Annotated in this window: 100 protein-coding genes (2 of these 100 running past the window's edge); 25 read left to right on the top strand and 75 right to left on the bottom strand. The window is 51.9% G+C overall.

Annotation, left to right across the window (positions count from 1 at the left end; translation table 11 throughout):
* The 6 genes from F0P93_RS07160 to F0P93_RS07135 all read right to left on the bottom strand — a co-directional run.
* Window positions 1-1,082, bottom strand: the 5' portion of a protein-coding gene (locus F0P93_RS07160; RefSeq protein ID WP_150875640.1) for a DUF3570 domain-containing protein. The gene continues 118 nt to the left of window position 1, outside the view; the window shows 1,082 of its 1,200 coding nt (coding positions 1-1,082); it begins with the start codon at window positions 1,080-1,082; its stop codon lies beyond the left edge, outside the window.
* Window positions 1,083-1,090: 8 nt separating this feature from the next.
* Window positions 1,091-1,321 carry a DUF4266 domain-containing protein gene (locus F0P93_RS07155; RefSeq protein WP_150875639.1) on the bottom strand — a complete coding sequence of 77 codons (231 nt, stop codon included), beginning with the start codon at window positions 1,319-1,321 and terminating at the stop codon, window positions 1,091-1,093.
* Between the two features lie 28 nt (window positions 1,322-1,349).
* Window positions 1,350-2,315, bottom strand: coding sequence for an FAD:protein FMN transferase (locus tag F0P93_RS07150; protein WP_150875876.1), 966 nt, complete (start codon window positions 2,313-2,315; stop codon window positions 1,350-1,352).
* Window positions 2,312-2,758 (bottom strand): thioredoxin family protein, encoded by a 447-nt coding sequence (locus F0P93_RS07145; protein ID WP_150875638.1) that lies wholly within the window; start codon window positions 2,756-2,758, stop codon window positions 2,312-2,314. Before F0P93_RS07145 ends, F0P93_RS07150 begins: the two co-directional genes overlap by 4 nt.
* 41 nt (window positions 2,759-2,799) lie before the next feature.
* Window positions 2,800-3,333 carry a Rieske 2Fe-2S domain-containing protein gene (locus tag F0P93_RS07140; RefSeq protein WP_150875637.1) on the bottom strand — a complete coding sequence of 178 codons (534 nt, stop codon included), beginning with the start codon at window positions 3,331-3,333 and terminating at the stop codon, window positions 2,800-2,802.
* A 230-nt stretch (window positions 3,334-3,563) separates the two neighbouring features.
* Window positions 3,564-4,463, bottom strand: a complete 900-nt coding sequence (locus tag F0P93_RS07135; protein ID WP_150875636.1) for a bestrophin family protein — start codon at window positions 4,461-4,463, stop codon at window positions 3,564-3,566.
* A 318-nt stretch (window positions 4,464-4,781) separates the two neighbouring features.
* Here F0P93_RS07135 and F0P93_RS07130 point away from each other — a divergent pair, with 318 nt between their 5' ends.
* Entirely contained in the window at window positions 4,782-5,834 is a 1,053-nt protein-coding gene (locus F0P93_RS07130) for a dienelactone hydrolase family protein (protein WP_150875635.1), read from the top strand.
* Between the two features lie 17 nt (window positions 5,835-5,851).
* Here the strand turns inward: F0P93_RS07130 and F0P93_RS07125 are convergent, their stop codons facing one another.
* Together F0P93_RS07125 and F0P93_RS07120 are read right to left on the bottom strand one after the other, a co-directional pair.
* Window positions 5,852-6,310 (bottom strand): FKBP-type peptidyl-prolyl cis-trans isomerase, encoded by a 459-nt coding sequence (locus F0P93_RS07125; protein ID WP_225309391.1) that lies wholly within the window; start codon window positions 6,308-6,310, stop codon window positions 5,852-5,854.
* Between the two features lie 79 nt (window positions 6,311-6,389).
* Complete coding sequence (locus F0P93_RS07120; protein ID WP_150875633.1) at window positions 6,390-6,599, bottom strand: hypothetical protein; 210 nt, start codon at window positions 6,597-6,599, stop codon at window positions 6,390-6,392.
* Window positions 6,600-6,815: 216 nt separating this feature from the next.
* Between F0P93_RS07120 and F0P93_RS07115 the strand changes: the two genes are divergently transcribed.
* Window positions 6,816-7,079, top strand: a complete 264-nt coding sequence (locus F0P93_RS07115) for a hypothetical protein (RefSeq protein ID WP_150875632.1) — start codon at window positions 6,816-6,818, stop codon at window positions 7,077-7,079.
* 95 nt (window positions 7,080-7,174) lie between these two features.
* Window positions 7,175-7,462: a hypothetical protein gene (locus tag F0P93_RS07110; RefSeq protein ID WP_150875631.1), complete on the top strand. Its 288-nt coding sequence runs from the start codon at window positions 7,175-7,177 to the stop codon at window positions 7,460-7,462.
* 16 nt (window positions 7,463-7,478) lie between these two features.
* Here F0P93_RS07110 and F0P93_RS07105 read toward each other — a convergent pair whose 3' ends face one another.
* The 6 genes from F0P93_RS07105 to F0P93_RS07080 all read right to left on the bottom strand — a co-directional run bounded on the left by F0P93_RS07105 (window position 7,479) and on the right by F0P93_RS07080 (window position 15,935).
* Complete coding sequence (locus tag F0P93_RS07105) at window positions 7,479-7,925, bottom strand: YHS domain-containing (seleno)protein (RefSeq protein ID WP_150875630.1); 447 nt, start codon at window positions 7,923-7,925, stop codon at window positions 7,479-7,481.
* Between the two features lie 36 nt (window positions 7,926-7,961).
* On the bottom strand, window positions 7,962-8,585 hold the full coding sequence (locus F0P93_RS07100; protein ID WP_150875629.1) for a LysE family transporter: 624 nt from the start codon (window positions 8,583-8,585) through the stop codon (window positions 7,962-7,964).
* Window positions 8,582-9,700, bottom strand: coding sequence for an ATP-grasp domain-containing protein (locus F0P93_RS07095; protein WP_150875628.1), 1,119 nt, complete (start codon window positions 9,698-9,700; stop codon window positions 8,582-8,584). Before F0P93_RS07095 ends, F0P93_RS07100 begins: the two co-directional genes overlap by 4 nt.
* The gene (locus F0P93_RS07090; protein WP_150875627.1) at window positions 9,678-10,424 is read right to left on the bottom strand and encodes an NRDE family protein; all 747 of its coding nucleotides are present in this window, start codon (window positions 10,422-10,424) and stop codon (window positions 9,678-9,680) included. Before F0P93_RS07090 ends, F0P93_RS07095 begins: the two co-directional genes overlap by 23 nt.
* 173 nt (window positions 10,425-10,597) lie before the next feature.
* Window positions 10,598-12,073, bottom strand: a complete 1,476-nt coding sequence (locus F0P93_RS07085) for a sigma-54-dependent transcriptional regulator (RefSeq protein WP_150875626.1) — start codon at window positions 12,071-12,073, stop codon at window positions 10,598-10,600.
* Between the two features lie 4 nt (window positions 12,074-12,077).
* The gene (locus F0P93_RS07080) at window positions 12,078-15,935 is read right to left on the bottom strand and encodes a hybrid sensor histidine kinase/response regulator (protein ID WP_150875625.1); all 3,858 of its coding nucleotides are present in this window, start codon (window positions 15,933-15,935) and stop codon (window positions 12,078-12,080) included.
* A 297-nt stretch (window positions 15,936-16,232) separates the two neighbouring features.
* On the opposite strand from F0P93_RS07080, the gene F0P93_RS07075 reads away from it, so the two are divergent.
* The 6 genes from F0P93_RS07075 to msrA all read left to right on the top strand — a co-directional run bounded on the left by F0P93_RS07075 (window position 16,233) and on the right by msrA (window position 20,230).
* Window positions 16,233-16,733 carry a YHS domain-containing (seleno)protein gene (locus F0P93_RS07075; protein ID WP_150875624.1) on the top strand — a complete coding sequence of 167 codons (501 nt, stop codon included), beginning with the start codon at window positions 16,233-16,235 and terminating at the stop codon, window positions 16,731-16,733.
* Window positions 16,734-16,758: 25 nt separating this feature from the next.
* Window positions 16,759-17,295: a hypothetical protein gene (locus F0P93_RS07070; protein WP_150875623.1), complete on the top strand. Its 537-nt coding sequence runs from the start codon at window positions 16,759-16,761 to the stop codon at window positions 17,293-17,295.
* Window positions 17,296-17,344: 49 nt separating this feature from the next.
* On the top strand, window positions 17,345-18,184 hold the full coding sequence (locus F0P93_RS31965; RefSeq protein ID WP_150875622.1) for a DM13 domain-containing protein: 840 nt from the start codon (window positions 17,345-17,347) through the stop codon (window positions 18,182-18,184).
* 19 nt (window positions 18,185-18,203) lie between these two features.
* Window positions 18,204-18,926, top strand: a complete 723-nt coding sequence (locus F0P93_RS07060) for a hypothetical protein (RefSeq protein WP_150875621.1) — start codon at window positions 18,204-18,206, stop codon at window positions 18,924-18,926.
* Window position 18,927: 1 nt separating this feature from the next.
* Window positions 18,928-19,488: a YceI family protein gene (locus F0P93_RS07055; protein WP_150875620.1), complete on the top strand. Its 561-nt coding sequence runs from the start codon at window positions 18,928-18,930 to the stop codon at window positions 19,486-19,488.
* A gap of 85 nt (window positions 19,489-19,573) precedes the next feature.
* Complete coding sequence (msrA, locus tag F0P93_RS07050) at window positions 19,574-20,230, top strand: peptide-methionine (S)-S-oxide reductase MsrA (protein ID WP_150875619.1); 657 nt, start codon at window positions 19,574-19,576, stop codon at window positions 20,228-20,230.
* Between the two features lie 90 nt (window positions 20,231-20,320).
* Here msrA and F0P93_RS07045 read toward each other — a convergent pair whose 3' ends face one another.
* From F0P93_RS07045 to F0P93_RS06940, 22 genes are all read right to left on the bottom strand, one after another.
* Window positions 20,321-20,629, bottom strand: coding sequence for a hypothetical protein (locus F0P93_RS07045; RefSeq protein WP_150875618.1), 309 nt, complete (start codon window positions 20,627-20,629; stop codon window positions 20,321-20,323).
* Window positions 20,630-20,707: 78 nt separating this feature from the next.
* On the bottom strand, window positions 20,708-21,916 hold the full coding sequence (locus F0P93_RS07040; protein ID WP_150875617.1) for a glycosyltransferase family 4 protein: 1,209 nt from the start codon (window positions 21,914-21,916) through the stop codon (window positions 20,708-20,710).
* 138 nt (window positions 21,917-22,054) lie between these two features.
* Window positions 22,055-22,807, bottom strand: coding sequence for a glycosyltransferase family 2 protein (locus F0P93_RS07035; protein ID WP_150875616.1), 753 nt, complete (start codon window positions 22,805-22,807; stop codon window positions 22,055-22,057).
* A complete protein-coding gene (locus F0P93_RS07030) occupies window positions 22,804-23,379 on the bottom strand; it encodes a WcaF family extracellular polysaccharide biosynthesis acetyltransferase (RefSeq protein WP_150875615.1) in 576 nt (191 codons plus the stop codon). Before F0P93_RS07030 ends, F0P93_RS07035 begins: the two co-directional genes overlap by 4 nt.
* Complete coding sequence (locus tag F0P93_RS07025; protein WP_150875614.1) at window positions 23,339-24,262, bottom strand: glycosyltransferase family 2 protein; 924 nt, start codon at window positions 24,260-24,262, stop codon at window positions 23,339-23,341. The genes F0P93_RS07030 and F0P93_RS07025 overlap by 41 nt, the downstream gene beginning before the upstream one ends.
* On the bottom strand, window positions 24,259-25,437 hold the full coding sequence (locus F0P93_RS07020) for a glycosyltransferase (protein WP_150875613.1): 1,179 nt from the start codon (window positions 25,435-25,437) through the stop codon (window positions 24,259-24,261). Before F0P93_RS07020 ends, F0P93_RS07025 begins: the two co-directional genes overlap by 4 nt.
* A gap of 17 nt (window positions 25,438-25,454) precedes the next feature.
* A complete protein-coding gene (locus F0P93_RS07015) occupies window positions 25,455-26,615 on the bottom strand; it encodes a glycosyltransferase family 4 protein (RefSeq protein WP_150875612.1) in 1,161 nt (386 codons plus the stop codon).
* 17 nt (window positions 26,616-26,632) lie between these two features.
* A complete protein-coding gene (locus F0P93_RS07010; protein ID WP_150875611.1) occupies window positions 26,633-27,982 on the bottom strand; it encodes an O-antigen ligase family protein in 1,350 nt (449 codons plus the stop codon).
* 157 nt (window positions 27,983-28,139) lie between these two features.
* Window positions 28,140-29,102, bottom strand: a complete 963-nt coding sequence (locus F0P93_RS07005; RefSeq protein ID WP_150875610.1) for a hypothetical protein — start codon at window positions 29,100-29,102, stop codon at window positions 28,140-28,142.
* Between the two features lie 7 nt (window positions 29,103-29,109).
* Window positions 29,110-30,138 carry a glycosyltransferase family 2 protein gene (locus F0P93_RS07000; RefSeq protein ID WP_150875609.1) on the bottom strand — a complete coding sequence of 343 codons (1,029 nt, stop codon included), beginning with the start codon at window positions 30,136-30,138 and terminating at the stop codon, window positions 29,110-29,112.
* Window positions 30,122-30,955 carry a DUF5672 family protein gene (locus F0P93_RS06995; protein ID WP_150875608.1) on the bottom strand — a complete coding sequence of 278 codons (834 nt, stop codon included), beginning with the start codon at window positions 30,953-30,955 and terminating at the stop codon, window positions 30,122-30,124. The genes F0P93_RS07000 and F0P93_RS06995 overlap by 17 nt, the downstream gene beginning before the upstream one ends.
* Window positions 30,956-31,057: 102 nt before the next feature.
* On the bottom strand, window positions 31,058-32,041 hold the full coding sequence (locus F0P93_RS31470; protein WP_191908744.1) for a glycosyltransferase family protein: 984 nt from the start codon (window positions 32,039-32,041) through the stop codon (window positions 31,058-31,060).
* Complete coding sequence (locus F0P93_RS06985; RefSeq protein ID WP_225309390.1) at window positions 32,038-32,748, bottom strand: NAD-dependent epimerase/dehydratase family protein; 711 nt, start codon at window positions 32,746-32,748, stop codon at window positions 32,038-32,040. The genes F0P93_RS31470 and F0P93_RS06985 overlap by 4 nt, the downstream gene beginning before the upstream one ends.
* A complete protein-coding gene (locus tag F0P93_RS06980; protein WP_150875607.1) occupies window positions 32,732-33,928 on the bottom strand; it encodes a glycosyltransferase family 4 protein in 1,197 nt (398 codons plus the stop codon). The genes F0P93_RS06985 and F0P93_RS06980 overlap by 17 nt, the downstream gene beginning before the upstream one ends.
* Window positions 33,929-33,939: 11 nt before the next feature.
* Entirely contained in the window at window positions 33,940-34,593 is a 654-nt protein-coding gene (locus tag F0P93_RS06975) for an acetyltransferase (RefSeq protein ID WP_138990908.1), read from the bottom strand.
* Between the two features lie 100 nt (window positions 34,594-34,693).
* Entirely contained in the window at window positions 34,694-35,392 is a 699-nt protein-coding gene (locus F0P93_RS06970) for a WbqC family protein (RefSeq protein WP_150875606.1), read from the bottom strand.
* A 58-nt stretch (window positions 35,393-35,450) separates the two neighbouring features.
* Window positions 35,451-37,493 carry an ArnT family glycosyltransferase gene (locus F0P93_RS06965; RefSeq protein ID WP_150875605.1) on the bottom strand — a complete coding sequence of 681 codons (2,043 nt, stop codon included), beginning with the start codon at window positions 37,491-37,493 and terminating at the stop codon, window positions 35,451-35,453.
* 144 nt (window positions 37,494-37,637) lie between these two features.
* On the bottom strand, window positions 37,638-38,711 hold the full coding sequence (locus F0P93_RS06960; RefSeq protein ID WP_150875604.1) for a DegT/DnrJ/EryC1/StrS family aminotransferase: 1,074 nt from the start codon (window positions 38,709-38,711) through the stop codon (window positions 37,638-37,640).
* Window positions 38,704-39,975: an ABC transporter ATP-binding protein gene (locus F0P93_RS06955; protein WP_150875603.1), complete on the bottom strand. Its 1,272-nt coding sequence runs from the start codon at window positions 39,973-39,975 to the stop codon at window positions 38,704-38,706. Before F0P93_RS06955 ends, F0P93_RS06960 begins: the two co-directional genes overlap by 8 nt.
* A gap of 93 nt (window positions 39,976-40,068) precedes the next feature.
* Window positions 40,069-40,908 carry an ABC transporter permease gene (locus F0P93_RS06950; RefSeq protein WP_114405824.1) on the bottom strand — a complete coding sequence of 280 codons (840 nt, stop codon included), beginning with the start codon at window positions 40,906-40,908 and terminating at the stop codon, window positions 40,069-40,071.
* A gap of 81 nt (window positions 40,909-40,989) precedes the next feature.
* Complete coding sequence (locus F0P93_RS06945; protein WP_150875602.1) at window positions 40,990-42,087, bottom strand: hypothetical protein; 1,098 nt, start codon at window positions 42,085-42,087, stop codon at window positions 40,990-40,992.
* 35 nt (window positions 42,088-42,122) lie between these two features.
* Window positions 42,123-44,699 (bottom strand): polysaccharide biosynthesis/export family protein, encoded by a 2,577-nt coding sequence (locus F0P93_RS06940; RefSeq protein ID WP_150875601.1) that lies wholly within the window; start codon window positions 44,697-44,699, stop codon window positions 42,123-42,125.
* Between the two features lie 319 nt (window positions 44,700-45,018).
* Here F0P93_RS06940 and F0P93_RS06935 point away from each other — a divergent pair, with 319 nt between their 5' ends.
* Both F0P93_RS06935 and pheA read left to right on the top strand, forming a co-directional pair.
* Entirely contained in the window at window positions 45,019-46,911 is a 1,893-nt protein-coding gene (locus F0P93_RS06935) for a DNA topoisomerase IV subunit B (RefSeq protein ID WP_150875600.1), read from the top strand.
* A gap of 101 nt (window positions 46,912-47,012) precedes the next feature.
* Complete coding sequence (pheA, locus tag F0P93_RS06930; RefSeq protein WP_150875599.1) at window positions 47,013-48,089, top strand: prephenate dehydratase; 1,077 nt, start codon at window positions 47,013-47,015, stop codon at window positions 48,087-48,089.
* Between the two features lie 118 nt (window positions 48,090-48,207).
* On the opposite strand, the gene F0P93_RS06925 is transcribed toward pheA, so the two are convergent.
* The 8 genes from F0P93_RS06925 to F0P93_RS06890 all read right to left on the bottom strand — a co-directional run bounded on the left by F0P93_RS06925 (window position 48,208) and on the right by F0P93_RS06890 (window position 54,496).
* Window positions 48,208-49,140 carry a bifunctional riboflavin kinase/FAD synthetase gene (locus F0P93_RS06925; protein ID WP_150875598.1) on the bottom strand — a complete coding sequence of 311 codons (933 nt, stop codon included), beginning with the start codon at window positions 49,138-49,140 and terminating at the stop codon, window positions 48,208-48,210.
* Window positions 49,137-49,835, bottom strand: coding sequence for a tRNA pseudouridine(55) synthase TruB (truB, locus tag F0P93_RS06920; RefSeq protein WP_150875597.1), 699 nt, complete (start codon window positions 49,833-49,835; stop codon window positions 49,137-49,139). The genes F0P93_RS06925 and truB overlap by 4 nt, the downstream gene beginning before the upstream one ends.
* Window positions 49,836-49,839: 4 nt before the next feature.
* Window positions 49,840-50,619 (bottom strand): undecaprenyl-diphosphate phosphatase, encoded by a 780-nt coding sequence (locus F0P93_RS06915; protein WP_138990897.1) that lies wholly within the window; start codon window positions 50,617-50,619, stop codon window positions 49,840-49,842.
* On the bottom strand, window positions 50,616-50,819 hold the full coding sequence (locus tag F0P93_RS06910) for a DUF3098 domain-containing protein (RefSeq protein WP_114405816.1): 204 nt from the start codon (window positions 50,817-50,819) through the stop codon (window positions 50,616-50,618). Before F0P93_RS06910 ends, F0P93_RS06915 begins: the two co-directional genes overlap by 4 nt.
* A 62-nt stretch (window positions 50,820-50,881) precedes the next feature.
* Window positions 50,882-51,760: a cell division protein FtsX gene (locus tag F0P93_RS06905; RefSeq protein WP_150875596.1), complete on the bottom strand. Its 879-nt coding sequence runs from the start codon at window positions 51,758-51,760 to the stop codon at window positions 50,882-50,884.
* Between the two features lie 323 nt (window positions 51,761-52,083).
* Window positions 52,084-52,290, bottom strand: a complete 207-nt coding sequence (locus F0P93_RS06900; protein ID WP_150875595.1) for a hypothetical protein — start codon at window positions 52,288-52,290, stop codon at window positions 52,084-52,086.
* Window positions 52,291-52,455: 165 nt separating this feature from the next.
* Entirely contained in the window at window positions 52,456-52,848 is a 393-nt protein-coding gene (locus F0P93_RS06895) for a DUF779 domain-containing protein (protein WP_150875594.1), read from the bottom strand.
* A gap of 109 nt (window positions 52,849-52,957) precedes the next feature.
* Complete coding sequence (locus F0P93_RS06890; protein ID WP_150875593.1) at window positions 52,958-54,496, bottom strand: aldehyde dehydrogenase family protein; 1,539 nt, start codon at window positions 54,494-54,496, stop codon at window positions 52,958-52,960.
* Window positions 54,497-54,722: 226 nt separating this feature from the next.
* Here F0P93_RS06890 and F0P93_RS06885 point away from each other — a divergent pair, with 226 nt between their 5' ends.
* On the top strand, window positions 54,723-55,652 hold the full coding sequence (locus tag F0P93_RS06885) for an AraC family transcriptional regulator (protein ID WP_150875592.1): 930 nt from the start codon (window positions 54,723-54,725) through the stop codon (window positions 55,650-55,652).
* Between the two features lie 6 nt (window positions 55,653-55,658).
* On the opposite strand, the gene F0P93_RS06880 is transcribed toward F0P93_RS06885, so the two are convergent.
* From F0P93_RS06880 to F0P93_RS06855, 6 genes are all read right to left on the bottom strand, one after another.
* Window positions 55,659-56,093 carry a DoxX family protein gene (locus F0P93_RS06880; protein ID WP_150875591.1) on the bottom strand — a complete coding sequence of 145 codons (435 nt, stop codon included), beginning with the start codon at window positions 56,091-56,093 and terminating at the stop codon, window positions 55,659-55,661.
* Between the two features lie 161 nt (window positions 56,094-56,254).
* Window positions 56,255-58,411 (bottom strand): tetratricopeptide repeat protein, encoded by a 2,157-nt coding sequence (locus F0P93_RS06875; protein ID WP_150875590.1) that lies wholly within the window; start codon window positions 58,409-58,411, stop codon window positions 56,255-56,257.
* A 298-nt stretch (window positions 58,412-58,709) separates the two neighbouring features.
* Window positions 58,710-61,403, bottom strand: coding sequence for an MGH1-like glycoside hydrolase domain-containing protein (locus F0P93_RS06870; RefSeq protein ID WP_225309389.1), 2,694 nt, complete (start codon window positions 61,401-61,403; stop codon window positions 58,710-58,712).
* Between the two features lie 376 nt (window positions 61,404-61,779).
* Window positions 61,780-63,099, bottom strand: a complete 1,320-nt coding sequence (locus tag F0P93_RS06865; RefSeq protein ID WP_374756768.1) for a RagB/SusD family nutrient uptake outer membrane protein — start codon at window positions 63,097-63,099, stop codon at window positions 61,780-61,782.
* Between the two features lie 57 nt (window positions 63,100-63,156).
* Window positions 63,157-66,318 (bottom strand): SusC/RagA family TonB-linked outer membrane protein, encoded by a 3,162-nt coding sequence (locus tag F0P93_RS06860; RefSeq protein WP_150875588.1) that lies wholly within the window; start codon window positions 66,316-66,318, stop codon window positions 63,157-63,159.
* 125 nt (window positions 66,319-66,443) lie between these two features.
* The gene (locus F0P93_RS06855; RefSeq protein ID WP_150875587.1) at window positions 66,444-69,950 is read right to left on the bottom strand and encodes a methylmalonyl-CoA mutase family protein; all 3,507 of its coding nucleotides are present in this window, start codon (window positions 69,948-69,950) and stop codon (window positions 66,444-66,446) included.
* Window positions 69,951-70,037: 87 nt separating this feature from the next.
* On the opposite strand from F0P93_RS06855, the gene F0P93_RS06850 reads away from it, so the two are divergent.
* The gene (locus tag F0P93_RS06850; protein WP_150875586.1) at window positions 70,038-73,283 is read left to right on the top strand and encodes a cyclic nucleotide-binding domain-containing protein; all 3,246 of its coding nucleotides are present in this window, start codon (window positions 70,038-70,040) and stop codon (window positions 73,281-73,283) included.
* On the opposite strand, the gene F0P93_RS06845 is transcribed toward F0P93_RS06850, so the two are convergent.
* Window positions 73,264-73,857 (bottom strand): HD domain-containing protein, encoded by a 594-nt coding sequence (locus tag F0P93_RS06845; protein WP_150875585.1) that lies wholly within the window; start codon window positions 73,855-73,857, stop codon window positions 73,264-73,266. The two genes, F0P93_RS06850 and F0P93_RS06845, sit on opposite strands and share 20 nt — an antisense overlap.
* A gap of 212 nt (window positions 73,858-74,069) precedes the next feature.
* On the opposite strand from F0P93_RS06845, the gene F0P93_RS06840 reads away from it, so the two are divergent.
* From F0P93_RS06840 to F0P93_RS06830, 3 genes are read left to right on the top strand one after another with little or no spacing between them, the layout of a single operon-like run.
* Entirely contained in the window at window positions 74,070-75,806 is a 1,737-nt protein-coding gene (locus tag F0P93_RS06840; protein ID WP_150875584.1) for a hydroxysqualene dehydroxylase, read from the top strand.
* Window positions 75,803-76,483: a DUF6989 domain-containing protein gene (locus F0P93_RS06835; protein ID WP_150875583.1), complete on the top strand. Its 681-nt coding sequence runs from the start codon at window positions 75,803-75,805 to the stop codon at window positions 76,481-76,483. Before F0P93_RS06840 ends, F0P93_RS06835 begins: the two co-directional genes overlap by 4 nt.
* Before the next feature lie 3 nt (window positions 76,484-76,486).
* Window positions 76,487-77,731 (top strand): adenylate/guanylate cyclase domain-containing protein, encoded by a 1,245-nt coding sequence (locus F0P93_RS06830; RefSeq protein ID WP_150875582.1) that lies wholly within the window; start codon window positions 76,487-76,489, stop codon window positions 77,729-77,731.
* Window positions 77,732-77,815: 84 nt separating this feature from the next.
* Here the strand turns inward: F0P93_RS06830 and F0P93_RS06825 are convergent, their stop codons facing one another.
* The 10 genes from F0P93_RS06825 to F0P93_RS06780 form a co-directional block, all read right to left on the bottom strand.
* Complete coding sequence (locus F0P93_RS06825; protein WP_150875581.1) at window positions 77,816-78,229, bottom strand: hypothetical protein; 414 nt, start codon at window positions 78,227-78,229, stop codon at window positions 77,816-77,818.
* A 32-nt stretch (window positions 78,230-78,261) separates the two neighbouring features.
* Window positions 78,262-78,705: a hypothetical protein gene (locus F0P93_RS06820; protein ID WP_150875580.1), complete on the bottom strand. Its 444-nt coding sequence runs from the start codon at window positions 78,703-78,705 to the stop codon at window positions 78,262-78,264.
* A 44-nt stretch (window positions 78,706-78,749) separates the two neighbouring features.
* Entirely contained in the window at window positions 78,750-79,310 is a 561-nt protein-coding gene (locus F0P93_RS06815; protein ID WP_114405802.1) for an RNA polymerase sigma factor, read from the bottom strand.
* 94 nt (window positions 79,311-79,404) lie between these two features.
* A complete protein-coding gene (locus tag F0P93_RS06810) occupies window positions 79,405-80,364 on the bottom strand; it encodes a transketolase family protein (RefSeq protein WP_150875579.1) in 960 nt (319 codons plus the stop codon).
* Window positions 80,361-80,927, bottom strand: coding sequence for a DUF4276 family protein (locus F0P93_RS06805; RefSeq protein ID WP_150875578.1), 567 nt, complete (start codon window positions 80,925-80,927; stop codon window positions 80,361-80,363). The genes F0P93_RS06810 and F0P93_RS06805 overlap by 4 nt, the downstream gene beginning before the upstream one ends.
* A complete protein-coding gene (locus tag F0P93_RS06800; RefSeq protein WP_150875577.1) occupies window positions 80,921-81,877 on the bottom strand; it encodes an AAA family ATPase in 957 nt (318 codons plus the stop codon). Before F0P93_RS06800 ends, F0P93_RS06805 begins: the two co-directional genes overlap by 7 nt.
* A 1-nt stretch (window position 81,878) precedes the next feature.
* Window positions 81,879-82,736, bottom strand: a complete 858-nt coding sequence (locus F0P93_RS06795; protein ID WP_150875576.1) for a transketolase — start codon at window positions 82,734-82,736, stop codon at window positions 81,879-81,881.
* A gap of 73 nt (window positions 82,737-82,809) precedes the next feature.
* Window positions 82,810-83,259 carry a thioredoxin-dependent thiol peroxidase gene (gene bcp / locus F0P93_RS06790; RefSeq protein WP_150875575.1) on the bottom strand — a complete coding sequence of 150 codons (450 nt, stop codon included), beginning with the start codon at window positions 83,257-83,259 and terminating at the stop codon, window positions 82,810-82,812.
* 66 nt (window positions 83,260-83,325) lie between these two features.
* Window positions 83,326-85,290: a M23 family metallopeptidase gene (locus F0P93_RS06785; RefSeq protein ID WP_225309388.1), complete on the bottom strand. Its 1,965-nt coding sequence runs from the start codon at window positions 85,288-85,290 to the stop codon at window positions 83,326-83,328.
* Between the two features lie 50 nt (window positions 85,291-85,340).
* Window positions 85,341-85,952 carry a fumarylacetoacetate hydrolase family protein gene (locus tag F0P93_RS06780; RefSeq protein WP_138990876.1) on the bottom strand — a complete coding sequence of 204 codons (612 nt, stop codon included), beginning with the start codon at window positions 85,950-85,952 and terminating at the stop codon, window positions 85,341-85,343.
* A gap of 149 nt (window positions 85,953-86,101) precedes the next feature.
* Between F0P93_RS06780 and F0P93_RS06775 the strand changes: the two genes are divergently transcribed.
* Window positions 86,102-86,920: a M48 family metallopeptidase gene (locus tag F0P93_RS06775; RefSeq protein ID WP_150875574.1), complete on the top strand. Its 819-nt coding sequence runs from the start codon at window positions 86,102-86,104 to the stop codon at window positions 86,918-86,920.
* A 118-nt stretch (window positions 86,921-87,038) separates the two neighbouring features.
* Here the strand turns inward: F0P93_RS06775 and sucC are convergent, their stop codons facing one another.
* The gene (sucC, locus tag F0P93_RS06770) at window positions 87,039-88,262 is read right to left on the bottom strand and encodes an ADP-forming succinate--CoA ligase subunit beta (RefSeq protein WP_138990874.1); all 1,224 of its coding nucleotides are present in this window, start codon (window positions 88,260-88,262) and stop codon (window positions 87,039-87,041) included.
* A gap of 165 nt (window positions 88,263-88,427) precedes the next feature.
* Between sucC and F0P93_RS06765 the strand changes: the two genes are divergently transcribed.
* Complete coding sequence (locus F0P93_RS06765; protein WP_150875573.1) at window positions 88,428-89,093, top strand: ABC transporter ATP-binding protein; 666 nt, start codon at window positions 88,428-88,430, stop codon at window positions 89,091-89,093.
* Between the two features lie 300 nt (window positions 89,094-89,393).
* Here the strand turns inward: F0P93_RS06765 and F0P93_RS06760 are convergent, their stop codons facing one another.
* A complete protein-coding gene (locus F0P93_RS06760; RefSeq protein ID WP_150875572.1) occupies window positions 89,394-90,092 on the bottom strand; it encodes a hypothetical protein in 699 nt (232 codons plus the stop codon).
* 175 nt (window positions 90,093-90,267) lie between these two features.
* Here F0P93_RS06760 and F0P93_RS06755 point away from each other — a divergent pair, with 175 nt between their 5' ends.
* Window positions 90,268-91,329: a PA0069 family radical SAM protein gene (locus tag F0P93_RS06755; protein WP_150875571.1), complete on the top strand. Its 1,062-nt coding sequence runs from the start codon at window positions 90,268-90,270 to the stop codon at window positions 91,327-91,329.
* A 99-nt stretch (window positions 91,330-91,428) separates the two neighbouring features.
* The gene (locus tag F0P93_RS06750) at window positions 91,429-92,292 is read left to right on the top strand and encodes an alpha/beta fold hydrolase (RefSeq protein ID WP_150875570.1); all 864 of its coding nucleotides are present in this window, start codon (window positions 91,429-91,431) and stop codon (window positions 92,290-92,292) included.
* 62 nt (window positions 92,293-92,354) lie between these two features.
* On the opposite strand, the gene F0P93_RS06745 is transcribed toward F0P93_RS06750, so the two are convergent.
* On the bottom strand, window positions 92,355-93,695 hold the full coding sequence (locus tag F0P93_RS06745; RefSeq protein WP_150875569.1) for a sigma-54-dependent transcriptional regulator: 1,341 nt from the start codon (window positions 93,693-93,695) through the stop codon (window positions 92,355-92,357).
* A 37-nt stretch (window positions 93,696-93,732) separates the two neighbouring features.
* Entirely contained in the window at window positions 93,733-94,605 is an 873-nt protein-coding gene (locus F0P93_RS06740; RefSeq protein WP_150875568.1) for an AraC family transcriptional regulator, read from the bottom strand.
* Between the two features lie 299 nt (window positions 94,606-94,904).
* Between F0P93_RS06740 and F0P93_RS06735 the strand changes: the two genes are divergently transcribed.
* Window positions 94,905-96,023: a Gfo/Idh/MocA family protein gene (locus tag F0P93_RS06735; RefSeq protein ID WP_150875567.1), complete on the top strand. Its 1,119-nt coding sequence runs from the start codon at window positions 94,905-94,907 to the stop codon at window positions 96,021-96,023.
* A 24-nt stretch (window positions 96,024-96,047) separates the two neighbouring features.
* Complete coding sequence (locus tag F0P93_RS06730; RefSeq protein ID WP_150875566.1) at window positions 96,048-99,836, top strand: PVC-type heme-binding CxxCH protein; 3,789 nt, start codon at window positions 96,048-96,050, stop codon at window positions 99,834-99,836.
* Window positions 99,837-99,911: 75 nt separating this feature from the next.
* On the opposite strand, the gene F0P93_RS06725 is transcribed toward F0P93_RS06730, so the two are convergent.
* The 3 genes from F0P93_RS06725 to F0P93_RS06715 form a co-directional block, all read right to left on the bottom strand.
* Complete coding sequence (locus F0P93_RS06725) at window positions 99,912-101,198, bottom strand: sensor histidine kinase (protein WP_150875565.1); 1,287 nt, start codon at window positions 101,196-101,198, stop codon at window positions 99,912-99,914.
* A 435-nt stretch (window positions 101,199-101,633) separates the two neighbouring features.
* Window positions 101,634-102,083 (bottom strand): hypothetical protein, encoded by a 450-nt coding sequence (locus F0P93_RS06720; RefSeq protein WP_150875564.1) that lies wholly within the window; start codon window positions 102,081-102,083, stop codon window positions 101,634-101,636.
* A 77-nt stretch (window positions 102,084-102,160) separates the two neighbouring features.
* Window positions 102,161-102,706 carry an RNA methyltransferase gene (locus F0P93_RS06715; RefSeq protein WP_150875563.1) on the bottom strand — a complete coding sequence of 182 codons (546 nt, stop codon included), beginning with the start codon at window positions 102,704-102,706 and terminating at the stop codon, window positions 102,161-102,163.
* A 228-nt stretch (window positions 102,707-102,934) separates the two neighbouring features.
* Between F0P93_RS06715 and mutS the strand changes: the two genes are divergently transcribed.
* On the top strand, window positions 102,935-105,622 hold the full coding sequence (gene mutS / locus F0P93_RS06710; protein WP_150875562.1) for a DNA mismatch repair protein MutS: 2,688 nt from the start codon (window positions 102,935-102,937) through the stop codon (window positions 105,620-105,622).
* A 220-nt stretch (window positions 105,623-105,842) separates the two neighbouring features.
* On the opposite strand, the gene F0P93_RS06705 is transcribed toward mutS, so the two are convergent.
* Window positions 105,843-106,967, bottom strand: a complete 1,125-nt coding sequence (locus tag F0P93_RS06705; protein ID WP_225309387.1) for a hypothetical protein — start codon at window positions 106,965-106,967, stop codon at window positions 105,843-105,845.
* A gap of 198 nt (window positions 106,968-107,165) precedes the next feature.
* Here F0P93_RS06705 and F0P93_RS06700 point away from each other — a divergent pair, with 198 nt between their 5' ends.
* Both F0P93_RS06700 and F0P93_RS06695 read left to right on the top strand, forming a co-directional pair.
* Window positions 107,166-108,416 carry an MFS transporter gene (locus F0P93_RS06700; RefSeq protein WP_150875561.1) on the top strand — a complete coding sequence of 417 codons (1,251 nt, stop codon included), beginning with the start codon at window positions 107,166-107,168 and terminating at the stop codon, window positions 108,414-108,416.
* Between the two features lie 491 nt (window positions 108,417-108,907).
* Window positions 108,908-109,357, top strand: coding sequence for a hypothetical protein (locus tag F0P93_RS06695; RefSeq protein WP_191908743.1), 450 nt, complete (start codon window positions 108,908-108,910; stop codon window positions 109,355-109,357).
* A 10-nt stretch (window positions 109,358-109,367) separates the two neighbouring features.
* On the opposite strand, the gene F0P93_RS31960 is transcribed toward F0P93_RS06695, so the two are convergent.
* The 6 genes from F0P93_RS31960 to F0P93_RS06665 form a co-directional block, all read right to left on the bottom strand.
* Window positions 109,368-110,156, bottom strand: a complete 789-nt coding sequence (locus tag F0P93_RS31960; RefSeq protein WP_150875559.1) for a DUF1801 domain-containing protein — start codon at window positions 110,154-110,156, stop codon at window positions 109,368-109,370.
* Between the two features lie 54 nt (window positions 110,157-110,210).
* On the bottom strand, window positions 110,211-112,040 hold the full coding sequence (locus F0P93_RS06685) for a cytochrome-c peroxidase (RefSeq protein ID WP_225309386.1): 1,830 nt from the start codon (window positions 112,038-112,040) through the stop codon (window positions 110,211-110,213).
* A gap of 74 nt (window positions 112,041-112,114) precedes the next feature.
* On the bottom strand, window positions 112,115-113,560 hold the full coding sequence (locus F0P93_RS06680; protein ID WP_225309385.1) for a PhoX family protein: 1,446 nt from the start codon (window positions 113,558-113,560) through the stop codon (window positions 112,115-112,117).
* 128 nt (window positions 113,561-113,688) lie between these two features.
* Window positions 113,689-114,183, bottom strand: a complete 495-nt coding sequence (locus tag F0P93_RS06675) for a hypothetical protein (protein ID WP_150875557.1) — start codon at window positions 114,181-114,183, stop codon at window positions 113,689-113,691.
* Between the two features lie 133 nt (window positions 114,184-114,316).
* Window positions 114,317-114,535, bottom strand: a complete 219-nt coding sequence (locus F0P93_RS06670; RefSeq protein ID WP_150875556.1) for a hypothetical protein — start codon at window positions 114,533-114,535, stop codon at window positions 114,317-114,319.
* A gap of 110 nt (window positions 114,536-114,645) precedes the next feature.
* On the bottom strand, window positions 114,646-115,343 hold the end of the coding sequence (locus tag F0P93_RS06665) for a calcineurin-like phosphoesterase C-terminal domain-containing protein (protein WP_150875555.1). Its footprint extends 913 nt past the window's final position; only the last 698 of its 1,611 coding nucleotides appear in the window; its start codon lies off the right edge, out of view — the gene reads right to left on this strand; it ends in the stop codon at window positions 114,646-114,648.

Raw genomic sequence — 115,343 nt, 5'->3', positions numbered from 1 at the left:
GGAGCCAGCCGAATGCCCATACCCAGAAACTGGCTGGTAAACCCCGAGATGTCGTAATCACTGGTGTAATACCGCTCGGTGGTGGCGTGTTGGCCGTAGGCGGCAAAATACCGAACCGCCGTCTGTTTGCTGAAGCGATAAAATGGACTGATGGACACGAAGGAGGTCAGCTTGATGGGCGTTTCCAGGTTGACGGTATGCGCCTGCATGCCCCAATTGTCGGCATAATACCGGTAGAACGAACGAATGATTACGCGGTCGCCGAGGAAGTAATGGACGCGAAGGCCGAGAGGCAGTTTCAGGCGTGAACCCGGCAATCGTTCAACGGTTTCGGAACCTTCATTGAAATAAATCCGGTGAAAGGGCGTGCTCAGGAGCCCTTGCTGAAACGAGGGTTCGAGCGTCAAAAAAGCCTGTAGACGTTTGTTGATCACCTGTGAAACGGACGCACTGGCGTTGTAGGAATTACGCGGTTTGTGGTCAACCGGGTCCATGTCACCTTCTGCCCCCGAACCGTAGCCCTCAGGGCGGAGTTCGGCGGGGAGTATTACCGTCCAGGTATCGAAAAAGGCCCCGGCTTTCAGCGTTAGGTCCCGGTTGTTATCGACCGACGACTTGCTGTAACTGACGCTCACACCGTAAGACTTGTAATCATACTCCGTCGAATAAGCAAACGAAATGCCTTTGGTAACCCGCCGGACGTCGTCGCGCATACTCCACGACAGCGACGGATACACGTGCGTGTCACTCCGGGAGGCCGACGAGATCGTCAGTGGGTCGATTTTGTCGGACGAAGCGGAAGTATAGTGATCAATATTCAGGTCGAAAACCAGGCTGTGCCGCCGGTTTTGCCGGTCGGTGGTAGTCAGCACCACGTCGAGCGACTGGGCAAAATCGCGCAGGGATTCTGAACCAATGCCGCCGGTTACGGCCGAATTCTGGCCCGACTGTTCATAGTAGCTCGATACCAGGTTGATTTCTTCCACCTTCAGTTTCCGCTTTTCGTAGGCAGGAGCTTCCTGCGCATACCCGGTCCGCATCAGGCTCAGCAGCAAGCCAACGGACAGACAGATTTTTTTCATAGGGGTGGTTAATTACAGCCGCAGCCTCCTCCGCTTTTTCCGCCATTGGCACCGGCTGCACCTTCGCGGTAGAGGTAAAAATTCTGCTCAAACTTTTCTGATTTTCGTGCTGAGAGTTCCATGTCGGCATCGTTGATGCGGCTTTTCTGGTATTCCTTGACGGAGACGCAGCCCGACAGGCCTGCGCCAAGCAGCGCCAGTGCCAGCCTCGTTGCGGGGATGATTCGTTGGTTTAGCATAGGTAAGTAAAACAAGTCAGAGTGGTTTTCAGAGAGTCGCCGACTTGACCAGCCGGATGTTGGTTGACGTATACACGTGATCGTGGTCATCGATGAGGATGCAAGCCAGGTGTTGCATCTGGTTGATCAGATCGAGCCCGACCCGGACGCCCATCACCATCACGGGCGTAGCCAGGGCATCGGCCAACTCGGCATTGGGGGCGATGATCGTCACGCTTTTAATCCCGGAAACCGGATAGCCGGTTTTCGGATCGATGGTGTGGGAGTAGCGCCGATTGCCGATCATGGCGTATTTTTCGTACGTACCCGAGGTTGCAATAGCCATATTGCTGATGCTCAGGTAAGAAAAGGCCCGTCCGGCGGTTGCGTTTCGGGCCGCGTCCGGGTCGGCAATGCCGATGGTCCAGGGTTCGCCGTTCGGTTGCAGGCCCCAGGTGGTCAGATCGCCGGCGGCATTGACAATGCCGCTTCCGACGCCCAGCGATTGCAGGAGTCGCTTTGCCTGTTCGGCAGCATACCCTTTTCCAATCCCGCCAAAACCGATCCGCATTCCCCGTTCTTTCAGAAACACGGTGGTGTTCTTTTCGTCCAGAACCACGTTGCGGTAATTGATGAGCCGCACCATCTGCCGGGCGGTTTTCGGATCGGGTAGCGCGGTCATGGTTGTGTCAAAGTTCCAGAGTCGTTTGTCGATCGAGCCGTAGGTGATGTCGAACGCGCCCTGGGTCAGGGCCGACAGCCGCAGCGACCGTTGAATGAGTGCAAAGACTTCCGGATCGACCGGAACAGCCCGGATGCCTGCGCCAGCGTTGATCTGATTGGTCTGGCTACCTTCGTCAAAAGTGGTCAACAGCCGTTCGATGCGGCTAATTTCGGCAATGGCCGCATCGATGCAGGCGTTGGCCCAGTCAGCGTCGGGACTCACGACGCTCAATTCGAAGCGATTCCCCATAAGTCGCTGGATTCGCTGGTGAAGAAGTCCGGCGGATTTCATTCGTTCTGCCCGGCGTTTGCCGCCTGAATAGACGCCATGACCGACGATGCTGTCATGGACGGCGAATAGCCATCCCATTCGTTCAATACCCGTCCGCTGGTGTCGAGCAGAACCGTAAAGGGGAATTTTCCCTTCTTGTTGTATTTTTCAGCCAGTGCCTCGTTATGAGCTTCCTGCCGGGCATCCAGTTTGTTTTTGGAAAGACGTGGGAAATCGGCGCGTACCAGCACCAGGTGATCCGTTGCAAATACCTGAAAGGCTTCGGATTCGAAAATGTCTTTTTTTAATTTGATACACGGTCCGCACCAGTCGGAACCCGAAAAATTAAGTAAAATCAGTTTGTGGCTCTTTTCCGCTTCAGCTTTTGCCTGATCCAGGTTGAGCTGCCACTGGGGGGCCGACACGGCGAAGAACGCCAGGACGGATAAAAGGAAGACTTTCATAGGTTTTTAGTTGGATGAATGAAAAAGGGGCGTGTTGGGATTCACGAATTATAAACAACCAGCGTTTTTCCGTCGGTGGCGGTTTTGTAGACGGTGATGCCTTTGCTGCCAAAACTGTTTTTGCCTTTGCCGGTCAAGTCGAAGCGGGCCCCATGCTCGGTGCAGTAAAACTCAGTTTTGTTGAAGATGATTTTTTTCTTGGGTTCATGGCTGCAGGTTTGTGTAACTGCGACATATACCCCTGCGCTGACCTGTGCGACAACAATGCCACTTTGGGCCAGGTAACCCCCGACGGTTTTCAGGGCAGTTGCTGCCGAACTTGTCAGGTCAATTGTTAACAGGCGGCTGGCTATCGTGCTCAGATCGGTACCAGATGTGGTGGTGCTTGTGCCTGGGGTGGTCACCGTACCGCTGCTGGGCGTGGCGGTGGTCGACGAAGCAGGAGTCGTGCTTTGCGGACCCGCCAGGGTCAGGGCATCCACCACCGTGTCCTCTTCGTGGATGCAGGAAGTCATGGCAACCAGCAGGGCCGCCCCGGAAAAGCCTAATGATTTTAAAAATTCAAAGCGCGTCATGGGTTTCGATGGCAGTAGGGTAGCGTTACCTACCCATACGGGATATTTGCCACGATCGTTGCCACGCCGTTCGATTTTTTTTGACCGGAGTTGGGGGCCGGCCTTTGGTTAAGGTCTATACAGGGTTGAATAGCCGATTCTTTTGGCCGAACCGACGGCTCCTGCCCGGTCTTTGGGGATTTAGGGTGAAAAGCGAAAGTGTAAAGGATTATCGGATGTAAGGCCTAAAATCACAGGGTGTAATAATCGTAGGGAAGCAGTTTTGGCGGTATTTCTTTATAATCCGTCATGGTTTTGAGGTTGATCTCAATCGTGCGCGCAATCGACGTCATCGGGGTATCGGTTGGCTGGTTCTCAAACGGGTCCTGGAGTTGAACGGCACTTTTTTCGAGCAGCAGAAAGGCGCAGGAAATCAGCGTCACCAGCGGCACATCCAGGTAATACAGATCCGCTTCGAAACAGAATGGTAAAATGGCGGCAAAAAGATAGATGAACAATTGCAAGTTGAACGTATAAGTACGCGGAAAAGGCGTGTTCTTAATCCGTTCGCAGCGACCCATCGAGTCGGTCAGGGTGTTCAGCGTGGTGCTGATCTGCACCATTTGATAATCCGATAATTGCCCGGTTCGGTAAAGCTGGCCGACGGCTAAACCGTGTTCGAGCATCAGCGCATTGGGTCGGTTGTCGGTTGCCAGAATGGACTCGACGGTGGCCGGGGTCAGAAATTCATGCAACCGCCGTTCAACTTCATGCCCCCGCAGCGAATCGCCCAGCACAAAACACCAGGCGCATTGCCGCTGCACAAAGGCGTGAATGATCATTTGTTGGTTGGGGGTTACGGGCAGAAACATCTGGAGTTGCCGGATCAGACTGCGGCTGTCGTTGACGATGGCGCCCCAGATAATCCGGGCTTCCCACCAGCGGTCGTAAGCCTGATTGGTGCGAAAAGCCAGAAGCAGCGAAATGCAGGTGCCCAGCAAAGTCGGAATCGCAATGGGAATGGTCAAATACCTGAGGTGAAAAAAGTACTTGGCCAAAACGACCACATTGGCAAACAGAAATACCAGCATAGCCTCCCGGCGAATTTTTCGAAACAAAAACGTGAACGGAATTGATTTGTCAAGTAACATGATTCTGGCAGATAAGGAGTACGGTTTTGGTGACTGTGTTTTTTGAATCAGATCGTACAAAAAAAGCCAGACGACGGAAGTCCTCTGGCCCTATGATATCGCTAATGAAACGGTTATTTTTTCAATCAGGCACCTTTCACAGTAACCCCGCTTAGTCGCGATTTACAATTACAAAACCCGCCCCGGAAAAAAATGTTTTTAAGGAGGAAATATTTTTTTCCGGTAAAACGTCACCCATGAATCGACTAGTCACTTTTTGTGATAATTTCAGCAATTCACCTCGTTTCAGATCTGGACGTGGTAACCGGTTTTCTCACCATGAAACACACGAGACGGAATTTTATGAAGTCGCAACTGATGGGCGGACTTGGCGTGCTTTCCACCGCCGGTAGTTTGCCAATGGCGGACGGTTTGCAACCCACCCCCCCGATTTTGTCGGCCGAGACCTTGCGGAAACACTACCAGACCTGCCTCGGCGGGCCCTTTCCAAAAGCCTCACCCTTGCTGCCGCAACTCCGGGAAACGATGCCGAATGACGGCTACCGCATTGAGTCGATCACCTACGAGGTGGAGCCCAACGACCGGGTTCCGGCGCTGTTGTTAATCCCGGAATCGGCGACGGCTCAAAAACCGGCCCCGGCCATTGCCGTCTGGCACCAGCACAATGGCGAATATCACCTGGGCAAATCCGAGCCGGCGGGTCTGGCCGGTAATCCGATGCACCATACCGCCGTGGCGCTAGTGCGCGAGGGCTACGTCGTGTTGTGTCCCGATGCGCTTTGTTTCGAGGAAAGGCAGGACCCAACCGGAAAGCTGAAAAAAGGGGATTATGAACGCTTTGAGTTTCTGCGCCAGGTGGTCCGGGGGCGCAGTATGGCCTGGAAAAATGTGCTGGAAATGCGCCGGGCGGTCGATTACCTCAGTAGCCGTCCGGAAGTACGCGCCAACCGGATTGGCTGTTACGGGCACTCGATGGGATCGACCCACTCCTGGCTGGTGGGGCCGCTCGAAAACCGCCTGAAATGCATCGTCGGGAACTGTTGTTTGCCATCCTATGCCGCCATCGAGCACGAACACCTGCTGCATTGCTTTCCGAATTTCGTGCCGGGCTGGCTTCAGTATGGCGATACACCCGACATCGCGGCCCTCATTGCGCCCCGGGTTCTGCACTTAAACTTTGGAGAAGAAGACTCGGGCTCACCGATTGACTTTGTTCGGAAGGCCATTCCCCGGATTGCACAGGCGTACCAGAAAGCCGGTGCCGCCGGAAACTTCACTTCCTTTATCGAGCCGGGACAGGGCCACGTGCTGTCCGACGCCATGTGGGCAAGAGTCAAAGCGGTTTTTGCCCAACACCTTCAAGGCGGCTGATTGGGTCGAAGGCGTTCCTAATTACTCTGGATGAGGTCGATCGTAAACACCAGAATCGAATTGGCCGGAATTCCGTTCAGGGCCTGTGCGCCATACGCTAAACTGGGGGGTAAATACAGCGTAATGCTGCCACCGGGAGCAATGAGCGGAATGCCTTCCTGCCAGCCCACAATGAGTTGGTTTAAACCAAAGGTGATGTTTTTTGAACTGTCAAAGGTGGTTCCGTTGGTCAGTTTTCCTACATAATTGACGGTCACGGCAGAACACAGCGTTGGTTTGGTTCCGGTGCCGGGGGCTTGGATGCTGTAGTAAAACCCCCGACCGTCGGCCATTGCCGAAATGCCGCTGGAGTCGATGTACTTTTTCAAGGCCGTGATTTCCGCCTGGGGTGCCTGGAGGGTAGGAATGGCTGGGTCGCAGGGCGTCTGTTCGGCCTGTTGACAACTGCCGGCCAGCAAGGCCAAGGCCAGTAACATAAATCCGTATCTTTTCATAGAAAACAAATGGGCCGCAAGCTACAGCATTCGCCGAACATACCCTACAGCCAGCCCCATTTTACTCTTCTCGAATGAGGGAAATTCCCCGCATCAGCGACGTAAAAGCCAGGTAGGTAAACAGAATGACGCTACCGATTTTGGCCACGACGGCCATCCAGCCGTATTCATCGATCACCCGCATGGCCTCCTCGTTGGCATAGACCTGAACCGACATGTAGACAAAGGAGAAGGAGAGAAGAATTAACCCAATACCGGCCGCTTTTTTCATGATCGAAGAAGGTTTTTTGCGTCTCTAAATATAGTCGATTCTCCGGGAATTGCAATCAAAGACAGCCGCCATGACACAGGGGGCGCCATTTTCGGGAAGAAATTCTATTTACAAAAAAAGCGGTCGTTGGATACGGGTTCCGGGAGTTTCTACTATCTTACGGCCGACAAACGTATACTACCCCGGTTAGCTTGCCTACTTATTCTACTCAACCCAATGTGGCTTTACTTTTCGCTTTGCTATTCACAAGGGAAAAACCGTTCCTGCCGACTCTACTCCAATGAGCTGGAACACCTGATGGAAGTTTTAAATTATTTTGCCAGTTCAGGATGTCGGCTTCTTTCGGCGTTTCTGGTCGATAACGAGGGGAAACGGACCGACCTGCCCCTGGCCGCTTTCGACGGTTTACCGCTAACCAGTGGCATGCACGGGCTGGAAAGAGAATATCAACGAGCCTTGATAACCCCTTTTTGTGAATAGAGCAGCATCGTTAAAAGTCTGATTATTAGGTTATGCCAAATGAATTGCCTACCTTCTGGGAAACGATGAAAAAATCGCCGAAGTGGTGAACTGCTATGGAAACATTAGAAATGGGTTTGACAAAATTCAGGTTGTCATTTAAGCCGTCGGAGGCTTCCCCAACGGTCTTGTTCTGGGATGAAAAATTTGCGAGAGACGATGAAGACCGGTTCTTTAAGGTAGTCGATAAAATGGTGAAATACGCGCTCCGAAAAGGCGATGCCAGCCGGAAATTTACGTACGAAAGTGCAGTAGGTAATCTCCGGCTGTATATCAAACTGGTAGACAATGACCGCGTATGGTTTCACAATCTGCTAAAAAAATACCAGGACGAAACCGCGTAGCCGTTTCGTCCCGACTCTATTTCTTCTCTCTTGCCTCAACCCAATTCGTATCCGCTTTCTGAATATAACCAGGCCGGTCCTTGTTCCATTCCGTCCGCACTTTCTGGTTGTAATTAAAATAGAGCTTGTTATCGACGATCGTCCAGGCATCGGGTTGCGTGGGAGCTTTGTAACCCCTCGACATACCGAAGGCACAATACCCGCCGTACTGTGGGGCAAACCGTTCGGGTTCAGCCTGAAAAGCTGCTTTGTTTTTTTCGCTGGCAAAATGCCAGTGGGCGCCCTGCCACGTCCAGGTCAGCGAATCGGCCCCTAAAACGGGTTTCCCTTCGGTAAAATAACCCACCGGGTCATAGCCACCCAGGGCTTTGTCGGAAGTTGAAAAGATAACGGGTTTCTGGGCAAAAACCGTGGAAACAAAGAACAAAAAAACAATGGTTAACCGGACAAAATTGCGTTGCATGATGAATTGGGGTTAGTAGAACAATCGTTAAAAAACTCATTGGTTCGATGCCAGTACCAGGCCCTGAACAATGGCCAAGCCCACACACAGCCAGCCCATAAGGCGGTCGAACCGGTGAAGGTGGGCCACCAGAAAAGTATTCAGACGCTGGCTTACGCCAACAAAAAACCACAAACCGGTCAGGGTTCCCAGCGCAATCCCCAGCACATACACCAGAACCGACGGTGAACCCGCCAGGCTGACCCAGCCTTTCTGGGTGAGCAATACTGTATAAAAAAGCCAGAACGGAAAAGCTGCCACGTTGATGACACTCAGGCCAAGACCCAACCCGAACGCGCGGGTTGCGGTTCGGTCGGCGGGCGTCGGCGGGCGGCTTTGTTTCCGGAGGTAGTAAAGCCCCAGAATCAACAGCAGGAGCAGGGTGAACCCGTCGGTGAGAAATTTAAAAAAGGCATATTGTGAGATCTGTTCCGTGAGCCACACCGCGATGTAGCCATACATGAACTCGATCAGGGTACAGGCCAGAGCAAATTCGAGAGCCGCCCGAAGACCCTGCCGCAACGATACCCGAATGATGGTCAGGTTTAGAACACCCGGCGGCAGAGACCCCAGAAAACTGACCACCCAGCCGACCACAAAATTTCCGGCGAACAGCATCATGACGGTCTGGTAGTTTTGTCCCGTTGAATACGGCGGTAAATGGTTCGGGCTTCCCGGAAAGTCATATACGGCACACCGCGTTGGTGGTTGGACCGGCTGATGGCATACAACACCTGCCAGTGTCGGAGCAACACCCGCCAGGCCGTCCGGATCGAAGAGCCGGGTTGGTAGATGTGCGCCGGTTCGGCACCTGCTCCGTTGAGTTCCAGGATCCGGATGGTTTGCCCCCGCAGAAGATCGTCGATTGAGCGGCAGCGGAGGTCGTAGCGACCGTAGTAAAAACCGTCTACCGATTGACTGATCTGGTCGAAAACCGCCACCAGTTCCGGCGTAATCAGATGATTACCATCCAGAAACTTCGTACCCCGGCAGTGGTTGCCGATGGGCTCCAGCATCGGGGTTTCTCCGGGTTCCGGCACATAGGTTAACCGTTCGCCATACCGTTCCATCAACACCGGCAATTGAAGCCGGGCGCGGGGATTCCGCCGGAGTAATTCCAGCATCGTAGATGTTCCATCACCCACCACCGACAGAAACTCCTTGACCACGATGGAAGAAACCGTTCCGGTCGGCTGGCCTGGCATCCGGTAATAAAACACGCCCAGTTCCAGTGGTTCATCGACGTATTCCTGCACGATTAGGGCTAAATCCGCCGGCGTATCGTTCAGATACGCCGTCAATTCGGCGACGGAATGGAGCTTTTCGACCCGCCAGCCCCGCTCTCCGCGGTCGGGTTTGGCCACGATGGGGAACCAGCAATCGGCTAGCAGCATCTGATCCAGAACAGCATCGATGGTGGGTTGGAGGAAAAACAGGGTTTTCGGTTTGTAATGTGCGTCGATGCGGTTCAGAATGTCCATTTTCGATTCGCCCAGCATCCCGCCCGATTCAATGCCGGGGTTACTGGCCGAAAAGAAAAACCAGGAACGGGCCTTGAGCGCGAGCCAGCCGTAGTAGATGATTACCGGGAAATAGACCACGGAAAAAGGCCAGTATTCCCAGTGCCGGAGCCGAATCAGAAACCGGTCTACCCGCTGGTTGAGCCGGTCGGCCCAGCTCGGAACCGCAGCGGAAACCGGGGGGCGGAGACGTTCAGTGGACGTAAGTAAGTTCATGGGATGGCGTTAGTTGCTGATACAGGAATCGGGACGTTGTCAGGTCTTCGTAGAAAATCTCGGTGTGGTCCGGGCAGTGCCGAACGGTGGTCAGGCTGAGGGTTTGCATCCCGTCTCCCCGGTTCATCAACACCGCATTCTGTGGGTCGTCCCGGCCGGCCTGCTTGTGAAACTGGCGAATGCCAGCCACGGTAAACTGCGTTTGTTGCCGGAGCCACGTCTGAAACCAGACTTCGCGACGGGCAACCACGGTGGACGTGTAGAGCGTCGAAGACGACCAGATGGCGGGTTGAGCCGGGTCAGGCTGGCGGCTGTGGGCGGTTTTTCCATCCCAGCGCACTTCCCAAAGTTGCCCCGGTTGCAGGATGAGCAGCGTAAAGGGTTCGAGGTTTTTAAAATCAAAACCGGCCAGCCATTCGCCCGGAGAGGCATACCGGAACACCTCCAGAACCACCAGTCCCCGGCTGTGGCGGTAGGGCGGATGGGCCGTATGCGCCTGAAAAGCACCGTTCAGCAGGCAAACCGTGGTAGGCGTAAAACCGGGTTCGTGGGCCGTGGCAATCCACGAACCGTGTCCCTGGGGGTCCTGCGGGAAATAAACCGCTTGTCCATTGAGCGTCGATTTGACGGGAAAACGCGCGGAAGGCCGGGCGGTTTTTTCGTCGCGGCTGGCGGTGATCAAATACGCACCCTTTGCCAGGGGAAGGTAAGAAACGGTACACATGGCGCAACTTAATTAACAGATACTATCTGGTAATCAAGCCATATGCCAGTCGTTTAAGGTTTGTGTAATGGTTTGATGATTAAATGGTTAGGTGGCTTTCTGTGGCTAGGGTAGAACAGCGTTGGTTACGGTATTTCAGGAATGTCAGGACATTTCAGGAGGAGTGAAGGGGATCAGGGTCGGGTAATGCCAAGCTTTTTCATCTTCGATTCGAGCGTGGTTGGAATGACATCCAGAATCCGGGCGGCCCCGTGATCTCCGCTGACTTTCCAGTGGGTGGATTCCAGCACGGTGATGATGTGGTTGCGCTCGCATTCTTCCAGCGTCAGGGGCGTTACTTTACGGGCCAGCGGATTCTTGCGGTCGCGCCAGTCGTTGCCCGTCCAGTCGCCGAGTTCGAGTTGTCGGCCGGTCGAACTGATCAATGAGCGTTCAATGATGTTCTCCAGTTCACGGATGTTGCCGGGCCAGTTGTACGCCGTCAGCATATCGATCACGCGGGTCGGAATGACCTCGATCCGGCGGTTTAGATCGGGACCGTGTTTGTCGCAAAAGTGCCGCACCAGCAGCGGAATGTCTTCTTTTCGTTCGCGAAGGGGCAGGCTTTTAACCGGGAACACATTCAGCCGGTAATACAAATCTTCGCGAAAGCGGCCGTTTTCAATTTCGACTTCCAGATCGCGGTTCGTAGCCGCCAGCACCCGAACATTGACGCGCAGGGTTTTGGTGCCGCCGACGCGCTCAAATTCGCCTTCCTGCAACACCCGCAGCAGTTTGGATTGCAGGTCGAGGGGCATTTCACCGATTTCATCCAGAAAAATAGTGCCGTTCTGGGCCAGTTCAAATCGCCCGGTTTTCTGGCTGGTCGCGCCGGTAAAGGCTCCTTTTTCGTGACCGAACAGCTCGCTCTCGATGAGCGTAGGCGGCAAAGCTGCGCAGTTGACCTTCACCAGCGGTTTGTTTTTCCGACTACTGTGTTCGTGAATGGCCCGCGCCAGCAGTTCTTTGCCCGTACCGGATTCGCCCAGAATCAGCACCGTCGTATTGGTGGGGGCCACCTGCTCTATTTTGGTCAATACACGCCGGAAGGGTGCACTTTGGGTTACGATTTCGCTGAAACCACTGGTCTGGCTGATCTCATCGCGGAGGTAAGAATTTTCGGCCTGAAGCTGATCTTTCAGCGTTTCCAGTTCGGCCAGGGCGCGGCTGAGGGCTTCGGTTCGTTCCTGAACCCGCTGTTCGAGCTGTTCATTGAGTTTCTCCAGATCTTGACGCATTTGCCGCAGCGCCAGGTGCGTTTGAACCCGCGCCAGAACTTCGGGCAACTGGAACGGTTTCGTGATGTAATCCACAGCACCCATGTTGAACCCGTTGATTTTGTCGATGGATTCGGTCAGGGCGGTCATAAAAATCACCGGAATGTCGGCGGTTGTGGGGTTGTTTTTGAGCTGTCGGCAGGTCTCGAAACCGTTCAGGCCGGGCATCATCACGTCGAGCAGAATCAGATCGGGCCGGGCGTGACGAACCTGTTCGAGGGCACTTTTTCCGTCGCGCTCGGCCAGCACGCGGTACCCATAATGGGTCAGCGCATCGAATAAAATGCTGATGTTGTGGGGCGTATCGTCAACGACAAGAATACTGGCGGACATAAGATTAGGGATTGGCGAGGAGTTGGGTTAAATAATCCCGGATTTGTCGGGTATCAAACTCCGCGGCCCAGTGGCGTAAGCGATTGGCAAACGGACCGAACGCGGAATCGTGTACTTCAAGGTCGGATAGTTTATCCAGAATGCTTCGAATGTCACCCTGCCGGGCCTTGTCCAGCAAGGCATTCAGGTCGTCATGGCCCGGAATGACCAGTTCAGCGGTGTCAGTCGGCGGGGAGGTTACCGGCTTTCCTGTTTCGGAATTATCAGCCGCGTATCGCCAGTGCAAAGCCAGTTGCTCCCCGATTTTAACCAGGAGACTATCTACATCGACGGGTTTGGCGACAAAATCATCGAAGCCCTCGCTGAGCGAACGCTGCTGGTTCTGTTCGAAAACATTGGCGGAAAACGCAATAATTCGGGTGTGCGCCAGTTCCTTCCGGGCGCTGAGCTGTTGCAGGGCTTCAAAACCGTTGAGGTTGGGCATCACCAGATCCATCAGAATCAGATCCGGTTTCTGGCGGATCGCCAGCTCGATAGCGACCCGTCCGTCGATGGCTTCGAGGACGACGAAACCCAGTGTTTCGAGGAGTGACACCACCACCAGCCGGTTGTCGGCGTTGTCGTCGGCCACCAGCACCCGCCGTTGCAGACCCTCGTAGCCCAGAATCCGGCGTCGATCCGGGTGAGTAGTTTCCGGTGCAGGGCCACGCTGGGCCGCCGACAACGGCAGGCTGACGGTGAACATACTGCCTTTTCCGGGGGTGCTGACAACACTCAATTTGCCGCCCATCAACTCGACCAGTTTATCCGAAATGGCTAAACCGAGTCCGGTGCCTTCGATGAACTGTTTTCCGTCCCGCACCTGGTAGAAAGGTTGGAAAATCTCGGTCAGGCGGTTTTCCGGAATGCCGATCCCCGAATCACTGACCCGGAAAACCACCCGGAACTGGCCGGGGCGGATTTCCTGACTGCCAGCAACCAACTCGACGGTACCTTGTTCCGTAAATTTTACGGCATTGCTCAGAAGATTGTTCAGGATTTGTGTCAGGCGTTTTTCGTCGCCGGAAACCACCGCCGGCAGGGGCGTTTCTACCCGGTAGGTAAACGCCAGCCCTTTCTCTTCGGCCCGGATTCGGAAGAACGCCGACACGTTCGCCAGAAGCGCGGGCAGGGCTACCGCCGATTGCTGAAAGTCGAACCGCCGGGCTTCAATTTTGGCAATATCCAGCACCTCGTTGATCAGCGTCAGCAGGTGTTCGCCACTGGTGCGAATAATGCCCAAACCGCGTTGCTGACCGCTGCTCAGGTTGGTGTCGCGCTGGAGCAGTTGCGTAAAACCCAGAATGCCGTTGAGGGGCGTCCGGAGTTCGTGGCTCATGTTGGCCAGAAATTCACTTTTCGCCCGGTTGGCCGCTTCGGCGGTTTCTTTCGCCATCTGCAAACGTGCCGATTGTGCCACCAGCTCCTCTTTTTGCTGAACCACCTGCGCAGTACGGTCGTCCACCAGGGCTTCGAGTTTCAGTTTTTCCCGCATCAACCGGCGGGTGTAATACTGGACAAAGACCGCTATCAGGAAACAACCGATGAGAATATAAAGCGCGTAGGCCCAGGGTTCGCGGAACCAGGGGCGGGTGATTTCAAACGAAAAGCGGCTTTCCCGGCTCAACTGACCGTAGGAGTCGCGGGCGCGAACCAGGAAGGTATACGGGCCGGGGGGCAGGTTGGTGTAGTCTTTGCGCGTTTCCCGACCCCATTTCGACCAAACCGTATCGTCGGCCATCTGGGCATTTCCGGAGAGTTTGTACTGAAACTCATTTTCATTGTCGCCCACAAAACTGGTGGCGGCAAACTGGAACGACAAAGCCCGGAACCGATAGGGCAACGTCAACCGGCCCTGACCGGCGGGAATGCTACCCCCGGCATACAGCAGGGAATCATTGGCCTGCAACCGGACGGCCCGGATCAAAGCCGGATAATCGGGGGGCATGGTCATCTGGGCGCCGTCGTACCGGAACAGTCCCTCGTCATTGCCCAGCCAGACCAGCCCGTTCTGATCGGGATAGATGGCGTAGCCACCCCGACTGATCGGTTTCAGACTCAGGCTGTCACACTCCCAGGTTCCGGCTGCGCTTCGGCGGAGGGCCACTGAAGGTGTGGCAAACCACAGGTTGCGCTGGTGGTCTTCGGCAAGGGAAGGGGCATCGGAGGAGGATTTGGCGAGAAGGGCACTGAATTTCGGATCGATTGCGAACTGTTTGGTGCGGGCATCAAAACGGTACAGACGGCCACCGGCGGCAAACAGCAATCCGTCGGAGGTCGGGAAAACGTAGCTTCCGGTTGCCGGACGAACCCCGAAATTCGAGTGAAAGAGGGTCTGGATCAGGTCTTTATCGAGTTGAAAGAAACCGTTGTGCCGGGTCCCAACCCAGATGGTTCCATCGGCTGCTTCGGCGAGCGAAACACATTCATCCCGGAGGTTCAGTACCCGGCCTGTCTCCTGCCAGCGGTTGTCTTCACGCCGGTAGAGCCGGAGCCCATTGCCCAGAGCCGCCAGCAGCAGATTCGGTTTCTGGCGGGGCCGGAGGAGGGCATGAACCGTCTGGTTTTCAGTCGGAAGTGTTTCTACAATCCGGTTCTGCCGAATTCGCCAGATGTAGCCTGCCGCACCTGCCAGTAAATCCGTTCCATCGGTTAGTAAAGTTGTAGTGGATGCGTCGGTACCAGATACCATTTCAAAACGGTGGGTCGGGTTGTTCCAGTAAAATACGCCCAAACCGGTTCCGATGTAGAGTACGCCCGCGTGCCTACGAATGGCCCAAACCGTGGAACGGACGTTCAGGCTGCTTTCGAAACGGCTGACAGGCAGGTTGGTTTCCACGCGGTCGAGGCCACTGCCGGTGCCAATCCAGAGCGACTTTTCACGATCCTGAAACAAACTCAGAACCGCATTCCGACGCAGCCCGTTGCTTTCATCGATCCGTTGCAGTTCCTGTCCCTGGTGGTTCAGAATCCGGACCCCGCCCCGGGCGGTTCCAATGATGTACTGGTGCGTGCCCGCTTCGGGATTGGGAATGTAAATGGCCCGGCTGACACGAGCCTGGTGCAGCCAGTCATCAGCCTGCGTCGGAAACGGTGAAACGCTGGCTTTCAATGGGTCATAGCGAAAAAGCCCACCCTGGCATGTAACTACCAGCAACTGATGATCGCCGGGAAACGGCAAAACCGACTCGATGGTTTGGGTGGTCAGCCGCTCGGTTCCGGGGGGCACCTCCAGGGCACCAGATCCGGATCGGGCGGTGTTCAGGCGGAAAAAACCGCCGTTCCGGGTTTGCAAAAATACCGTATTGTTCAATACACTAACGTGCCGGATGCCGGCCGGGATGGGCCAGATGGTCATAGGTTGACCGGGCAGGTAGCGGTATATTTTTTGAGATGTGCTAAAATAAACGCCCATATCTGTACAGAACACCCGGGCTACTTTGGGCAGCGTGCGTTCGGCCGGGGGCAACTGATCGCTGAGGGAAACGTAGCGGTTTACGCCCCTTTGGTCGGTTTTGAGGTAGCCAAAGTTCGTGTCGGTTCCGATGTAAACCGTGCCGGCGGTGTCGGTTGCTACGGCGCGGGCGTTGGTGCCGGTGACGGGTAATCGTGTCCAGGTACTGGCATCGAATTCCAGCAGACCGTGTTGGTTGCCGAAGTACAAAACGCCCCGGTTATCCTGCGCAATGGCCCGGTTTTCGGGGTGAGCCTGGTAGACTTTGGGGGCGTAATGCTGGATAAACGGCACCCCCGCGGGCTGGCTATACGCAGCCCCGGTCAGGACATCCAGGATGATGATCAGCAGAATTACAAACGATTTCATTGACCAAGTTAACCGCAAAATTCATTCCGTTGCCCTTTGCGGCCGTAAATACGCTTCTACTCATTGCATCGGGTTAAAGCAGGCTGATGCCGGTGCCGTAATTCCGGTTCATATTCCCGAAATAGCGTGACTCTCCCGACATATCAAAACCGGCAGTTCGTCCGGGAACTCAGGACAACGTTCTAAAAAACCGCTTTCCGGACTGCTGGCGGTGTTTTCAGGGATCTGGCACCGTAGGGCATGTTATTTGGCTACTGGATAGGGAGTTCACCTGATTGATGACGAATCTTGAAAAACATGAACACCCACCTAATCCGGGCGCGGACCCCGTTTGCCCATCTTCTCATTGGCAGTCTGCTTTGGCTCCTGACGTTTTCGGCGGCACAGGCCCAGCGGGAGGCCATGCTTGCCAAACACGCCAACGTAGACGAAGGGCTGGCCATTCAGGGCTACGACCCGGTAGCCTATTTCACGGCAAAAAAAGCCACAAAAGGCCAGAAAACGATTTCTACCCAGTATCAGGGAGCCACGTATCGGTTTGCGTCGGTTGCCAACCGGGACCGGTTCCTGAAAGCCCCCGAATCGTATGCTCCGGCCTACGGCGGCTGGTGTGCCTACGCTATGGGCGATTCGGGCGAAAAAGTGGAGATCGATCCGGAAACGTTCGAGGTGCGCGACGGTCGGCTGTACCTGTTCTACCACACTTTTTTCAACAATACACTGCCCAAGTGGCAAAAAGACGAGCCAAATCTGCAAAGAAAAGCGGATCAGAACTGGCAAAAACTACTAAGCAACTAACCGACTTTTCCACGCCTGACCTTTCATGAAATTACAGGACACTTCGGCCCGTCTGTTGAGCCAGCTCACGGCGGTGATCGCCCAACTTGAACCCCACGAATACACGCGTCCACTCAATTTGCTGATGGGGAGTTCGGTGGGGAAACACCTGCGGCACATCATCGAATTTTATGCACTTTCGCTGACGGCCTACCACACCGGTTACCTTAATTACGACCGCCGGGTTCGGCAAGAGTCACTGGAAAATAGCCCGGCAGAAGCCGTGGTTGCCATTCAGCAGATGATTGCCCAATTGGCCTGTTGTACGGAAGACCGCCTGCTGGACCTGGAAGCGTCGTATTCGCCGGACGCGATCCCCGATGTGGCCATTCTGACGACTTTTTACCGCGAATTGCTCTACAACATCGAACACGCGATTCACCACAGTGCCATCATTCGCATTGGCCTGGAAGCGGTTTTTCCGCACGTTCAGATACCGGCTCATTTCGGAGTGGCTCACGCTACGGTGGCTCACCAAAAAAGACCGTCTACCGCTCAATCGGAAAAAAACCTGGTGAGTTAACCGTCGGCTACAATCCATTTTATCTCATTCACTCCATCTCTCATTCGCTATGAAACTCTCATCCCTTGTACTCTGGCTGGCCCGGCTTGTGGCCGCTGGTATCATGCTCCAGACGCTGTTTTTCAAATTTACAGCCGCTCCCGAAAGTGTTTATATCTTCTCAACCCTGAACATGGAGCCCGGCGGGCGGATTGCCAGCGGGGGGGCCGAACTCCTCGCGTCGGTTTTGCTGCTGATTCCCCGAACCAGTTGGATGGGGGCGTTGCTGGGCGTCGGCATCATGATTGGAGCTATTGGTGCCCATTTGACGGTTTTAGGCATTGAAATTCAGGGCGATGGCGGGTTGCTGTTTGCCTATGCCCTGGCGGTATTGGTCACCTGTCTGTACGTTTTGGCCGTCAGCTACCGACAGGTGGTAGCCACCATCCGGTATCCGGGGCGCTGGCGGCAGTTTGTGGTTTGGCTGGTGATTTTGGGTGGACTGTCGGGCTGTGCCAAAGACCCGGAACTGACGCCGGTCGGGACGGTTGACAAGCCGGTCAGCACAACCGATAACACCAAACTATTCGACGCAACAGGGCAGCAACTGCTCGTGGAAGGCATGTTTATGAACAATGTCCATACGGTGAAAGGAACGGTGAAAGTGTATGAGAAAGCCGGGAAACGAACGATTCTGTTTGAGAATTTCAGTACGGATGGCGGGCCGGATCTGCGGATTTACCTCGCGGAAGATACCAGCCTGACCAATTTCATCGAAGTACAGAAATTAACCAATACCGGTTCCTTTTTTCTGGAAGCTCCGGCATCCTTCAATCCGTCCCGCCAGCGGACCATCCTGATCTGGTGCAAGGCCTACAGTGTTTTATACGGCCACGCCAAACTACAATAGCCTTTTAACCCGAACCGTTATGAAACGATTCCTTGTCTTTTTTCTCCTGTCATTGCCCGTGGTCGTCCTGGCACAGTCACCCCACAAACCGCTGACCCGAACGATTGATCTGAGTGTTGCGGCCAAACCTGATTTCGGTACGGCGGCACTGACGATCAGCCAATTGCACGGCATCGGGCGTTCGAACCGATTTCGGCTGGGCTACGGATTGCGGCTCACCTCGGCTTTCGGCAGCAGACTCGACTACATCACGGCCCCGGCCCGGCTAACGTCCGGCACCGAAAGCATCGTCGCACTGTTTACCGAGAACATTCTCACCAACCTGGACACGCTCCAGCTAAACCGCACCCGTACTACCTCGCTCAACGCCAGCATTCACATCGAGTTCGCCCTGACGCAGCGGTTTGAGGTCGGCATCAACATCGACGCCATTGGGGTGACGCTGGGTGGGTCGCAAAGTGGGGTTTTCTACGCCAATGACCCGGCGCGGTCGTCGCTGAGTGGAACGGTGCAACCCGCCAGCCCAACCCGGTTTAACATCCTGCTGATCAGCGACAGCGACCGGGGCAGTCTGAACTCGGAAGCGTATGTGCGGTATCGGTTTACGCCGAAAGTGAGTTTGCGGGGTGGTATTGGTTTCCAGTTCGTAGAGTATACCACCGACCGCAAACTGACCTTCGAGAACGACCGGTTTCGCAGTAAAAATGCCATGCCGATGTTGGCGTTAGCCTACCATTTTTAAGATGAAAAACGCCTTTCTAACCCTGATTACGGTCCTGCTGATCGACCTGTGCGCGGTTGCACAAATCAACTGGAAACCCACCAAAGCAACGGTGACGTTCAGCATCCGAAACGCGGGTCTAACCGTCACCGGAACCTTCGGCGGTTTTTCGGGAGACCTGATTTTTGATCCGGCCATGCCCGGAAAAACGCAGCTTTCAGCGAGTGTGGAAACCGGGACCCTCGAAACCGGTATTGGTCTGCGGAACAATCACCTGAAAAAAAAGGAGTATTTCGACGCAGCGACCTACCCCCGGATCAGTTTGCGCTCTACCCGCATTGAGAGGCAGGAAAATGACGCCTACACCGGCACGTTTGAACTGACGATTAAAAACACTACCCGCGCCGTAACGATTCCGCTCACCATTGTCCAGAAAGGCATGACAGCTACATTCTCGGGTCAGTTTACGCTCAACCGGCTGGATTACAAGGTCGGAAAATCCGGTCTGCTGATGGGAAATGAAGTAACCGTTCAGGTGGTGGTGCAGACGCAGCAAGTCACAACTCCGGTGACGAAACGATAAGGTAGTTGTCTGGTCTCTGCCGTCCGGCTGGCCTGAACGGCGTTTCGCTGGAATTTGTTCAGAAAGTTATAAACCAATCTTTGTTATGAAATCCATCAAAATTGTTGCGTTGAGTCTGTTGTTCCTGGTGGGATGTACGCCTGCAAAAACGCAGGATACCAACCCGGCTAAACTACCGGTTCTGAAACCCGGTGAAGCGGTAGCGACCTTTGCCGGCGGCTGTTTCTGGGCGCAGGAAGAAGGCTTTGACCAACTGAAAGGCGTTCGGGAAGTGATTTCGGGTTACGCCGGGGGCTTCGTGAAAAATCCAACGTATGAGCAGGTAGGAACCGACGAAACCGGTCATGCCGAATCGGTTCAGGTCTACTATGATCCGAATGTAATCAGCTACAACGATCTGTTAGAGGCTTTTTTCGCCGGTCATGATCCCACGACCCTCAATCGCCAGGGACCGGATGTCGGTCGCGATTACCGTTCAGTAGCCTTTTACCGCACTCCTGCCGAGAAACAGGCCATTGAAGCCGCTATTCAGCGTACCAATGGCTCCAAACACTACAAAAACCCGGTAGTAACGGAAGTCTTGCCGTTGAAGGAGTTTTATCCGGCGGAGAACTATCACCAGAACTATTGCAGACTGCACCCCAATCAGCCCTATATTCAAAGCGTGTCACTGCCCAAAGTAGAAAAGCTTCGGAAAGCCATGAAGGGAAAGTTGAAGAGTGAAGGGAAGACGAATTCGTAATTGGTTCATAGTTTAGAGTTTGTGATTTATAGTGACAAATACGCGATTTTGTGCGCCAGCCAGTATAAACCACAAACTCTAAACTATAAATTATTGATCATCCGGCTCAATCTCCATCGTCAAATCGTCGATGTCGCCTTCGTAGGCCAGCGAGTTGGAGCGGTTTTCGGCGGTGTTGATGGCAGTGTGGGTGTCGGTATACAGCAGCGTATCCGTGGCTTCGTCGTCGCCTTTGTTGTACGTATCTTCGGAGCCTAGACCCAGATCGGTATACATCGGAGCCGTATCCGCTTCAGTGAGGGGCGGCAGGCCATCCTCATTTTCCATTGATTGCGACTGACGGTAATTGCCGGGTTTAGGGGAATCGGCGGCCGAGTCTCCTTTGGTCTGATTTTCCATGGTTCGTCCATTTTAAGTATGGACGTATAACAAACGAGAACCCCGTTTGTTGGCGAAGACCGGCGTCGGAGCCGTTGCTTACAGGTATCTCAAAAAGTTTTTTCCAGACAGGGCATTGACCAATTGGCTGGCGTAGAGGCCTTTCCGGCGTTGCTTGTCAATAGCCTGAACGCGCGCCCGCATCTTCAGAAAAACGCCGGTGGCCATGTAGAGGAAAAACATCCCGATCAGGATAAACAGCGAAACCGTGTTGGTGATGTCGCGGTGAAAAAGGAAAAACAGAACCGTATTCACCAGCGAAATCGTGCAAAGCACCGCCGTGGCCGCTGCGTGCGTCAGACCGTTGTCGATCATGATGTGGTGCATGTGGTTGCGGTCGGCCGAGAAAGGCGAACGACCGGCCATGATCCGCACCAGAAAAACCCGCAGGGTGTCGAAAATCGGAACGATCAGCACCACGATGGCAATGATCGGCGCGTTGAAAAACGAGGTCGGATCGAACCGGAACGAGTTGTTCAGGTTGATAAACCGGACGGCAAAAAACGAAAGCAGGAAGCCCAGAATGAGCGATCCGGTATTCCCCATGAAAATCTTGCTGGTGTGCGAAAAATTAAACCGCAGAAAACCGACCAGTGCGCCCGACAAGGTGAACGCCAGACACGCCATCGCAAAGTGATTGGTGAGCAGAAACCAGCTTCCGAATGTCAACGCTGCCAGGGTAGAAATGGCCCCCGCCAGGCCGTCGATGCCGTCGATCAGGTTGATGGCGTTGATGATCGTTATGAAAATGAGGCAGGTAATGATGACCGAAAACACATCGTTGATGTGGTACAGACCAAAAATACCATACAGATAGTCGATCCGCAGTTTTCCGAAGAAAATCAGAATCAAAGACGGCAACACCTGGAAGAAAATCTTTTTGTTGGGGTCGATGCCCACCATGTCGTCTTTGATGCCGATGAAAAACAGAATCGACATGCCGACAATGGACAGGTTGGTGCGGTAAATATCGGTCTGGTCGATGGCCGGCCAGAGGAAATAACTAATCAGAATGGCGGCAAAGATGGCAATCCCGCCGAAGGTCGGGGTGGCCGTTTTGTGGGAGCTGCGTGAGCCGGGTTTCTCCATGAGAAACTTCAACTCCGAAATTTTGATGACAACGGGTATGGATACAACGGCTACAAAACAAGCTACCAGAAACGACAGGAGGCACTGGTAAAGTCCCAGTTGGAACAGATCGTCGGTAAGTTTATTTTGGATATAAGAAAGAAGCAATTCCAGATTCATAGGGACAGGTGTGATGATACGTTGGTTATAAAATCACATGGACAGAGCGTAAATGTTACTGTTTTCTATTTTTGGTACAATCAAAACTGACTAAGTGGTATGGTATTTTTATCATGCGGTGCAAAAAACGCTTATTTTTCACAGCTTTGGTAATAGCTGGTCAAGTTTTCTGAGTGGTTTCAGAAAAAGTGTAAAAAAATAAGGTCGCAAACCGTTTAATTTCCACCCCTGACGGTCTTCGCGATTGGCCCGCCAGCGGTGTTTCAGTGTCGCGTTGCTCATGCCGCCCGAACGCATGGTCACCAGCACTTCGGGCAGGTAACTGAGTTTGATTTTGTGTTTGTGGATGTACCGCAGCAGCAGTTCATAATCGGAGGAGCTTTTCAGTTCGAGCGTATACCCGCCTAGTTTTTCATACACCGACCGCCGGATAAAGCAGGTCGGGTGGGGGGGCATCCAACCCCACAGAAAGGCACCCTCTTTGTATTCGCCCACTTTCCAGTAGCGATCAATTTTCTGCGTATTTTCCGCATTGACGTAAATGACGTCGCCGTACACGGCATCACAGTTCGTCTTGTCGAAAAGCTGGACCACTTTTTCGACCACCTGGGGATGGTGGTAAAAATCGTCGGCATTAATAAGACCGATGACGTCGCCCGTGGCCAGCCGGATGCCTTTGTTAATCGCATCGTACAAACCCTTGTCAGGCTCCGAAACGAAGCGGGTGATGCGGGAACCGTAGGAGCGGACTACCTCGGCCGTGTTGTCGGTCGAATTGCCGTCGATGACGATGTATTCAATATCGGGATGGGTCTGGTTCAGCACGGATTCGATGCTGTCGCGAACCGTTCCTGCGCCATTGAACACCACCGTTATGATCGTTACTTTCATTGGATTTCGCGGTTTTTAACCCAGACGGCCGGGTTGCCCTGGTAGATTCCGTAGGCTTCGAGCGGCTGGGTGGCCACCGACCCCACCGCAAGAATGGCGTGGGAGTGGCAGGTAACCCCGGGGCATACGACCGATTTTGCACCGATCCAGACGCCGTTGTCCAGGTGTATGGGTTTAACAAATAAATCGAACGTTCGGCTCCGGTAATTGTGATTCCCGGTTTCGAGCATGGCTCCCTGCGAAATGCAGACGTGGTTGCCGATGGTGACCGGAGCCAGGTTGTCGATCCAGACGCCTTCACCGATCCAGACGTGATCGCCGATGGTGAGAAACCATGGGAACTTGATGTTGACCGCCGGTTTGATGGCCAGACCTACCCCGATTTTGGCTCCAAACAGGGTGAGAATCCACTTTTTGACCCGCACCGGAAGGGGCAGATACGAATTGATGGAGACCGAACTCACCAAAAACCACAGGATGATTTTGAGCCTGGAGCCGGGGTTCCACCAACTGTTGTTGTAAACCGACAGGTCAGTGCTGACCCGGCTGCCGGGCCTGGAGGTCTTTTCCATATTCTGTTCGGAAAAAATCGATAATCGCTTGTTTATCCGTGCCTACCCGGTGATAGACTTCGTACAGTTTGGCATCGACCAGAAACCGGTACCAGAGTCCCTGCAAAAAATGCCACATCAGTCCGGGGCGTCCGTCCAGCACACCCAGCCGCACGATGTACCGGTACAGAAAATACACCACCGGCCGGGTGAACAGCGGCAGCGACGCATACCGCTGCTTCAGATACCGTTTGCGTTGTTCCTGCGTTCCAAAAAACTTCGGTTCAACCCGAATCGACTGGTCAAAGTTAAAGCGAATGTTGAGAATATCGATCACTTCGCGGATGGCGTACAGGTTATGTTTTTGGGTCCACCACGTTAAATTGTTGAGGTTGTGATCCACCAGATCGTGCCCGAACTGGATGGAGCGGCCCGTCGACAGTTTGATGTGTTCATCCATCCAGCTTTCCTCGCAAATGCCCTGTCCGCTGCGCCAGATTCGGAGCAGCCAGATCGGGTAATAATCGCCGTGACGCATCCAGCGGTTCATGAACATCACCCGGCGTTTGACGTAAATACCGCTGACATCATCGGGCAGGGTCGTGAGCCGGGTGTTGATTTCGGTTGCCAGTTCGGGCAAAACGTACTCATCGGCATCCATCCGCATGAGCCAGGTGGTCTGGAACGGGATGTGACGGATGCCGTAATTGAACTGCGTCGCGTAATTCACCCAGGGATTCTGAACGACAACGGCCCCCATCGCCCGGGCAATTTCAACGGTTTGATCGGTTGAAAAGGAGTCGACGATGAAAATCTGTTTGGTAAACGGGAGCAAACTGGCGATGCACCGGCCAATGTGTTTTTCTTCGTTGTGGGTCAGAATGATGACGGAGATCGAACTCATGCGGGATGGGATTCAGAGCGTTGGTGAGAACTGAAAACCAGATTTTGGTATTCCTGAAGCAGTTGATGACCAACTACTTTAATTTCATACTGGCTCCGGACGAGTTTGCGGGCATTACTTCGCAGCGTTTCGGCGTAGTCGGCCTGGTGTAAAACCGCATCCAGATGGTTGGCAATCGATTCCGGGTTTAGATCGGTCAGGCAAGCCGCCTGAATTTGGCCCACCTGGCGACCCAGGCCTACGCGGTCGGAAATCACCGTCGGCACCCCGGCGGCCATGGCTTCCAAAACCGCCATCGACAAACCTTCGGAGTAGGAGGGCAGCACAAAAACATCGGCATCGGACAGGGCCGCCAGCTTGGTTTCACCGGTGAGCATCCCCACCAGCCGGATCTGTTTTTCCAGTCCGTTCTGGCTGATGAAGTGCTGTGCCTGGTGCTGGTAGCCGTCGTCGGAACCCGCCAGCACCAGCACCGCATCCGTATGCTGGCGGCAATAGTTCCGAAACGCTGGTAACAACAAATCCAGTCCCTTTTTGACGTTCAACCGGCTCATAAACAGCACCATTCGCTGGTTGACGTCCAGGTTGAATTCCTTTTTGAACTGGCCTTTGGGTGGTAAAGTGGCAAAATCCGCGACTTCAATGCCATTCGGAATCAGAACGATTCGCGGGTGTTTATAGCCCAGATAGGTTTCCACATCCTGCCGCTCGTCTTCATTCAGAATGTGTATCAGATCGGCCCGGGACATGAATTTCTTTTGGACCAGAAAATCCATCGTTTGTTTTTTCCAGCGACTTTGCCGCAACGCCCAGGCGTCCAGAACGCCGTGAACGGTGATTACTTTCGGTACGGTTTGATCGACCAGAAAAGGAGCGATGCTGCCAAAATGCCACAGACCGTGGCAATGAATGATGTCGTAGTTGGCACTGTGGGCTTTCAGATACCGGTAAAGATCGAGCGAAACTTCCCGGAAAAACCGGCTGATGAACGGCGTTCGCAGACAGGGAATGACCCGGCTGCCTTCCGGGGCCGGATACAGTTTGTCGCCGGGTGACATCGGACTCAGAATATCGACCTGATGGCCTGCCGCCACCGCAACCTGCGTATGGTCGTAAATCATCCGGGCCGGGCCACCGATGGACCAGGTATAAGCACAAATGTGGAGGATTCGCATACGATGGTTCGAAATAACTAAGTACGGGTCACTTTCACAAATCCGGCCAGCATTTCCCGGGCAACGGTTTCCGGGGTAAAACCGGCAATGATGTCGGCCGAAACCCGCCCCATGGCTTTCCGGTCAACTCGTTCGTTCATAAAGTTCAACAGGCATTTCACGAGTTCGTCTGGCCGTTGCGGGTCGAAAACGTAGCCGTTTTGGCCGTTTTTCACCAGATCGGTCGCGCAGCCACAGCGGTCCGACACCACCACCGGCATGCCGCAGGCCATGGCTTCGTTGACCACCAGCCCCCAGGGTTCCGACAAGCTGGGCAACACCAGCACATCGGCCAGCGCCAGCGTTTCGGGAACGCGGTGCCAGGGTTGATTGGGCAATATTTTGACAAATTCCTGTAGATGAAGCCGTTCAATCTGCGCTTGAAGAACCGCTTTCTGGTTGCCGTCGCCGAGCAGCAGCAACCCCCAGTCGGTCGACTCCGCAGCCTGTTGCCGGGCTTGCTGAAAAGCGTCCAGCAAAGCCGTCAGATTTTTTTCGGGAGCCAGGCGACCCACATACACAAAATTGGCCGGTTTTAGACCCAACTCCCGTTGTTTCGCCAGCCGGGTCGGGAAGGCCTGCTCGTAGACTTGCCGCAATTTGGCGTTGTCGACAACGGCGTTGTTTTTCACCAGAATCTGTTCGGGTCGGGCACCCAGTTGCATCAGGTACTGGGCTTGGGGAGTTCCAAAACAGAAAAAACCGTTGGCCATCGAAATGATGCGCTTTTTCAGCCATTCGCGGGGTCCGCTGCGCACGAGGTCGACGGGGGTGGATTCGGTTTGAATAATGACTTTGATGCCGCTGAGTTTGGCAAGTGTCATCAGGATCAACTGGGCGGGGTCGTAATAACCCGTCAGTAACAGCACATCGGGACCGTAGGCGCGCATCCGACTCGCCAGCGCCCTGCTTTTGGCGGAGGTGCTAACCTGCTCGATGTACGTATCAAAAAGCAGTTCGTAGCTGTATTGATCCGGCAGTTGATCCGGTTTCCCCAACAGAGCCCGGGATTGTTCGCTTTGGGCAATCTGCAACACATGCACGGTGCTGCCAAAGGCCGAAGCCAGCCGATGGAGTTCGCTGAAAACCGTTGCTTTGTAGTGTGCCCACAGGATGTTGTGAACAATCAAAATCTTCATAGAGATGGGTTAGAGCCTCAGAGTGCCGGTTTAACCACCGGATGATTAAGCAGATTGGGGGAGTAGAGGTGACTAATTCCCACAAAGCGGATCATCAGACAGAACGGGTGCCAGAACGAGATTTCGTAAGGACGACCGTTCGTAAACAACTGTACGAACAGCATGATATAAAAATACGCCAGGAAGGTCGAAAGGGTGTCAGGGTTGTCGCGGATGGTCTTCAGGCTGTAAAAGAGGGCCGAGAAACAGAAGGCCGTAAATGTTACAAAACCGGGAATGCCGTGGTTGATCAGGGCTTCCATCAGCGGCACATCCAGGTAGGTAGACTTATACCCCTGGCCGACGAGGATAACGTGAATATGGCCTTCCAGGATGTTTTGCAGGTAGACAAAACTGGTAGCCCGGTTGCCCGCCGAGGCATCGAGGGTGGCCGCAAACTGATTCTGGACCTTCATCCCCAGAACCGCATACACGTTCTCCAGATTTCGTTCTATGAAAGCGACAGCATAGCCATAGAGGATAGCAATCAGATCGCCGTTTTTGCGCATGAAATAGGAAATACCCATGAAAGCCACGAAAAACAACAAGAGCGAAGCCGGTCGTGTCAGACCGTGTATGGCCTCTTTGATCTGCCGTGGGCGGATATTGAACATAAAAAACAGGCCGATGATCAGAATCAGGGCCACGATGCTCGAGCGGGTTTGCGTCATGACCAGAATGCCCATGCTGAAAACACAGGAGCCCAGGGCCAGAATCCGGACAATGAAACCCGTTTGGGGGCGGAAGGCCCAAATCCCACAGGCCACGACGCACATCAGGGCATTCCGGGAAAAGACGTGGGGGTTCCCGGATCGATATTCTCCCTCACCATACTGAATTGCAGCCCGTTGGCCGATGTTCCAGGTGGGGTCGGTCATCAGGGCATACACCAGAGCCAGGTTGGAAATCACCGTAAAAGCAATCACAATCGGCACAAAAACCTCGATGATGTCGTTCGGAATGTTAATCAGCAGAAACAAGAACAGGGCTACATAAATGTAATAAATCGTATCCATCGTGCCGTCTCTGAACCACTGGTCGCGGTAAAAAGCCATGTAGAAAATGATCACGGCAAAAAACAGCAGAGCCATGTTCAACAGGTTGGTATTCAGTCGATAGAGTTTTCGCAAGAAGTGGAACGGAATCATCAGTGCGAAGCCCAGCGCCAGAAAAGCCGCTGTAAAAGCCGTACTTCCCGGTGCAATGCGAAGTGTTTCCTTAAAAAAGAAAATCAGGGGATAGCCGTCGATAACCATTAAAATACCGACGACATACCGCATCAGGTGTATTTTTCGCCAAGTAAACAGTTCTTTCAATGACGATAGCATAGTGTATTCGTTTTATACGATTTTAAAAATAGCGCAATGGTCCTGATCTGATCACAAGGACAATTGTATTTTTTTAATATCTATACAAAGATAGAGAAAAGAATAGTCAAGAATGAACAATGGACAATGAATAATGAGCAACGGTGTTTTTGAGTACTTACATTTTGCGGGGAATATCGACCGTTTCAATAAACTGAACGGTTTCGCGCAGCGTCTCAACGGCTTTTTTGCGCCAGCCTTTCACGGGTGGTTTGAAGGACTGAAGACCGTAGGCCGGCACAACTGACCCCAGCCCATTCCGGTCGAATGCGCGCAGGCGGGTTTGGTAGTCGCCCAGCCACTTTTTAATGGTCGGAAAATTCGCAATCCGAACCCGATCCTGCGCCTGAAAATAGCCCTCCTGATCGACTAACCCTTTGTAATTCAGAAAAACAACCGGATTACTTTCTGTCATGGGTCGTTCGTGCAGATTCCATAAGCCAAGGTGCCAGCCGGGGTTTTTCACGATTGTAACGCCTTCGAACAATCCAGGGGTCAGTGCCAGCCAGATCTGGTCGGTATACATGCCTTCGCAGGGGCGGGCAAAGGCCCGTTCCGGCACCCGATGACTCCACCAGTCCAGAAACCGGGCCGCTCCGGCAGACCGTTTCAGACCGAGAAAACCGGAAGCGTATAAACCGATATTCTGAAGGTATTTTTCGTCCGGAAAGGCATTGTCCGTCACCGGTTTGAGGAGATGTGGGGTCAGCACAAGCGTCGCATCGGCATACCGGTTCGACAAGTCCGTCAGCGGTTGGAACAAAACAACAGACGGATCGAGATAGACGAGCCAGTTGCTTTGCGTTTGATTTTTATAGACGTGATTGATAAACAGCGGTTTGCAGGCTGCCACCATTTCGGCAGGAGTGTATTGTTGCGAAAGCTGCGCCAGATCCGGAATCGCCAGCTCGCTGATCAAAACCACCGGATACGGGATTTGAAAACCGGTTGGCAGGTTTGAGGCCTTATCGCAAAGCCCAATGACGAACGAATCGCCGGGATGCTGTTGTTGCACACTTTCGCCCAGAGCGAGGGCCTGCGGCAGTTGTCGGATGGTGCAAACGGTCAGAAATGTCATCATAAGTTGGTTACTCTACTAAATCGCCCAAAGCCGCCAGAAAAGGCGCATACTGATTCGCTTCCTGATCGGCATAGCGGTGGTAATTTCCGGCCACCAGTTCCCGAACGACCGAACCGATCCGGGAAAACCGCCCGTCGGGCATCGTGCTTCGCCGGGCATAATGCGCCAGCCGCCGTTCAAACTGTTCGATTCCCGGTGTTCTAGCCGCGATTCGTTGCGTTACCAGGGTGTATAAATCCTTCAGTTCCTGGTGCTTGCGAATCAACGGGTCGAGTTTCTCCTGATGCGGACGCGAAAACCGGTCTTTGAACCGCACCGGTTTTCCGGCTTCCGGCGGACGGGTACCGACCTGCTGTTTTTCGTGGGTTCGGTACCAGACCAGCGGTTTTTCGTAAAAATCGATCGTGCCTTTGGCGGCTGTCACCAAACCCATCCAGCCGTCATAAATGTAATTAGGCAGGTTTGGAATCGGTAAAAACGACGTCAGCAACCGCCGACGCAGGGCCGAGGTGCAGCCCATCACCCGGTTGCCGTCCAGCAACACTTCCACCGCTTCGCCCCGACGCCACCGCTCGCGGATGGGTTCGGTAAACCGCACGGCATCCCAAAACAGACGGCCGGTATTGTTGAGGCTGGTGTCGGCGATGACGGCATTGCTGAACACCAGATCGACCTTCGGGTGTTGAATCAGGTAGTTGGCGAGCGTTTCGATTTTTTCGGGCAACCACCAGTCGTCCTGATCGCAGATAAAGATCAGCTCTCCATTGCAAAGTGACAGGGCTTTTTCAAAGTTTTTATTGAATCCCAGGCGGGTCGCATTCCGGATGATCTGGACGGGAAAAGGGGCTTTGGCGGCAAATTTTTCCAGGATCGCCCGCGTCTGGTCGGTCGAATCATCGTCGCAGACGACCAGTTCGGTTGGTAACCGGCTCTGTTTCAGGATACTCCCTAGCTGCGTTTCCAGATAGGCTTCGCCGTTGTAGGTGCAAAGTGCCACCGAGATCGTCGGCTGGGTCGGATCAGATGGTGTAGCCATAGGTTGCAAAGATGGGCCGCCAGTAGTCGGTTCCGTGAATGTTCCAGGCGTGGCAACCGAAGGGTAACTGGCCTTTGTTATAGGTTTGAATGGCGCGTTCGGGATAAAATTCGACCGAAAACCGCAGTGCCGTCCGAAAATCCGGAACGCTGATCAGTGGAAAATACCGGTTAATTTCAATACCCCAGAACACATCTTCGTTGTATTGATGCGCGTGAATTTTCTCGTAATCAGCAATTTTCTTCTTGTAAAAGCGAATCCAGCGCAGCAGCGAAGGGATTTTGCGCAGCGAAAAACCGCCATTGCCCACCCCGTTGAGGGAGGTGATTTCGCGCGGGGTAACGCCGTCGTCCTTCTTCAGATCCAGCCAGATGGCGATTTTTTTCTTGATGTTGAACACGGTTTCGTCTTTCCAGTCGGCAAAATCGCGGTCGCGGAGCCAGGGAGCCCCGATGTATTCGTAACCCTTCCGGCACCATTCCGCCAGTTCATCCCGAAACACAAACGCATCCAACTGGTAAATGAGCATGTATTCGAAATCCGTAAAGGCCTGATAGTAATCTTCCGAAAGCATCAGCCGGTTATACGACTGCACGTCCTTGAAAAACGCATCGTCAAACGTCCGCACCTGGAGTTGCGGGTGCGGCTGGGTCAGGTACGACACATCCAGGGAACGGGGGGTTACCAGAATAAGCGGGTGCTGACCCAGCACGCGCAGGCACTGCGTGAGCGAAATTTGTTCATACGCCGTCAGCGACGATTGATAAACCGGAATGACCACACAGGCGACCTGCGGACTTTTACGTAGCTTGTTCATTTTTCGGTTTTCGGTTTACGGTTTACCGTTTTCGGTTGGCTGATGCACATAGTGGAACGCGTCAGCCAACCGAAAACGGTAAACCGTAAACCCGTAAACTAATCACCGGTTTTCGAGCACCGAAATCAAACGATCGATTGGCGATTTCAGGGCTTTTCGGACGCTTTGGTAATACAGCGTTTTTGGTGGCTTGATGTAAAAACAGGGGTAATTCCGGTACGTTTCGTTCTGATTATCAAACAGCCGCTGTCGGTAGAGTTCAAACAACGGCACCACATCGGGGCGTTGCGCAAAGGTAAACCGATTCTGGTATTTGGAGATTTCCTGCGGTTTGTGAATTCCGTAGCCGCTGTAGTGGAAAAACTGCAAATCCGCCGTTTCATTGACCTTCCAGACGCCATTCTGTTCCGAGAAAAACCGCTCGTGGAGATTCCAGTAGGCGGCATTGTAACCGGGATGCTTTTCAATCCAGACCTTGTCGTAATAAATCGGCGCAAAATTCACCCAGTGCTGATCGACGAACAACCCGTTGCAGAGGTCGATGCGACACTCGTTCACCAGCCGTTTTTTCCACCATTGCACAAACCGGTTGGACTCCTCGCTTTTCTGCAACCCAATAAACCCCAGGTTGTAGGTGCCGGTGTTCAGGTGGTTCAACTCGTTGGGAATCAGCCAGTCGGTGATGGGTTGGCAAATGTGTGGGGTCACCACCAGGTTGTATTCGCTCAAATGCTGTTTCAGTCGGGTAAGCGGCTGAAAAACAATGATATCCGGGTCGAAATAGATGACCTCGGTGGCGTCGGAATAGTGTTTGAAAAAGTAGTCGATGTAAAACGGTTTGACGGCGGTATTCAACTCCGTGATGTCGTACCGCTCGCACATGCCCGCAAAATCCTCGATGTCAATCTGGTCGATTTCCAGCATCGGATAGGCAGGAACCAGCTCGGGGGGCAGGTGGGCCTGATCCAGCTTATCGACCAAACCGATCACATACTGCCAGTCGGGATTGGTTTGCCGCAGCGAGTCACCCAGGGTTCGGGCCTGAGCGAGGTAGTTGATCGAACAAATCGTGAAAGCTAGCGTCATGCGTAATATTTCTGCAAGAGGTGTTTTAGGTAGCGTTCGGGCTGAAGATCAGCGCGTTGGTCCTGTAAAACAGCCGCACTTTGGGTGGTATCTATTTCAAAGGGTTGACCTTTATCGATCAGCCGGTAAAGGGCTTTCAAACCGAGTTGCTTTTCGATGGCCTGCACAATGTCCAGCGGTTTGACGCTGTATGGATTGGCCACATTGATCATCTGGTTCCATTCTCCCGGTCCGCGATCGATGTACGCCGTCACAATCCGGTACACATCATCGACATCGATCAGGTTCCGGGTGGCACCCTGCCAGACGTCGAACGGTTCGTGGTTTCGGATGCGGTTGACAAAAAAATTCAGAACCGTATGCGGATTGTCCGTTTTACCCACAACGTTCGAAGCTCTGATAATCAGGTAGTTTTTGCAATTTTCGGCGATGTAGTTTTCCAGAAACAGCTTGTGGGTCACGTACGGAGAACCCTGCTCGGTGGGGTCGGTGACGCTGCACGTACTGAAATAAACAAAGAGCCGCTTTTCAGACGACGCGATGGATTCTTCCACGAGCTTTTGCTCGCGGGCAAACGCCGACGCCCGGTTTTCCTTGGAATTGGAAACCCCGGAGGCAAAAATCAGAACATCATCCCGGTCGTCGAAAGCTGAAAAACGCCGGGCAATCATACCGTTTCCAACGACCATGCTAGGGAGTGTGTTCATTCAACGCGGTTTCAAGAATGGCCAGCAGACGGGGCACCAGCACCCCGGCATCATGATTCATGGCCCGCTGGTAAAAAATCGCCCCAACCCGGCTGCGTTCGTCCGGTGCGTTGGCCAGCCGTCGGATCACATCAGCCAGGGCTGTAACATCGGAATAATCCACCAGACAACCCGTATCTTCCCCGACAAAATCCGGACTGCCGCCCGAATCGCGGAAGCACAAAACCGGGATCCGGTTCAGGCCCGCTTCAAGAATTACCAGCGGATACGGATCTTCGCGCGAGGTTAAGGTAAAGATGTCAAAACAGGCAAAATAGTTCAGGTAATCGCCCCCCGGTTCGATCAGGATCACACGCTCGTTGAGTCGCATCCGTTCCAGATCGTACGTCAACCGGCGGTATTCTTCCCCTTTTTTGGGAACGCCAATCCAGACAAAATAGGTGTCGGGGTGCGTTTTCAGCACCTGCTGCGCCATCAGGACGAACAAATCCACGCCTTTCCGCCATTCAGCATTGCCGCAGCCACCCACCACCACAGCATCGGGCGGGATGCCCAGCCGGGTGCGAATCGCGGGCTGGTCCACGCTTTGCAACGTGTTCAGCAGCGATTCGGTGCGAATGAGTGAATTGAGGACATTGGTTTTTTGGGGGGCCAGTCCGTGATTCTGAATCAGATTCTGCCGAACCGCATCCGAGCCACACAGAAACAAGGTGGCGTGGTCGAGCTGGTAGCGCAGTTCGTTCGGTTGGGTATAAATATGAATCGATGTTTCCAGTTCGTGAACGTAGGAAACAAAGGGCAATCCCAACGGTTGAAGCCGTTGCAATAAACCGCCGTTGGCGATGGTATTTGAAAAGATCAGATCAAACGACTGCGCTTCTAAAACCGGGAGCAGTTCAGCAAAAAGCTCGCTTCTGGGATCGTTATCCTGGTTCGAATTGCCAACCCCCAGCCGCTTGAAAGCCCGGGTAATCAGGCCATTGGGCTGCGGTGGCGCGGGCGGAACAAAACCGGCGTAGACCCTGGTAACCCGTTCGTAGTCGGGCAGGAGCGGTCCGCCATCCCCCAGCAACAAGGCCGTTTCGACTCCCGACTTCTGTAAAAAAGTCAGCAGGTGAAGCAGTAAATATTGTGCGCCGGCCCGGTTGGCATCGTGGCCGATAAAAAGAATCCTGGTCAAGAGAAAAATGATTAATAAACTTTGTGACTCGGAATGGGGCGTTTTTCGGCGGGATTGCCCATGTAAACACCCCAGGCTTCGGTCGATTTGATGACGGCTGCGGCCATGCCCACCAGCGTGCCTTCGGCAATGTGCAGGTAATCGCGAATGGTGCTGTTGACGCCGAAAAAGCTGTAGGAATCCACCACGCAGTGACCTGACAAAACGACGTGCGACGTGAAAAAGACGTGATCCTTGATCTGTCCGTGGTGGCCAATGTGATTGCCGCTCCACAACACGACGTTGTTGCCGATGGTTGTGAAAGGCTGAATCGTATTATCCTCCAGAATAAAGCAGTTTTCGCCGATCGGGTTGTTGAAGAGCGTCGCTTTGGAACTGACGTAGGAAATGCACTCGTACCCTTTTGCCTTGGCTTCGAGGTAAATCTTCTCCCGGTTTTTGTTCATTTTCCGGCCCGTCATGGGCGCGAAAAATTTAAATTCCTGCGGGGGATACACCGTTTCAATCTCTTCAAAAGCGACCACCGGAAGCCCTTTGAACTCGGTTTCTTTCAGGTAATCCCGGTTGAGGGCAAACGCAACCACCTCGTGTTCAGAGTCATGCGTTAAATAAAAATGCGCGAGTTCGGCGGTATCCAATACGCCGAAGATGATCACTTTTGCCATATTTTAATTTTGAATGATAGAATGAGTGAAGATAGAATGTCCGGGGAATCAGGTCGATGAATAGTTTTATTCATCCATTCTATCATTCACTCATTCAAAATTAAATTAACTCAAACTCTTTCAGCATCTCCTGCACCGCCGGTACGTCGTTGAACATCAGCACGTCGGCGATGGAGAGCCAGGGTATAAATTCGTTCTGAAACTGGGGATATTCCACCCGTTTCGACTGAATAAAAAACAGTTCAATGCCCGCGTCGGCAAACCGCTGCCGGTCATAGAGTTCCATGCCCCCGATGGGATTGATGTACCGGGTTGCTTTTTCCTGCAGGCAGATGTCCAAAATCCGTTCCTGCCCCCGAAGTTCGCTGTTGTTGTACTGATCCGACGATGGAACCAGTTCCGTCTGAATGCCGATGTAGTCGTTGAGCAATGGAAAACTTTCACGAACCAGTTCGGCAATCGTTCGAACCTCCAAGTTTACGATTTTTTCCAGCAAGGGGAATACCGTTTTATAAAAAGGTGCTTTCCGATACGACTGACCGAGGGTTTGCAGCAATTTTTGTCGCCATTTCGGATCGTCGCTCAGGTTGATGTCGGCAATCCGCTTATTCTGGCTGGCATCCTTGAGCGGCACCGTGAGCATAAAATCCTTGCCGTTGACCAGAATCCGGTTTCGGTTTACCCAGCCGCGATTGATGAACGCCACGTCGTCGTAAAAAATAAACTTATCGACCTCGTTCATCAGTTGCAAGTATCCGATGTAAGGCAAAATATAGGGCTGCATGATGGCAATGGTCATCTCGGTAAACGGTTTTCAAAAACCGTCTTTTGTGTGGAAACCGGCTTCGAAAGTCCGGCTACTTCAATTTTCGCAAATAATAATCCTCACCCGGTACGATCAGGTGAGTCATGGTGGTGTCGGTTCCCAACCGTACATCGCCCGGTTGCGGTTTGATGACGTTTTTCGAGAAAAAAAGATAATCCGCTTCTTTCGGAATGGGTTGAACCCCTTTTTCGAAGGGATTGATCACAATCAGCCGCCGGGAGAGATTTTTGCCGTACAGGGGGTATTCAAAATCGTCGTTGATGGTTCCCAGGGCAACCGTCGCGTTTTCCGGCACCAGCGTATCGAAGCGTTTGTAGGGAACATAGCTATCGGGCCGGAACATCATCTGCGAATACATCCGTTCGGCACTGAACGCCGACGGGCGACCATAGGCGGGAAGCGGCAAACAGCGCTCATTTAGAAAAACCGTAAACAGGGCGGAAAGACACCCGACGTTAATGACGAAACCCACATACGTTTTGAGAATCACCCGGCCCGGTTTCACGATATTCAGCCAGCGGTTCGTAAAGAGGATGGGTAAAAAGAGCGACCCCAGCAAACCGGTTTCGATAAAATACCGCCCTTTGAAGGGATCATACGGTGCCGAATAGGAGAGGGCCAGAAAGTGCAGCACGAAGGCAACCGCCAGGAAAAAGTGGGCTTTTGAGCGCAGGAGGCCCAGCAACGACAGCGCGACCAGCGGCAGAATCAGGCCGAAACCGATAATACCCCAGTAGGGATTGGCATTGTAAAACTCAAACCGACGGCTGAAAACGAAAGGGAAGATTGAAAAGTCGGTTTCCTCGTCCAGCCGCATTTTGGTGACTTCTTCCAGTTTGACCAGCGGTTTTCGCATGATCACGTTGGCGTCCAGACCCCATTGCGTGTTGCGCAAACCGTCGAGGTTGATGTGATCGTAGCCGTACCGAATGACATTTCGGCTGCCTTGTTCCAGCAAATTCCGCAACGGCCCGGCGCGTTCCACCGACTGGTGTTTCAGGGCGGTCGGTGGCCCAATTGGGTGTCCGAATACTGCGATGTTTTTAAGATACCCCGTTGGCAGCATCCACAAACAAACACCAACGATGAAAGCCGGTACGACGTGTTTGAGTCGCTGAAAAAAGATCGAAGGTGTGGGTGCCCAGAAAACCGTGTAGATCATCAGGACAAACAGCGACGGCAGGAGCAGCGTAAATGTAACTTTGTGGCCGTAGGCAATCCCGAAAGTGATGCCGGCCAGATACAGATACCGCGCATCGCGGGTGGTTTCCGTGCCGGATTCGCGGTAAGCAAACAGGAAATACAGGAAACTCCCCAGATAGGCCGTCAGGACAATATCGGTTTCGGTCGTAACGGCCTGCATCAGAAAATCGGGCAGCAGGGCGTAACACAGGGCGGCAAAAAAACTGGCGGACAGGTTCCGGGCAATGCGTTGGGCAATGCCGAAAACCGCGATAATGGCCATCCAGTAGGACAGATGGTGAATGAGTTTGAAGGCGTTTTCGAAGCGGCCGGTGATCAGAAAAGAATAAATCTGGATCGTACAGACGCTTTTGGGGTAGGTGTCGATGTTCCAGTTCGTACCGCCAAAATGCCGCATACTGCCGCGCTGGATGTATTGCATCACCCGGTTCAGGTGGCCGGTCATGCTGTCCCATTCGTTCGGGGGCGTGAGCAGCACCAGCAACAGGTTGGTGATGGCAATGACGCCCAGGGTTGCCAGCAGAGTCGTGAAAAGAACCTTGAAATAGAGGGACAGTGAGCGGTACCAGTTGCCAAATGTTTCCCGCCTTTCCCGCAACAACGATCCCACCGACCAGCGCGGCTGATTGACGAGCCTTCCAAAAACCAGACGCAAAACCGTTAAGGTCAGAAAAACGGCAAACGCCCAAACCGGCGTAGTGGCTGTCAAATACAGGGCGGAAAGGCAATAACCGGTCAGAATAACGCTACCGGCAAAGAGAATGAAGCAAACCAGCAACCACTCGGTCAGCGATCGTCGGCTGATACCGGCTGCGGTGTTGCCAATGTAAACAACGAACAGGGCAAACGTAAGCAGGTAAAAGAAAGTCATGATGTAATGCTGGCAGTGAATTAGCGTATGAATGAAAAATGTAAAATGATGAATGTAAAATTTAAAAGTGATAACCGGTTCAAGGCTACCGTGTAAACTATTTTTACATTTCTAATTCTTCATTTTACATTTTTCATTCTTTTTTTAAACGTATTTATTCACAATCTCGCAAACCTGATCGATCACTTCTTCTTCCAGATCGGGATACATCGGCAGGCAGAGGGCCCGGAGCGCAATGCTTTCCGAAATGGGGCAGGGTTGGGTGGTTTTCAGGAACGGCAGGGTATTCAGCGAGGGGTAAAAATACCGCCGGGGATTGATCTTTACCTGTTCCAGTGCCGCTTTGATTTCCAGCAATTTGGCCTCAGTTTCCAGAACAATCGGATAATAGGCGTAATTGTAGCCGGTTTCGGGCTGAATCACGGGCCGTTGGATCTTCGAAAGGTTCAACTGCGCATCATAGCGGGCAAACCGCTCTTGGCGGGCTTCGATCAGTTTCGGCACCACGGGCAGGTTGCAAATCCCCATCGCGGCATGAAATTCGGAGTTTTTGCCGTTGATGCCCATGTCGATGTAGTCATCGAAGCGGTGCCCAAAGCTGCGGTACAGATTGAGTTTTTCGGCAATGGCGTCGTCATTGCAGGTAACCAGACCGCCTTCGATGGTGTGGAATACCTTCGTTGCGTGGAAACTACACGTGCTGATGTCGCCGTATGACAGGGCAGACTTACCTTTGTAGGTGGCGCCAAATGAATGTGCTCCATCGTAGATCACCTTCAGATTGTGCTTTTTTGCCAGGGCTTCGATGGCCTCGATCTGGCAGAGATTTCCGTAGACGTGGGTGGCCAGAATAGCCTCCGTGTTTTCGGTGATCAGCGGTTCGATCTTCAGCGGATCGATCGTGAAATCATCTTCCCGAACATCGGCGAAAACCGGCGTGCAGTTTTCCCACAGGATGGCGTGCGTACTGGCACAGTACGAAAATGGGGTGGTAATGATCTCTTTGGTGAGCCCCAATGCCTTGATTGCCATTTGCAAAACGATGGTTCCGTTTCCGCAAAACAGCAGGTGATTGATGTCAAGATACGCCTTCAGCTCTTTTTCCAGTTGCTGGACGAGCGGACCATTGTTGGTCAGGTAGACACGTTCCCAGATTCCCTCAAGATGCTTGACGTATTCTTCGAGGGGAGGCAGGTACGACTTGGTGATGTTAATCATTCAGAATGTTTTCTTCCATCATTTCGGTGTGGAACTTCAGTTGCGGACGCACATAGCCTGGCCATTTGCCATACCATGCCACACCGTCGCGGTAATCGGCAACGTCAAAGATAAGTCCTTCTTCCATATTGTACAGCGGAGTGACGGTATCTTTTACAATCATCATGGAGACGTTATACGTCCCATCGTTCAGAAAGTGACCCGGTACCAGACATTCGCCCGCGATGAGCCCCTTTGAATAGGGTTGGGATTGCGTTCCGACGTTGAAAATACATTCGCCGGTCATGGAGTTCATGTGAAGGCTCAGGTTGAGGTTGGCCTTGTCCATGAAGTTCCAGTATTCGAACCGAACGCGGAAAGGGGTGCGAACGTCGATAAAAATCTGATTGTCAACGTATTCGGGCAGGATTTCGATTTTCTTGATCCGCACCAGATCATTGCCGGGAGCCTCTTCCGGGGTATTCCACTCCCGAATCAGTTTCGTTTTTGAAATTTTGCTCAGATACGACGCGACGACCTGGTTGGTTTCGCCCTGTTCGATCAGTTGCCCGCGTTCGAAGTAGAGCGTCCGGTTGCAGAGCGCCTGCACGGCCGTCATGTTGTGGCTTACGAACAGAATGGTCCGGCCGCTGGCCGAAACATCGCGCATTTTGCCCAGACTTTTTTTCTGAAACTCGGCATCACCGACTGCCAGAACCTCATCGATGATGAGGATTTCGGGATCAAGGTGGGCGGCAATGGCAAATCCCAGCCGGACGTACATCCCCGACGAATACCGCTTGACGGGCGTATCCAGAAATTTCTCGATGCCGCCAAAATCGACGATCGCGTCAAACTGCTTCCGGATTTCTTCCCGGGTCATGCCCAGAATGGCGCCGTTGAGGAAAATATTTTCGCGACCGGTCAGCTCGGGGTGAAAACCGGTGCCGACTTCGAGCAGACTGGCAATGCGGCCCCGGATGTGAATCCGGCCCGTGGTGGGTTCGGTAATTTTGCTGAGAACTTTCAGCAGCGTGGACTTACCGGCCCCGTTGTGACCAACAATCCCGATCCGGTCGCCCTGCTCGACGCTGAAATTAACGTCCTTCAGGGCCCAAAAGTCTTCGTGTTCAATGTGTTCGGTCTCCTCGTGTGGAGACTTCTTGCCATTAAAAACCTTCCGTATCTGGTCGCCCAGGGCATCCTTGATACTGGTGCTGCCCTTGCCCCGTTTATGGTCGATGATGTATCGTTTGCTAATATCTTCTGCTGTAATGACCGCCATAGCTTACTAAGTTGCCCGTTGTAAGTTGTTTGTTTTCAGTTAACTAACGTAAATAAACACATTCTGTTCAAAACGAAACCCAGCAACTTAATTTTAAATATCATCCACAAAGGAGTTTTCCCGTTTCCGGAAAAAATAAATGGAGATGAACAAAAAGATTGTAATAATCACCACTGAATTAATCACACTGGTCGGATTGAAAAAGGCTTTCTCACCCAATAACGACCATTTGAATCCGTCGATAATGCCCACCATCGGGTTCATGTAATAGATCGGGTGCCACCATTCGCCGGCATTTTCTTCTACCAGCCGGCTGCTATACGCAATCGGGCAGGCATAAAAACCGATCTGAACGATGAACGGTATGAGCTGACCAATGTCCCGAAATTTGACGTTGAGCACCGCAAAGATAAGACCAAATGCAAACGATGCCAGCAACGCCAGCAGGATAAAGAACGGCAGAAACAGGATGTGCCAGTCGGGCCAGAACTGGTACCAGATCGTCAGAACCACGAACAGGCCCAGCGCCACCAGAAAGTCGATGAAACTCACGACTGACGAACTGAGCGGCATGATCAGCCGGGGAAAATACACCTTCGTGACCAGGTTCGAGTTGGCCGTGATGCTGGTGCTGATCTGGGTGAACGAATTGGAAAAAAAGGTCCAGATTGTCAATCCGGCCAAAATCATGAGTGGATACGGAATGCCGGGATCGCCCTTCAGTTTCGCCACTTTACTGAAAACGAAGAACATAATCATCATCGTAATCAGCGGACGGATCAGACTCCAGGAGGTACCCAGGATGGTTTGCTTGTAGCGAACCGAAATGTCACGCATGGACAAAATATAGAGCAATTCCCGGTTTTTCCAGAGATCCCGCCAGTAATTCTTTTCCGACCGGCCGGGTTCAATAACCACTTCGTGTGTTTTCACAAACTTGAATAAATGAAGAGTGTAAGTAAGTACCCTCCCTCGTGAACCGTGCGGTCGGTGAGGGAGGGTTCATTGGCAATATTAGCTCTGCATGATGCTGTAGAAGGTCTGTCTCAGGAAGATGAAGATCAGACCCAGAATGAGCCCCATGACAATACCGGCCTGAAAGGCAAACGGTTCGTGAGTTTCCTTGAACAGCGGCAGCGAAACGGGTTCCACAATGGTAAACAGGGGCGCTTCCTTGATCAGACTAAGCTTCAGGTTGTCGACGCTTTGAACCGCTCCGTAGTAAAGTTGTTGCAGAAAAGTCGAGTTGCGGGTCAGTTTCGACTGCTGAAGCTGCCCTTCGGCCACGACAACCTGCTGATTCTGGTCAATGTAGCGGGCCAGGTTCGAATCATTACGTCCCAGTACGCGTCCCAGCGAATCCCGGCGGTTTTCCATCAGCACCAGCATTTCTCGGGTTTTGCGGTTTTGTTTTTCCGTAAAGTCTTCCTGTACGGTTTCCAGCAGAACGTCCAGCCAGGTGGCCGCCAGCATTTCGGCGTGCATCCCTGTTCGGAGGGTGAGGAATGACGATTTCCGATCGAGCTGGGCAATCGAGGTTTCGCCTTTGATGCGGTTGAAAACCCCATCCAGTGCCTTGTTTTCCAGCCGGGTGAAGGTTTTGGGATCTTTTCCCCGGATAAAGCGGAAGTTCCGCAACGTATCGTCGTCTTCCCACTCATCGTCGCGAATCCCGCTCTTGTTGATGTAGTAGTTGACCATCAGGTCTTTGTGGTTGGCGGTTGTGTCCACCTCTTTCAGCAACGACCGGGTGATGATCGGTTTGGAAACCACATAATACATGAAGTTTTCACCCGTAAAGATGTTGGCATCCGGAGCGCCACCACCCAGACCAAACATACCGGCCAGGTTGCCCAGTTCGCCCAAACCTCCCTGGCTTGATCCACCTCCGAGGTTAAACGTAATGTAACCCGTGTAAGTCGGCCGTTTGTCCGTATTGAAGTCAATAATAAAGCCGATTGCTCCGCCGATCACCATAAAGATGGCCAGCAGCTTCCAACTGCGGATTAATTGGTCTTTGAACAGGATGACCCGGTTGACAACTTCCTTGGGCGATACCTGATCGGGAGGCAGTTGATTTTTGTCTGTTTTTTTTGAATCAATGGTTTCCATACGAAGTCAGATTACCAAAGCGATTTATGTCTGAATTAACGAAGCAACCGGAATGCCAACACCGTTGTGATCAATGTCATGATCGAACTGAGCACGCCGGTGGTGTTCGAAATGAGCTGCTGCGGGGTCAATTCGCCCTTGGTTTGCTGCGGAACAATAATTTCGGAACCGGGTTCAACGCGTGGATACACATTGAAGAATGCAAACCGGCGTGTCCGGTCGGCCGACCCGTTGGCATACACGACATAAGCGCGTTTCCGGGCTGAACGGCTGGTGAACCCACCCGCCTGCGAAATGTAATCCTGGAATGTTTGCCCTCTCCGGTATTTCGCCGTTGTGGGCAACAGCACTTCTCCACCAACCCGTACGGTTTCCAGTTGTTTCGGAATTCGCAAAATATCGCCTTCTTCCAGAATCATATCTTCCGCCGAACCCGGATTGCTTAGAATCTTCTGCAGGTTGATGCCGATCAGTTGCTCTGTAACATCGGTGGTCACTTCGGGCTTCACAATCGCCTTCGGCGTGTCATCGGCCAGTTCGGTAATGGTTTGCTGCCGCAACTGTTTTTCAGCCTCACTAAGCTGAATGGTCCGAACCAGCGTGGCGCCCTGGACGTATGCAAACGGCGTAATGCCACCCGCCATTTTGACCAGATCCGAAACACGCTGGTCTTTCGTTACCACCGGATATTCACCCGGCATGACCACTTCCCCTTCCGCATTGACAAACGTCTGGATGCGGTAATTGGGCGACCGGCGCACGATGACCTGATCGTAGGGAAAGAGCGGAAACTGCGTATCGGTTGGTTTCATGCTGAGATCCCGATCGACGTTGAATCGGAAAATTTCCGAAACCTGAGCCGATTTTGAACTCACATCGACGTCTTTTTTCCGACGGACAATTTCAATCTGCGCGGCCGCGGCCGATTCTTTCAAGCCACCCGCCCGCAAAATCAAATCTTCGAGCGTCATGTTGGCCACATACGGCGTAGCCGCAATCGGAGTGATGACTTCACCGGTGATGCTGATTTCGGCAAATTCGGCCATGTCGAAGCGGGAAGGAATAATGACCTGATCTTCCCGTTTCAATTCCACATCCGGCTTCACGCCGTTCATAATATCGACCAAATTTAGGGAGATATTTTCGATCGCCATGTCTTCGCGGGTGCGAACGATTTGAATCCGGCCCGTAAAGGCTTCTCCTTTCAGACCTTCAGCACTGGCAATCAGTTGTTTCAGGGTTTTGTTCTGATCCAGCGAATAAATGCCCGGACGGAAAACCGCTCCCTGAATACCGACCTGATTCTCGTAGCGGACCAACACGCCTTCAACCACGACCTGGTCACCATCTTCCATCGGGAAGGTCGGGAAATCCGATTCCACAACGTCGATCACTTTCAGTTCCCGGTTCGTAAACCGGGTCACTTTGATGCGGGCTTTGTAGGCATTGCTGCTAAAACCACCGGCCAGTTCGAGCAATCGCGCCATGGGTTCGCCGGGCAACATTTCAAAAATGTTGTTGCGTTTGGTCGATCCGTTAATTTCCACGTGCGACTTGAACGTCTGGAAGCGTACGTTATCGTTGTCCTGCAAGCGGATGTCGTTCCGCTGAATTCCGGTCGTCAGGAAGTCATACAAATCGATGGAGGCCACGACCCGGTTGTTGCGGATCACCTGAACGTTCCGGAACGAGCCAATTTCGCTCGGACCACCGGCCTGGTAAATCACGTTCATGGCCGTCGAAAGCGACGATACGGTGTAGGTTCCCGGCCGGACGGCTTCGCCCGTCACCGTTACCCGGATGCTGCGAATGTCACCCAGTGTGACGATCATGTACGTATTGGCCGCTCCATAAGGTCCGCTTTTCAATCCGACGTATATTTTTGCCAGCCGATCCAGAATACGACCTCTGGCCTGTTCGATGGTTAGACCGGAAACATGAACCGGTCCTACGCGCTGGAGGTAGATAAATCCGTCGGGGTTAACTGTGGTCTGGTAAACGGCTTCCGAATAGCCGTAGATGTTGATGTTTAACTGATCATTGGGACCCACTACGTAACCTTTTGGTGTAGCAATGTTGATGTTCGGCTGAAAAACGCTGCCGTTGGCCGGATCGTTAAAAAGCTGATACCCGAATAATTTACGCCGTTGTGCGGCCAGTTCCCGTTCCCGCAGGAGTTCGGCTTCCGTTTTTAGCTGAGTCTCATTCTGGTCGTCCAGAGGTTGCTCGGTGGCATTCTGGCTGCTTCCGTCAGGAGCGGTTTGCTGCCCGTTCTGGTTGGTGCCTGTCGTGCCGTTTTGCCCGGTCGTTCCGCTCTGGCCCCGGGTTCCCTGCTGATTGGTGCCCTGTTGTGTCGTACCCGTTGCGCCGGTTGTTCCACGGGTTCCCTGTTGAGTCGGTACGGTCGTGCCTTGCGTACCGCGGGGGGCGTTACCGGTTTGTCCCGGAAGCTGTCCGGCCGGTGCCTGACCCTGCGTGGGGCGCGGCATACCGGAAGGGAGCGTTGAGGGAGCCGACGTGGGGGCTGAAGGAGCCTGAATGACCTGAGCTGCCGCATTGAAGCCAGTACAGAGCAGCAATACACCTAGAATGGTTTTGCGGAAAAATTGCATCGAAGAGTAGGCGGAAAAATTTGAGCTAAAACAGTGGAAATGTGGATATTTTTGCATATTTTTAAGAAAGTATACGACCGATTTCCGGCGCTCAATCTCATTTGCTTTGGTTTGCTATCGGTAGTAAATCGTGCATTGGCGGTTTTTGACGCACTTTGCGCTACAAAGTAAACGAACTTTTACTACTTTTTAAACATTTTCTTTTTAAAGGTCAAAATTTCATATTTTGCGAACACACGATAAACCACAGACCGCTGATGAATGCGTTAAAAAACGGTTTTTCGGGTGTTTTCTGACGTAAAACCAGTTTAATAGTCATATGGCAGATAGTAATCAGGTTCAGTACACAGAAGACAGTATCCGGTCGCTCGACTGGCGGGAACACATCCGGCTCCGGCCCGGAATGTACATCGGAAAGTTGGGCGATGGGTCAGCCGCGGATGACGGAATCTATGTATTGATCAAGGAAGTAGTAGACAACTGTATTGATGAACACGTGATGGGCAATGGCAAGCTCATCGACATTAAAGTGACCGACCACCGCGTTGAAGTACGGGACTATGGCCGGGGAATCCCCCTCGGAAAGGTGGTCGATGTGGTATCCAAAATCAACACCGGCGGGAAATACGATTCGGGCGCGTTTCAGAAATCGGTGGGGCTGAACGGTGTTGGTACCAAAGCGGTCAATGCCCTGTCCACCCTGTTTCGTGTGCAATCGTACCGGGAAGGAAAAACCGTCTGGGCCGAATTTGAACGCGGTATTCTGGTTCGGCAGGGCGAAGATTCCACCAACCAGCGCAATGGAACCCTGGTCGTTTTCGAACCGGACAACACGGTTTTCAAGAATTTTCATTACATCCCGCAGTTTCTGGAAAATATGATCTGGAACTATTGTTACCTGAACGCCGGGTTAACGATCAGTTTCAACGGCCAGAAATTTATTTCGCAAAACGGACTGCTCGATTTGTTGCGGAATAAAACTGACGAAGATGCCCTGCGGTACCCCATCATTCACCTGAAGGGCTCCGACATTGAGATTGCGCTGACGCACGGCAATCAGTATGGCGAAGAATACTATTCGTTCGTCAACGGGCAGTATACGACCCAGGGCGGAACGCACCTGGCAGCTTTGCGTGAAGCCTTTGTGAAAACCATCCGCGAATACTTCAAGAAGGAATATGACGCGGCTGACATTCGGGCGTCGATCATTTCGGCCATTAGCATCCGGGTGCAGGAACCGGTTTTTGAGTCGCAGACCAAAACCAAACTGGGTTCCATCAACATGGCACCCGACTCCAACAGCACGACGGTTCGTTCGTTTGTGATTGATTTTATCAAAAATCAGTTGGACGATTTCCTGCACATGAACACCGAAACGCGGGAAGCCCTCAAAAAGCGGATCGAGCAGTCGGAGCGGGAACGGAAAGAACTGGCGGGGATTAAAAAACTGGCGAACGACCGGGCGAAGAAAGCCAACCTGCACAACAAGAAGCTGCGCGATTGCCGGAATCACCTTCCCGACATCAAGTCCGACGACCGGTATAACACCACGCTGTTCATCACCGAAGGAGATTCGGCCAGCGGTTCCATTACGAAATCAAGGAATGTACAGAATCAGGCGGTGTTTAGTCTGCGCGGAAAGCCGCTGAACTGTTTCGGGCTGACCAAGAAGGTGGTGTATGAAAACGAAGAGTTCAATTTGCTGCAACACGCCCTCGATATTGAGGACGGCCTGGATACGCTGCGTTACAACCGCATCGTGGTGGCAACCGATGCCGACGTCGATGGCATGCACATCCGGTTGTTGCTGATGACTTTTTTCCTGCAATTTTTTCCGGATTTGGTTCGGAATGGCCACCTTTACATCCTGGAAACGCCGTTGTTCCGTGTTCGGAATCCGAAAAACCACAAAGAGACCCATTACTGTTATTCGGAAACTGAAAAACAGCAGGCCACCGACAAATTGACCAAAGGCGGTAAAAAAGTAGAAATTACACGCTTTAAAGGTTTGGGAGAGATTTCACCGGAAGAATTTGGCCTGTTCATTGGTGACAACATGCGTCTGGAGCCGGTGATTATGGAAAAAGAAACGTCCGTTCCGAAATTGCTCAGCTATTACATGGGAAAAAACACCCCGGATCGCCAGCGTTTCATCATCGACAACCTCCGCATCGAGAAAGATATGGAGGAAGTGGCGCTGGTATTGGAATAAGTTATATGAGTTAGGAATTAAGAGTGAAGAGTTATGAGTGAAGAGTTTCATGCGTCAGCCAACTCTTCACTCATAACTCTTCACTCATAACTTTTTTAAAAGTGACCCTCGAATCCCTCCGTACACAGATCGATTCCATCGACGATCAATTGTTGCATTTGTTAAACCAGCGCATGGAAGTGGTGCGGCAGGTTGGCGAATTAAAGAAATCGAACAAATCCGTTATCTACCGCCCTGAGCGGGAGAAGCAGATTCTGGATCGGTTGCACGAACTGAACAAGGGCCTGATGACCCCGGCAGCTATCGACGCCATTTACCTGGAGATTTTTGCGGTTTCGCGGAATCTGGAAATGCCGGAGCGGGTGGCGTATCTCGGTCCGGAAGGAAGTTTTACCCACCAGGCTGCCGAAAGCCGGTTTGGGGCCATGAGCGATTACATGGCCCTACCCACCATCCGGTCGGTGTTCGAAAGTGTTGAAACGGGCCGCAGCCGGTTTGGCGTGGTGCCCATCGAAAATAACCAGGAAGGCGTGGTCAATGAGACGATTGATTTACTCTTCGAAAAAGACCTGCTGATTGCCGCTGAAGCCCAGATTCCGATTCATTTTACGTTTGCCACCCAAACCGACGTGCTGAGCGAAATCACGCACATTTATTCCAAAGACATTGCGTTCGGTCAGTGCAGCAAGTTTTTGCGGGATTATTTCGAGGGGTTGCCCGCTGAACTGATTCCGGTCGAGTCGACCTCCAAAGCGGCCAAACTGGCGGCCCAGCAACCCCGGGCGGCTGCCATCTGCTCCAACATTGCGTCCAAGTTGTTCGGCGTTCCGGTTTTGTTTGATAATATCGAAGACACCGATTTAAACCGAACCCGGTTTTTAATTCTGGCAAAGGACTTTGAAAACCAGAAGAGCGGTCGCGATAAAACCACCATTGTGGCCCGGCTGCCGAACACGAACAAACCCGGGGTTTTGGCGCAGTTTCTTCAGGAGTTCGATGCCCGTCAGATCAACCTGACCAAAATTGAAAGCCGCCCGCTGCGGGAAGGAGCAACCTTTAAATACTGGTTCCTGATTGAGTTTGAAGGTCACGCCAGCGACCCCGGCGTTCAGGAAATTCTGGAACACCACGGGGCGGATGTCAAATGGCTGGGGAGCTACGTGCGATCGCTGGGGTGATTTGGAAGAATTTTAAATGTGAAATGCCGGATGAAATGCCCCCAACCCCCTAAAGGGGGCTAAACCATCCGGATTTGAAAGCCCCCTTTAGGGGGTTGGGGGCATTTCATCCGGCATTTCACATCTTCAGAATCTCTCTCGTTTGTTCCACATCCAGTTGCATCTGATCCACTAAAGCCGCCAAACCTTCGAACTTCAATTCGGGACGCAGGTACTCGATAAACCGGACGGTCAGGTGCTCACCGTAAATTTCCTGGTTGAAATCAAAAATATACACTTCAATCGTGCGATGCGTGCCGCCGACGGTGGGCCGGGTGCCAATGCTCATTGCCCCCCCGAGTTTTTCGCCTTTGTAAATCACTTCGGCGGCATAAATGCCGTTGGCCGGTACCAGCTTGCTCGGATCGTCGACCTGAATGTTGGCGGTTGGGTAGCCAATGGTGCGACCCAGTTGCTGCCCTTTGACGATGGTTCCGCTCAGGCTGTAGGGACGCCCCAGAAACTTGGTAGCGGTTTTCAGATCACCTTCCAGCAAAGCCGCCCGGATTTTGGAGGAGCTAACCCCCACATCTTCCACATCCTGACGCGGGATTTCTTCAATCTCAAAACCGTAGTGGTGGGCGTGTTGCTGCAAATACTCGAAACTGCCTTCCCGGTTGCGGCCGAAATGGTGATCGTAGCCGATGACCAGTTTTTTCGTTCCGATTTTATCCACCAGGATCTGTTCGATAAATTCCGCTGAGGATAGTTCGGAGAACGAACGGGTGAAAGGAATCACCACCAGATTATCGACGCCCGCAGTCGCCAGCAACTCGGTTTTTTCTTCCAGTGTCGAAAGCAGTTTCAAGCCCTGACTGTCGTTGGAAACCACCGTACGCGGGTGCGGCCAGAACGTCAGCACCACGGTTTCACCGCCTTCGTCGCGACGGGCAATTTCGGTGAGCCGGGTTAAAATTTTCTGGTGGCCTAAATGAACCCCATCGAAGGTACCGCTGGTGACAACGGCGTGGGAGATGGGTTGGAAAGTATCGGTTCCGTGGTAAATCTTCATGAATGTAATGGCTCAGCCGGGCGGTTTTTGCTGATAAATCCGTCGACGGTGTCCGCTTCTTCAATCCGAAACGCACCGATTCGAGTTCGGCGGAGGGCTTTTAAATACGCGCCATTTTGCAAAAACAATCCCAAATCACGCACTAAGCTACGGATGTATGTCCCTTTTGAGCAAATAATCCGGAAATCAATTTCTGGAAACCGGTCGGTATCGACTTCAAAAGTAGAGATAGTCACCGTCCGGGATTTGATCCCACCCTCCACGTTGTCGGCGGTTTCACCCCGTCGGGCTTTTTCATAAAGCCGTTCACCATTGACCCGAACGGCGGAATAAATGGGAGGAATCTGGTCGATAACGCCGGTGAGTTGCTGAACGGCGGTTTGAATGGCTTCGGGCGTGATTCCGGAAACATCGAATTCGGCATCGAAATCCGTTTCCAGATCGACGGAGGGCGTGGTTTTGCCCAGCACCAGCGTGCCGGTATATTCTTTTTCCTGCGCCTGGTAGCTGTCGATTTGCTTGGTCATTTTACCGGTGCAGAGAATCAGCAGGCCCGTTGCCAGCGGATCGAGCGTTCCGGCATGGCCAATTTTCTTGAACTTCCCCGCAAATTTTAGCTTCTTAACGACATCGAACGACGTCCAGGTCAGCGGTTTATCGATGAGAATCAGTTGGCCTTCGTCGGGTTGCTGCATGGATTTAGACAACATCCAGTTTTACGCCGGCTGCCATCAGGCCCAGCAATAACAAGCCGAGTGCAATGCGGTAATATCCGAATACTTTGAAACCGTATTTGGTCAGAAAACCGACAAATCCGCGAATGGCGAGCAGGCCCACAATGAACGCAACAACGTTACCAATCAGCAGAATCTGAATATCGTCGGACTGAATGGTTTTGTAGGTTTTCAGTAATTTATAGCCTGAGGCTGCCGCCATGGTCGGAACGGCCAGGAAGAACGAAAATTCAGCGGCCTGTTTCCGCGTAAGTCCCTGGGTCATCCCGCCAATGATGGTGGCGGCTGAGCGGGAAACGCCTGGGATCATGGCGATGCACTGGAAAAAACCAATTTTGAGGGCTTCGGGAAACGTGACGTCGTAATCCCGCGGAAACTGCTTGAAAATGCGGTCGATGTAAACCAGTAGAATACCGCCCAGCAAAAGGGTAATGGCAACCACGGTTACATTTTCCAGCAGCGAATCGATGAAATCATTCAGCAAAAAACCGATGACGGCGGCTGGCAGAAAGGCCACGAGGAGTTTAAAATAGAAATCGGTCGTTTGTAAAAACCGGCGCCGGTAAAGCACCAGAACCGAAATGATGCAGCCGAACTGAATGTTGACCGTGTATAGCTTGGTAAATTCCGACTTGCTGATGCCGACCAGGGATGAGTAAATAATCATGTGTCCCGTAGAAGAAACCGGCAAAAACTCGGTTAACCCTTCAATAATGGCAAGAATAATCGCGTGGAGGAAACTCATTGATTCGTTGGTCGGCGCAAAATGGCAAAAAATTCAAGAATAAAACCACCCATGACAATCAGGGGCCCGATGGTTAGGCCCAGGGCTCCAAAGCCAAATTCTTCCGTGTCCATGCTCATCACGATGAAGCCCAGGAGAATAATCACCACGCCGATCACCATCAGGGTGTAGTTGGCGCGTCCGAAGGGAAGTTTACTCATGTAATTAAATGGTTTAATGGCTAGATGGTTTAAAAGGATGGCTGCTTAGACCATTCAATGGATTAGTACAAATCGTCCAGCGATAGGCTCAAATACCGGTGAACCGCCTGGAACGTGCTGATTAAGCCGATGATTACACCGAGTACAACGACGGCACCCAGCAAAATGGCAATTTTTTCGGGTTCTTGTAAGGTCGCCAGGCCATCGATGTTGCGGAGAGCTACCTGTAATAAAATGAACAGGAGCGCAGCGGCAACGATGCCACTCATCAGGCCCTGCGTCATGCCGCGCCGAAGAAACGGAAGTTGAATAAACCCGTTGGTCGCTCCGACGAGCTGCATGCTTCGGATCAGCAACCGCTGCGAATACAAGGCCAGCCGGATCGTGTTGTTCATCAGAACGACGATAATGACCAGCATAATCACCGCAAAAACCGACATGATGATGTAGATTTTAGTGATGTTTTTATTGATTTCGTCGACGATGTTTTCCTGGTAAATCACTTCAAAAACACCGTTGACGCTTTCCAGATCGGTTTTCACTTCCTGCAGCCGGGCTTCTTCAAAGTAATCCTCCTGCAATTTGATGCGGTAGCTGTCGCGTAATGGGTTTTCGTTCAGGAAGTTGGTAAAGTTCTCTTTGGTATCGGCCATAAACTCCTTGGCCGCCACGTCTTTGCTCACGAACGTAATTTGGGGTGAGGTCCCATTGAAAAGAACGTACGGTTTTTTAACGATTTCAGCGTGAAGCTTCTCGAGCTTGCCGGCATCCAGATCCTTGTCCAGAAAAACCCGTACTTCGTTGTTTTCACGAATATACCGGACCAATTTCTTGGACTGAAGCACCAGCATTCCACAAAAACCAATCAAAAACAAGGCCGAAGTCAGGCTGAAAAGAATCATCCCGCTCGGATACGCACCCACTTTCTTTTTTGAAGCCATAGAAAACTTCGTCGGGCAGTGTCATCCTGCCATGCCGACGTCGGTTACAAAAATACGGATTTTGCCCGAACACCAACTCATTCTGCTGGATAGAGGAGGGAGATTTAGGAAAAATTAAGAGATAGGGGGCAAAAAGAGGCAATTGGATCCGTTTCCTGTCGGGTCAGTACGGGCAGATGGATTGGATAACGTCTAAAACAAAATGGATTGGATAACGTCTAAAACAAAACCGTTCCCGCTCGTGGGCGTAGAACGATGCCTGACTTTAAAGCAGCAATCGTAAACCCATCAAACCGGGAACGGCCTGGTTATGCTTATTAATCTTAGCGATTTTTCTGTGTACGACCCAGGTTGTTGCGATCGTTGTCAGCTCCACCCATACCCGAATCTCCGTCGCGATTCATGTCACGATTGCCACCCGTTCCGGTGTCTTTCCGGCTGGTTCCCTGATTGCTTTTTGAACCTTGCTGGGTTTTTCCGCCATTACCACCTTCATTATGAGGTGCGTAACTCATTATGAACATTTTCATGACTAACTGTGGTTTTGTTGAACTTATAGAATAAATAATTGCCATAAGGCAATATTTCTGTAACTCTATTTCTCAACAGTCGGTTTGATCAATTTGAGCGAACGGCCCAGAACAAACGCAGTTCACGTTGAAAAAGCCATGGGATAAACCTGATTCGAACGGATTTCAGGCTTCGACCGGGCCAACGTGAACGGGCGTTAGCTGATCGAGTTCGTCGAGCTCGAAAAGCCGGGAGCGAATGAAAAACCGGATGCCAAGCGGAATTTCCAGTGAAAAACTGGCCCCCCGGCCGGGCGTTACGTCGATGGTCAGTTGGGTATGTTTCCAGTACTCGAACTGGTCTTCTGACATGAAAAAGTCACAGCCATGAACCTCGCCAAGCCAGACGTCGGAGGAGCCGATCAGGAAGTCACCTTTGGCAAAACACATCGGTGACGATCCATCACAACACCCTCCGCTCTGGTGGAACATCAATTCGCCATGCTCCCGGCGTAGTTTGTCGATGATGATAGTAGCAGCCGGTGTAATCTCAACGCGGGAAATAGATTGGGTAAGCATTGGTTGGATGGCTAAAAATGGTTGAATGGTTAAAAATGGCTGGATGGTTTAATTGGTTGACAACCATCAATTAACCATTTAAACCATCCAGCCATTTAACCGTCATTGATTAAAAGAACCCCAGTTTATTCTTGCTGTATGAAATCAGCAGGTTTTTCGACTGGCGGTAGTGGTTGAGCATCGAGAGGTGGTTTTCCCGACCGAAACCCGACTTCTTGTATCCACCAAACGACGCGTGTGCCGGGTAGTTGTGGTAACAGTTCACCCACACCCGTCCGGCCTGAATGGCCCGGGGGACCTGATACAGCTCATGCGCGTCGCGGGTCCAGACACCGGCTCCCAAACCGTACAGCGTGTCGTTGGCCATTTCGATGGCTTCATCGACGGTTTTGTATGTCGTGGCCGAAACCACCGGACCGAAGATTTCTTCCTGGAAAATCCGCATTTTGTTGTTGCCCCGGAAAATTGTCGGCTCGATGTAGTACCCGTTTTCCAGGCCATTGTTCAGCCTCGCCGGTCCACCACCGGTCATAATTTCAGCGCCTTCCTGCTTGCCAATGTCGATGTACGACAGGATTTTCTCGTACTGATCGTTGGAAGCCTGTGCGCCCATCATCGTGGTTGTATCGAGCGGATGCCCCAGTTTGATGGCTTTGGTGCGTTCGATTACCCGCTCCATGAAGCGGTCGAAAACGCTTTCATGAACCAGCAGACGCGACGGGCAGGTACAGATTTCGCCCTGATTGAGCGCAAACATGACGGCCCCTTCGATGCACTTGTCAAAAAAGGCATCGTCGGCATCCATGATCGACGGCAAGAAGATGTTCGGCGATTTACCGCCCAGTTCCATCGTAACCGGAATCAGGTTTTCCGACGCATACTGCATAATCAGACGGCCGGTGGTGGTTTCGCCCGTAAAAGCCACTTTGGCGACGCGCTTCGATTGTGCCAGCGGTTTGCCCGCTTCCGGGCCAAAACCGTTGATAATGTTGATGACGCCCGGAGGAACGACGTTTTCGATCAGCTCCATCAATACCAGAATCGAAGTCGGTGTTTGTTCGGCGGGTTTCAACACCACGCAGCAACCGGCCGCCAGAGCGGGGGCAAGTTTCCAGGTGGCCATCAGCAGCGGGAAGTTCCAGGGAATGATCTGGGCTACCACGCCAATCGGCTCTTTGATAATCATCGAAACCGTATCGGCATCGAGTTCTGAAACCGATCCTTCTTCGGCCCGGATGACACCGGCAAAATAGCGGAAGTGATCGACCACCAGGGGCAGATCGGCCGCCATTGTTTCGCGGACGGCTTTCCCGTTTTCGACGGTTTCAACACGTGCCAGGAATTCGAGATTTTTTTCAATGATGTCAGCAATTTTGAGCATAATGTTGCTGCGTTCAGTGGCCGACGTGCGCGACCAGGTCGCAAACGCTTTATGAGCCGCATCCACCGCCAGTTCGACATCGGCGGCTTTGGAACGGGGCATTCTCGAAATCAGGCTATCGTCGATGGGGGAGTTATTCTCAAAATATTCACCGCCAACGGGAGGGACCCATTTCCCGCCAATAAAGTTTTCATACTGATTCTTGAACTGAGGTCGTTCCAGTTGGGTAGCCGGGCGGGTGGCTACGGGTGCTTCTAAGGTTTCCATGGATTAAAGAATACGTTAAACTGCTTTTCGGAATTTGAATTGTGACAAATTTTGCCGAAATCGTACTAAAATTTTTTCGCTATTCTCTCAAAAACTTACGGTATTGTCTCTTTCTCTTTTCCCCATCAACCGATTTGAAAACCGCTTTTTTTGCGTACAGAATACGGTTTTTGGGGGATCCGGAAAATTGATATTGGAATGGTAAACGGAATAGAACCAGTAGCTTATGACATCGGGAAAAAAGTCATTGCAGAATTCGGAAGCGTCGCCGGCCTGGGGTGGTCGACTGGACGCACTGGTGGAAAACAAGCTAACCCTGAGCCACGAGGTGGCGGAACTTCATCTGTACGAAACGTTTCAGCGAGCGCAATTGGTCGAGCTTGAATTTGGTGCGCCGGTGCTGACCAGCATGCTGAGCGGCAAGAAGGTCATGCACATCGACGATCTGAAACCATTCGATTATTTGCCCGGTGAATCACTGGTGTTACCGGCCAACAAGCCGATGAAGATTGACTTTCCGGAAGCGACCGTCCAAACGCCCACCCGCTGCATTGCGCTCACGATTTCGGGCGAGTTTATCCAGCAAACCGTGAATTACCTGAACGAAGAATATCCGCGCAGCGAACCCAGTGAACTCTGGGAGGTGGATACCAACAACTATCACCTGCAGAACAACTTCGAAATCAGTTCATTAATTGATAAAATCATCCGGTTGTACCGGGAAAATAATGTCCTGAAACCGTTCTTTATCCACAATTCGCTGGAAGAACTGATTGTACGGCTGATGCAAACCCAGGCCCGGCGGGTGCTGGTCGATCAGGCGCGGAAGTACATGAGTTCGCACCGGCTGGCGTTTGTCGTGGAATACATTCGCAACAACCTGACGAAGGCGTTGGCGATCGACGAGTTATCGAATCAGGCCTGTTTGTCCAAGTCCCACTTTTTCAGGCTGTTTAAAAACGAACTTGGCATGTCGCCGATTCAATTTATTCTCCAGGAACGCATTCGGCTGGCGAAACAGATTTTGAGCAATCCCGCCAAGTCGATTACGGATGCCTGTTATGAATCGGGATTCAATAGCCTGACGCATTTTAGTAATGCCTTTCGAACCGTTGAGCGCATCAGCCCCCGCCAGTATAAACAGCAACTTGCCTAGGCGGTTTTAGTGATCGTGCCGGCTCATCCAGTCGTCCATCGAAAACTTGCCCGAACCAACGACCAGGAACATAATCATCAGAAACAGAACGACAATCGATAACCAGAGTTCGGAATTGAGAGCCGAGAAACCCTTGCTGATGTTGATGAAAAATACGGCACCCACCAGAATGGGTAACTGAGCCAGCACGGCCAGGCGCGTCAACATCCCGAAGGCGATCAGCAAACCACCCACCAGATGGGCAAAGGCAACGTAGTGAACCAGAATGACCGGCGTCAGGCCGAAGCGGCTTCCGCCAACGAGCGAAGAAAGGTACGTGGTGTCTCCAATAAAACTAACTCCTTTCAGGAACAGGATAATTCCCAGCATAATGCGAAGAGCGTCAATCCAGGCAGGGTGATGCGTATCGCCCCAGTGTTCAACTCGTTGTAACACATTCATGACATCGCTTTTTTGGTATAACTACCCTAAGTTAGTCATTTTTATTAGACAAAAGCAAGGATTTATTGAGCGATTTGAACATTGAGTGAATGCGTGATTGAGTGATAAAGGGTGATCTTCGATCTTTTCACTCAATCGCTCAATCACGCATTCACTCCATGTTAGATAATCTTCGGACACTTCGTGCTGCCTGCCAGCCGGGATCGGCGCGGTTTAGGCATACGTTTGCTGGCCACCCGGGTTGTTTGCGGGGCGACGGTTTTGGAAGGATTCGCGATGATTTCCATCGTCACCAGGTCGTCCAGCGGCCGGTAGTCCGGGGGGATAGGCGTGTCAGTTTGGATCGGAAAATAGTGATCGCCGGGGAATTCGTAGCGTTCAAAGTCGTAATCGTAGAGGTAAATATTGATGTAACCGTCTTTGCTGTATTTTGAACTAATTGAATTGGTTGGCATCAGATTCTGAGCCTGAAGAATATCGGGACGGCGCGCCAGCGAATCTTTAAAATACTCCTTGTAAACCTTATACCGGTTAAACTGGTACACCATGCTGGCCGAATCGATGGTCAGGGCAATGTTCAGGTAATGCAGCCCATATTCCCCTCTTTTGTTGCGGGCATACAGAACGCCGAGGTTGTTGATAGCGCTTTTGTCCAGATGACCCAGGTAACTTTGAACCGCCTTGTCGTAGTCTTCCGTATTCTTGTATACGTTTCCTAAATTATTGAAGTACGTTTTGTGGGTCGAGTCGAGGTCGCGTGATCGCTCGTAATCGCGGATGGATCGGTAATAATACTGTTTGGCGTTGTGAAAATCCCGCTCTTTTTCGTGTTTGAGGGCCAGATACGAGCGGACAATACCCCGGTTATTGTACAGAAATGCCTTGTGATGCCCCCGGTTGATGACGCTGTCGAGCACGGCCTCCGCCTGTTCAATCCGGTCTTTCTCCAGCAAAGAAATCGATAAACCGTTTAAGGCATTCAAACTCTGACGGTTATAGTGCAAAGCCCAGGAAAAGTTGTCGTAGGCTTCCTCCATGTTTCCCGATTTCAGGTACATGTTTCCTTTGTTGGTGAGCATCTTGTCGTTCTGCGGAGACAGGCGAATGGCTTTTTCCAGGTAGGCTAGTGTGTAGCGGAAGCTGTCTTTCTTGCGGTAGACTTCACTGGCACCGGCATAGGCCGCCGGATGGTCTTTGTTCAACCGCATGGCCACGTTGAGGTTGACCAGGGCGGTATCCAGTTGATTGAGTTCCAGGTGCGTAAGGCCACGGCTCAGGAAGCAATCGGCGAGGTCTTTGTCTTTCTGATCGAACAAATCAGGCGATTGCAGAAAATGCTCCATGGCCTCTTCGTGCAGGCCCTGCCGGTGGCTGATAACCCCCAGACCCAGGTGAATGTGCTGATTTTCGGGTGCCAGGGCCAAAGCCGTTTCAAACTCGATGCGGGCCGAGCGGTAATCGCGAATGCTGGCCAAGGCATTGCCCAGACCGGTTCGGGCCTCCACCCATTGCGGGCGAAACTGAACCGCCCGGCGGTATTCGGCCACGGCTTTCGCAAATTCTTTCTGACCATACAAGGCATTCGCCAGACCGAAGCGGGCCGGTGCCTGGTAGGTCCGGTCGTTGGTGAGCAGATAGTCGTTGAATTTTTCGGCAGCTTCTTCGTATTCTTTCAGGCCCAGGAGCGCATTGCCCAGCCGAACCGGCAACATCATGGAGAGTTCCGGCGCTTTCTCCACCGATTCATAGGCATGCAGGGCTTCGCGGAATTTTCCCAGACCCAACAGGGCATCGCCTTTCACCATGCGATACATGGGCTCTCCGGGTCGCATCCGAACCGCATCCGAAGCGGCCCGGCTGGCTTCCTCGAACTGACCGGCGTGGAGGTGGGCAACGGCCCGATTGAAGGCTACTTTGTCGGCTCCCTTTCCGCCGGGGGTGCTTTCAAGCAGGGCCAGGCCCACTTTTACATCACCACTCATGCAGAAAAAGACGCCCTGATTGGCCTGGGCGTGCGCAAAGTTGGGGATCTGCTGCAACAGGCTGCTGGCTTCTTCATACCGTTTCAGGCGGCTCAGGATGATCGCCTGGTTGTAGAGCAGGGTGTCGGAAGGGCGACCCGCCGAAGCGCGTTGCAGAAGCTGGAGCGCTCCGCTGTAATTCTTGTTTCGGGCCAGTTTGATGGCAGTATTGTTGAGCCGGGGAACGGAATCGTTGTCTGATTTTAAGTCAGACGGTATTCTTAACGCATACCCGGTTATCGGTTGAAAAACGACAAAACACAACAACAGAATCACAGGGTACAACAACCGCGGCATCAGAGAAATAGTTAGGACGGGCTGGTGAAGATACAGTTTTTGGTTAAAGGAGCCAAAGAAAGTGAGTTGCCGGTCTGCTTTTGTGAGTATATGGGCGAATAAACTGGGTTGGAAGACGTTTAAGTAAACTAATCAATTAGCTGAATTTCGGGGCAGTTTGAAGCCAGTAACCCCAATTAATACAAATTGAAATTGTGTTTATATGTACGTATTAAATTGTAATCAAAAAGGAAAGACCGGCAGATATACCATCCGCTATTAAACGAAAAAGCCGGTTCAATGCCGGCTTATTCGTTTGCTACAACACTTTGGCATGAACCGGTTCTTTCTGAAGCCGGTGTTGATACAGAAATTCGATCAGATCTGCCACGAGCCCGGTCCAGCCGGTTTGGTGGTTGGCGCCGAGGCCGCTGCCGTTGTCGCCGTGAAAATATTCAAAAAACAGGTGCATGTCCTTGAAATACGGATCATCCTGGTATTTTTTGTAGCCATTGTAAGCCGGTATTTTGCCGGTTTCGTCGCGCCGGAAAATGTTGACCAGACGTTCGGCCACCAGCACCGTCGCTTCCTTGATGCTCATGACCTGACCGGAATTGGTCGGGTACTCGATCTCGAAATCGTCGCCGTAGTAGTTGTAGAACTTCAGCAGGGAGTCGATCAGCAGGTAATTGACCGGGAACCAGATCGGGCCCCGCCAGTTGGAATTACCGCCGAACAGGCTCGTTTCCGATTCGTTCGGAACGTATTTTACGGAGAAAATCTCGCCGTTCAGGTTGAACTCATACGGTTTTTCTCCGTGGTATTTCGACAACGCCCGGATGCCATAATCAGACAAGAACTCGGTTTCATCGAACATCCGTTTGAGCAGCATTTTCATTCGGTGACCCCGAAGCAGCGAAAGCAGGTGGGTAGCGCCCTTGCCCGGTTCGTGCCAGCGCGAAATCATCGATGCCAGATCCGGGCGGTTGGTTAGAACCCACTCGACCCGTCGTTTGAAATCCGGCAGTTTTTCCAGCAAGTCATCATCCAGAATTTCGACGGCAAAGAGCGGAATCAGGCCCACCATCGAGCGGATTTTCAACAGCATACTGGCGTTATCGGGCGTGTGCAGCACATCATAGTAGAACTGATCGTCTTCGTCCCACAGGCTGATGCCCTGTCCGCCCAGGTTTTTCATGGCAGCCGCAATGTGCAGGAAGTGCTCGAAAAACTTGGACGCCATGTCCTGGTACGTCGGCCGGGTCAGCGCAATTTCGCAGGCAATCCGCAGCATGTTCAGCGTATACATGGCCATCCAGCCCGTTCCGTCGGCCTGTTCGATGTGGCCACCCATCGGCAAAGGCTGGCTGCGGTCGAACACCCCAATGTTGTCGAGGCCAAGGAAGCCGCCCCCGAACACGCTGTTGCCGCTGACGTCTTTCCGGTTTACCCACCACGTAAAGTTGAGCAGCAGTTTGTGAAACACGCGTTCCAGAAAGTTGATGTCGCCCTTGCCGTTCATGTCGCGGTCGATCTCGTAGACTTTCCACGTCGCCCAGGCATGAACGGGCGGGTTTACATCACCGAAATTCCACTCATACGCCGGAATTTGCCCGTTGGGGTGCATGTAATACTCCCGCAGGATAACCGCTAGTTGGCGTTTGGCAAAATGCGGATCGAGTCGCGCCAGTGTCAACGTGTGAAAGGCCAGATCCCAGGCGGCAAACCACGGATATTCCCATTTGTCCGGCATCGACAGGATGTTGGCAGTATACATGTGCCGCCAGCCGGAGTTGCGCTGGTAGGCCCGTCCATGAAACGGGGTGGGCATTTTGGGGTCGCCTTTCAGCCACTCGTTCACGTTGTAATAATAGAACTGTTTGTTCCACAACATGCCCGCGTAGGCCTGCCGTTGGATAATTCGCAATTCCGGGTCGGTTACATTGGCTTGCAGTTGATCGTAAAAATCGTCCGCTTCCTGAACCCGTTGGTCAAAAATGGCGTCATAATCAGCAAAAGGCTGGCTTTTGTGGGTATCCTGACTAAACCGCAGCCGAATGGTAACGGACTCGCCGGGCGGAACCGTTCGGACATACCGGGCCGAAGCTTTCGAGCCAATCTGATTCGGATTGACGTATTTTTTATCGCCCGAAATAATGTAATCGTTGACGCCGTCCTTGCAAAACAGCGACTCATTGGGAATACCGTAGAGCCGTTCCGTGTTGGTTTCGTTTTCACAGAACAACAGTTCGTCGGCGTCTTCGCAATACAGTTTATATTTCCCCAGAAGCTTGTGATCGACCGCAATCTGGGTGGTGGCAATGCCGTTCAGAATGGGCTTGTATGCATACTGCTCATAGCCCCAGGACCACGTATTGCGGAACCAGAGCGTGGGCAACATTGTGAGGTTAGCGGCTTTAGTATACCGATTGTGGGCGGTAATTTTGATCAGTATGTCATTTTCGTCGTTTTTGGCGTATTCAATGAAAATGTCGAAGTATTGGTTGGTGTCAAAAATACCGGTATCGACCAGTTCGAATTCGGGTTCCAGGCGGTTTCGCCGACGCGCTTCATCCACCAGCCGGGAATACGGAAATGCCTGCTGAGGGTACTTGTACAGCATTTTCATGTAGGAGTGGGTGGGCGTACTATCCAGGTAGTAGTACATCTCCTTCACATCCTCGCCGTGGTTTCCTTCCGGTCCGGTCAGACCAAAAAGCCGTTCCTTGATGATGCTGTCCGTATGATTCCAGAACGCCAGGGCAAAACAAACGTGGCCTTTGTTGTCGGAAAGCCCACCAATCCCGTCTTCACCCCAGCGATACGCGCGGGAGCGAGCCATGTCGTGCGTAATAAATCCCCAGGCATTGCCGTGGACGCTGTAATCCTCGCGAACCGTGCCCCAGGAGCGTTCTGACAGATAAGGACCCCATTTCTTCCACCCTTTGTTATCGGCGCGGGTATAAATGCGTTCGCGTTCGATGCTGTTTTCCATCTTGAGGTTGTATCCCATTGTGAAGCTTCAAGTACAGTGTTGCGGCAAATTTCCAGGTAAATCAGGTCAACGATGACACTGCCATGAAGTCATTGATCGCCTTAAATTAGTATTCTCATTCAATAATGGTGTCATTGGTAGACCATTATTTTTTAACCCTTTCTCCAAAAAAAACGCATCAACAGGTGATGTTTTATTAATTGCAAGCTAGAGAAAGAGCGGATTGCCAGACAAAAGACGGTGCGGATTTTTGATACATCTACCGAGTCTTTGCATTTTTCGCGCCAACCTCAACCCAATCTGGTAAATGTTCTTTTTCGGTTTCAATGGGTATAAAGCGAGCGGGCGATATCATCAGCTACCGCCCGCTCAAAAAGTTTGGATGATTGGGGTGTCAGTCGGGGTCTTTGGCTGGCGTACTGGTGTTGTTATCCCGCTCGGTTCGGGGATACGGCATAAAGTTGCGGTTGCGTTCGCCGGTCACACTCGGTCCTGAACGGCCAAAGCGACGGCTGTCTTCCAGCCGGAAACCGCTGTAGGCCAACTCGATGGCCCGGTTGCGGTAAATTTCGGTCAGGACATCAGCCGCCTGAACCGGACCCAAATAGGCTGGTAGTGCGGCACCAAGGCCCCAGGCATCGGTGGCTGCCGTTTTCGTCAACACCTTGTTTAGCTCGGCAATGGCCAGAGTCACATTGGTTGGCGAACCGCCGGAACCAATGGAGCGAATCAAGGCTTCGGCCCGGATGAGCAGCATTTCGCCCGGCAGATAAACCGGAAGCGGAGCGTTGTTGGCCGTGGCAAAACCGGTACCCAGGTTCTGCGTTGCGCTGGGCGTTGTCCGAATGTAAAGCGCAATCCGTTTGTCAGCCGGATCAGGCATTAAAACCGTCGGTAAACCCAGTGTTGCATTGGTCGGTTCAATGACGTTCCGGTTGCTGAAGGCGGTTTCAAAAATAGGATTCCGGGTGTTGTCGTCGAACGAGAAAAAAGAGCGTTTCGTCAGATCAACCTTTCCGGCGGCTGCCAGGGCTTTGGTATAATCACCGGCAAACAAACTATACCGCGCGATGAGCGCCTGAAGGGTGTTGGGAATGTCGATGCCCGGAACAATGCCGAGTTTGAATTTGTCAGACAACGGGGTTGAACCCACCAGCGTGGCGGCAGCTTCCAGTTGAGCAATGGCTTCGGCCAGCAACTGGGCGCGGGGAACAAAAGGGGCATTTTCGCCCGCCTTGATGGGAGCCTGCTCGAAAAACTGCGCGAGGGTTCCCAGCGAGAGCGCCTTGAAAATGGCTGCGTAGGCCACAATACCGCTTTTGGTTCCGGCTTCGGCAATTTTATCGGTATTGGCCAGAATGATGTCGGCATTGGAATTGACAATCAGGCAACTGGTCCAGAGCTGGCGTACCACCGAATTCTGATTGGTCACGTTGGCCAAACCCGCTTCGAGCCCAATTTCATCGACGTTCCCTGCATTCAGTACCCGAAATTCCCGGGTGGTTAGTCCCCCGGCGGCAACGGCATTGTAAATCGCGCCCAACCGACCGGCGGTATACCGGGACTGCAGGCCGTTGGCCAGCGCCAGCAGGCCGTCAGGGGAGTTGATCACCTGTTGTTCACTGGCGGCACTGGGGTTCAGGTACTCTTCGCGGCAGGCATTCTGGCTGATCAGGATAATCAGCAGGCAGCATACACTTGTATATTTTTTCAGGATCATGATCGTAAAAAGTTAAAACGATGAAGGGTGATTCCGCATTTTTCTAATGGATTAAAACGTCGCCGAAAGCTGAACCTGGTAGGTACGGGGAATGGGGACGTTGCCGAAATCCAGACCGCGCACCAGATCGGACGTGCCGCCCGCGTTGGTTTCGGGGTCAAAACCGGTGTAGTTGTCCCACGAATAGAGGTTACGACCCACCAGCGAAATGCTGAAATTGCTCATGTTTTTGACCAGTGACGGCAGTTTGTAGCTCAGTGCCAGCTCGCGGAGTTTAACAAACGACCCGTCTTCAATCCGCCAGGCTTCGGTGTTATAGATCGAATAGATGTACCCGCGCGGCAATTCACCTTTCAACTCCTTCTCCGCGTATTCGCCGATTCCGACGCCCTGGCGGGTCCGTTTGTCCGAGTTGTAAACGTCAAAACCCTGCACAGCATCGAGTAAAATCCGCAGCGACAGTTTTTTATACGCCAGACTGCTGGAAAATGAACCCGTCCATTTCGGATTCGGATTCCCGATGACGGCACTCACAGGGGTGCCTTTCGGCTGACCATCCGGGCCGGTATGATCGACCGTGTAATTGACCGACCCCTGGGTTTGAGTGCCGCGTTCAACCTGCGTAAAGCCTTGGGGCGTCAGCAGATACGAACCGTCAGGATTGGTTGCGTACGTGGTTCCGTAAAAAACACCGGCGGGCTGGCCTTTCAACAAATAGATTGAGCCAGCGGCCGTTCCGATGCTAATGACCGGGCTGCCCAGTTCGAGCACTTTGTTGCGGTTGCGGTTGTAAATAAACGTGAAATCCCAAGACCAGTCTTTGGTTTTGATCGGCGTCATGTCCAGCGACAGTTCAACCCCCCGGTTTTCCATCTGTCCGACGTTGTTCACAATGTTGGTACCGCCGTAGGAGGGAGCCAAAACGCGGTTTACAACCAGGTCTGTGATGTCCTGGTAATAGACCGTAGCCGTCAGATTGAGCCGGTTGTTGAGGAACGATAAATCGGCACCACCTTCCACCTCGGACATGCGTTCAGGACGCACGCGCGGATTGGCGAGAATACCGCCCGGAATGATGGTATTTTTTCCGAGAAAAGGCGTTGGTGAGAATTGCCAGAACCGGCTGTAGGAAGCCAACCCCGACAAATTGCCCGATTCGCCGTACGAAGCTCTCAGTTTCAGGCCATTCCAGACGTTGTTGAAGGATACATTTTTCCAGAAATTCAGGTCCGAAACCACGAACGAACCGCTGAATTTGGGATAAATCTGGTTGGTTTCAGTGGGCGAAAATTTTGAGGAACGGTCGCGCCGGACGGCCGCCGTCAGAAAAGCCAGATTCTTGAAACCCAGTGTTACCTGTCCGAAATAGCCGCTCAAATTATACCGGTCGAGGTTGTAAATCGCTCCGACGGTCGTACTGGCCGCGCCACTGACGGTTTCGATGAACGGAGCCAGGTTTTGACCAGCGGCCACTGTGTAGTCGGCCTGGTTGTATTGGTAGTTGAAACCGGCAATCGCGTTCAGCTTGAAATTCTCGTTGAACTGCCGTTCGTACGATACGTTGAAGTCGGAGTTGAGCAAAAGCACCTGGTTGTTGGCCGTGGCCGCATACCCATTCGGATACCGCTCCAGCGGCAAACCGGCCGTCGCTTGGTAAGGGTAAGGCCGGATGTAGTTCTGGCCCACTTGCGAATACGAATCGACACCGAGAATCCAGTCGACGCTTAGTCCTTTTAAGGGTGTGAGGTTCAACTGAAAATCGCCGATGGTGCGGTTGGTGCTCTGGGTCGAACGCATGTCTTCGATGGTCGACAGCGGGTTAACGCGCGACGGTTCCACGGCCAGCAAATTGCCGGCGGCATCGCGTTTGGTGATGTCCCAAATGTTGTTCGTAATGTTCACCGAGTTGATCGGGCTGTAAAACACATTACCGTTGGCCTTTTCGTTCGAAAAACTGTTGCTGTAACTCAAACCGGCGGTCATTTTGGCCCAGTTGGTCAGCCGCTGGTCAAGCCGGGCGCGAAGGTTGTAGCGTTGGAAGTCGGTATTTTTGAGAATGCCCTGGTTGTACAGATACCCAAAGGAAACGTAATACTGCGTGTTTTCACGGCCACCGGATACGGAAATGGAATTGTCGGTTCCCGTACCGGTACGGAATAGTTCATCGAAATAGTCGTAGCGCGTGACGTCTACCAGGTTCGTTGCCAGATTGGCCGCGACGCCATCCCGCACGATCGGGGTGGTCGTGACGCCGGGATTAGCTGCCAGTTGAGCCGCCGATGGGACACCAATGGTGTGGAGCCGTAAATCGGCAAAACCGAACTGCTTGGGATAGGTCGTGATGTACACTTTTTTCCGCAGTTCATTCACGCTGTAACTGGTGGAAAAGCTCACGCGCGGGGCGCCCGTTTGCCCGCGTTTGGTCGTAATGAGCACCACCCCGTTGGCGGCCCGTGACCCGTACTGAGCCGCTGCGGCTGCTCCGTTCAGAACGTTCACCGTGGCAATGTCGGCCGGATTGATATCTGCCAGGCGGTTCTGGCTGGGGTTCGACTGACCAATCTGATTGCCCACGGCCAATTGTGACACATTTGTGCTGGCATTGCTGACAATCACGCCGTCGACTACATAAAGCGGATCGGAGGAGCCGGTCAGGGACTTGATGCCGCGCAAGCGGACGGACATTCCACCCGCCGGATCGCCGGAGTTTTGCGTAATCTGCGCACCGGGAACTTTCCCCTGTAAACTGTTGAGCAGCCCGCCGGAACCGGTTTGCGACAGACTTTCGGCCCGGATGGTGCTGATGGCATTTCCCAGTTCGCGCCGGGAGGTCTCGGTGGTCGAGCCGGTGGCCACCACTTCGTCCAGGTTCATGGCGTCTTCCTTCAGTGACGCATTGGTCGTGATGGTGGGTTGGCTACCCAGTGAAATGGTTTGTTTCACAGGCGTATACCCGATGAAACTGAAATTGAGCGAATACGTCCCGGCAGGCAGCGAAACGCCAAACGTGTAATTCCCATTTTCGTCGGACGCAGAACCGAGTGTGGTTCCGGTAAGTACGACGGTAACGCCGGGCAGACCTTGCCCCGTGGCATCGGTAACGCGACCACTTAGCGTGTAGCGTTGGTTTTGCGCAAAAGCAATGTCTGATAACCACAGCATTGCCAGAATGAGCCCGAAACAATGATAACGGACCGTATCGATCTTTTTCATACAGGTGGGAGAAAGAGGTTAGATTTTGACATAATTTCAACATTCTCCCCAACTTTAACAAAGCCGCCCGATACTATCTTGGATTATAAAAACAAGTCCCTTTCATGATCATACTGTTGCGTTTTCTACATATTCCGGCGGTATTGGCCACCCACTTCATACAAGGCTCGTGACAGTTGTCCCAGTGAGCAAACTTTCGTGGCTTCCATCAGGGCTTCAAAGATATTGCCGTTGGTTAATGCGGTTTGTTGTATTTGTTTCAAAACCGCATTAGCCGCTTCGCGATTCCGTTCCTGAAAGGCTTTCCGGGATTCGATGGCGTAGCGTTTTTCATCGTCGGTCGAGCGGATGACCTCCTGCGGAATGCTGGTGGGCGACCCGTTGGGGTCCAGAAATGTGTTGACGCCAATGATGGGGAGTTTGCCGCTGTGTTTCTGCATTTCATAGACCATCGACTCGTCCTGAATTTTACTGCGCTGGTACATGCGTTCCATCGCACCCAAAACGCCACCGCGCTCGTTCAGACTACGGAATTCATTCAAAACCGCCTGTTCGACCAAATCCGTAAGTTCTTCCATTCCGAAGGAGCCCTGCAAGGGGTTTTCGTGTCGGGAAAGGCCGAACTCCTTGTTGATGATCAACTGAATGGCCATCGCCCGCCGAACACTTTCCTCGGTGGGCGTCGTAATGGCTTCGTCATAGGCGTTGGTGTGCAGGGAATTGCAGTTGTCCGACAACGCGCTCAGGGCCTGCAAGGTAGTGCGGATGTCGTTGAACGCGATTTCCTGTGCGTGCAAACTCCGGCCGGAGGTCTGGATGTGGTATTTCAGCTTTTGCGAACGTTCATTGCCTTTGTATTTGTATTTCATCGCTTTCGCCCAGATTCGCCGGGCCACGCGACCCAGCACGGAGTATTCCGGGTCCATCCCGTTGGAAAAAAAGAACGAGAGGTTGGGGGCAAAATCGTCGATTTTCATGCCCCGGGCGAGGTAATATTCCACAAACGTAAACCCGTTGGAAAGCGTAAAGGCCAACTGCGAGATCGGATTGGCACCCGCTTCGGCAATATGGTAGCCCGAGATGGAGACGGAATAAAAGTTGCGAACCTGCCGGTCGGTGAAATACTGCTGGATGTCGCCCATCATCCGCAGGGCAAATTCCGTCGAAAAAATGCAGGTATTCTGCGCCTGATCTTCTTTCAGAATGTCCGCCTGAACGGTTCCCCGTACCTGCCGCAGCGTATCCGCCTTAATCTTTTCATACACCTCTTTTGGCAGAACCTGATCGCCGGTGGTGCCCAGCAGCATCAATCCCAACCCCGTATTACCGTTTGGTAATTCGCCCTGATAAGCAACTTTACTCCCCAGACCACTGAAGGGGGAGTTTGCTTCGACGGTTTCCATTCCCTCATCAGGGGGCTGGGGGCCGGTTTGGCGCAAATACAACTCGCACTGCTGGTCAATGGCGGCATTCAGAAAAAAACCGAGCAGCATGGGGGCCGGGCCGTTGATGGTCATCGAAACCGAGGTGGCCGGGTCGCAGAGGTTAAAACCGCTGTAGAGCTTTTTGGCGTCGTCCAGGGTGCAGATGTTGACGCCGGAGTTGCCGATTTTGCCATAAATGTCAGGGCGGTAATCCGGGTCTTCGCCGTAAAGAGTGACCGAATCAAACGCGGTGGAAAGCCGTTTGGCGGGCATGCCTTTCGAGACGTAATGAAACCGTCGGTTGGTGCGCTCCGGGCCGCCCTCGCCTGCAAACATCCGCGCGGGATCTTCGCCTTCGCGCTTCAGGGGAAACACCCCGGCGGCATAGGGAAACTCGCCCGGCACATTTTCGGTCAGCAGCCAATGCAGAATATCACCCCAGTCTTCGTAGGTCGGCAAACTGATTTTCGGAATTCGTAAACCGGACAGGGAAGTTGAAAACAGGCTCTGGTGAATCGTTTTGTCCCGAACCTGATACTGGTAGGTATCCGCCCGGTATTTCTGCTTCAGGGCCGGCCAGTCTTCCAGAAGTCGCCGGCAATCGTGGTGAAGGCGGTTTTCTAAGTCGGCATAAAGGGCTTGGAGGTCTGGCGTAACCCTGTCGTCTGAAACCCTGTCAGCGGTCGAAGACCCTGACAGCGGTTGAATTGAATTTGTATCACCCAAACCGCTGTCAGGGTCTTCGACCGCTGACAGGGTTTTCAAGACCCCGTCGATTTGATACATCTTCCGGGCAATAACCACCTGCTCCTTCACAAAGGCATCATACTGGTCACTGGTTTCGACAATTTCGGCCAGGTAGCGAACCCGTTCTGCCGGAATGATGGCCGAGGCTGTCGCCGAGGATTGAGTAAGAAGCACCTGATTCAGAAAATGAGTCCCGGTTTTTTGCTGAACCAGTTGCATCAGTTTCGAGAACAGCGCGTTCATGCCTGCGTCGTTAAACTGGGATGCAATCGTTCCGAATATGGGAAGTTCATCGTCCGGGAGTTCCCAGATCCCGGGATTGGTGACTGCGTGATTTCGGCGGTATTGTTTGCGAACATCCCGCATCGCGTCCAACGACCCCCGTTTGTCGAACTTATTGATGGCGATGACGTCGGCAAAATCAAGCATGTCGATTTTTTCCAGTTGCGTGGCGGCACCGTATTCTGCCGTCATGACGTATAAACTGACGTCCGAATGCTCGGTGATTTCGGTATCTGACTGCCCGATGCCGGAGGTTTCAATGATGATCAGGTCGAAGCGGGCCTGTTGGCAGATCTCGATCGCATCCCGAACGTGTTTACTGAGCGCCAGATTGGCCTGACGGGTCGCCAGAGAGCGCATATACACCCGACCGGCTGCCAGGTCGGGGTGGATGGCATTCATGCGGATGCGGTCGCCCAGCAAGGCACCCCCGGTTTTGCGTTTCGAAGGATCGACGGAAATAATGGCGATGGTTTTGTCGGGATTCGTCAGTAAAAAACGCCGAACGAGTTCATCGACCAGGGACGATTTGCCCGCGCCACCGGTTCCGGTGATCCCCAAAACCGGGATAGAACCGCGGTCGGTTTGTTGAAACGACTGGTCGATTTTTTCGTACGACTCCGGTTCATTTTCCGCCACCGAAATCAATTCTCCGATCAGATTCACATCTTTGGTCTGGGCGAGCGAAGCCAGTTGTCCGTTCAGTTTCGCCAGGTGATCGGCTGTTCCGGTCGGGTGGTCACAGTGTTCCAGCAAGTCGTTGATCATGCCCTGCAACCCCATCGTACGCCCATCATCCGGCGAATAAAGCCGGGTTACGCCATACTGGTGCAGCTCGTCTATTTCGGCGGGTAAAATCGTGCCACCGCCACCGCCAAATACCTTGATATGAGCCGCTTTTCGTTCCCGAAGTAAATCAATCATATACTTAAAGAATTCGACATGTCCACCCTGGTACGACGTAACAGCAATGCCCTGCACATCCTCCTGAATGGCGCAGTCGACAATCTCAGCCACCGACCGGTTGTGGCCCAGGTGAATCACTTCGGCACCGGATGCCTGCATGATCCGGCGCATGATATTGATGGCAGCATCGTGGCCGTCGAACAAAGAAGCTGCCGTAACGATGCGAATGGGGTGCCGGGGCTGGTATGGTTTATTGGTTTGTTGTGATACCATGATCAAATTGCAAATTGTCGTGTAAAAGTAGGCAGAATGGCGGAAAAGCAGTATTATTGATTATCATTAGCAAGTTTAAAAACCGGCATGTCGCCAGCACAAAAGTTCTACCGTTCGATTGGTGTACGCCATCATGAAGTTCGAACAGTCTGGTTATTTTTCTTACATAACTTCTTTCTCGGCATTGGGACGATCCTGGTCTACGTTTCGGCTAACGTCATTTTGCTCGAAAACCACCCCGAAACCAGTCTGCCCATCGCCTACATCGGTTCCGCGATTGCGATGATGATCGTGGGGAAATTGTACGCACATTACGAGCATCTTCTGGCCCTTCGAACGCTGGCCGTCCGGGTTTTGTGGGCGGTTATTATCCTGACGTTCATCATCGATGTGCTGGTTCTGGCGGGGCATTCCGTGTGGTCGTCCATTGCCATCATGGTTGGTTTCCGGATGATCTATCTCCTCACGAATCTGGAGTTCTGGGGTGTTTCGGCGGTGGTGTTCGATGTCCGGCAAAGCAAGCGGTTGTTCAGCGTCATCAGTTCGGGTGATATGCCCGCCAAGGCGATGGGGGCCATTCTGGCTGCCCTGGTTCACGCGCACACCGACATGTTTTTCCTGCTGATTGTGGCTTTCGGTTCCTTTCTGGCGGCCATCTACATCCTGCGGCTTACCTATTATTCCCACGATATTCACGCAACGCACGGTTCTTCGCGCGTTCGGCAACCCAACCAGTCGCTCATAGTCGAGCATTTGTTTGGCAACAGCCGTCTGATCACCTCCATGTGTCTGAGTCTGGTGGCGGTGGCGACGGTTGCCGCCAGCGTGGAATACGCATTTTTCATCAACGTCAAATACAAAATCCATTCAACCACCTCGCTGCTTCAGTACTTGAGTAAAGTCCTGGCGCTGACCTACTTGATCGCCATGGTCGTGAAGGTGATCATCTCAGGACAGGCACTCGACCGACTGGGGATCCGGCGTTCGCTGCAGTTGCTCCCGATCACGGCCTTGATTGGCGTGATCGTTTTCTGGATTGTCTGGGTGCTGGAGGTCAGCGAGCCGACCTGGCTGTTGTACTACTGTGCGCTCTATCTGACGTTCGAGGTTATGCGCCGTTCGCTGTTCGATCCGGTTTTTCTGGTGCTTTTCCAGCCCCTGACGACCCAGCAACGGCTCCATGGTCATACGCTCGTCAAAGGGTATTACGAACCGCTCGGGATGGCCCTGGCCGGGGTCATGATTTACGCGTTTCATGCGTATCCGGAGCTGAACGAGTGGGTGCTGTTTGTCTGGATGGGCATCGGAACGCTGGTGGCTTTCCTGCTGCTCCGTCGAACGTATCAAAACTACCTGAATGAATTAAAGTCGGCTTTGAGTCGGCGGTTTCTGGAAACGAACGAACTGGCCGCGCCCGAAGAAGTGTTGAATCTGGTGTTGACGAACCTGGAAAGCGCGCGGGTTGAGGAGGTTATCAACGCCATAAACTGGCTCAAAACGCACCATCCGGAAAAACTGTCGGACGCATCGGCCACACTGCTTACGCATGCCGAATTGCCGGTTCGCCGGTTTGCGCTGGAATCGTTTATCGATTTGAAATTTCCCGTAGACGCTCCGCTCGTTTCCCGTCTGGCCATTCAGGATCCCGAACCGGCGATCCGGGCGTTGGCCAGTCGGTTATACACAGGATTGCCAAAAGCCGATGCGAAAGCGGTAGCGGATTTGCTGCACCACCCGGAACTAACGACCCGCAAAGGCGCCATTCTGGGGAGTTGGAAAAACCGCCCGCATACCAAGTCAGCTACCGAAAGTTTGGATCAGTTGAGTACATCGAACGATCCATCCGACCGAATGGCGGTTCTGGAGGTCATCCGGGAGCTTCAACTACAACAACGCAGCGACCTGGTTACAACCTCCCTAAAAAGTAGCGATTCTGCCGTCGTGAATGCAGCCATCCGAACGGCGGGGGTCATGCAAAATGCCACTTTGACCCGCCAACTTGTCAACTTGTTATCCGATAAACTCTACTGGCGAACCGCGGCCCGGAGCCTGAGCGACATGCAAACGGCGGCTGTTCCGTTTCTGGAAGAAGCTGTTCTGGCGTCATCCGATACGTTGCTGATTCGCCGGATTGCGTCGGTTTGTGCAAAAATCAAAGTTCCTGAAAGCCATCACGTGTTGACTACCCTCGTCGGCAAACCCGACTTGACGGTTCGGATGGCGGCTCTGCGGGCGTTGAGTCATTTAGAAAGCGTCGCTACCAAATCGGAAATTTACTACCCGGTTTTGCAGGAAGAATTGAAACTGGCGCAACGGTTGCTCCACGGCAGTCTCCATAAAAATGACAAAGAACTGCTGGCTTGTCTCGATTATGAAATCGGATTACTCTTGCAGCGGGTTTTCTTTCTGCTCATGCAACTGTATGACCGTGACGTAATTGCCAGCGTTCGGACGGGAATCGACCATGCCTCGCGTGAACGTCGCGCGAATGCGCTGGAGATGCTCGACAACCTGATTCCCCGGGTGGTGTACCAGTGTTTACAGGCTTTGCTCGACGATGTACCGGTGGCCGAAAAAGTCCGCCTGGTCGATGCCCAACTGGAGCCTTTTCATGCGCAGGAGCCTTTATTAACGTACATTCTGCATCAGGGCGAAACGATGTTTTCGGCCTGGACGATCAGTGTGGCCCTGCGCCGGTGGACTTCCCGCTCGTTGGCAAACACCCGTTTGTTAGGCCAGTATTTACACCATCCCATTCAGCTTCTGAGTGAAAGCGCCGATGGCGTTTTGCAGGTAGTGAAGGAACATCATCCCGAATGGTACCAGCGATTGCTGGCCGATCATCCTACGATAGCTAGTCAACACATGAAATCAACGGAAGCCCACATTTCTGATTTTGAGCGGGTTATTGTTTTGAAGAATACCCGACTATTTGCTGATACGCCCGAAAATATCCTGAGCACGATTGCTCCGATCATGAAAGAAGTCACGTACCAGGATGGTCAGACCATTTTTCAGAAGGGCGAAATCGGGAATTGTATGTTCGTGATTTATTCGGGAACGGTCGATATTTTTGACCGCCAGCAGCGGTTGGCACAATTCGGAAGGGGCGATGTGTTCGGCGAACTGGCCCTGCTCGACACTGAACCGCGATCAGCCTCGGCCATTGTGGCCTCCGATGTGCTGCTGTTCCGCATCGACCACGAAGATTTTTACGACCTGATGGAAGAACGGGAGGAAGTACTGCGGAACATGATGCGAATTCTGTGTCAACGAATCCGGTTGCAAAACGAGAAAATCCAAACCATGTCGGTCATACCGAATAATGGCTGACAATTTCTTTCAGACTGTTCAGCCGTTCCTGCTTGTTGAGCTGTCGTAAAGCTGTTGCGGTTTTGGTCCAGTAGTGGTGGCTTTCCAGAAAACTGACCTGAATTCGGTTCCAGGCGGCTTCGTCGCGAATAAAATTCCGCTCTTTCAATTCTTCAAAAAGCGAGCTGGCAATCGGGTCAAAGTCCGCCCGACCCAGGTAATCCAGATCGGCATCACACAGGATCTCTTCGAACAGATTTTGAGGAGTTTGCGGTATTTTGGTTGCCATGATCATTCCGCAAATCTGCTCGATTTGCTCGGCAGGATACCCAAACTGAGGCAGCGTTTCGCGGGCATAGCGGCACCCTTCAGCCTCGTGGCCCTGGTAGGTGGTGATAAAACCGCAGTCATGGTAGAGCGCGGCTGTTCGCAACAGCGTCAGCGATTCAGTGTCGGTAACATCCTCTGCCTGTGCCAGTTTGGAAACCGCATCAACCACATCCAGGGTATGGTGTAGGCCGTGGTAATAGAGAGTGGGCGAAAGATCGCGCTTTAATTTAGCAAGGATAAACTCCTCAGCTTTCCGCAGATTCATCGAATACAGGCTAATAACGGGTGATTAATCAAACGTACTACAAATAGTTACGGTTGTCAACATCTGTCTGAATATTCATTACAAGTGACTATTAGTAGGCAAACGGTAATATTTTAATTATCTTATTGCGGAGGACCTATTTTAAGTATAAATTGGTTTTTTTCCAATTTATATACTACCCGGTTTCCCTAAACCCAAATTATTGCAAAGCTATGAGTCCAAAGGTAGTTATTCTCGGCGGAGGAGTAGCCGGTATGAGTGCGGCCCATGAATTGATTGAACGGGGATTTGCCGTTGAAGTATATGAAAAGAAACCCGATTACGTAGGCGGTAAGGCCCGCAGCGTGAATGTTCCCGGCAGTGCCAGCGGGGGGCGTCTGCCGCTCCCCGGCGAACATGGTTTCCGGTTTTTCCCCGGATTCTACCGGCACATCACCGACACCATGAAGCGGATTCCCTTTTTAAATCCGAAAACCGGGAAAGCCAACAAGCGGGGGGTGTTTGATAACCTGGTGCAGAGCAATAAAATGATGATGGCCCGGTTCGATCAGGCGCCCATCATCGCCTTGAGCAAATTTCCAACCTCGCTCGCCGATCTGGAAGTGATCTATGATGACATTTTCAAAACCCACACGGGGCTGAAACCGGGTGAGTCGAAGTTGATGGCGCACAAGCTCTGGCAACTCATGACGAGTTGCAAGACCCGCCGGCTTGACGATTATGAAAGCATCGGCTGGTGGGAGTTTACGGAAGCCGACGACCACAGTGATGCCTACAAAGCCCTGTTTGTGAATGGCTTGACCCGAACGCTGGTGGCTGCGAAAGCCCGAAAAGCCAGTACGAAAACCGGGGGCGATATTCTGATTCAACTCGTGTTCGATTTGCTGAATCCGGAAATTCAGGTCGACCGCGTACTCAACGGCCCGACCAATGACGTCTGGCTCAATCCGTGGTATGATTACCTCGTGAAAAGAGGGGTATACTACGAAAAAGGGCAGGAAACCGTTGAATTTCTCTGCGACAAAAAGACCATTACGGGCGTCGTTGTCGAGGATGCGGATGGCAACCGGAAAACCGTTCAGGGCGATTACTACATTTCGGCGATGCCAGTCGAAGCGATGGCTCCGCTCATCAACGAGAACATGTTGTACAAAGATGCCTGTCTGGAAAATATCAGTACGTTGGCCAATAATGTAGACTGGATGAACGGGATTCAGTTTTACTTGTCCGATCAGGTAGACATCATTGACGGCCATATTATCTGCGTCGATACGCCCTGGGCGCTGACTGCGATTTCCCAGCTCCAGTTCTGGGGTGATTTCGAGGTCAGCGGATATGGTGATGGTACGGTTAAAACCGTTTTGTCGGTCGATGTTTCGGACTGGGAAACCCCGGGGATTTTGTACGGCAAATCCGCTCAGCAATGCACTTTCTCCGAAATTAAAGACGAAGTGTGGGCCCAGTTGAAGCGAAGTTTCAACGTCGAGGGGAAGATTCTCCTGCATGATGAGAGTTTAGTGACGTATTACATTGATTCCGATATTGTTGAAAAAAATGGCGTTACCTTCCAGAATACAGAAAAACTGTTGGTGAATTTAACCAACACCTGGGATTTACGCCCCAATTCGTACACCGAAATTCCCAATCTGTTTCTGGCCTCCGATTATGTAAAGACGTTTACAGATCTGGCTTCGATGGAAGGCGCCAACGAAGCCGCCCGCCGGGCCGTCAACAACATCATCAAGCGCTCCGGTTCAAATGCACCGCTGTGTACACTCTGGGATTTGCACGAACCCTTCCTGTTGTTACCCTTCCGGTGGTTCGATAAAATCCGGTATCGGAAAGGATTGAACTGGCATTCCGATGTGCCCAAAACCGTGCAGACGGTGGCTTCGGCAAACGCTTTTTTTCAAAAAATGAAAGTCGTGGTCAAACGACCTTTTCTATGATTTCGCTACCGGTTACCCGACATCACCAACGCATCCGAACCTACTTCATTCTGCTAACGCTGGGCCTGGTACTGGGCATCGGCATTGTCAGCGACCGCTATCGACTGGGTTGGCAGTCGGCGGCCTGGCTGGCCTACGGTACGTACACGGTTCTGGTTGCGTTTGCCTGGCTGTATCACGATGTATTTCTGAAAAAACTACTACTCTTCGGGCTGATTGGTGGAGTCGGTGAGTTACTGGCGGATTGGTGGCTGGTCGATGCAACGGGAACATTGATTTATCCGAATGATGAACCCATGCTCATCCGATCACCGCTGTACATGCCGTTTGCCTGGGCCGTGATTCTGGTTCAGATCGGTTATTTGGGCTGGTTGGTCAGTACCTGGAAGCCGCTGTGGGTGGCGGTTTTGGCCGCAGCCTTGCTGGGTTTGTCGATCATTCCGCTCATGGAACACTGGGCCAAAGACGCAGGATGGTGGTATTACGTTCATTGTCAGATGATTGGAAGTGCGCCGTTATACATCATCGTGGGAGAAGGAGTCATCTGTACGTTGTTGCCGGTTTTTTTCCGGCGAATCAATAACCAGTCGGGCTGGTCTGATGCCACCGGCTTGGGGCTTGCTCAGGGTGCCTGGATCTGGCTGGCCTACGTAATTTGTTATTACTTGTTTCGGTAAACCATGATGAAGCGACTCCAGGAGTACATTTACGGTTTTATTCCCCCCGAAGCTTTTTCCGACGAAATCACCTTACGCCGGTATAAACTGCTGGCATACACCTGTTTTATTACCGGAGTCTTTTCCTTTTATTACTCCCTGGATTCCATCCGGTTTTCGTTTATACCGGGCGTCATCGGCATGTTTGTGTTCGGCATTTTGTATTTCGTTTTGCTGTACCAACTGCGTACCCGGCCTTTTCAGTGGGTAGCCAACGGTTACAGCATCGTTGGGGCTATCACCGTGCACAGCATCATTCTTTTCAGTGGAGGAGCGTATTCACCGGCGCATCCATGGCTTATTTCTTCCCCCATGGTGATTCTATTGGTTGCCGGCCAGCGAAACGCGGTTATTTGTCTCATTTACAACTGCCTGTTTTCGCTCACCTTATGGTTACTGGCCGCCAACGGGAACGTTGTGGAAATGTATTATGATACATCCTGGGAGTTGAGTTTTAGTGCCAGTAGTTTGATTGGGCTGATCATCATTTGCTTCATCATCGTGCTGGTTTTCGAGAATGGCAAGAATACCGCATTAAACCAGCTTCAGGCGAAAAACCAGCAGATTGAAGCGGAAAAGAAACGATCCGACGAGTTGCTGCTGAATATCCTTCCGTCCGAAATTGCCGAGGAGATTATGCAAAATGGCAAATCGACTCCTCATTTTTTTGATTTGGTGACGGTTTTATTCATTGATATTCAGAATTTTACGGCGCATGGTGAAGATATGACGCCTGAAGCCCTGGTGAATCAGATCGACTTTTACTTTCGCTCGTTCGACAACATCATCAGTAAATACCGCATCGAGAAAATCAAAACCATTGGCGATGCGTACCTGTGTGCGGGCGGTTTGCCGGTACCGTACGCCGATAATGCCCGGGAAGTGGTGAAAGCCGCCCTGGAAATTCGCGCTTTCATGGAACAGACTCGGACCGAGCGGGCGGCAACCAATCTGCATTACTTTGATTTTCGGATCGGGATTCATTCCGGCTCCGTGGTGGCCGGGATTGTGGGGCTTAAAAAATTCGCCTACGACATTTGGGGAGATACCGTCAACACGGCTGCCCGCATGGAACAACACGGCGAAGTGGGGAAAGTAAATGTGTCGGGGACGACCTACGAACACATCAAAGATCATTTTCAATGCCGGCACCGGGGCAAAATTGATGCGAAAAACAAGGGAAAGATCGATATGTATTTTGTTGACTAGAAAAACACAACGCCCGGCCAATCTGGTCGGGCTTGTCGTAGTTGTAGTATAGCAAAGAGGTTGTCGTGCAACGCACGACTCATGTTAGTTTTGGGGATTTAGCCGGTCGATCAGCATTTTATTGAACATCCGCTCGGTGTTGTGAAGCTCCTGAAGCTGCTGGGGCGTAATTACGCGTAAAAATTTGGCGTTGTATTCCTTTTCCAAATCAACCAGCTTTTGTTTGAGTTCGACGGATTCGTTCAACTCGCTGATCGCTTCGTTGCCACCGGGCTTGCTCGATTTGCGCAATTGCCGGGAAATATCCCTCCGCCGGTCGCTGTATTCGTTGTAAACGGGCCAGAATTGCGGAGCCTGTTCAGTGGTTAAATTCAAGCGGTTGGTAATGAGCCCGATTTTAGCACTTTCTATTTTCTGACGATCCTGATTCTGCGCTGCTGCTGGCAGAGTCAGCAACAAACCAAAGAACAAAACCAGTAAGCGGGTGAACGATTTCATAGGAATGGTTAAAAATAAACGATCGATCATAATTAAATGGCTGCGGTTCCGTCTTCTTCAATCAATTGTTGGATGGATTCCGGCGAAACGTGCAATTCATGAATCAGCGTCGAATCATTGGGCATATCATGGGTTTTGATCAGGTCTGAATAATCTTCCAGATAGATGTCCTGATCCTGGAGGTATTCCAGTACAGATTCGGTGCTCACTTTGCTCAGCAACTCGGGTTCCAGCGACTCCTGTTTTTCCGGGTACGTAAACCAGATCAAAGCCGCCACAAAACCGGCCCCGGCCAGGGTAGACACGGAGCGTTGCCACGACCAACTGATCGTGAAACGGTGTGACCGGCGGGCGGTTTCGGTCTGTAGCCGGGTCGGGAGCGTATCGAAGTAGCCGTCCGGCGTCGTAAACGGCAGTTGCCGCAGCGGATGTTGCCGGTCTAATTCGTCAAGTCGTATTGGTTTTTTCGGTTCCATTGTCTTAAAGGCACAACGGTTTGACAAGCAAGCCTGTATCTGGTTTAATTCGTATTCAGATAATCTTCAATTTTTTTAACCGCCAGGTGATACGATGCTTTCAGGGCACCCACCGACGTTCCCGTAATTTCGGAAATTTCTTCATATTTCATATCATCGAAATACTTCATGTTGAAGACAAGGCGTTGTTTATCAGGTAATTTTAAGAGCGCCTTTTGCAGTTTCATCTGAATTTCTTCGCCCGAGGGGTCATTTCCGGAGGTCACATAGTCGGAATTGCTTTCCAGCTTTTCCATCAATTCGCCTTCCACATCGCCAATGGGCAGGAAAAACCGACGGCGTTTTTTATTCAGAAAATTCAAACATTCATTCGTAGCAATCCGGTAAATCCAGGTATACAACTGCGAATCGCCCCGGAAGTTTTCCAGTGAATTCCAGACTTTGATAAACGTCTCCTGCACCAGATCATCCGCATCATCGTGGTCGATGACCATCTTCCGGATATGCCAGTAAATTTTCTGCTGGTACTGGCGCACCATCAGATTAAAGGCATAATTCCGGCTTTGCGGATCGCGGTATTTTTGCAGGAGCTCCTCGTCAGTCATACGCTGGTTTAAAGTTTAAGATTTAAAGGTTTCAGGTTTAAAGTGTCTATCGGAATCGCTTTCCGGTTCATCTTTAACCTTAACCCTTTAAACTTTAAACGACTCTTCTTTCAATGGCTCGTTTGGCCGCTTCAACAATTTTCCCGGCGGTCAGGCCGTATTTCTGCATCAATTGATCGGGTGTTCCGCTTTCTCCAAAACTGTCGTGTACGCCAATCATTTCGAGCGGGACGGGATAGTTGCGGGCCAACGCCTGGGCTATGCTGTCGCCCAAACCGCCGTTCAACTGATGTTCTTCGGCCGATACCGCACACCGGGTTTTGCGAACGGAAGCGAGAACGGCCTCTTCATCAAACGGTTTGATGGTGTGAATATTGATAATATCGGCTTCGATCCCTTCTTCGGCCAGGATTTCACCGGCTTTGATGGCTTCCCAAACCAGGTGGCCCGTCGCAAAAATGGAGACATCCGGTCCTTCATTCAGCACAATGGCTTTCCCGATTTCAAATTTCTGGTCGGCGGGCGTGAAGATCGGCACCACCGGGCGGCCAAACCGCAGGTAAACCGGGCCTTCGTAATCGGCGATGGCGATGGTGGCGGCTTTGGTCTGGTTGAAGTCGCAGGGATTGATGACAGTCATGTTCGGCAGCATTTTCATCATGCCAAGGTCTTCCAGAATCTGGTGCGTGGCCCCGTCTTCACCCAGCGTTAAACCGGCGTGGGAAGCACAGATTTTGACGTTCTTGTTCGAATAACAAACCGATTGCCGGATCTGGTCGTAGACCCGACCGGTAGCAAAGTTGGCGAAGGTGGTGGCAAACGGAATTTTTCCGCCGATGGTCAGCCCGGCCGAGACGCCAATCATGTTGGCTTCCGAAATCCCGCACTGCACGTAGCGGTCCGGAAATTCCTTAATAAAACCTTCCAGTTTGAGTGATCCGGCCAAATCGGCGGTCAGGGCAACGACGTTGGGATTGGTGCGGCCCAGTTCAAGAATGCCCGCACCAAAACCGGAGCGGGTGTCTTTTTTTTCGGTATACGTGTATTTTTTCATGGTCTAAGCGATTGCAATTTAGTTAAAAAGTAATTCGCACTGGGGCAATGGGGGTGGCTGGCGGCATTTTCGATGGAGAAGCCATATTTGATCATCCGTCGAGCCAGCATGGGTTTGGTGCCAACACCGCGTTGAGTTTTGGTTTCAAACAAACGCTTCAGGGTAAAGAAGGGATTGGGTTCGGCTTCCGGACTTTCAAATTCAAATGTATTATCAGAAAATAATTTGCGAAGCGTAATCGAATCGCTCAAAAACCAAGACTCGATCTGTCGTACTGATACAAATATGTGTTGTTTTGACTGCTCGGTTATGCGTTGACGAGTCATTGTAATGCATCGATCTTGATCTAGATCGGTCAAAACACAAAGAACTTCAGCTCCATTCCTGAGCAACACATCTCGCACGTCATTTAAGCGATGGGGTAGCAAATTACCACTTCCTGCAACATCAAAAACCGGGTCAATGCAATGAAGGTTATTTTGATTTAGCCATTCTTGAAAACTAGTTGATTCAATAATTTCTTTTTCGGTTTTTCCCTCACAAATAAACCCTACTTTCACCATGGTAGCCCACCTCCAAAAGCATTTGTCAGCAGGGCTTCATCCATGCGCCAATTTTTAAAATCTTCTTTTGAAATCTGTTTAATCCGGGTTGCTCCTTTCTTTTTATCAACGATCACCATTTCTTCTGGACGGAGTCGGGCAATCATGGACTGCGAATGGGTATTCAGCCAAATATGATGCCCACGCTCTTCGCACATAATGCGAAAGAAATCAACTAATTCACCCGCAACTTGTGGGTGCAGGCCGTTTTCAGGCTCTTCGATGCAAAGAAACTGAGGTTTATCGTCGCTTTGGTAAACTGCCGTAAGCATTGCCAGAATATTATAGGTACCGTCAGATATCAGTTCTTTTATGAAGTAGTTTGGAGCAAATTCCTCAAACCAATGAAGTTCATCGCGTTCGTCTATTTCAACAGCTTTGAATTCTGGTATGAACAATTCTAACCACTCGAAGATTTCGTTTTTTAATATATTATCTGAAAGCACTCTTTTCAACACCTTTTCGAGATTATCGGCTGAAAGCGATAAGCGCTGATTGTCATTCAAATTCAACTTTTCTAGCCTTTTATTTCTGACAAATAGCCGTGTAAAAGTGTTGAAAAATTGCTTATACTCTAGATAGTCAGCTGTTGGCTTATGTTGCCTATGGTCATTATTAGTAGGATAATGTGCTGCATAGCTAAAACCAATTCGCGATTCTAGTTCATTGAACGTGCAATTAAAGCCAAAATCGGCAGATCGATTTTGGCGTCTCAAAAGATTTTGAGGGCCTCCAAATAAACTAAGAACCGAATCAAGCTTATCTCGAAGATTCACAAACTCCAAAGCCTCGAAAATATTCGATTTCCCCGACCCGTTGGGGCCGACGAATACCGTGAACGGATTGGGCTCGATGAGCTCAATCCGTTCGATGGATTTGAAATTTTCGATGACCAGGCGTTTGATCTTCATCTTAATAATCTCCCATTCCGGCCGTGATTGGCAACTGGTTTAGGGCGGTCGCTAGTTGTTCGTCATTCGGAGCAACGCCGTGCCATTTGTGGCTTCCCATCATGAAATCGACGCCAAAGCCCATTTCCGTATGCATCAGAATCAGGGTCGGCACTTCCGCATCGGTTTTCGAGTCGTGCAGCGTCTTAACGATGTCATTCATGTCATTGCCCTGCATTTCGGTGACGTTCCAGCCGAAAGCGCGGTATTTGGCACCCAGATCCCGGTTGTTCATGACCAGATTCGTCGGCCCGTCGATCTGCTGCCCGTTGAAGTCGATGATGGCCGTCAGGTTACCAAGTTTGTGGTGGGGCGCAAACGTAGCGGCTTCCCAAACTTGTCCTTCCTGCTGCTCACCGTCGCCCATCAGCACGTAAACGTGTTTGTCGTCGCCGTTCAGCCGTTTGGCAAAAGCTGCCCCGCAGGCTACCGACAAACCCTGACCCAGTGAACCGGAAGCAATCCGGATACCGGGCAGGTGCTCTGCCGTGGCCGGGTGCCCCTGCAAGCGGCTGTCGAGTTTCCGGAACGTCGCCAGCTCGGCAATCGGGAAGTAGCCCGAACGCGCCAGAACGCTGTAAAAAACCGGGGAAATGTGGCCATTCGATAGGAAGAAAACATCTTCGTCGGTGGCATTCATGTCAAAAATAGCCGCACCCTGTTCGTCGCGTTTCAGTCGCATGACGTCGAAATACAGGGCGACTAATAGATCGGTGCAGCCCAGCGAACCACCCGGGTGACCGGAATTGACGGCGTGTACCATCCGGACGATATCGCGCCGGACCTGCGTAGCAACGTGTTGTAATTGTTGGATTTCCATATTCAGACAAAAGAGTTGAGACAAGAGAATAAAGACAATGGAAGTCTTTACTCTCTTGTCTATAATTTCACTTCTATTTTAAGATTTGTTCGGTGTGATTCTCGTTATCGACTTTGGTAATGATGTCTGCAATAACGCCATTTTCATCGATTACGAAGGTGGTTCGGACGATGCCCATGAATTTGCGGCCATACATCGATTTTTCGTGCCAGACGTCATAGGCCGTCACCAGTTTTTGATCGGTATCGGCCAGGAGCGCAAACGGCAGGTTGTGTTTTTTAATAAATTTCTGGTGCGACTTTTCATCATCGACGCTCACGCCAAGCACTTCATACCCCGCTTTCAACAGATACTGGTAGTTGTCGCGGAGGTTGCAGGCTTCGGCCGTACAACCGGGCGTGTCATCTTTTGGATAAAAATACAGAACGACTTTCTTGCCCCGGAAATCCGACAGACGGACGGGGTTGCCATTCTGATCGCGGGTTTCGAAGTCGGGAGCCGCGTCGCCGATTTGGAGAGCCATAGTTTTTAGGTTTACAGTCTTCGGGCTGGCAAGTAACGGCAAAAAATGCACATTGTCTGCGAAAGCCTAATTTTCCTTATCCGACACAGCCGCTGAATCCACCGCCACTGGCCGGGGAGCGGGTGGAAGCTGGGCCGTTACGGTCGTCAAATTACCCGCCCGATCTTTCACTTCCAGCACCAGCGTGCCTTCAAATGGTTTGGTCGGGTCGAGTTTATCAGACCAGATCAACGCTCGTTTATAGTCGTATTGCATCAGAATCCACTCGCCGTTGACCAGTGCCCGGATGGTATCCAGCCCTGATAAATCGTCCTTAACGGTGGCGACAATGGCCGTGTAATCTTTCCTTAAAATCTTCACCACCGGCGGTTTTAAGTCCGTCAACAACTGGAACGTACCAAACTGGCGGGCCTTGAAAATAAACCGGTTCTCTTTCCAGAAACCGCCAACATATGACTTTCGGTTTCCGCTTACGAGATACACCTGGGTTTTTCCGGAATTTTCCAGCGGTTCTGTGGGTAAAAAATTGACCTCAAAAAAATCATTCAGCGGTATGGTTCCCTGATTGATCGATACCCGGTTTCCGCCATGCGAAACCGCCAGATGGAGGGTGTCGTACAAACTCTCGGATGGAAAGGTAACGGTAATCGATGAATCTTTGTAGGCAGCGGATTGTCCCGGAAGAATCCGCTTCTTAAAATTCAGGGGCAGGACGGTTCTGCCAATCTGAACCGAATCAGGCAGATGTTTCTGTAAATCAACAACGTAGTACGCTTCATTGGCACGAATATACTGTACCGGTGCATCCAGTGTGGCACCACTCAGGTACACCTGAGCCGTAGGGGCGGTTGCCGTTGGCAAATTCCGCGCCCGGATGATCAGGGTGTTTTCCTCCACCGAACTGAACAGCGCGGTGGGTAATTTACTCGGGGTTAATTTTGCGATGGGCGAATTCTCTGCCTCAGGATTAACCGTAAACCGCAACGTGGTCGTGTGTTGAGAGCAATCGTATAACGTAATGGTCACCTCGTGGGATTGACCGTCGAACAGCGGAAGTTTACCGCGTGTCTGATTATACCGGTACAAATCCAGCGTGTTGCCATCTGCGATGTAACACCGGTGAAAACGCTGGCCCGTCAACTGCTCGACGCCGTAGTTCATGTGCAGGTTGATCAGCCGGGTTTCCTCGTTCGGGAAGTTGTTCATGTTGTAGGCGAACACTTCCCGGTTATCCAACTGAATTTCGATGCAGGTCAATCCGTTTTTGAAAGGTGAGCCCGAGGTGCGGTCGTGCGCCAGCACTTCCAGGCCCAGCAAACCCGAAGCCGAAATCGGTTGCGTCAGCACCCAATCGCCATTGGGTCGGCGAATAGGAGTGAGGGGCAGTCGACCCGCCTGCCCATTCACGCGGGACGAAGGGGTTAAAGGCTGGAGGGCAATCTGTTCGAAAAAAGGCGGCAGTTCGTCTTCAATTTCCTGAAAACCAAATAACAAGGGATTGAGCAGGTTGTTTTTGTCGTCGCGGATTTCGAAGTGCAGGTGTGGCCCCCCCGATCCACCGGTATTGCCCGACAGGGCAATGATTTCGCCTTTTTTAACCGGAAACTGGTTGGGTTCCGGGCGTAGATCGATCTCAAACGACTGCTTTTTGTATTGCCCGGCCCGTAGAAATTGAGCCAGTGTATCGTTCAGGGTTTTCAAGTGACCGTAAACTGTGGTCAGGCCGTTGGGATGTTTGATGAAGATGACGTTGCCGTATCCACCGGTAAAAACCGCAATCCGTGAAACGTAACCGTCGGCGGCTGCGTAGACCTCCAGCCCTTCGCGCTGAGCCGTCCGGATGTCGATACCGGCGTGAAAGTGATTCGGACGAAGATCGCCCAAACCGCCCGACAGCGAATTGGCTTCGCCCGGCATGATGGGAAACAGAAAATAACCGGGTTGGACGGCCTTTAAAATGTGTTTGTCGCGAATTTGCCCCCAACCGGCTGCGTAAACAAACAGGAAAATGCCGGAAAGGAACCACTGCACCAGCTTACATCTCACTATTTCTACCATAATCCCTCAGCCTTGGCGATTCACTATTTTACATCAAATTCTAACATTTTCCGGTCTTCGATATACGCCGTCAGTTTGTCGCCAATGTGGACGGGTCCAACGCCTTTCGGAGTTCCGGTGAAAAGAATATCGCCCTGAAGTAACATGAAATAGGTTGAAACGAAAGAAATCAGGTAATCGATCTGAAACAACATCATCGACGTATTGCCCGCCTGACGGGTTTCGCCGTTGACGTCGAGTCGAAAATTCAGGTTGTGCAAATCCGGGAAATCCGTTTTGGGAATAAACGTCGACATGGGAGCCGAACCGTTAAAGCCTTTGGCCAGATCCCAGGGCAGCCCTTTGGCTTTCAGTTTCGACTGCAAATCGCGGGCCGTGAAGTCGACACCGATGCCGATTTCATCGTAATACCGATGCGCAAATTTTTGCTCGATGTTTTTTCCCGTCCGGCTGATTCGAACCAGAATTTCAACTTCGTAGTGGACATCGGTAGAAAAATCGGGGTAGAAAAACGGATCACCGGGGCGCAGAATTGCCGTCTCCGGTTTGGTGAAAATCACCGGATCTTCGGGTTGTTCGTTGTTAAGCTCCTTAATGTGTTCGGCGTAATTCCGCCCGACGGCAATGATTTTCATGCGCTTTAAACTTTTTCTGCTGGCACAAATCTAAACAGGAAAGACGGCTCAACCGCAAGCTTCTCAAAAAAAATGAACAAAGTGGGGCCCTGAACAGTCTCTAATAGGTAGTTTTGACGTCTCAATATAAACACTATCATATTCTAACCATGAAAAGAGCGATTATGGCCATGCTACTGCTTGGCCTTGTCATTGCCTGTCAGAAAGTCCCGCTTACGGGCCGGAATCAACTGGTACTAATTCCGAATGCGCAGATGTTACCGCTGAGTTTTACCAACTATAAAGAAGTACTGGACACCAGTAAAGTGGTTCGTTCCGGCGGACAGGAAGATATGATCAAACGGGTGGGTAACCGGATTCAAAAAGCCGTTGAATCGTATATGGCTGCCAATAACCTTAGCGACCGTCTTCAAGGCTTTCAGTGGGAGTTCAATCTGATTGAAAGTCCCCAGGTGAACGCCTGGTGTATGCCGGGCGGAAAAGTAGCTTTCTACACCGGTATTCTGAAGTACACCCAAAATGAAGCCGGTGTTGCTGCCGTTATGGGCCATGAAGTATCACACGCCATTGCCGAACACGGGAATGAGCGCATGAGTGAAGGCTTGCTGGCAAATGGTCTGATGCAGGGCGGGCAGTTGGTGCTGGGGTCGCTATCACAGAACCAGCGGAGCCAAACCAATGCGCTGTTGTTGCAAGCCGTTGGAGCTGGTCTTCCGATTGCGTATCAGGTAGGCCGTGCGCTGCCCCACAGCCGGGCACAGGAATCCGAAGCCGACAAACTGGGGCTGATTTTTATGGCAATGGCGGGCTACAATCCGCAGGAAGCCGTCAGTTTCTGGGGCCGGATGGCCAAAGCCGGGTCGGGTCAAAAACCGCCTGAATTCTTGTCTACCCACCCGTCTGATGAGCGCCGGATTCGTGACCTGGAAAAACAAATGCCCGACGCGATGAAGTATTACAAAAGATAAAGAGTAAGTTCTTTCGCGGAGTTTAGCGGAGAAAAAAAGGAGTTAAGCGAAGAACAAATTTCTCTGCTTAACTCCTTTTTTTCTCCGCTAAACTCCGCGAAAGAACGCTTTTTACTTTTTACTCACCCATATCTTCCAGCACCTGCTTCACCCGTGCCGCTGCATCTTTTAACTGAACGGCTGAGAACACTTTCAGGCCGGATTCGTCGATGATTCGCGCGCCCTCTTCCGCATTTGTACCTTGCAGACGAACGATGATCGGCACTTTAATGTCGCCGATGGCTTTGTAGGCTTCCACAACACCCGTCGCCACCCGGTCGCAACGAACGATACCACCGAAAATATTGATCAGAATTGCTTTGACGTTCGGGTCTTTCAGGATGATCCGGAAACCGGCTTCCACCGTCTTGGCATTGGCTCCTCCCCCCACATCGAGGAAGTTGGCCGGTTCGCCACCCGACAGTTTGATGATATCCATTGTGGCCATCGCCAGACCGGCTCCATTGACCATACAGCCCACGTTACCGTCCAGTTTGACATAGTTCAGGTCATTGGCCGTTGCCTCGACCTCCAGGGGATCTTCTTCCGTAATGTCGCGGAGGTGGATCAGATCGGGGTGGCGATACAGCGCATTGTCGTCCAGATTGACTTTCGCATCGACGGCCAGAATTTTGTTGTCCGACGTTTTCAAAACCGGGTTGATTTCAAACATGGACGAATCCGTTTCCGTATACGCTTTGTAGAGCGACCCGATGAATTTCACCATTTCCTTGAAGGCTTCACCCTGCAAACCCAGCGCGAAAGCAATGTTCCGGATCTGGAAAGGTTGCAAACCGATGGCCGGATCAACCCATTCCTTGAAGATTTTTTCGGGCGTGTGTTCCGCAACTTCCTCAATGTCCATCCCGCCTTCGGTGCTGGCCATGATGACGTTGCAGGCCTTTGCCCGGTCCAGCAGAATACCGATGTAATATTCTTTCGGTTCAGAAGCGCCCGGGTAGTAAACATCCTGTGCAACCAGCACTTTGTTTACTTTTTTTCCTTCAGGGCCGGTCTGGTGCGTAATCAGGACGTTACCGATCAGATTTTTGGAAATATCCCGAACATCGTCGACGGATTTGGCCAACTGAACCCCACGTTGCTCCGAACCCCGGATTTTGCCTTTCCCGCGACCGCCGGCATGAATCTGGGATTTGATTACAACAAACTTGGAACCGGTTTGCGCCATAATCAGCTTGGCGGCTTCAACGGCTTTTTCGGGTGATTCGGCTACGATTCCTTCCTGAACACGGACACCGTAGTTTTTTAATATCTCTTTACCCTGGTACTCGTGAATGTTCATATTGAGCGAAACAAGGAATGGTGAAAAAAAAGCTATTTTCGCGGTAAACTTAACAAATTAATCTGTTATAGTTCTGAGTTTCGGGTCGTGAGTTTCAATTTACATGTGATATGAACTTCGTTGCGCTACACCAGAAACGGTAAATCTGACATCAATCATTCTCTTATGGACCCGCTTCTGAAAGCTGTTAACCTGACTCGTTCCCACGGCGATTTGCCCGTTTTGAAAGGCATTAATTTAAATATTCAGGCCGGCGAGATTGTCTCGATTGTCGGCGCTTCCGGAGCCGGGAAAAGTACGCTTCTCCACATTCTGGGGACGCTCGACCGGCCTGATTCCGGTCAGGTTACGCTAGCCGAAAAGAATGTGTTTAGCCTGAATGAAAAAGAAATGGCCCGGTTTCGGAACGAACGGATCGGGTTTGTGTTCCAGTTTCACAACCTCCTGGCCGAATTTACGGCTCTGGAAAATGTTTGTTTACCCGGTTATATTGCTGGGCATGAGGACAAAAAGGTGCGGGAGCGAGCCGAAGAATTATTAAATATTTTGGGAGTAAGTGACCGCAGGCACCATTTGCCGTCTCAATTATCAGGAGGGGAGCAACAACGGACGGCAGTGGCCCGGGCGCTGATCAACACCCCGGCCATTATTTTTGCCGACGAACCCAGTGGAAACCTCGATTCGCACAATGCCGAGGAACTGCACAAGCTCTTTTTTCGGCTGCGGGATGAGTTGGGACAGACATTCGTGATTGTAACGCACAACGATTTGCTGGCCAATATGGCCGACCGAAGGCTTACAATTCGCGACGGCTCCATAGTGGATGAATAAAAATGAGTATTAGTACTTATTTTGAAGGCTAGTTATCGGTTTTTGCAGGTAGTTTAATGGGTTGATAGTGAGGGTGTAACGAGGGATAAATTGATCATGTAAAATTTTTTTAACCTTTTTGGATTTTATATTATAACTAATAGTATATATTTGCATCGAAAAGAAAAGTTTTTCATAACGTTGAGTAAATCAGAAAGCCATGAGGGAAATCCCGCATGGCTTTTTTGTTTCCGGTAAGTGATTTTACTCACCACCACAGAATTGCATTTTTCTGGCCATTTCGGTGCCCGGCCACGGGAGTCACCGCTTGAATTCTTTTAATCGCTGTAAAATGGCGAAGGTCAATTCGTATTCGCTGGATTGCAGGACGAACATGTCGTCGAAGCGGCAAAAATCCTTAAATTTGGTGAGCTCATCCCCCGACAGATCGGTAGCCCGGCCAGCCACCAGATCGAAACGGTACGATGCCAGTTTGTGCCGACGGTCTTCCTGCATCAACACCAGTGCTTTGCGATCGGATTTGGCGCGTTTGCTGAAGGCTTCGTAGAGGAGCGTAATTACGGAGCCGGAGGCCACCCGGTCCAGCACCTGTTCTCCCGATACCCCACGTTTGGCTTCCGGTTCCGCAAGCAGGATTTCGAGTTCCCGCTTGAGTTCGGCTTCCTGCTTGCCCCGTACGGTCACTTCCGCCAGTTCGATGACGTTATCGGCCAGTTGTCGCTTGATTCGCATCACAGGTTGTTGCGTGGTTCCGTCCCACAGAAAAGCCATCCGTCCGTGGGTAGGGCTGGTAATAATCACCGAATCTCCCGGTTTTACCTGGAGGTAATAATTGCCAATCTGATTGGTGCGTCCGACGGCCAGCGAACGTTTGTTGATGACGCTGGCGTTGGTCACGCCCCGACCGGTTTCCTGGTCCAGTACTTTGCCAATAATGTACTTCGGCGTTTGGGCCAGCGATGCAACTGATATAAAAAGGAAGAAGAATAAAAGTCTCATAATCGACGGCAAGTTCGATATTATCAAAAAGGTAGGCAAAGTAAGAGGGTTATTTAAGAAAAATTAACAGGCGGCTGCGTACAATTTCTTCACAAAGACAATAATTTGTATTTTAGTTGTGTGATACATGTTTTACTTATATTATTACACGCGGAGCCGCTGACGACTCAAGGTTATGAAAAACGACTACTTAAAAGGGCGTGGAGCCCAGTTCAATGCCCCAAACCGCTTTCAGGCCTTGCGGATAGAACCCGACGAGGAACAAAATGTTCCCGACGACGATTTCCCGGAACCGACCGTTCGAACGCAGTTTTTTGAAGAAACTCCCAAACAGATTATTAGCCGCCCCAATAGCCCGGACATCGGCTTTATCGCATCAGTGAATCCGTATATGGGTTGTGAACACGGCTGTATTTACTGCTATGCCCGGAACTCGCACGAGTTTTGGGGCTTTTCGGCGGGGCTTGATTTCGAGAGCAAGATCATGGTCAAAAAAAATGCACCGGTTTTGCTGGAGAAGGAGTTCCTCTCGAAAAATTACGAACCGGAAATCATTCACCTCTCTGGAAATACCGATTGCTACCAGCCCGCCGAGCGCCGGTTTCAATTGACCCGCCGGATTCTGGAACTGTGCCTGATGTACCGAAATCCGGTTAGCATCATTACGAAAAATGCGCTCATCTTGCGGGATATAGACCTGTTGCAGCAGTTGGCAGCTCAAAATCTTGTGATGGTTCTGATCACCATCACAACCCTGGATGATAAACTACGTCAGGCGATGGAACCCCGGACGGTGACGGCCAAACGGCGGTTGCAGGTTGTGGCTGAACTCACGAAAGCCGGTATTCCGGTGGGCGTAATGACGGCGCCGATTATTCCCGGGCTGACGGATCAGGAAATTCCAAAGCTGATCGAAGCGGCTGCCCGACACGGGGCATCGTGTGCGGGATACACCATTGTGCGTCTGAATGGCGCCATTGGGCCGTTGTTTGAAGATTGGATTCGCAAAAATTACCCGGATCGGGCTGACAAAGTGCTGAACCAGATCCGCGAGTGTCACGGCGGACAGTTGAACGATTCGCGGTTTGGGACGCGGATGTCGGGCGAGGGCAAGTTTGCTGAACAGATCCGGCAGTTCCACGAGATTGCCCTCCAGAAATACATGCCCAACCAGGCTTTCCCAAAACTGGATACAACCCGTTTCCTGCGGAAGAGACAGCTTAATCTGTTCAGTTAAAGCGATTTTGCGCCAACTTTCCGTCAGTTTTTGCAAAATAAAAAACCGTCTGCCGGAAGCTTACGTTAGTATGGCAAAACTTTTTAATTAATCAACGTTATGAGTTACATTCAAGCTGGAACCGGTCGCAATGGCGAGCCGGTCAATCTGTTCTATCAGGACTGGGGTACGGGAAATCCCGTCGTGTTGATTCACGGCTGGCCGTTGAGCCACGAGATGTGGGAGTATCAATTAACCGAATTGCCCAAACACGGGTTGCGCTGCATCGCCTACGACCGCCGGGGGTTTGGAAAGTCGTCGAAACCCTGGGATGGATATGATTATGACACGTTAGCTGCTGATTTGAAAGCGGTTCTGGACGAACTGGATTTGACGAATGTGACCCTGGTTGGCTTTTCAATGGGCGGGGGCGAAGTCGTCCGGTATCTGAGCCGGTATGGCTCGGATCGGGTTTCAAAAATTGTGCTGGTAAGTGCGGTAACGCCCTACATGCTGAAAACGGAAGACAATCCGGATGGTGTCGATCAGTCGGTGTTTGACGAAATGCTGGAGAAAATGCAGGCTGATCGGGCCGACTTTTTAGCCTCGTTTGGCAAACAGTTTTACGGCGTCAACATGCTGAACCACCCCGTGAGTGATTCGCATCTGAAGTGGGACCAAACCCTGGCCTTGCTGGGGTCACCCCGGGCGACGATTGAATGCGCAAAGGCGTTTTCGAGTACGGATTTCCGATCAGATCTGGCAGCCGTTACGGTTCCAACGCTCATTATTCACGGTGATGCGGATCAAACCGTACCCTTCGAATCTTCCGGTCAGAAAACGCACGAACTGATTCCACAATCGCAATTGCTGGTGTATGAAGGAGAACCACACGGTTTGTATTTTACGCAAAAAGACGAATTGAATGAAGACCTCCTTTCGTTCATTACGTCAACTACCACAGTGACAGAAACAACGTATTAGTGAAGAGTTAAGAGTTATGAGTGAAGAGTTGACTGACGCGTTTCACTCTTCACTCATAACTCTTAATTGATCTGGTATTCAGCTATTTTTCGGTACAACGTGGTCAGGCCGATGTTGAGAAGCCGGGCGGCTTCGGTTTTGTTACCACTCGTATGGTGGAGAACATGCCGGATGTGGTTTTCTTCGACCTGAGCCAGATCAAAAACCGGTCCGGTGGGCGTAAATTTCCCGGCGTAGAGCAAATCGTAGGGCAGCAGTTCCGGAGTTAATTCCGGTCCATCAGCGAGGATGACCGCCCGCTCGATCACATTTTTTAGCTCCCGAATATTTCCTTTCCAATCATGCTGCCCCAGTTTTTGCTGAAAATCCGGCCGGAGCAGCACATCACGCTTTCCAATTTTTAGGGCACTCTGCCGGGCGAATTGCTTTGCCAAAGCCGGAATGTCGTCGCGTCGGTCGCGAAGCGAAGGCAACTCGATCCGGAATACCGACAGCCGGTAGTACAGATCCAGTCGAAATTGTCCGGCGGTAGCTTCGCGCTCCAGATCACGGTTGGTGGCGGCTATAACGCGCACATCCACTTTTGTCGGTTTGGTATCGCCAACCCGGATAAACTCGTGCATTTCCAGCACCCGGAGTAGTTTGGCCTGCAGGTCGAGGGCCATTTCGCCGATTTCGTCCAGAAAAATAGTCCCCTTGTTGGCCTCCTCGAACAATCCTTTTTTGTCACGGACGGCCCCGGTAAACGCTCCGGCGCGGTGGCCAAAGAGTTCACTTTCCAGAATTTCTTTTCCCAGTGCACTGCAATTGACCGCTACGAACGCACCCGACCGCCGGGGACTGGCCTGATGAATCGCCTGTGCAAACACTTCTTTTCCCGTTCCGGTTTCGCCGGTCAGCAACACGGTCGTATCGGTCACTGCCACTTTTCGGGCCAGGTCAATAGCTTGTTTGATGGGTTTCGATTCGCCGATAATGCTTTCGAAACCGTACCGTTTGCTGACTTTTTCTTCCAGTTGACGAATCCGAAACTGCAACTGGGCTTTTTCGATGGCCCGGCTGACGAGCGGAATGATTCGATCGTTGTCATCCCCTTTCGTAATGTAATCGAACGCACCGTTTTTAATGGCGGTAACACCGTCGGCAATGGTACCGAATGCGGTCAGGACAATGATTTCGGTGGCGGGATACTGTTGCCTGATCTGGGCTGTGAGGTCGATGCCGTTTTTGTCGGGCAATTTTACATCACTGATCACCAGGTGAATGTCTTCCTGTTCCAGCACCCGAAGACCGTTGCGGGCGTTGTTAGCTTCCAGAACATGATACCCTTCAAGGCTGAGGAGTCGGGCCAGGAGTTGGCGAAGCCGGTCTTCGTCGTCGATAATGAGAATAGTGCCTTGCATGGGCGCAAAGATAGCAAAACAAGGCAGTTGGACGTTGTTAGACCGCCCGAACGGTGCGGACATATTCCGACGGGGTCTGGCCGGTAATGCCCTTGAACTGCCGATTGAAGTTGGAGAGTGTGCGATAGCCGCTTTCGTAGCTGACCTGCGTGACACTCAACTTGCCTTCCATCAGAAGTTTACAGGAATGGCCGATCCGGATTTCGGATACAAATTCAGAAAACGTCTTGTTGGCTCGGGCTTTAAAATAACGACAAAAAGCGGGGGGGGTCATCCCCGCCAGATCGGCCACGGAATCCAGACTGATGTCGTCGTGAAAATGCCCCAGCACGTAATTATGCACCTGTTGCATCCGGTCGGTCTCCGACGGTTTCACCGTGTTGGTATACCCCAGGCTGGTAATAAACCGGTAGTCGACGGCGTGGGAGAGTTCGTCGAGCAAGCTGAGCAAGGTCATGACGCGGTTGAAATTAACCGGTTGGCTGGCTAGCTGCTGCAAGGTCTCCTGCACCATTTTCTGGCTCGGTCCGGTCCATTCCAGGCCCCGGCGGGCGTGTTCGAGCAACTGCTGGATCAGGCTCATTTCCGGTTTGTCGAAGAAGTGGTCACCCAGAAAATCCTCCGGGAAATAGACGACAATGCCCCGGGTTATCAGACCGGAATCGCGCTGAAAAAACGCGTGATCGCTCCGCCAGAGATGCGGTAAATTCGGACCGAGAAAAACCAGATCACCCTCCGAAAACGGTTTGATTGAGTCGCCTATAAACCGGGTGCCGGTTCCTTCCACTACCAGAAACAACTGGTAGTGCGGGTGAAAATGCCAGTTGGGGTCGAAGTGTGGTTCAACAAGCTCTTTCACGATGAATGAAGAAGCAACCGGTTCCAGGTCTTTTCGTAGGGCAATTCGCATAAGTTTGCTCTCTTTTGCTGTCTTTCACAAATTTATCAAACTTTTTTAGTTAAAATACAATCGGTATTTGACAAGAAAAGCCGAGAAGAATCGTAAAATGTTCCTTACTTTTGTAGTAATTGATTGAGAATAAATAGGAATAAGCCGGAATCAACGGGTTTGTTCATCCCGAATTTTTGCAATCAGCAACCCAAATTATTTATTAATTTCATCACTTCACGGCTGCAACTCGTTAAAGTTTGGTTGCAGACCGGTTCTAAATCCAAAGAGAGACGGGTCGGAAAATCCGTTCTACCGGTATGAAAATCAATATTGCCATCGTCGGACTGGGCTTCGGAGCCGAGTTCATCCCCATTTACCAGCGTCACCCGCATACGAACATGTATGCCATTTGCCAGCGCAATACGGAAAAACTCAATGAAATTGGTGATGCGTTCGGCATCGAAAAACGCTACAGTAACATCGACGACCTGCTGGCCGATCCCAACGTCGATGCCGTTCACATCAATTCGCCGATTCACAACCACGCTGAACAGACCCTGAAAGCCCTGCGCGCCGGGAAACACGTGGCCTGCACGGTTCCGATGGCAACTTCAGTGGAAGAATGCATGGAAATTGTAAAAACCTGCAACGAAACCGGCAAAAAATACATGATGATGGAAACCGTGGTGTATAGCCGTGAGTTTCTGTTTGTCAAGGAATTATATGAAAAAGGAGAGCTGGGGAAAATCCAGTTTCTGAAAGCCAGCCACCAGCAGGACATGGACGGCTGGCCCGGCTACTGGCCCGGTTTGCCACCCATGCACTACGCTACCCATTGCGTTGGCCCGGTGGCCGGTTTGCTGCAACTGGAGGCCGAATATGTGTCGTGCTTCGGTTCAGGAACGATCCGGGAAGAACTGATTCCGCATTACAACTCCCCGTTTGCGGTTGAATCGGCCCACATTAAGTTCAAAGACAGCGACTTATCGGCTTATGTCTACCGGTCGCTGTTCGATACCGCCCGTCAATACCGCGAAAGTTTTGAAGTCTACGGCTCGCTGAAGTCCTTTGAATGGCCACTGATCGAAGGCGAAGACCCGGTTATTCATACGGCCAAAAAGCCCGAACCCGAAATTCCGGAACGGGTAAAAGTGCCGGATTTTGCGCACTATCTGCCCGCTGAAATTCAGTCGTTCACGACCCAGGGGGTTTACAACGAGGAAGATAACGCCCACTTGTCCTTCATTCAGGGTAGTGGTCACGGCGGTTCACACCCGCACATGGTGCACGAATTTGTGTCGGCCATTGTCGAAGACCGCGACCCGTTCCCCAATGCCGTGCAATCGGCCAACTGGACGAGCGTCGGCATTCTGGCACACGACTCGGCGATGGAAGGCGGCAAGCTGAAGAATCTGCCGGATTATGGGAGTTTATAAAACCACGCGTTAAAACAACCCACTATGAAAAACTTTAATGTATTCCTGACCCTGGGTCTGGTGATTCTGCTAACCGATTGCGCCCGTCGGCAACCGGCCAGCAGTCCACGCGACATGGGCGGACGCCCCGGCGTTTCGACCACGAATCCTGACCAGCCCCGCCGGACGGAAATTCTGTTTCTGGGCGATAACGGCCACCACCGCCCGTCGGAACGCGTGCCGGAACTGATGGCTGCGTTGGGGGATAAAGGCATTAACCTGACCTACACCGATCGGCTGGAAGACATCAATGCCGAAAACCTGGCAAAATACGACGGTTTGCTGATTTACGCCAACTGGGACAGCATTCCGCAGCCCCAGGAAAAGGCGCTGATCGATTTCGTGGCCGGTGGCAAAGGCCTGATTCCGGTTCACTGCGCTTCGTACTGTTTCCGGAATTCGCCGGAATACGTCAAAATGGTGGGGGGGCAATTCTGGCGACACCAGATGGATACCATTCAAACCTTAACCGTTCAGCCCGGCCACCCGGCCATTATGGGCCTGAAACCGTTTAAAGCCTACGACGAAACGTACCTGCACGAAAAACTCCAGGCCGACAACAACGTGCTGGCGGTGCGTGACATCAAGGCCGATCAGGAAAAAGATAAACCGGGTCAGAAAACCGAACCGTATACCTGGACGCGCAATTATGGCAAAGGCCGGGTTTTTTACACGGCCTACGGCCACGACCAACGGACGTGGAATGTCCCCGGTTTTCAGGATTTGATCGAACAGGGCATTCTCTGGGCGGTGGGCGACAAGGTGAAAAAGTTGCACGACGATCTGAAACCGCAAACCTTCCAGTATGTTGAGGCTAATTTGCCAAACTACGAAAAACGCTCGGGACCGCAAATGCGTCAGTTGCCGTTATCGCCCGAAGAGTCGATGAAACACATTCAGGTGCCGGTCGATTTTACGTTGGAACAGTTTGCCCACGAACCCGATGTGATGCACCCGATTGCGATGGCGTGGGATGAGCGCGGACGGCTTTTTGTGTTGATTACCAAGGATTATCCGAACGAACGGAAAGACACGGGAGGAACCGACTACATCCTCATTTGTGAAGATACCAACAAAGACGGCAAGGCGGATAAGTTTACCAAGTTCGCCGATGGCCTGAGTATTCCGACCGGTTTGGCGTTTGTCAACGGTGGAATCATGGTGTCACAGGCACCGCACATGCTGTTTTTGAAAGATACCAACGGCGATGACAAGGCCGACGAGAAAAGGATTGTGTTTACCGGTTTCGGAACGGGTGATACCCACGCCGGGCCTTCCAACCTGCACGTCGGTTTCGACAACTGGGTCTGGGGTTGCATCGGTTATTCCGGTTTTGTGGGAAAAGTGGGCGCCGATAGTCTCAAATTTTCACAAGGATTTTTTCGCTTCAAACCCGATGGCTCAAAGCTTGAATTCGTGACGAGCACCTCCAACAACACCTGGGGAATGGCGTTCAACGAAACCGGCGACGTATTCGGCTCAACGGCCAACAACTCCCACGGCTGGTATATGGCCATTCCGCACCGGTATTTTCCCGGCGGTCTGGGTAGTGGCAGTCGGGGTACCGATACGCACAAGGACATGAAACCGATTACGGAAAAAGTGCGGCAGGTCGATGTGTTTGGAGGCTTTACGGCGGCAGCCGGGCATAATTTCTACACGGCCCGGGCCTTTCCGAAAAGTTACTGGAATAAAGTGGCTTTCGTATCGGAGCCAACCGGTCACATTCTGCACCAGAACATCATGGTGAAAAAAGGGACCGATTTTGACGACAGCGAAGGGCTGGGTTTCAACCTGCTGGCCGGTGCCGATGAGTGGGTCGCCCCGGTTTTTGCCGAGGTAGGTCCCGACGGAGCGGTTTGGGTCGTCGATTGGTACAGCTACATTATTCAACACAACCCCACGCCGAAAGGGGCACAGAATGGACCGGGAAATGCGTACCAGACGGATTTACGCGATTTTACCCACGGTCGGATTTACCGGGTTGCCTACAAAAAAGCCCCGGCCTATACGCCTTTGTCGCTGAGCAAGGATCGTCCGGCGGAATTGGTAGCGGCTTTAAAAAACAACAACATGTTCTGGCGTCAGACAGCACAGCGGTTGCTGGTAGAGCGTGGGCAGAAAGATGTCGTGCCGCAACTGCTGGATCTGGTGAAAGACCAGACGCTGGATGAAATCGGGATTAACCCGTCGGCCATCCACGCCCTGTGGACGTTGCAGGGGTTGGGGGCGCTGGACGGTTCGGATGCCAACGCATTGCAAACCGCCACGGCAGCTTTGAAACACGCCTGTGCCGGGGTTCGTAAAACCGCCGTTCAGGTATTGCCCCGGAACGAAGCATCAGCCAGTGCGTTGCTGCAAGCCAATGCACTGAATGACAAAGAACCACTGGTGGTTTTGAATACATTGCTGGCCTTGTCGGAAATGCCGTTGACGCCTGCGGTAGAAACCGCCGTTCTGACGCGCCTGAACGACGCCAAAGAAGTGAACGACCGCTGGTTGCCGGATGCTTTTGCCTGTGCGTTGACGAGCCACGACGGGAAGCTGATGCAGACGTTTCTGAAACAAATGGTGCAGAACAGCAAGACGGGTTCGAAAGCACCGGAATCGATGATGAGCGGCCACCACGACCACGCGGCCATGACGGCTCAAGCCACCGCGCAGCCTGCTCCGACAATGGCTTCTTCGAGTGATAAACCGGATCTGGTGATCACAAAAGTGCGCACTGAACCGGCTTCTCCGTATGTTCGTGAATCGACCCGCATTTTTGTCGAAGTAACCAACCGGGGCGGTGTCGCCATTCCGGAAGGAACCCCGATTCCGCTGGCGATTCGGATTGAAGGGCAGGGCCGGAAAATGGAGTATGTTAGCCAGAAGCACACGACGGGAATCAAACCCGGCGAAACCGTGGTCATTCAGGAAGGAAACAACGGTCCCTGGAATACCAACTTTACGGTTTCGTTTGAGACGGCCGGAGACTATTCGGTGGTGGCTACCGTGGATGGGAACAACGTTCTGGCCGAAGGAAATGAAAATAACAATGGATTTACGCATAAACTGACCTATCGTCCTCCGCAAAGCATGAGTGCGTTTGTGTTGGAACGGGCGATTCGGAATTATACCTCGGCAGCACCGGCGGACGCGGTTGTTGGGTTGCTCCGGCTGTCACAACAGCTTGACGCTACGGGTAGCACTGCCATTGTGAAAGGAATTTCCGATGGCTGGGGATTCCGGCGGAAGGCAACACTGAATGAGGCTGACAAATCGTTTGTCGCCAGCCTGGTCTCTACGATTCCCAGTGAGAACCGGGAGCGGATGAATCGGGTGTTGCAGGCCTGGGGTGTATCGGCCGAACCTGCGGCCGATCCGAATGTCGAAACCGTTCGCATCAAGCCGATCAAGGAAGCGTTGCAGTTTGACAAAAAAGAATTTACGGTAACGGCCGGCAAACAGGTCGAAATCATTTTCGAGAACACCGACGCCATGCAGCATAACATTGTGGTCGGTAAACCAAAGTCGTTGGAGATCATTGGCGCGGCTGCCGATAAGCTGATTACGGCGAAAGATGGTGCAGAACGGAATTATGTACCGTCTATCCCGCAGGTGGTGGCATCGTCGCCCCTGGTCAATCCTGAGCAAACTTACCGGTTGAAGTTCACGGCTCCGGCCCAACCCGGCGATTATCCATTCGTGTGTACTTTCCCCGGCCACTGGCGGATCATGAACGGAATCATGCGGGTAAAAACCGCTCCGGCTGAGAAAGCGGCTAAATAAAGGGAGTTAAGAGTTAAAAATTAAGAGTTAAAAGTTGGCTGACGCATTGTTCTTGCGTCAGCCAACTTTTAACTCTTAATTTTTAACTCTTAACTCTTTCTGGCTGCGGATGGGCTGAACGGTTGGTTGTGGAATCCGGATGCTGAAGGTGCTTCCCTGACCGGGGGCGCTGCTGACGCTTAATTTCCAGCGGTGGGCTTTTACGATCTTCTGTACGTAGCTTAGTCCAAGTCCGAACCCTTTGACACTGTGGGTGTTGGTACCCGGTGCACGGTAATACGCGTTGAAAATGTGGGGCTGGTGTTCGGGCGCAATCCCAATGCCGTTGTCCTGAACAAAAAGAACGAACTGGCCATTCTCATTGCGGGTGATCAACTGAATGAACGGATTGGCAGGGGTATATTTAACCGCGTTATCGACTAAATTCCCCAGTACATTGGTCAGGTGCAAACGGTCAGCCTGAACGATCGGGTAGTGTGCTTCCAGCTCCAGATGCAGGTAATCACCATGCCGTTCCGCCAGGTGGAACAACAGTTCGTGCATGTCGATGGGAACCTGATTCAGTTTGAAGGCACCCTTATTGTCGGAACGGGCTACCGTCAAAACCGTCTCGACCTGCTGCTGGAGCCGCAGGGTTTCTTCCTGCACCATCCGTACGTATTTCAGCATTCGCTCGGGCTGTTCAATGATTTTGGGAGACGACAACACGTCGGCGGCAATTTTGATTGACGTAATGGGCGTCTGAAGCTCGTGTGTCATGTTGTTGATGAATTCCCGCTGGTCATCCGTCTGGTTTTTCTGCGTGAGCATGCGGTAAAACAGGTACATGAAGAAGCAGGTGAGCAGCAACACGATCAGAGAGGCCAGAATCCAGTTGTCCAGTTGCTGGGTCAGGTATTGAACCTGATTGGGGAAACGGACGACAAAATAATAGGGCGATGACGCAGAGGGCTTATTCTTGCCGGCGGATAGGGCCGGTTGATCGGGTTGCCGGGAGGAGTTTTCATAGATAATCTGTCCGGCATTGTTATCATAGACACCATACTCGAACGTGGTCAGGATCTGGTGAATTTCCAGTTCAGCCCCCAGAAAAAAGTCCAGTTTTTGGGGATCGATCGGCGCATCCAGATTAACCAGATAATATGACGGAGATAAAGTAACGACCTGAACCCCAACGGGCACGCCGGTTTCAGGGCGGGCTACACGCCGGGCCACTTCGCTCAAAGCTTTGGTAACGGTTTGCAGAAACTGCCGTTCGCGCAATTCATACGCCTTCCTGACCCAATAAACCTGCGTCGACACAATGCCAACAATCGACAGGATGGAGAGTGCAATCAGAATACGGGTAGTCAGTCGTGACATGTGTTATGTCAAGTTAGGTGGCTTGATAGACTATACTCCGTTTAGACGAACGAATCTTTTGAAAGTCAGCTATTCAAGGATTTTTTTACGAAAAACTTACACGTGTTAAGAGTCTGGTCTGGCGTTTGAGCAGGTGATGCTCTGTTAATGGAGGTTAACGTAGTAGGATAGAGAGAAACAATAATAGGTATTTATCAGACGTTAGATATAAGGTACTTATTATGCTAATTAATTGAACAATAAGCAATAATTCAAATTTATAACAAGAAAAAGTTCTAATTAACGTATGTTTAAACGTGATTCCATGGCGATACTCATTCAATATTTTTTTGTAAGTATCAGATTGAAAGAGGTTTAGAGAAAAAACAAAAAAAGCGTAGAGCAACCGCTCTACGCAAAAAAAAGTTTACAAGAATAGGGGAAGGATCCTTATTTTCAGGATTCGGATGGGCTGGTTTCGGGTGCCGGTTTTGGGGCAGGTGCTTTTCGGGTTGCTGGTGTCGTACGGGTTGCCGTCGGTTTGGTAGCCGGTGCCGGTTTGGGCTTGGCGGGTGCTTTGGGAGTGGCTGCAGCTTTGGGTGCCGGCGTTTCTTTTTCGGGTGCAGAAACCTTCTCGTGACCGTTGTCAGTCGCCTTTACGGTGTTTTTTTTGAGCTTTTTAGCGACTTTTTTGCCTTTCTGATCGGCTTTTTTCTTCGCCTTTGCCAGTTGCTTTTTCTTCTTTTCTTCTTCTTTCTTAAAGAGCTTGCTGACCCGGTCGGCTAATTTTTCGGCGGCTTTTTCGATGGCTTTCTTTACTTTTTTCGACTGTTCGCCCACCTCAGTCAATTTGGTTTCAATCGAACTTGCAATTTCAGTTGCCAGCGATTTTTTTTTGGTCTTCATATGGGAATGTTGTTAAGGTATACTGCGGTAAATAAAAAAATCTACAAACAACAACGAAAGAAACAGGAAAAACAAAATCAGTGTGTTAAGTTTTTGTTAAGTTTTGTTAGAAAATCCCAGCAAACGATGCCCGCACTGACGGCGATGTTGAGCGAGTGTTTGGTGCCATATTGGGGGATTTCCAGCACCAGGTCGGCTTGCTCAATAATACTCGAATTGACACCGGCAACCTCATTACCAAACACAAATGCAAACTTTTTGTTAGCCAGCGGCTCGAAATCCTGCAAACCGACGCTGCCCTCGGCCTGCTCGATGGCTGCGATGATCCAGCCTTCCTGTTTCAACCCGTCGATTAACCCAACTACATCCTGAACATGCTCCCAATCGACCGATTCGGTGGCGCCGAGGGCCGTCTTGGTGATGTCGCGGTGGGGTGGTGTACCGGTGATGCCGCAAAGGTAGATTTTCTCTGCCCGGAAGGCATCGGCCGTGCGGAACACCGACCCGACGTTGTTGAGGCTCCGGACACTATCTAAAATTAAAACGTACGGGTATTTGTCGGCGGTTTTAAAGTCTTCGACGGTTAGGCGATTGAGTTCGTCGAGACTGACTTTTCTGGGCATCTGAGTGAGTTTAAAATCGAGGTTGTTACCAGGCAGTTGACGACCAAAAGGCTGGTGATAGAGGATGAAGAAATCGGGTGTTCATGGCATGGGTGGATGAGGGACCGAAATTTATGTTCTTTTCCGGAAAGGACAAACAAATGAGTCTTTATCGAGAACAAGCCGGATGAGAAGACCGCCCTCTCCCTAAAATTTCGTATTTTTGTTTAAATTAAGCATCCGGAATTTGTGAAAAGTACCAGCACGAAGCTTGTCAAGAAACCGACCGAAACCCCCCTTAACCGGCAATACAACCAGATTAAAGTCAAATACCCCGGTGCCATCCTGCTTTTTCGCGTGGGGGATTTTTACGAAACTTTCGGCGAAGACGCCATCAAAGCCAGCCGGATTCTGGGCATTACGCTGACCAAACGGAACAACGGCGGAGCCAACGAAGACCTGGCCGGTTTTCCGCACCATTCGCTCGATACCTACCTGCCCAAACTGGTTCGGGCGGGTGAGCGCGTGGCGATCTGCGACCAGCTCGAAGACCCGGCCATGGCGAAAGGAATCGTCAAACGCGGGGTGACGGAACTGGTGACGCCCGGCGTTTCCTTCAACGACAACGTGCTGGATACGCGCCGGAACAACTACCTGGCTGCGGTTCACTTTGCCAAAGGCTCGGGCGCCGATGCCCAGTTTGGCGTGGCGTTTCTGGACATTTCGACCGGGGAATTTCTAACCTCGCAGGGCAATGCGGCTTATGCCGATAAACTCCTGCAAAGTTTTAATCCGTCCGAAATCCTGTTCTGTAAAAAATACCGCAAGGATTTTGTCGAACAGTTTGGCGATAAATTCAATACGTATACACTGGACGATTGGGCGTTTACCTACGACTTTGCCTATCCCTTGCTGACCCAGCATTTCCAGACGTCTTCCCTGAAAGGCTTCGGCGTCGAAGGGCTGACCGACGGCATTGTGGCCGCTGGCGTCATTTTGCATTACCTGAATGAAACCGAGCACAAAGATATCGACCACATTGCCCGGCTGACGCGGCTGGAAGAGGATAAATACGTTTGGCTTGACCGGTTTACGATTCGGAACCTGGAGCTGGTAGCGTCGCAACAGGATGGTGGAATTCCGCTGATTCAGATTCTGGATCAGACCGTTACGCCGATGGGTGCCCGGCTGCTGCGGAAGTGGCTGTTGTTGCCGTTGAAAGACAAACCGCTGATTGAAGAACGGCTCAATACCGTCGAACTCCTCAAAACCGGCCACGGCGATGCCGCACAGGGCGCCGATGGGCCGAGCCTGCGGGAGTCGCTGGAACTCCACCTGAAGCAGATCGGCGATCTGGAACGATTGATTTCCAAAGTGGCCGTTCGGCGGATTTCTCCCCGCGAAATGGTGCAACTGAAACGGTCCTTGTCGCACATTCTGCCCATTAAAGAATTGTTGATCACGGCGCTGGCGCAACAGCCGATGACGTCATCGATAAAAAAATACGCCGATCAACTCAATGCCTGTACGTTTCTGGTCGACAAAATTGAAGCGGAATTGCGCGATGAAGCGCCGGTGCTGAGCAACCAGGGCGGTATGATCAAAAGTGGCGTCAATGCCGACTTGGACGGTTTGCACGCCATTGCCTTTTCCGGGAAAGATTACCTCGTGCAGTTGCAAAACCGGGAGGTGCAGCGCACCGGTATTTCGTCGCTTAAAGTGGCTTATAATAAGGTGTTTGGGTATTATCTGGAAGTGTCGAACGCCCACAAATCCCGGGTTCCGGCGGAGTGGATTCGGAAGCAGACGCTGGTGAATGCCGAACGCTACATTACCCCGGAACTGAAAGAATACGAAGACAAAATTCTGAACGCCGAAGACCAGATTTTCAGCATCGAACAGCGGATGTTCAATGATCTGGTACTGGCGGCAGGCGAATATGTGAATCACATTCAGCAGAACGCCCGGGTGATTTCGGTGCTGGATGTGCTGGCGTCGTTTGCCCGCATTGCCGAGAAAAACCGTTATACCAAACCGACGATCACCAATTCGAAGGTTTTGCAGATCAAAGACGGACGACATCCGGTGATCGAACAGCAACTACCGCCCGGCGAACCGTATGTGCCGAATGACCTCTATCTAGACGACGAAACCCAGCAGATCATCATCATCACTGGTCCCAACATGGCCGGGAAATCGGCGCTCCTGCGCCAAACCGCTCTGATTGTGCTGATGGCGCAGACGGGCAGTTTCGTACCGGCATCGGAAGCGGAAATTGGCATTGTCGACAAGATTTTTACGCGAGTCGGGGCTTCCGACAACCTGTCGCGGGGCGAATCGACGTTTATGGTTGAGATGACCGAAACCGCCAGCATCCTGAACAACCTCAGCGAACGGAGTCTGGTGATCATGGACGAAATCGGGCGGGGAACCAGCACCTACGACGGTGTTTCCATTGCCTGGTCGATTGCCGAATACCTGCACAACCACCCGACCTACCGCGCGAAAACGTTGTTTGCCACCCACTACCACGAACTGAACGAACTGGCGACGGATTTACCCCGCATCAAAAACTTCAACGTGGCCGTCAAGGAAATGGGCAATAAAGTCATTTTCCTGCGGAAGCTGAAGGAGGGCGGGAGCGAGCACAGCTTCGGGATTCACGTGGCGCAGATGGCCGGGATGCCGACGGGCATTGTCAGCCGGGCCGGTGAAATTCTGCAACAATTGGAAAGCCAGCGGGAAGGTTCGGGCGATACCAAACGCGAAGCGTTGCGGGACTTGCCCCGGGCGAGTGACATCACGCTCAAGATTTTCGAAGCCGGTGATCCCAAAGCCGAAGCCATCAAGGAAAAACTGCGTAAGCTGGATATCAATACACTGACGCCGATCGAGGCCCTGCTGAAACTGAACGAGTTGTTGAAGATGATTGAATAAAACCGACCAAGTGTCAGCGGCACGACATGTTTGTAGTTAGAATAGTCACCTTGTGTTTTAAGTGTGCCTTAGGTACCAATCCTGATCGTTACGTACCTAAAGGCACGAGAGAAGAGTTGGCCTAGTGTCGTTGCTACAAACATTTCGTGCCTCTGGCACTTAATTGGTTCATTATCATTTGATAAAATCTAAACCTACACTACTAAAAGTTGTCTCTAATTTACTGCACATGCCGCGACGCCATTTGGTGTTTCGCCAGCATCTTTTTCAGTTCCTCCGACCAGCCCAGGTATTTTTCGCCGTCTTTCGTATCGTAACCATTGTTGATCAGGCCGTCGGCTTCTTCCATCGCCTGATCGGGCCGGTCGAGGAAATAGTTCAAAACCATCAGGTTATAAAAAGCCGAATACCGCATTTTCTGGTTGCGTTTGTCCGAGCCGGGGTATTTGGTTTTCAGCTCCTGAAAATAATCCAGCACCGGTTGCAGGTCGCGGGCGAGCTGGTCGATCGGTTGGGTGGCGGTCATCCGTTTCGACAATTCCTTCACCGCTTTGATGGCTTCCTGCTGAATCGGGTATTCGGGGTGGCTTTTGGAGTCCAGAATCCAGAGAAATTCCCGTGTTTGGGTCGGCACATAGCCGTACCAGCGATTAGCATCCTCATTCACCCGAACAAGTGCATCGGTCACGTATTTCGTAATCAGATCCGTCCGAATCGTTTGCTGGTTTTGCTCGATATACCGGCGCGCATCGGCCAGGTTTTTGTATTCGACGGTGGTAAATGACAATTCAGACGGAAAATAACCGCTGGTCGTGACGCTTTTTTCCGGCCCGGCTTGAGAGGCTGTTTGCAAAAACCGGTTGCTTTGCAACTCCTTTGCTTTCTCTTTTTCCTTCCGGCTCAGCGATTTTTCGTCGGTGCGCGCGCCGAGAACCTTGTAATTGCCGCTGAAACTATACCGAACGATCATGCTGTAATACGTGATTCGGTCGGTAACCTTCCCGTCTTTGTCTTTCTTTTCCTCGATGCGGGTTTTCGTTTCGCTTTTCTCAAACCGCACGTTCCCGAATTCCACCGTAATGCCGACCGCCGGGTTGTTCTCAACCCGTTGAAACCCGGATAAATTGATTTTTTCGTAGATCGCCGATTCCGGATAGGCCGAAGCGACCGAAGGCGAACTCAGGACCCGAACGCCAAACGTGCGGTTATCGGCGGGGGTGTGTTCTTTCGGGAGAATCAGATAACCGGCGTCGAAATAGAAGCGGTCGAGGTCAACCTTTTGGGCCTGAACCTGTGGAACGGCTGTGACAAAAAGCAGGGCTAAGAGCGAGTAAAGCGGTTTCATGTTCCAAAGGTAAGGGTTGCAAAAACTGAAACTTGTGAAGTATTTATCAAACGTACAAGAGTAGGGCTGAAATGATAAAAAAACGGATTGGATTGAAACTTATGCAACCAACATTTGACGCTAAATGCATTTCAATTAACTTCAAACCCGCAAGAGTAGCCCAATTTGAACGCATTCATCAAATCCTGACGTAACCCAATGAATCTCAAAACCCGCATTCAACTCTCTGTAATGATGTTTCTCCTGTTTTCGGTATGGGGAGCCTGGTACGGACAGATGAGCAAGTATCTTTTCACCCAATTGAACGCAACCGGCGATCAGGTCGGCAATGCGTATCTGGCTTTTTCGCTGGCGATGCTGGTGGCGCCGTTTTTTGTCGGCCTTATTGCCGACCGGTATTTTGCCGCCCAGAAAGTGTTGGGCGTTTTAAATCTGGCCGGTGCGGCCATTCTGTTTTTTCTGATTCAGGAGAAAGATCCGGATTCGTTTTTCTGGCAGATTCTAGCCTATTGTATCACGTTTGCCCCGGCCATGTCGCTGACCACCTCCATTGCCATGCAGCACATGAAAAATCCGGAAAAGGAATTTCCGGGCATTCGGGTGTTGGGAACCGTGGCCTGGATCGTCGTTACGAATATTGTGGGATTCCTGGGAATAGGCGATCAGGTAGCCATTTTCCAGATCGCTATGTACACTGCGCTGTTTTTTGGCTTGTTTTCCTTCACACTGCCGCATACGCCCCCCAAAGCTACTGCTAGCGCGTCTATTGGCCAGATTCTGGGCGTCGATGCTTTCAAAATGCTGAAAGACCGGTCTTTTGCCATTTTCTTTCTGTCGTCGGTTCTGATCTGTATTCCACTGTCGTTTTACTACGCGATGGCCAATCCGTCGGTGACCGATGCCTACAAGGCTGCCTTCCCGGGTGCCGATCCGAAAAGTTTTAATGTTGAGAATATCATGTCGCTGGGGCAGGCTTCCGAGTTTTTTTTCATGCTTCTGATTCCCCTGGCGTTCACTCGGCTGGGCGTTAAATACATGTTGGTGGTCGGTTTGGTGGCCTGGATTATTAGATTTCTATTGTTTGGGTACGGCGACGCTGGTTCGGGCGAGTGGATGTTCTACATTGCATTCGTTTTGCACGGTGTCTGCTACGATTTCTTCTTTGTAACCGGCCAGATATACACCGACAACAAAGCCGGAGAGCGCATCAAGTCCTCAGCGCAGGGCCTGATTACGCTGGCGACCTACGGAATCGGAATGGGCATTGGTTCCAAACTGGCAGGAATCGTAGCCGACCAATATACGGTCAATGGCAAAGTAGACTGGACCTCCGTCTGGCTGGTTCCGGCGGGCATTGCTGCGGTGGTGCTGGTGTTGTTCGTTCTGATGTTCAACGACCGGAAGAAAACCGTACCGGCTGAGGATGAACTGGTAACGGGCCCGTTGTAAGCTTCCCGTGTTAAAATTTTCAAAAGGATGCCGCTCCAGCGGTGTCCTTTTTGTGTTTTAGTGGAAATTAACGTTGTTTGAGGTATGGAAAAGTAGCGAATTGTCTTTTACGATGATCTGAACGATCCCTATGAAAAACAGCTAGCCGATGGGTTGAAAGACACTCCGGAGGAACGCTATGTGAAATTTTTCCACATGCAGGCCCGGTTGTGGGCATTGAAGGGATTTCCTAATTGGGAAAGGAAAATAATGATGAAGCCGCACTCATGGATTTAAAAAAGCAATTCTATCTCGTTTCCATATGTCTCCTGATTAGCACTTTCTCTCAAGCTCAGTTTGAGGGTAACGAATGTTTGGACAAGCATTATGCGAAAAGGGAAACGATCAACTGGATGTTGAAAAGCTATCGCGGAATTTAAAACTTTCAAAAGACGGAAACCATTGCCAGTGTTGGGGCGGGTTCAGGCGTTCGGGAAATCATTTATTCGATGATGGCCGATAGTCTAACCATTCATCTTCAGAACATTGACCCGGTTTGCCTTCAGCCCGAAACGCTTTCGTTAACCATCCGGCAGTTGTACCAAATCAGGGGGCAAACCTGTTCGGCGTTTTTTATTCCGGTTCGGGGGAGTGAGCAGGAAACCGGGTTGCCCAGCCGGTTCTTCGACAAAATCATCGTTGAAAACAGCCTCCATGAGTTTACCCGTTCCAATGAAATGCTGACCAGCATTCGGGGTAATTTGAAGAAAGACGGTTATCTATTTATTGGGGAGTTGATCGCCCGTCGAAAAGGCCAGAAGCACCCCGGATGCCGTCGACCGTTATTCACAGAAGAAGCCTTGCTGCAATTAGTGGATTCGGATGGGTTTCGATTCGTCGAAAAAACGGTTTTGGACCCGAACAATCCCTACGACCGGGTCTATCGGTTTGCGTTGAAGTAGAACCCTTTGGTCATTTTTCCACCAGCCTCAGCCATTCTTTGATCGCGGCCTGCAATGCAGCTGCTTTTGCGTCAATATCTTCCTGTGTCGTAAAAAAAACGATCCGTCGGCCGTCTTTATACGTGCCTTCGAGTAATCCGGAGGGGTCTGTAATTTTGGCTCCGCTGGGAAAAACCAGCATGATCTTTCCTTTGTGAAGATTAAAAACCGCCAGTTCCCGTTTGTATTCCTTCGGATCGAACGGCTTCATGTCGCCCGTGTAGTAAAAACTCGGGTGGTTCCACTTGATCCGTTCGCCAATGTCGGGGTCGGTGCTCAAAAAGAGCTGCCGGATGGACTCGACAAGTGGGCCCAGTTTCGGGTCGAGTTTTTGAATATGCTCCATTACCTGTTCCGAATCGGAAAGCTTCGGCGTTCGGGGGGCTGGTTTCTTTTTCGGTTTTGCTTCGGCGAGCTGCCGGTTTTCGGACACTCTGAATTTCACAATATCAGCAATCAGATCCAGCGGCAGGGGTTGGTCGATCGGAAACTGAACCGAACCTTTGGCTCCCTTATACACTGCCAGGCGTTCCTGAAAGGCTTCAATGCCGGATGGAGACGGATAAAAGCCAATGTGGTTTTTGTAGCCCGCAAAATGAACCAGATTACCCTTCAGCGTAAACGTCGGCATGCCATAGTTGATGGTCTCTTCGGCCTCGGGTGCGGCTTTCCGGATGGTTTCCCGAATCTGCTCGAGGAGTTCCCGCGTTTCGGCGGGAAAGTCGGCGATGTAGCGATCGATCGTGGTAGGCTTGTTCATACGCAGTGTTCACTGCACCAAATTTAGGCTAATTCGTGAAAGATACAACGCGCTCTAAAGCCCTTCGTGTTTCAGGGAAGTGGGTAAATCCGTCAGGGTTTTCAGGAAAGCCAGCAACGCGTTTTTTTCGGGTTTACTCAGGTTAATCCGGTCGGTAGGCAGGGTTTGGTTTTCGAGTTCAATGCCGAGTCCGTGACCACCTCCGCCGTCATAAAAATCAATTACTTCGTCCAGGTTCCGGAACGCCCCATTGTGCATATACGGCATCGTGGCCGTAGTGTTGCGAACGGTCGGGGTTTTGAAGGCGTACTTGAGCGAAGGCAATTTGGTCAGGGTATAACGGCCTAAATCGGGATCAATCTGCCGGGATTTGGGGTGAATCGGCACACCGATCACTTCGGATTCGGTTTTTGTGAAACCGGGTGGAATCGTTCCGTTGAAAAGCGGCATGAAATGGCAGATGCCGCATTGGGCTTTGCCCATAAACAGATTGAATCCGTTGATTTCTTCCAGACTCATTGCGGCCTTTTCGCCCCGCATGTAGCGGTCAAAGCGGGCATTCAGCCGTACCAGCGAGCGTTCGTAGGCCGACAGTGCGTTTTGAATCTGCACCGGGCTGATTCGGCCATCGGATTGATGAAATGCCTGCCGAAACCGCTTCACGTAATCGGAACTAACCTGCAATTTTCGGGCGGCAGAGTCGAGCGAACCGTGCATTTCGGTTACATTATGAACCACGTCGAGCGACTGGTTTTCAAGGGTTTGGGAACGCATGTCGTAAAACTGGCTGTTCTGCAAAGCCGCATTGATAATCGTCGGCGTATTTCGCAGCACCAGACCCGAGCCGGCCAGCGTTGTGTTTTTTGGTAAACCGTCGGTAAAGGCTTTGTCGGGCTGGTGACAACTGGCGCAGGAGCGGGTGTTGGTGGCTGACAAGATCGGGTCAGAAAACAGTTTTTCGCCCAGCAGCACCTTGGCATGGTTGGTGCGCATGTCGGCGTTGGGCGCCCAGAAATCGGCGTTGAACGCTCCCGGTTCAAACAAGGTGGCGGCATCGGCCCGCAAGGCGCGAATTTCCGTAAACGGTTGAATACCAATTTTTTTCTGATAAGCGAGCAGTTCCCGGGAAATCGGGTTGGCAAAGGTCAGGATGAAATGCGCCCGATCGAAGGCATCAAAATCGGGATGCGTGTTCAGGTACGTGGCTGCTGCCTGAAGGCGGTTTTTCAGTACATCGGAGGAGTCGGTGGCGGGATAAAACGCCAGGTACGACCGCAAACTAACCAGTGATGATGCCGCTTCAGGCATGGCGGTTCGGCAGAGGGGTGTGTCGAAACCGGCAATGCCCAGCGTCATGATCCGAAAAACCTGCAGCCGTAACGCATCGAAAACGTGGGCGTCAGTGAGTTCTGTGGCGGTCCAGACCGTTCGGATGCGGGCCAGTTGATTCCGCAGATTCCGAATTTGCCGAACCAGCTCCGGCTTTTCGGTGATGGTATCTTCCGCAAAGAGCAATTCTTCAATCACCTGAAAACCGGCCGGTTCGAAGGCTTTGGTTTCTTCCACCTCCACTTCATCCAGAGGGGTTCCGTTGATCAAACGGCTGGTTCCGGGCAGGTAATATTCCGTAAAATTCTCCAGCTTTTTAAACCGTTGTCGGCAATGGATGAAGGTCTGACGGAGGCTATCGACCGGAGCCGACGATTCCGCCAGCGGCAGCAGCCGACCCGCGATAAGCCGTTCCAGGGTATCCAGATCCTGCGTAAAGTGCTGGCGAACCTGGTCTGTGGGCAACTGGACGGGCCGCGATGATTTTTCAATCCAGCCGAATACAAGAAGACTGACCATAACCGCTCCGGCAAATAAACCGACTGTTTTTTTCATACCCGGAAAAGGAGAAATTGAAAAAACAACAACCCGCCTGTCGAATGGCAGGCGGGTTGTTGATGAATGAATCCTTATTTCTGTAAACCTTGCAGAATCACGACCTGACCGCCTTCTTTGTTCGTACTCAGTCCACTACCGTCCGGATTGGCGTAGCTGTCGCTTTGCCAGGTGTGCGGGTGCAGGTTGAGCAGGAAGGTGTTGGGAACACCGGTTAACTTCGAAACGTCATACATCGCTCCGTATTCCCAGGAGCTAAGCTGCTGGTTGTTCGCGGGGTTGAATTTGCTGTTGAATGTTGGGTCCGACCGGCGATGGTTCATTTCCAGAACCGCTTTCAGTTCCTTCGTGGCCATCGAGTATTGCCACACCCGCCCGTCGTGCTTGTTGTCGGCGTAATACGAATCGCCATCTTCCTGAATGTACACGTAGTTCTCCGTAACGCACAGGTTATCCGGGTTCACGATGTTGTTGCCCGGATCGACGCTTCCGTCGGCAATGACCTGAAGGGTGCCTTTCAGCGGATCATTTTCGTTCAGGTTTACTTTGTAGACCCGGCCCCACATGGTTTTGTCCGTTATCGGCGTTTTCTTGTCGGCCTGGCTGACCCCCGTTGCTGTAAAATAAAACTCCCGTCCACGCTCACCACCGCCCCCTTTGCGGTAGTCGACGTCTTCAACCCGGGCAAACTGAACGGCTTTTTTCTCCACTGATTGGGCCGCAATCTGCGCCCCGGTCGAGGCCGCCACGTTATCAACCTCCACAAATTCAATGTCATAAACGGTACCCGGAACCATGTCCGTTTCAACCGGATTCTGGTTCAGTCGGCGCAGAAAATAGAGCTTGCCGTTTTGCAAATCACCCACCGAATTGGACACATAAGCCAGTACCTGGCCGTTTGAATCGTCTTCGCCAATGATGATGACGGTTTTTCCGGGAAAAGCGTCTTTCGGCAGTGGTACGGCATTTTCCATACTGGCTTTTCCCAACGCGGGCAACACCCGGTTTTTATTCTTTTTGTCGGGCGAACCCAGCGGGTCAATGGCATGGACCATCGACTCGGCTCCGCTTTCACCGGCGGTCAGAAACAGCGGGCCGAAACCGTGTTCTTCCGGCGTGGTCATCGTGGCCGAACACAACCGCCACTGACCCCCTTCATAATCGACGATGTATTCGCCTTTGACCGGTTTGAAGGTTTTGTCGAGATACACCCGCGAAACCGACTGGTGGATTTCGTGATTGTTGATCAGGATGAAACCTTCGCCGTTGGGGTTTTTCAATAAACCGGCTCCGTCGGGCTGGGCACCGAAAACAAAGTTGGGTGATTCGTCCAGTTTGTCATCGCTGCTGATGAGCGGGAAAACCGAAAGACTTTCAAAACCGGGAAGTGTTTTGACCAGCGAAGGGTTAACGGACCGGGTTTTCAGTTGAACCGCCGACGTGTCGGGGGTTTGATGGTCTTGCAGGGTACAGCTTGTCACAACCAAACCGGTTGCGAACAGAAGGGGAGAAATTCTCATGGATAAGAAGCTATTGTGACGTAAAATTGATCCTGCAAAGAAGCCAATCGCATTTTACCTCAGTTTTAAGGAAAGATGATGACTGGAAGAAATGAAGATCTGTCGAATTAACACAAAGACAACCGCTTCTAGGGGTGATCATTCCCCGCAACCCGGTATTGAAGATGCCGGACCTGCGACTGAAATTCGGCCAGGTGTTGAGAAAGCAAACGAACCGATGCTTTTCGGTGCAGTAGCTGCCGGAATTGCTGGCATTGATCCAGCAGCAGGGGCTGGATCACCGACGAGTGGGGGGCTAACACGGTTTCGCGGGACGACGACAGGAGGGCAACTTCCTGGGCCTGTTGCCGGAGTTGTTCGGTCAGCGCCAGCAATACGGTTTCCGATTCCCCGCTCATTACCGCCAGCCGGAGCTGGTTTACTGAAGAGTCGAGGGAGGTAATGGATTGGAGATGAAGCTGTTGAAACTCCTGATCGATTCGGTTGGTTGGCATGGGTTCATTCGCCGGAGTGGCCAACCGGGAGAAACGCCAGGCTCCCCATCCGGCCAGACTCATGAGCAGGAACAGCCAGAATGCCTGGTTGAGTCGTCGGAGCAGCAGTTCACGCAGAGATTGAGTCACGCAGCGGGTTTCGGAATGGTTGCGTAAAGATGCAACTCGAAGATGATCCCAGCGTAAAGGAAATGTGACCGGTTTGCGAAGTTTTTAGCTAAAAAAACAGTCCGGAAGAAGTTGCTTCCGGACTGTTTTTTAATTACTGAATGGCTGCTGCGGGTTTTGCTTTTTTCGTTTTCTTGGCCTTGAGCTTCTTTTTCTCTTCTTTTTTTGTCACTTTGATCAGTTTGGCGGCCAGCTTCTTCGCCGATTGCTGAATCATCTTTTTGACCTTCTTCGATTGTTCACCAATTTCGGCCAGTTTTGATTCGACAGAAGTTGAAATATCGGAAGCCAGTGCCTTCTTTTGGGCCTTCATACAACGTGTTGGTTTGATGGTATTCCTGGGAATAAAAAAATCTACAAACAAATACAAAAAAATAGCCGGAAACAAAAGCCCAATGTTAAGTTTCTGTTAAGGTTTCAAGTCTATTTTTCAGAAACCGCCGTGACTGCAACCACCTTAAAAACCGTGTTGGCAGTAAACGTCCGGCCGTAGGCATCTCTGGCACGCACTTCAATGGTGTGTTCGCCAGCGGGCAGATCACCGCCCAGTTTAGCCTTCCACAAATGCGTCGACAGAATGGGCGCAGAAGGTTTCGTTCCGCCCAATGGCTGTTCGGCAGAATCATACCGGTACCGAACGCCGAGCAATCCGGGATCGGCTTCCTCCACGCGGATCATCGGTTTCCAGGCACCCTGTCCGATTCGGTATTCCAGCGAATCGTGCTTGCTGCCCTGGAAGAAGTTGGCATACAGATCATTACGGCCCACCTGACCCTTAGCAATCGCTTTCGGTGCATACAAACCAATCTTGTAGGTTTCGGGCTGTCCCGCAATCCGGTAGTCGAACGAATACTGATTGCCGTTGAAAGTCAGAAACATATAACCCTTGGGTGTTCCGTCGCGCATGGTTGAAACCGGTACGCCCTGCGCGTTGTTTTCGCCGGAATACCAGTCGCCGGAAGTCGTGCCAACGTTGTATTCGTGGTGCGGATTGACCCGGTCCAGCCCGGCCTCCTTGCCGTAAAAGAAGTGCTGCTGAATGTGCGTATGAGCCGAGAGCGACAACGTATGCGGGAAGTCTTTGAGCGCATTGAACAAACGCTGGCGGTCGGCTTTCCGAA

This window comes from Larkinella humicola (genome assembly GCF_008727875.1).
Classification (GTDB): domain Bacteria; phylum Bacteroidota; class Bacteroidia; order Cytophagales; family Spirosomataceae; genus Larkinella; species Larkinella humicola.
This window is presented reverse-complemented; position numbering and strand designations above follow the sequence as displayed.

Bases quoted from the DNA above. Each gene is read 5' to 3' on its own strand.
- F0P93_RS07095 (WP_150875628.1), bottom strand. From the start codon at position 9,700: ATGAACTTACTTACGTCCACTGAACGTCTCCGCCCCCCGGTTTCCGCT.
- F0P93_RS07040 (WP_150875617.1), bottom strand. From the start codon at position 21,916: ATGAATCTGGAATTGCTTCTTTCTTATATCCAAAATAAACTTACCGAC.
- F0P93_RS06800 (WP_150875577.1), bottom strand. From the start codon at position 81,877: ATGAAGATCAAACGCCTGGTCATCGAAAATTTCAAATCCATCGAACGG.
- F0P93_RS06840 (WP_150875584.1), top strand. From the start codon at position 74,070: ATGAGTCCAAAGGTAGTTATTCTCGGCGGAGGAGTAGCCGGTATGAGT.
- F0P93_RS07110 (WP_150875631.1), top strand. From the start codon at position 7,175: ATGGAAACATTAGAAATGGGTTTGACAAAATTCAGGTTGTCATTTAAG.
- F0P93_RS06975 (WP_138990908.1), bottom strand. From the start codon at position 34,593: ATGGCAAAAGTGATCATCTTCGGCGTATTGGATACCGCCGAACTCGCG.
- F0P93_RS06730 (WP_150875566.1), top strand. From the start codon at position 96,048: ATGAAAAACTTTAATGTATTCCTGACCCTGGGTCTGGTGATTCTGCTA.
- F0P93_RS06820 (WP_150875580.1), bottom strand. From the start codon at position 78,705: ATGGAACCGAAAAAACCAATACGACTTGACGAATTAGACCGGCAACAT.
- F0P93_RS07115 (WP_150875632.1), top strand. From the start codon at position 6,816: ATGTGGCTTTACTTTTCGCTTTGCTATTCACAAGGGAAAAACCGTTCC.
- F0P93_RS06915 (WP_138990897.1), bottom strand. From the start codon at position 50,619: ATGAGTTTCCTCCACGCGATTATTCTTGCCATTATTGAAGGGTTAACC.
- F0P93_RS06895 (WP_150875594.1), bottom strand. From the start codon at position 52,848: ATGCTTACCCAATCTATTTCCCGCGTTGAGATTACACCGGCTGCTACT.
- F0P93_RS07000 (WP_150875609.1), bottom strand. From the start codon at position 30,138: ATGGCTACACCATCTGATCCGACCCAGCCGACGATCTCGGTGGCACTT.
- F0P93_RS06925 (WP_150875598.1), bottom strand. From the start codon at position 49,140: ATGAAGATTTACCACGGAACCGATACTTTCCAACCCATCTCCCACGCC.
- F0P93_RS06960 (WP_150875604.1), bottom strand. From the start codon at position 38,711: ATGATTAACATCACCAAGTCGTACCTGCCTCCCCTCGAAGAATACGTC.
- bcp (WP_150875575.1), bottom strand. From the start codon at position 83,259: ATGGCTCTCCAAATCGGCGACGCGGCTCCCGACTTCGAAACCCGCGAT.
- F0P93_RS07055 (WP_150875620.1), top strand. From the start codon at position 18,928: ATGAAAAACGCCTTTCTAACCCTGATTACGGTCCTGCTGATCGACCTG.
- F0P93_RS31965 (WP_150875622.1), top strand. From the start codon at position 17,345: ATGAAACTCTCATCCCTTGTACTCTGGCTGGCCCGGCTTGTGGCCGCT.
- F0P93_RS06860 (WP_150875588.1), bottom strand. From the start codon at position 66,318: ATGAAAAAGATCGATACGGTCCGTTATCATTGTTTCGGGCTCATTCTG.
- F0P93_RS06670 (WP_150875556.1), bottom strand. From the start codon at position 114,535: ATGAAGGCCCAAAAGAAGGCACTGGCTTCCGATATTTCAACTTCTGTC.
- F0P93_RS06815 (WP_114405802.1), bottom strand. From the start codon at position 79,310: ATGACTGACGAGGAGCTCCTGCAAAAATACCGCGATCCGCAAAGCCGG.
- F0P93_RS31470 (WP_191908744.1), bottom strand. From the start codon at position 32,041: ATGACGCTAGCTTTCACGATTTGTTCGATCAACTACCTCGCTCAGGCC.
- F0P93_RS06705 (WP_225309387.1), bottom strand. From the start codon at position 106,967: ATGAAACCGCTTTACTCGCTCTTAGCCCTGCTTTTTGTCACAGCCGTT.
- F0P93_RS06995 (WP_150875608.1), bottom strand. From the start codon at position 30,955: ATGAACAAGCTACGTAAAAGTCCGCAGGTCGCCTGTGTGGTCATTCCG.
- F0P93_RS06765 (WP_150875573.1), top strand. From the start codon at position 88,428: ATGGACCCGCTTCTGAAAGCTGTTAACCTGACTCGTTCCCACGGCGAT.
- F0P93_RS06885 (WP_150875592.1), top strand. From the start codon at position 54,723: ATGACATCGGGAAAAAAGTCATTGCAGAATTCGGAAGCGTCGCCGGCC.
- F0P93_RS07045 (WP_150875618.1), bottom strand. From the start codon at position 20,629: ATGGAAAATCAGACCAAAGGAGACTCGGCCGCCGATTCCCCTAAACCC.
- F0P93_RS06720 (WP_150875564.1), bottom strand. From the start codon at position 102,083: ATGAAGACCAAAAAAAAATCGCTGGCAACTGAAATTGCAAGTTCGATT.
- F0P93_RS06805 (WP_150875578.1), bottom strand. From the start codon at position 80,927: ATGGTGAAAGTAGGGTTTATTTGTGAGGGAAAAACCGAAAAAGAAATT.
- F0P93_RS06850 (WP_150875586.1), top strand. From the start codon at position 70,038: ATGTCGCCAGCACAAAAGTTCTACCGTTCGATTGGTGTACGCCATCAT.
- F0P93_RS07100 (WP_150875629.1), bottom strand. From the start codon at position 8,585: ATGATGCTGTTCGCCGGAAATTTTGTGGTCGGCTGGGTGGTCAGTTTT.
- F0P93_RS06880 (WP_150875591.1), bottom strand. From the start codon at position 56,093: ATGAATGTGTTACAACGAGTTGAACACTGGGGCGATACGCATCACCCT.
- F0P93_RS31960 (WP_150875559.1), bottom strand. From the start codon at position 110,156: ATGAACAAGCCTACCACGATCGATCGCTACATCGCCGACTTTCCCGCC.
- F0P93_RS06835 (WP_150875583.1), top strand. From the start codon at position 75,803: ATGATTTCGCTACCGGTTACCCGACATCACCAACGCATCCGAACCTAC.
- F0P93_RS06750 (WP_150875570.1), top strand. From the start codon at position 91,429: ATGAGTTACATTCAAGCTGGAACCGGTCGCAATGGCGAGCCGGTCAAT.
- F0P93_RS06740 (WP_150875568.1), bottom strand. From the start codon at position 94,605: ATGCGAATTGCCCTACGAAAAGACCTGGAACCGGTTGCTTCTTCATTC.
- F0P93_RS07140 (WP_150875637.1), bottom strand. From the start codon at position 3,333: ATGACGCGCTTTGAATTTTTAAAATCATTAGGCTTTTCCGGGGCGGCC.
- F0P93_RS07030 (WP_150875615.1), bottom strand. From the start codon at position 23,379: ATGGAAAAGACCTCCAGGCCCGGCAGCCGGGTCAGCACTGACCTGTCG.
- F0P93_RS06890 (WP_150875593.1), bottom strand. From the start codon at position 54,496: ATGGAAACCTTAGAAGCACCCGTAGCCACCCGCCCGGCTACCCAACTG.
- F0P93_RS07130 (WP_150875635.1), top strand. From the start codon at position 4,782: ATGAAACACACGAGACGGAATTTTATGAAGTCGCAACTGATGGGCGGA.
- F0P93_RS06810 (WP_150875579.1), bottom strand. From the start codon at position 80,364: ATGAAAAAATACACGTATACCGAAAAAAAAGACACCCGCTCCGGTTTT.
- F0P93_RS06795 (WP_150875576.1), bottom strand. From the start codon at position 82,736: ATGGAAATCCAACAATTACAACACGTTGCTACGCAGGTCCGGCGCGAT.
- F0P93_RS06955 (WP_150875603.1), bottom strand. From the start codon at position 39,975: ATGGCGGTCATTACAGCAGAAGATATTAGCAAACGATACATCATCGAC.
- F0P93_RS06725 (WP_150875565.1), bottom strand. From the start codon at position 101,198: ATGTCACGACTGACTACCCGTATTCTGATTGCACTCTCCATCCTGTCG.
- F0P93_RS06935 (WP_150875600.1), top strand. From the start codon at position 45,019: ATGGCAGATAGTAATCAGGTTCAGTACACAGAAGACAGTATCCGGTCG.
- F0P93_RS06780 (WP_138990876.1), bottom strand. From the start codon at position 85,952: ATGAAAATCATTGCCGTCGGGCGGAATTACGCCGAACACATTAAGGAG.
- F0P93_RS07060 (WP_150875621.1), top strand. From the start codon at position 18,204: ATGAAACGATTCCTTGTCTTTTTTCTCCTGTCATTGCCCGTGGTCGTC.
- F0P93_RS07020 (WP_150875613.1), bottom strand. From the start codon at position 25,437: ATGCGAATCCTCCACATTTGTGCTTATACCTGGTCCATCGGTGGCCCG.
- F0P93_RS07010 (WP_150875611.1), bottom strand. From the start codon at position 27,982: ATGCTATCGTCATTGAAAGAACTGTTTACTTGGCGAAAAATACACCTG.
- sucC (WP_138990874.1), bottom strand. From the start codon at position 88,262: ATGAACATTCACGAGTACCAGGGTAAAGAGATATTAAAAAACTACGGT.
- F0P93_RS06875 (WP_150875590.1), bottom strand. From the start codon at position 58,411: ATGCCGCGGTTGTTGTACCCTGTGATTCTGTTGTTGTGTTTTGTCGTT.
- F0P93_RS07125 (WP_225309391.1), bottom strand. From the start codon at position 6,310: ATGTTACTGGCCTTGGCCTTGCTGGCCGGCAGTTGTCAACAGGCCGAA.
- F0P93_RS06945 (WP_150875602.1), bottom strand. From the start codon at position 42,087: ATGGAAACCATTGATTCAAAAAAAACAGACAAAAATCAACTGCCTCCC.
- F0P93_RS07005 (WP_150875610.1), bottom strand. From the start codon at position 29,102: ATGATGACATTTCTGACCGTTTGCACCATCCGACAACTGCCGCAGGCC.
- F0P93_RS06870 (WP_225309389.1), bottom strand. From the start codon at position 61,403: ATGGGATACAACCTCAAGATGGAAAACAGCATCGAACGCGAACGCATT.
- F0P93_RS06845 (WP_150875585.1), bottom strand. From the start codon at position 73,857: ATGAATCTGCGGAAAGCTGAGGAGTTTATCCTTGCTAAATTAAAGCGC.
- F0P93_RS06855 (WP_150875587.1), bottom strand. From the start codon at position 69,950: ATGGTATCACAACAAACCAATAAACCATACCAGCCCCGGCACCCCATT.
- F0P93_RS07150 (WP_150875876.1), bottom strand. From the start codon at position 2,315: ATGAAATCCGCCGGACTTCTTCACCAGCGAATCCAGCGACTTATGGGG.
- F0P93_RS06685 (WP_225309386.1), bottom strand. From the start codon at position 112,040: ATGAAAAAAACAGTCGGTTTATTTGCCGGAGCGGTTATGGTCAGTCTT.
- F0P93_RS07075 (WP_150875624.1), top strand. From the start codon at position 16,233: ATGAACACCCACCTAATCCGGGCGCGGACCCCGTTTGCCCATCTTCTC.
- F0P93_RS07090 (WP_150875627.1), bottom strand. From the start codon at position 10,424: ATGTGTACCGTTTCTTACCTTCCCCTGGCAAAGGGTGCGTATTTGATC.
- F0P93_RS06715 (WP_150875563.1), bottom strand. From the start codon at position 102,706: ATGCCCAGAAAAGTCAGTCTCGACGAACTCAATCGCCTAACCGTCGAA.
- F0P93_RS07105 (WP_150875630.1), bottom strand. From the start codon at position 7,925: ATGCAACGCAATTTTGTCCGGTTAACCATTGTTTTTTTGTTCTTTGTT.
- F0P93_RS06695 (WP_191908743.1), top strand. From the start codon at position 108,908: ATGGCCGATAGTCTAACCATTCATCTTCAGAACATTGACCCGGTTTGC.
- F0P93_RS06825 (WP_150875581.1), bottom strand. From the start codon at position 78,229: ATGAAATCGTTCACCCGCTTACTGGTTTTGTTCTTTGGTTTGTTGCTG.
- F0P93_RS06940 (WP_150875601.1), bottom strand. From the start codon at position 44,699: ATGCAATTTTTCCGCAAAACCATTCTAGGTGTATTGCTGCTCTGTACT.
- F0P93_RS06755 (WP_150875571.1), top strand. From the start codon at position 90,268: ATGAAAAACGACTACTTAAAAGGGCGTGGAGCCCAGTTCAATGCCCCA.
- F0P93_RS07025 (WP_150875614.1), bottom strand. From the start codon at position 24,262: ATGAGTTCGATCTCCGTCATCATTCTGACCCACAACGAAGAAAAACAC.
- F0P93_RS07085 (WP_150875626.1), bottom strand. From the start codon at position 12,073: ATGTCCGCCAGTATTCTTGTCGTTGACGATACGCCCCACAACATCAGC.
- F0P93_RS06970 (WP_150875606.1), bottom strand. From the start codon at position 35,392: ATGACCATTGCCATCATGCAGCCCTATATTTTGCCTTACATCGGATAC.
- F0P93_RS06910 (WP_114405816.1), bottom strand. From the start codon at position 50,819: ATGAGTAAACTTCCCTTCGGACGCGCCAACTACACCCTGATGGTGATC.
- F0P93_RS07155 (WP_150875639.1), bottom strand. From the start codon at position 1,321: ATGCTAAACCAACGAATCATCCCCGCAACGAGGCTGGCACTGGCGCTG.
- truB (WP_150875597.1), bottom strand. From the start codon at position 49,835: ATGCAGCAACCCGACGAAGGCCAACTGATTCTCATCGATAAACCGCTG.
- F0P93_RS06700 (WP_150875561.1), top strand. From the start codon at position 107,166: ATGAATCTCAAAACCCGCATTCAACTCTCTGTAATGATGTTTCTCCTG.
- F0P93_RS06900 (WP_150875595.1), bottom strand. From the start codon at position 52,290: ATGAAAATGTTCATAATGAGTTACGCACCTCATAATGAAGGTGGTAAT.
- F0P93_RS07080 (WP_150875625.1), bottom strand. From the start codon at position 15,935: ATGAAATCGTTTGTAATTCTGCTGATCATCATCCTGGATGTCCTGACC.
- F0P93_RS07015 (WP_150875612.1), bottom strand. From the start codon at position 26,615: ATGAAGATTTTGATTGTTCACAACATCCTGTGGGCACACTACAAAGCA.
- F0P93_RS06680 (WP_225309385.1), bottom strand. From the start codon at position 113,560: ATGAGAATTTCTCCCCTTCTGTTCGCAACCGGTTTGGTTGTGACAAGC.
- F0P93_RS06735 (WP_150875567.1), top strand. From the start codon at position 94,905: ATGAAAATCAATATTGCCATCGTCGGACTGGGCTTCGGAGCCGAGTTC.
- F0P93_RS07070 (WP_150875623.1), top strand. From the start codon at position 16,759: ATGAAATTACAGGACACTTCGGCCCGTCTGTTGAGCCAGCTCACGGCG.
- F0P93_RS06745 (WP_150875569.1), bottom strand. From the start codon at position 93,695: ATGCAAGGCACTATTCTCATTATCGACGACGAAGACCGGCTTCGCCAA.
- msrA (WP_150875619.1), top strand. From the start codon at position 19,574: ATGAAATCCATCAAAATTGTTGCGTTGAGTCTGTTGTTCCTGGTGGGA.
- F0P93_RS07035 (WP_150875616.1), bottom strand. From the start codon at position 22,807: ATGAAAGTAACGATCATAACGGTGGTGTTCAATGGCGCAGGAACGGTT.
- F0P93_RS07135 (WP_150875636.1), bottom strand. From the start codon at position 4,463: ATGTTACTTGACAAATCAATTCCGTTCACGTTTTTGTTTCGAAAAATT.
- F0P93_RS06775 (WP_150875574.1), top strand. From the start codon at position 86,102: ATGAAAAGAGCGATTATGGCCATGCTACTGCTTGGCCTTGTCATTGCC.
- F0P93_RS06830 (WP_150875582.1), top strand. From the start codon at position 76,487: ATGATGAAGCGACTCCAGGAGTACATTTACGGTTTTATTCCCCCCGAA.
- F0P93_RS07120 (WP_150875633.1), bottom strand. From the start codon at position 6,599: ATGAAAAAAGCGGCCGGTATTGGGTTAATTCTTCTCTCCTTCTCCTTT.
- F0P93_RS07145 (WP_150875638.1), bottom strand. From the start codon at position 2,758: ATGAAAGTCTTCCTTTTATCCGTCCTGGCGTTCTTCGCCGTGTCGGCC.
- F0P93_RS06965 (WP_150875605.1), bottom strand. From the start codon at position 37,493: ATGACTTTCTTTTACCTGCTTACGTTTGCCCTGTTCGTTGTTTACATT.
- F0P93_RS06985 (WP_225309390.1), bottom strand. From the start codon at position 32,748: ATGAACACACTCCCTAGCATGGTCGTTGGAAACGGTATGATTGCCCGG.
- F0P93_RS06760 (WP_150875572.1), bottom strand. From the start codon at position 90,092: ATGAGACTTTTATTCTTCTTCCTTTTTATATCAGTTGCATCGCTGGCC.
- F0P93_RS06905 (WP_150875596.1), bottom strand. From the start codon at position 51,760: ATGGCTTCAAAAAAGAAAGTGGGTGCGTATCCGAGCGGGATGATTCTT.